The sequence below is a fragment of the Saccharothrix sp. NPDC042600 genome (assembly GCF_040647305.1).
GTDB classification, from domain to species: Bacteria; Actinomycetota; Actinomycetes; order Mycobacteriales; family Pseudonocardiaceae; genus Actinosynnema; species Actinosynnema mutabilis.
Window position 1 is genome coordinate 56,701 of sequence record NZ_JBEZBW010000006.1, and the last position, 110,522, is coordinate 167,222.

The following is a 110,522-nucleotide window of genomic DNA, read 5'->3' on the forward strand; positions in this document are numbered from 1 at the left end:
GAGGCGAACTCCAGCCGGACGCCGGCGGACACGACCAGTCCCGACGCCAGCACCTCGTCCACGGCGGGCAGCAGCGCGCCGGCGGTGCGGCCGGTCATCGTGGCGATGTCCTGCAACAGGAACGACCGGCCCAGCACGGCGGCGACGCGCAGCAGTTGCGCGGCCCCGGTGGACAGGGCGTCGGCCTGGCCGCACACGAGCGTGGCGACGCGGCGCGGGAGGCCGGTGCCGGTGAGGCGGGCGACGCCGTCGCGGACGTCGAGCCGGTTCTCCTCGCGCAGGCCGGTGATCAGCTCGACGACCAGCCGCGGGTTGCCGCCCGCCGAGGACACCAGCGTCCGCAGCGCCGGTTCCGGTTCCGCGCCGAGGACGTCCTTGAGCAGTTGGACGACGACGTCGTCCCCGACCGGGCCGAGGGTGAGGACCTCCCCGTAGGCGGGCAGGACGCGGCGCAGGTCCGGTCCGGCGTGGGCGCTGGTGAGCGCGAGCAGCGTGGTGGTGCCGCGGGCGCGCAGGTCGGGGAGCGCGGCCAGGACGGCGGAGGGGTCCTCGTGCGCGTGGTCGATGGCGACCAGCGGGTTCGCGCCGGGCCGGAGGTCGTCCAGTTCACCGGGGTGGACGAGGACGGCGGTGTAGCCGCGGGCGCGGGCGGCGTCGACCGCGTCGCGCAGGAGGAGGGACTTGCCGGTGCACGGCGGGCCGTCGATGGCCAACAGGCCACCGGGTGCGGCCAGGAACCGGAGAACCGAAGCCCATTCACGATCCCGGCCGTGCGAATTCGACACGGGCCAGCCTGCTACGCGTCTCGGTTGGCTGTCAATTCACGAGTTATTGTCGGGTGCGACGAATGGCGCAACGAGAGCCAGTTCTTCCAACACTTCCCCGGGACCGCCCGAGACGACGCTCACACCCGCGTCCCGCAGGACGGACAGGTGGCGGGAATAGGCGGGATGATGGGATTGGTCTGGGCCAACCTGAGCGAGAACCACCATGGGCGTGCCGCGACCGAGGGCTTCGCAGAGAACGGTGAGGGCTTGGTTGTCGCTGATGCCGAGCGCGAGTTTCGCGATGGAGTTGAGGGTGGCGGGGGCGAACACGAAGGCGTCGGGGACGGGGTGCGGTTTGGGTTCGGAGGGCAGCCGGGAGTTCCACCGGACCGGCAAATCGGTCAGCGCGGCGAGTTCCCCCACCTGCGCCTCCAACCACCGCGCGACGGTAGGGGTGAGCGTGATGGCCAACCGCCACCCCCGCCGAGCCAACGGCTCGACCAACCCAGCCCGCAACCACCCCTCCACCCCACCAGCCGCCGACACAACAACCCCCAACACCGGCCGCCCACTCACCAAAGCCCCCTGATCAACACCTGAATCGAAGGATCGCTCAACAATCCCACAACCCCCACTCACCAACCGCCGCGCCCCGGCCGCCGCTTCGGGTCAAGCCGATGGCAGCGATCGCGAAACGGGCGGCAACTGGCGACGGTTCAGGCCGAGCTGGCGGACGGACCGGCGATGGCGGCCGGACCGGGGTGACGGCCGGTTCCGAGCGGGACCGGCGATGGCGGCCGGACCGGGGGTGACGGCCGGTTCCGAGCGGGACCGGCGGCCGGTTCCAAGCCGGCCGCGAGTGGCGGCCGATTCCCCTAGGCCGCGAGTGGCGGCCGATTCCCCTGGGCCGCGGGTGGCGGGTGGTTCCCTGGAACGGCGGATGGCGGCCGGTTGTCGACGCGAAGTGTGGGGCGGCGGCCAGTCGCTGATTGAGTGCGCGACACGCCTGTGGATCGTTGGATTGTTGAACAATCCAACGATCCACCACGTCAACGATCAGGCTGGGCGGCGCAACACGGAGCAGAACATCGCGTCCGTCCCGTGCATGTGCGGCCACAACTGGACATGCGGCCCATCACCCAAGTCCGGCACCCCGGGGAAGTACTCGCGCGTGTCCAACCGCTCAGCCCCGGTCCGCCGAGCCACGTCCGCCACCACCCCCACCGACTCCGACAGGTGCGGCGAACACACGACGTACGCCACCACCCCACCCGGCCGCACCAACTCCAACGCCGCCGTCAACAACTCCCGCTGCAACCGCGCCAACGGAGCCACATCGGAAGGCTGCCGCCGCCACCGAGCCTCCGGCCGCCGCCGCAACGCCCCCAACCCGGTACAGGGCGCATCCACCAACACCCGGTCGAACCCACCCCCGGGCAACCCGGAATCACGCCCGTCCCCCACGTGCACGGTGATCGGCAACTCCCCCGCCGCCTTGCGGATCAACTCCGCCCGGTGCGGCGCCTTCTCCACCGCGTCCAGCGAAGCCCCGGACAACGACGCCAGCGCCCCCAACAACACCGCCTTGCCACCCGGCCCGGCGCACAGGTCGAGCCACCGCTCGTCCGACCCCTCCACCGGCACCCGGGTCAACGCCAGCGCGCACAGCTGACTGCCCTCGTCCTGCACCGAGGCCAACCGCTCGCGCACCGGGTCCAGGTCACCGGGATCACCCGCTCCGGCCTCCAAGTGCACCCCATAGGGTGAATACGGCGCGACGTCACCACCCGTCATCGCCGCCAACTCGTCAGCGCTGCACTCCCCCGGCCGCGCGGCCAGGTGCACCAACGGCCGTGCGTCGTCAGCCGCCAGGGCCTCCCGCAGCGGCTCACCCCGACTACCCAGGGCTTCCGCGAACGCTTGCGCGATCCACCGCGGGTGCGCATGGGCCATCGCCAGGTAGCCGACCGGGTCGGTGTCCTCGTCCGGCGCGACCTCCTCGACCCAGGCCGCCTCGTCCTGCTCGGTCACCCGCCGCAGCACCGCGTTGGCGAACCCGGCCGCCCCCGACCCCAGCTCCGCCCGCACCAGGTCCACAGTGGACGCGACGGCCGCGTGCGCCGGGATCCGCGTCCGCAACAACTGGTAAGCCCCCAACCGCAGGGCATCGAGCACCGAACCGTCCACTTCGGACAACGGCCGGTCCGAGCACGCGGCCAGCACCGCGTCCAGCAACCCCAGTGCCCGCGAGGTCCCGTAAGCCAGTTCCGTGGCCAGGGCCGCGTCACGGCCGGTGATCCGCCGCTCACGCAACAACCCCGGCAACACCAGGTTCGCGTAAGCGTCACGCTGCCGCACGGCGCGCAACGTGTCCAACGCCGCCTGCCGCGCCGGGTCCTCCACCGGCGGACGGGACGGACCGGTGCGGCGGCGCGGCGGGTGCGGGCCGCGCGGTCGGGAGGGGCGGGACGAGCGCTGTGTCATGAGATCCGTTCCCCCGCCTCGACGCGGACGCCGCGCGCCCAGTCCGTGGCGGGCATCCGCTTCTTGCCCTGTGCCTGCACCTCGGTCAGCTCCACGGGCGTCGTGCCCGTGCCGACCAGCACGCGCCGGCGCTCCACCTTCAGCTCACCCGGCGCCAGACCGTCTTCCTCGACCGGCACGACCGGTCCCAGCTTGAGCCGTTCGCCGCGGAACTCCGCCCACGCGCCCGGGTCCGGCGTCACCGCGCGGGCCACCCGGTCCAGGGCCGCCGCGGGCGCGGCGAAGTCCAGCCGGCCGTCGTCCACGGTCACCTTGGGCGCGTAGCTGACGCCCTCCTCGGACTGCTCGACCGGGCGCAGGGTGCCGTCCCCGATGCCGTCCACAGTGGACACCAGCAGCCGGGCCCCGGACTCCGCGAGCCGGCCCAGCAGGTCGCCCGCCGTGTCGCGCTCGCGCACCCGTTCGGTCACCACCCCGTACACCGGACCGGCGTCCAGCGCCTTGACGATCCGGAACGTCGTCGCCCCGGTGATGTCGTCACCGTGCCGCACCGCCGCCTGCACCGGGGCCGCGCCGCGCCACGCGGGCAGCACCGAGAAGTGCAGGTTCACCCAACCGTGGACGGGGATCGCCAGCGCCGACTCGGGCAGCAACGCACCGTAGGCGACCACCGGGCACAGGTCCGGTTCCAACGCCCGCAGCCGCGCCTGGAAGTCCGGGTCCGACGCCTTCGCCGGCGTCAGCACCTCGATGCCGTGCTCCTCGGCCAGCGCCGCGACCGGAGAGCGCTCGACGCGCCGACCGCGGCCGGCGGGCGCGTCCGGGCGGGTGACCACGGCCACCACCTCGTGCCGCGACTCCAGCAACGCCTTCAACGACGGCAGCGCCGGCTCGGGCGTGCCCGCGAACACCAGCCGCATCACGCACCACCCCCGAACAGCGGGTGCGGCGACTGCTTGAGCGTCGGCACGCCGCCGTCGAACCACGACTGCTGCCGGATCTCGCGCATGGCCTGCTTGCGGGTCTGCTCGTCGAGCCGGTCGAGGAACAGCACGCCGTCGAGGTGGTCGGTCTCGTGCTGGATGCACCGCGCGAGCAGGTCCGAGCCCTCGACCTCGACCGGCTCGCCGTGCATGTTCCAGCCGCGCGCGACCACGTGCAGGTGCCGGCGGCAGTCCCAGGACATGCCCGGGATGGACAGGCAGCCCTCGGGGCCCTCCTGGAACTCCTCGCCGACGACGTCGAACGTCGGGTTCACCAGGTGCCCGGCGAAGCCGTCGCAGTGGTAGGTGAACACGCGCAGGCCCACGCCGAGCTGCGGCGCCGCCAGCCCCGCGCCCCCGGCGTCGCTCATGGTGTCCCACAGGTCCTTGACCAGCTTGCGCAGCTCCGCGTCGAAGTCGGTGACCTCGACGGCGGGGGTCCGCAGCACCGGGTCGCCGAACAGCCGGATGGGTTGGACGGTCACGCACTCTCCTCGCAACGGGGCAGACGGCCAGTCTAGGAGAGCGCGCGAGGGGTCAGTGCTCCATGCCCCGGCCGAGGAAGATCACACCCACCAACGCGGCGAGGAAGTGACCCAGGAAACGCGTGGCGGTCAACAGGCCGTGCGGGACCGCGGGGGTCTTGGTCTGCGTGGTGGTCATGGTGATGGTGGTCATGTCGGCCTCCCCTGGTCTCGTCGTACCACCAAGGTGCCGTGCGGGTCCGTAAGCGCGCGTCCGCTCGGAGTAGCCCGCGCGGCTCATCATCTGGGATGAGTCGACTGCAACAACGGTGACCGGTGCGGCTACTTAGGTGCATGAGGGGTGCCACGACCCGGGGGGCGGCGCGCTTGGTCGAGACCGACGGCGAGCTGTGGCGACGCGGTGACCGGGCCGCGTTCGCGGAGCTGTTCGACCGCCACGCCGAGGCGGTGTGGAACCACGCGCACCGGCTGACCGCGTCGTGGTCGCTGGCCGAGGACCTGACGTCGGCGACGTTCCTCGCGGCGTGGCGGCGACGCTCGGAGGTGGCGCTGGTGCGGGACTCGGCGCTGCCCTGGCTCTACGCCGTGGCGGGCAACCTGGCGCGCACCGAGTTCCGCCGAACGGGCCGGTTCCGCCGGGCGCTGGGCCGGTTGCCGGGGCCGGCGGCGGTGCCCGACCACGCCGAGCTGGTCGCCTCCTCGGTGGACGACTCCGCGCGGTTGCGGCGGGTGCTGGCGGTGGTGCGGGCGATGCCCACCGCCGAGCGCGAGGCCGTGGAGCTGTGCCTGCTGGGCGAGCTGTCCACGGCGGAGGCCGCGGTGGTCCTCGGGGTGGCCGAGGTGACCGTGCGCTCCCGCATCTCCCGCGCCCGCGCCCGGCTGCGCGCTGCCCTGAACGAGGAGGTCTCATGAGCCTGCCGGAACTCCCGCCGCGCCGCTCCCTGCCGCCGGACGTGCGCGAACGCATGCGCCACCGGGTCCTGGGCCGGTCCCACCGGCCGTTGGCGGTGGCGGCGGCGGTCGCCGTGCTGGTCGGGGGCCTGGTCGTCGCGCGGTCGGTGGAGCGCGCCGACGGTCCGGCCGCGTTCCCCACCACGCCGCCGACGACCTCGCACCGCCCGTTCGCCGGCCCGGAGGACGCCCAGGTCGTGCCCACGACGAGCGCCGACCTGTCCCGCTGCGGCTTCACCACCGCCCTGTTCACCGTGCGCCTGAACGGCCGCCGCGTGCTCGCCGCGCCGGGCGAGAGGTTCTGCGAGCTGACCCACGCCACCACGTCCACCTCGACGCTCGCGGTGGCCGTCCCGCTCGGCGACCTGGAGGTGCGGTGGCGCTCGCCCAGCGGCGTGCTGGTCGGGAAGGTGCCGCCGGACCTGGTCCGGATGTCCGCGCGGGCGGCGATCGCGCCGCTGCCCGGCGTGCTGGCCGACCACGGGTACTTCGTGACCCGGCCGTCGCCGCGGGACGCGGTCCTGGAGCTGTCCTACCGCGACCGGCCCGACCGGACGCAGCCCGTGGACCCCGCGGCGGTCCCGGTCACCGCGAAGACCGTCGACTTCTACCCCAGCGGCGTCGCGGACCCGGCGGCGAACGTCCTGGACCGGTGCCTGGACAACGGCATGCTCGACGGCACCCGGATCGTCAGCGACGTCGTGCCGTGGCAGCTGGGCGCGGTGGTGGCGGCCGACACCGACATGGGGTTGGCCGTGCTGCGGGGACCGTCCGGCAACACCGCGTACTGCCACGTCGACCAGTACCGCGCGGTCACCGTCGAAGGGCCGATGAGCGTCGTCGGGTCCCGTACGGAGGCTTTTCACGTGCGGGCGCTGTACCCGCGCAACGCCGGCCGCTACGTCCTGCAGGTCGGCGGCACCCTGCGCGAGGACGTCCACCGCGTCGAACTGCTCGGCGGCACCGGCGTGCAGGTCGAGCTGAAGGACCGGACGTTCGCCGCGGTCGTCGGGCTGCCGTCGCTGGAGCCGCAGGTGCTGAAGGGCGTGCGGCTCACGGCGTACGCGGCCGACGGGACCGTGCTGCAGAGCGAACCCCTGCACTGAAAGGGGCGGCCCCGGTGTGGGGCCGCCCCTTGTCGACTAGCGGGGCCAGACGACGCGCGCCGCGCCGCCACCCCGGCGGGTCGGTTCGGCGGCGGCCCGCCACCGGCCGTCGGGCAGGCGTTCGACGGCGGTCACCGCGCCGATCTCGCCGGTCGAGGCGAACCGGTGGCCCAGGGCGGTCAGGGCCTCGTCGTCCTGGGTGGCCAGGAACGCGGCCTCGGCCTGGGTGTTCGTGGCGTTGCGCTGGGACGCGCGGGGCGCCTCGATGGCCTGGCGCAGCGTGAGGCCGCGGTCCAGGCGCTGGGTGAGGACCTGCAGGACGGTGGTGATGATGCTCGCGCCGCCGGGTGAGCCGAGGGCCATGACCGGCTTGCCGTGGTCCAGGACGATCGTCGGCGACATCGACGAGCGCGGGCGCTTGTTCGGACCGGGCAGGTTCGGGTCGGGGACGCCCGGCGTGACCGGGGTGAAGGAGAAGTCGGTCAGCTCGTTGTTGAGCAGGAACCCGCGGCCGGGCACGACGATGCCGCTGCCGCCCTCCTGCTCGATGGTGAGGGTGTAGGCGGCGACGTTGCCCCAGCGGTCGGCGACGGTCAGGTGGGTGGTGTCGGTGCCCTCGTACGGGGTGGGCGCCTCGGTGCCGTCGGTGCCGCACGGCTTGGGGTCGCGCGGGTCACCGGGCGCGACCGCGCCGGGCATGGCGGTGGTCGCGGAGATCAGGCACGCGCGGCTGTCCGCGTAGGCCTGGGACAGCAACTCCCTGGTCGGGACGTTGGAGAAGCTCGGGTCGCCCACCCAGCGGTTGCGGTCGGCGAAGGACAGCCGGCTGGCCTCCAGGAACCGGTGCAGGTACTGGGTGCGGGACTCGTCGGCGAGCTTGGTGGTCTCCAGGATGTTGAGCGCCTCGCCGACCGTCGTGCCGCCGGAGGACGGCGGGGCCATGCCGAAGACGTCCAGGCCGCGGTAGGTGGTGTGGCTGGGTTCGCGTTGCGGGGCGTTGTAGTTGCCCAGGTCGGTCATGGTCATCGCGCCGGGGCGGACGGTCCGGGTGGACGTGGGCTTGACCGGCGGTTGGTTGACGGCCTTGACGACGTCCCGCCCGACGCCGCCCTTGTAGAAGGCGGAGACGCCGTCCTTGCGCAGCGCGCGGTAGGTGTCGGCGAGGTCGGGGTTGCGGAACGTGCTGCCCACCGCCGGGACCGGCAGGAACAGGGCCTCGCTGGAGGTGAAGTCGCCCAGCCGGGCGGCGTTCTCGGTGACCTGGCGGTGGAAGGTGGCGTCGACGGTGAAGCCGCGGCGGGCGAGGTCCTCGGCGGGCCTGAGCGCCTTGTCCAGCGAGATCGTCCCCCACCGCTGGAGGGCGCGCTGCCACGTGCGGGGCGTGCCGGGGACGCCGACGGACAGGCCGCTGGTGACCGCCTCGGCGAACGGGATCGGCTTGCCGTTCTCGACGAAGAGGTTCTCGGTGGCGGCGGCGGGCGCGGTCTCCCGGCCGTCGATCGTGGACACCTCGCGCGTCCGGGCGTCGTAGAAGACGAGGAACCCGCCGCCGCCGATGCCCGCGGAGAACGGGTCGGTCACGCCGAGGGCGGCGGCGGTGGCGACGGCGGCGTCCACGGCGTTGCCACCGCGGCGCAACACGTCGATGCCGATCTGCGAGGCGTCGGGATCGACGCTGGCCACCACACCGCCCGCGCCGACGGCTTCGGGTTCACGGGGCGCTTCGGTGGCGTTGGCGGAGGAGGTCGGGACGACGAGGGCGGCCACCACGACGAGGGCGGCGAGGGTGCTGGTCGACCGGAGCATCGTTCCCTTGTACTCCTAACCGCTCCCCCGGAGAACCCCCGCCGGTCCCGCCCTTCGGCCCGGGGCTTTCGCGGATGCTCACTCGCCCTTGCGGCGCGCGTAGGCCCGAGCCGCCCGCGCGCGGTCCCCGCAGCGGGTCGAGCACCAGTGTCGTCGCGCGTGTGTGCGCAGCAGGTACCGGTTGCACGGCGGCGAACCGCACGCCGCCAACCGCTCCGCGTCCTCCCCGGTCAACAGGTCCGCCGCGTTCGCCGCCAACACCGCCAGCGCGTGGTCCACGATCCGCGTCACCGGGTGCGTCGCCTCGCGGAGCAGCCCGCGCACCGGGTCCCAGCGCAACAGCGCCGCGGTGGGCGTCCGCGTCAGGGCGTCGTTGACGGCGACCAGCGCACCGGCCGGGGCCGGCATCCCGTCCACCCGCGCCGCCAGCAACGCCCTGATCTGCTCCCGCAACGCCCGCAACTGCGCCGCGCACATCTCCCGCAGTCCGGCGTCCTCGGGCGCGAGGTCGTGCGCCGCCAGCCACCGCGACGCGCTCCCCGGCTCCCCCAACAGGTCCAGGTACTGCCCGCCGGGCAGCGCCAGCGCGCTGTTCGCGAAGTCGAGCGCCGGGTACTGCTCCGCGCCCGCGGCCGGGACCACCTCCATGCCCCTCATGGTAACGCTTGCGTTTTGCCGTGAGGCGCGGCTAGGTTCCTCACGGCAAACATCGCGTTTATCCATGACAAGGGGGACACCGTGACCACCGTGCGCACCTTTGGCGGCCCGACCGCGTTGATCGAGGTCGGCGGCCTGCGGCTGCTCACCGACCCGACCTTCGACGCGCCCGGCGACTACTCCGTGGGCGGCACGCGCGTCCTGACCAAGACCGCCCCGACCGCCACCACACCGGCGGAACTGGGCCGGATCGACGCCGTCCTGCTCTCCCACGACGAGCACCCCGACAACCTCGACCGCGCCGGCCGCGCGTACCTCGCCGACGTGCCGCTGACCCTGACCACCCGCGGCGGCGCGCAGCGGCTCGGCGGGACGGCGCGCGGGCTCGCGCCGTGGGAGCACGTCGAGTTGCCCCGGCCCGACGGCGGCACCCTGACCGTCACGGCGACGCCCGCCCAGCACGGACCCGACGGGTGCGAGCCGATCACCGGCGAGGTCATCGGGTTCGTGCTGACCGCGGCCGACCTGCCGACCGTCTACGTCAGCGGGGACAACGCCTCGCTGGACGTCGTCGAGCGGATCGCCGAGCGCTTCGGGCCGGTGGACACCGCCGTGCTGTTCGCCGGCGCGGCGCGGACCGTGCTCCTCGACGGGGCGTTGCTCACGTTGGACAGCGCGCAGGCCGCGACGGCGGCGCGGATCTTGGGCGCGCGCCGGGTGGTTCCGGCGCACTTCGACAGCTGGGGGCACTTCACCGAGGGCCGGGAAGCGCTGGTCAGCGCCTTCTCGGCCGCCGGCCTGGACCACGTGCTCGACCCGACTTTCACTCGAAAGTGATCTTGCGCGATTCGAACAAGTGTTCGAAACTGGATCCATGACGTCATACCACCCGGCCCACCGTCCCGACGACCACGAGGAGGCACTCTGGTAGACCTCAGCGCATGGCAGGCAAGGCGAGCGCTCGTCGCGGGGAACGCGTACCCGCGTCGACGCTGCCCGTCGCCCGGATCTGTGTGGACGTTCCGCTGCCTCATCTGGACCGTCCGTTCGACTACCAGGTCTCGACCGAACAGGACGCGGACGCGGTGCCCGGTTGCCGGGTGCGGGTGCGGTTCGCGGGCCAGTTGGTCGACGGTTACCTCCTCGAACGCGTGGAGGAGTCGGACTACGGCCGCAAGCTGACGTTCCTGGACCGGGTGATCTCACCGGAGCCGGTGCTGTCCCCGGAGGTGGCGGCCCTGGCGCGGGCGGTGGCGGACCGGTACGCGGGCACGTTGACCGACGTGCTGCGGATGGCGGTGCCACCCCGGCACGCCCGCACCGAGGCCAAGCCGTCGCCGGAGCCGGCACCGGCGCCGGCGGCCCCGTCGGCCGAGGGCTGGTCGCGGTACCCGTTCGGGCCGAACCTGCTGGACGCCCTGCGGGCCGGCCGGACCGCGCGGGCGGTGTGGCAGGCGCTGCCCGCCGAGGACTGGCCCGCACGCCTGGCCGAGGCGGCCACGACCGTGGTCAGCACGGGCCGGGGCGCGCTGGTGGTCGTGCCGGACCACCGCGACCTCGCCCGGCTGCACGCGGCGTGCGCGGCGCTGGCCGGGCCCGACGCGGTGGTCACGCTGTCGGCCGACCTGGGGCCCGCCGAGCGGTACCGGCGGTGGCTGGCCGTGCGGCGCGGGTCGGTGCGGCTGGTGCTGGGCACGCGGGGAGCGGCCCTCGCGCCGGTGCACGACCTCGGGCTGGCCGTGGTGTGGGACGACGGCGACGACCTGCACGCCGAGCCGCGCATGCCGTACCCGAACGTGCGGGACGTGCTGGTCCAGCGGGCGCACCTGAGCGGGGCGTCGCTGCTGGTCGGCGGGTTCGCGCGGACCGCCGAGGCTCAGTTGCTGGTGGACAGCGGCTGGGCGCACGAGGTGGTCGCGGCGCGCGAGACCCTGCGCGCGGTCGCGCCGCGCGTGGCGGCGGTGGGCGACAGCGCGTGGCAGGACGTGAAGGACCCGGCCGCGCGCAGTGCGCGGCTGCCCTCGATCGCGTTCGAGGCGGCGCGGGCGGCGTTCGAGGAGAACTCGCCGGTGCTGATCCAGGTGCCGCGCCGGGGGTACGTGCCGGCGCTGGCGTGCGGGCAGTGCCGGGCGGCGGCGCGGTGCCGCCGGTGCGCGGGTCCGCTGGCGCTGCCGGGCGGCACGGACGACGGCGTGCCGAAGCCCGCGTACTGCCGGTGGTGCGGGGCGACCGAGGCGGCGTTCCGGTGCCCGGCGTGCGGGTCGCGGCGGTTGCGCGGCCAGGTGATCGGCGCGCGCCGCACGGCCGAGGAGCTGGGGCGGGCGTTCAGCGGCATCCCCGTGCGCACGTCCGGCGGTGACGAGGTGCTCGCGGCCGTGTCGGGCGGCCGGGCGCTGGTCGTGGCCACGCCGGGCGCGGAACCCACGGCGGAGGGTGGCTACGGAGCGGTCCTGCTGCTCGACGGCTGGGCGCTGCTCGGCCGCGCCGACCTGCGCGCGACCGAGGAGACCCTCCGCCGGTGGATGACGGCGGCGGCCCTGGCGCGCCCGGCGGGCAAGGTCGTGGTGGTCGCCGACTCAAGCCTGCCGCCGGTCCAGGCCCTGGTCCGCTGGGACCCGGTGTGGCACGCGAGCCAGGAGTTGGCCGCCCGGACCGAGCTGGGCTTCCCGCCGGCGGTCCGCATGGCGACGATCGACGGGCCGCCGGACGCCCTGGCCACCGCCCTGGAGGACCTGCCGCTGCCGCCGACCGGCGAGATCCTGGGCCCGGTCCCGCTGTCCGACGACGACGAACGGGAACGCGCCCTGGTCCGCGTGTCCCGCACCCACGGGAAGGCCCTGGCCGAACACCTGGCCGCCCTCCAGGCCACCCGCAGCGCCCGCAAGGACCCGACCCCGATCAGGATCAAACTCGACCCGCTCGAAGTCCTCTGACCCACACCAACCCTCGCCTGGCCACCCAGCCGAAGCCGCCGCCCGCCGCCCGCCAACACCACAGCCGGTGCCCGCCGCCGCGCACTCGCCGCCACCGCCCAGAGGCCCGGCCGCCCGAGGGCGAGGCCGACGCCGCGCGCCTCGCCGCCGTCCGGCCGGCTCCCGCGGCCGCCGCTCAGCCGGAGAGGCTCTCGCGGCCGTTCTCCACGTGGCCGGACAGGCGGCGGTGGAAGGTGGCGGTGCGGATGGTCAGGTCGTACCAGCCGTGGCGGAAGGCGGTCAGCCAGGGCACGGTTCGGTGTTTGCCCGGGCGCACCGCCACGCGGAAGTCCCGGCCGTCGCCCCGCACCTCGAACACCGCCTCGCGGTCGCCCGCGTTCGCCAGCGTCACCGTCAGCACCCGGCTGTGGCCGTTCACCGACGACTCCACCCCCACCGACTCCCCCGCCACACCGGCGAACTCGCGACGGAAACCGTTCGGGCCCAGCACCGTGAAGCTGTACTCCCCCGTAAACGGCACGGTGAACTCGGTCGAACCCGCCACGTCGAAGTGCACCGGGTACCCGAACTCCCCGCGGTACGGGTACAGCGCCAGGTTCACGCTCGACTTCCCCGTGTTCCGCAACGACAACCGCACCGCCCCGTCCACCACCCGCCCAGACACGTCCGGCTGGTACGGCAGCGGCCTGGCCGGGCGGGTGCCGGGTTCCTGCACGGGCATCCGCTGGTCGGCCGGCGGCGTCGGGCGCCAGCGCGGGGTGGCCGGGGGTACCGGGCCCGGGGCCGCCACGACCGGACGGGTGCCGCGGCGGGTGAAGTCGAACGCTCCGGTCAGGTCACCGGCCACTCGGCGGCGCCACGTGCTGATGTTCGGTTCCGCCACGCCCAGCCACCGCTCCAGGAACCGCGTGTTGGACGTGTGGTCGAAGACCTCCGAGCAGACGTACCCGCCGACCGTCCACGGCGACACGACCGTCATCGGCACGCGCGGGCCCAGGCCCAGCGGGCGGTCGCCCACGTACTCGTCGCGCTCGGTGAGCGGTGGGCGCGGCGGGGGCACGTGGTCGAAGTAGCCGTCGTTCTCGTCGTAGGTGATGAACAGCGCGGTCGAGTCCCACACGTCCGGCACCGAGGCCAGCGCGTCCAGGACCTGGTAGGTGATGGAGGCGCTGGCGGCCGGGGACGACGCGCCCGGGTGCTCCGAGTCCACCGAGGACGGGACCAGGTAGGAGACCGCGGGGAGGCGGCCCGACTCGACCGCGGCGCGGAACTCCGCACCCAGCGAACCCGGTCGGACCCGGCGCAGGGCCGCGTCGTAGAGGGCGCGTTCCGGAGGCGACAGCAGCGCCACGCCTTCCTCCAGGCGCGCCAGCATCTCCGGCGGGTTGGTCGAGCGGAACACCGCCGCGTAGAAGGAGTCCAGCGACTGGTACGAGCCGCGCAGCGCCTTGCGGGCGATGTCCTTGAAGCGGGTGAAGAACTCCAGGTTGTTGTCCTGGTAGTTGTCCCACTCCTGGAACACCTTCCACGACACCCCGGCCCGCGTCAGCCGCTCGGGGTAGGTCGTCCACGGGTAGCCGGGGTGGGTGTCCTCGGCGTACGCGGAGTTGCCGACGGCCCGCGCGCCCGACGCCTCGAAGCCCGTGTAGCCGCTCACCCAGTAGTTCCGGTTCGGGCTGGTCGACGTCGGCACCGAGCAGAAGTACGCGTCGCACAGCGTGAACGTGTCCGCGAGCTCGTAGTGGAACGGCAGGTCCAGCCGGTCGTAGTGGGCCATCGTCGCGGCCGTCTTGGCGGGCACCCAGTTGTCGTGCCAGCCGCCGCGCAACGCCCGGTGGCCGCCGTCCCAGCTGTGGTCGAGGTCGCCGATGTACTGCACGTCCTTCGACCCGCGCGCCTCGCGCACCGAGAACGGCAGCACGCCGGACTGGTCGAACACGCCGTCGAGGGCGTTGCGGTCGGAGAACCCGCGCACCCCGCGCAGCGTTCCGTAGTAGTGGTCGAACGCTAGTTTCGTTCTTACTGTCCTTATTCGTGTACCGAGCATCAACGCGCACAGAGCGCTTACAACTTGCACCGAGACAATGTCGGAGCGTTACCCGCCGATGCCCTACCGACGCGGCCTATAGCGCCGTTGGGCCAAACACGAGAGCGACGCTCACCGCAACTGGTTTTTGCTCTGACCGTACACCAGAAGCGCACAAGTGCCAGGACCGTTTGAGCAGGTGGCAGTACCCTGGTGAGGATCGAATGGGGGTTCTCCGTTGAGCACTAGGACGCTGAACAGCAGGTTGAGGCGGAATGCTGGTTCGGGTCCCGTGAAGTTGGTGGGTATCCGCTACTTGCGTGCGTCGAAGGACGCGCGCGGGCGTGAGATCTCCGTGTCTTCCCAGGACGCTGAGGGTGACGAGTTCTTCGAGGAGAACGGCATCACCCATCTTCGGACGTACAGCGACAAAAACCTGAGTGGTTCGCATTTCGCTGTGGATCGCCGGAACGACTACGACCGTGCGTTGGACGACCTCAAGTCGGGTCGGGCGAACCTGTTGTGGACGTTCGACAGCAGCCGCGCCCAGCGTGATCTTGAGCTGTACGTTGCGTTGCGGAAAATTTGCATCCAGACCGGCGCATACTGGGCCTACGGTGGCCGGATCTACGACATGACGGATCCGAACGACCGCAAGATCACCGCGCGGGACGCGACGGAAGCCGAGGGCGCGGCGGACAACATCTCGATCCATTCGCGGCGGGGTGTCAAGCAGCGGGCGAAGCTCGGGCAGCATGCTGGGCATCCGGCCTACGGGTATCGCCCGACGTACAGCCCGGAGACCGGCGAGTCGTTGGGTTGGGTGATCGTTCCAGAGGAGGCGGAGGTCATTCGGCGCGTCGTGAGGTGGGTGATCGCTCGTAAGAAGTTGCGGTGGATCGCCAACAAGCTCAACGACGAGGGGGTTCCGTGTCCGCATGAGGGCCGTTGGAACCGACGCAAGGTGCTGAAGCTGGCGGCCGAGCGCGAGAGCGACGTGGAGTGGGCGAAGTTGTTGGCGTCGCTGACCCCACAGCAGCGAGACGTGGCGGACGACATCGTTGCCCGGGTGCGCGGTGGCGAGAGCCCGAAGGAAATCGGCCGGGACCTGAACCGCCAGGGCGTGCCGTACTTCTGGCGAGCTTTGTGGGACGGCACGAAGGTCCGCAACATCGCCGCTTCGAAGCCCGCGGCTGGTAAGCGGATCTACCACGGTGACGTGGTGATGCGGAAAGAGGTGGACCCGGATGCGCCTGACGGGTATCGGATGGTTCCCGTGGACGTGTCGTGGGAGCCGATCATCACGCAAGAGGAACACGAGAAGGTCGTCGCAATTCTGCGTGACCCGAAGCGGGCGACGCACCGGGAGGGCACGCGCGCCAAGCACCGATGGACCGGGATCGCCCGCTGCGGCGAATGCGGAGACATCATCCAGTCGCGCAACCGGCACGACGGGCCTCGGTACAACTGCCGTAAGGGGTGCGTGTCACGGTCTCAGGTGAGGGTGGATGCGTGGTTGACCGAGCACGCGATCCAACTATTGGAACGTGAGGACGCGGCGACGTTGTTCCGGCTTGATCAGCCAGTGGGCTCGGCGGCCGAGGCGTTGGCGGAGGCGGAGCAATTGCGCGCGAAGTTGGACGGGTTCCGTGACGACGTGTTGGCGGAGCGGATCTCGCGGGAGAGCTTCGCCGTGTTCGAGATGGCGTTGTTGCCAAAGATCAGGGATGCGGACGACCGCGCGAAGCGTGCGGCGCTGCCGCCGGTGTTGGCTCAGGTGATCGGGCCGGATGCCCGGAAGGTGTTCCTCGGGCTGGACATCGCGCAGCAACGGGAGATTCTGCGGGCGATCATGCGGCCGAAGATCTACCACACGAAGAGCAGGACACGCGGTCGGTTGGAAACAAGCACGATCGACCCTGGTTTCCTTTTCGGACTTGAGGTGCCTGGCGAGGCGGTGTCTTCGGAACCCACGTTGGCCACAGTGGCGTAGTGCGGAAACGGAGAAAGCGGCCCCCAGCCCCGACCGTTCGGGACTGGGGGCCATTGCCTTGCCGGTGTCAGGCAGCAGGTCGTGAGGCGGTCGCGTCCCGCACGTAGGGCCGGAAGACGGCCGCGACGAGGTCGAGTTGTGCCGGAGCCAGGCGGGGCGCACGTTCGACGTTGGCGCGAACTGCGGCCAGTTCCTCGGGTGCAAGCACCGTGCGGGGGTCAGTCGCGTCGGTGATCACCACAGGTCATCCTCCCGCTGCGCGGGGACGAGCGCGGTCCCGTCGTTATCTCGGGGGTCGGACAGGGGCGTCACCTTGCGTTCGGCGGTGACGACGATGCCGAGGGTTCCGAGCAGCACGACCACGGCGTTGATCACGCCTTCGATCGCGGTTCCGGTGCCGGGGCTGAGGAGTCCGGCCCCGACGAGTCCGGCGACCAGCGCGGTGAGGCCACCGACGATGGAGCCGATGGTGCGCAGCGGGCGCGGACGGGACAGGTTGGCGTTCATGCGGATGTTCTCCTGTGGGTTGTCGGATGTGTGGCGGTCGAACCACACGACGAAGGCGCGGCAGCCCTTGTAGAGCCACCAGAGGGCGAGTGCGAGCGAGACGACGAAGGACCCGCCGGGTTCCATGTCAGGGGCGGGTGATCCAGTCGCCCGCGTAGATGCGGTCCGGGTTGGAGATGCCGTTGCGAGCGGCGATGGCCGCGACGGTGGTTCCCCATCGCACGGCAAGTGCGGAGAGGGTGTCGCCGGGCTGGATCTGGTAACGCTCACCGCCCCCGCCGACCCCGACGGGCACCCGGATGACCTGCCCGGCCTGGATGCGGTCCGGGTTGGGGATGCCGTTGACGGCCGCCAGCTCGGCGACGGTGGTCCCGAACCGGACGGCCAGCGCGGAGAGGGTGTCACCCCAGACGATCGTGTAGTCCACCCAGCCGGAGGGTGCCGGGGCGGGTGCCGGTGGCTGCGGGCCGGGTGCGGGGGCGGGGACGCTGCCGATGGCGAAGGCGGAGCGGTCCCAGCCGTCCATCGTGGCGTTGCGGTCCACGAGGCCGGGGAAGCCGTTGACGTTGCCCTTCTCGCTGTGCTGGTGCAGTACGAGGCGTGGGTGAGCGTAGTCGGGGCGGGCGGGGTTGCCGTTGTACTGCGCGACCCACAGCAACACCGCCTCGTCGGCCCACTCGTCAGGGCGCAGGCGGGTGGTGAACCAGTTCTGGTTCGCGTACACGAGCAGCGGCGTGCCGGTCGCGGCGCGGAAGCGGGAGATGAACTCGGCGATGAACGGGTTGGGGTCGCCGAACCCGCCGGCCTCCATGTCGAGCATGGGCCACATGGAGCCGTGGTCGAGCAGGCCGCGCGCCTGGAGGCTCGCGGCGAAGTAGCCGACCTGTCCGGCGATGTCGCCGGGGTGGGCGTAGTGGTAGCCGCCGGTCATGATGCCGACCGAGCGGGCTCCGTTGACCTGGTTGGTGGCCAGCGGGTTGGTGTAGGTAGTGCCCTCGGTGGTTTTCACACTGGCGAAGGTGATGTTGTGGCCCGCGACGGCGGGCCAGTCGATCCGGTCACCCTGGTGGCTGGAGATGTCAATGCCGTAGTCGGTCAACGATTCGCTTCCTGTTGATGGGCAACAAAAGCGCCGACACCCGGATGCGGTGTCGGCGCAGGTGTAGTGGCGCGAGTCAGGCGGATGGAGGGGTGCTGCGAAGCGCGGCGGCGGCCTGGTCTTCGGCGGCGCGGCGGCGGTCGCGCTCGGCGTCCAGCTCGCCCTCCAGCTCGGACAGGCGGCGTTCCAGCTTCGACAGCCGGGTGCGCAGCGCCGAGAGTTCGGCGGCGTGCGCGGTACGCAGCGCGGCGACCTCGGCGGCGTGCGCGGTCTCGCGGGCAGCCAGCGCCGATAGGTACTCGGCGCGGTCGCTGCGGTTGGCGCTCATGAGCCTGTGGTTCGCGGACAGCAGGTACACCACGACGAGTACCAGCGCCCCTGCAACGCCGAAGTTCGGCAGGTAGCTGAGGTCCAGTGCGGGACATCCCTCCGTGGCTGGGCGTCGTGGCGTCTCTGTTACGGTGCCCGCCATGAACACCTTCTTGTTGAGCTTGACTCTGTCTCGTTGACAGCTCCGGCTGGCAATCGAGCCGAGATGGAGCGGAGGGTGTCCTCCGAAGCGGTACCTGCATGACCACCAGCAGGCGGTCAGGCGCTCGACCTGAACGCCGTGGCTGGAGGCTGTTTTGTGGGTATCGCTCGTTGTCGGGCTTGCTGCCGTGGTGGCACCGGTCGTGATCACCGGACTTGTCCTGCGTTCAGCCGAACGGCCTAAAGGCAGCCATGTACGTGCCGAGTTCACAGTGCTTCGCTGGATCCGGTACTCGGTGGAAGCTAAGCCGCACTCCGAATCGGATGGCACGCCGCCGGTGCTGCCGACTCGTCCCGACCAGCGAAAATCTATGGAACGGGGACGCCCTCGCGGGCGAGGACGGCGCGGGCGTCGGGGTCCAAGGGCGGGTCGGGGAAGAGCCCGGCGTCGGCCGGTGGGCCGGTGCTGAGGGTTGCTCGCAACGTGAGGACTTGGCGGACGCGGCCGGTGTTGTCGCCGCTGGTGCGGATGCCGACGACCCAGGCCGGGGTGGACAGGGTCGCGCCGACGTTGTCGATCACCTGGACGAGGTCGCCGAGGGTGATGCGTGGATCGGGCAGGATTTCCACGTCGCCGAGTACGGGGAGCGGCCGGGCGGCCATGCCGAGCAGATAGTCCGCGATCTGCGCGGCGTTGTTCCACTGCTGGATCCACGGGGTAGCGGGAACTCGGTAGACCTGCGGGCCGTAGAGGGTGCGGCTGGACTCGGCGTAGCGGCGCAGGGACAGCCGGGCGGGGCTGCCGCTGGCGAGGCGCTGAGACCACACCGATAGGGAGTTGGTGCCGGTGTCGGTGAGCATCCACATCGTCGCGCCGGAGGTGTTGCGGAAGGTGATGTGCAGCGTTGCGCCGTCGCGTTCCGTGGTGGACTCGATGCCGCCCACGATCGCAGACGTTCCCGAGGAGTTCGGGGAGAACCGGACGCGGCTGGTGTTGGCGGGGATGGTGGTCGTGTAGAGGACCGGGGGCGGGCTGTCGTACTCGGTGACGTCGTAGTCGAAGGTCAGCGTGAGGATTCCGCCCGGCGGGATGGAGCGGGTGCCGGAGTCGGTGAAGCGTTCGGCGTTGGCTCCGGCCCGGTACTGCTCGTAGGGGACGTCCACGACGTTGCGGACGCTGTCGATCGCCTCGGATACCCGTAGGGAGGCGATCTCGCGCGAACTGGTGACGGTGAGCGCGGGTGTTCCGGGGCTGCGGAACCGGGAGTTGGAGCGGTAGCGGAACACGCCGTAGGGGTCGAATTCGGCCGTGGCCTGCTCCGCTTTCGCCACGGCGCTGATCACTTCCCACGAGCTGGCCTGCACGGGTGGGATGGCTGTGTACTGGGTGGTGTAGCCCTGCACGACCGCGCCACGGGTCCAGGCCGGTTCGAACTCGGAGCGGACCAGCCCTTGTGGCCGGGCGCAGACCTGGACGGCTTCGGTGGCCAGGCCGCTGGTCAGCTCGACGTGGGACATCTGGGCTTCCCCAAGGGCGGTGAACGCGGCGAAGCCGATCTCCTTGTACCCGCCGGTGATGCCGGGGCCGGTGATGTGGCAGCGGGCGACGGGTTGGCGGCCGGACCAGGCCCAGCGCACCCCGATGTGGTACGTCCCTTTGGTCAGGAGACCGACGTTGCTGGTGGTGCTGCTCTGGTTGCTGGTGCCGGAGACCCCGCAGGTGATGGTGTCGGCGGCGAAGTCGGCGACCCAGTACAGCGTCGTGGTGGTGGTGTCGGTCTGGTAGACCAGCCCGAGCCGCACCTGGTAGCCCGCCGAGGAGGAACTGGTGGGGTTCTGGGTCCACAGCTCCGTGAACAAGGCTCGGCCGCCGATGGTGGTTCGGGTGCGTGGGTCCCAGCGGACGGTGTAGGGCGTGGTGTACGCCTCGAACGCCATTTGCCAGGGGACGTCGTTGCTGCGGTAGGTGGCCGGGGTGTTGGTGTGGCTGCGGTAGTAGCCGATGTCCGGAACGACGCCGCCGTGCATGGAGGCGTAGAGGAAGCAGTCAGGGCGCGGCGGCGGGGTGCTGTGGATGCCAGCTTCGCGCAACAGGTGGTCGACCACCCAGGTGCCGGAGGCGATGTTGGTGGCGTTCGGGGAGATCACGGCCGGGAGCCGGGCGGCGTCGCGTAGTCGTTCGGCGCCGTCGAGCGCGGACAGCTCGACCAGGCCGGTGCGGGAGTCGGCGATGCGGTCGCGCACGGTGCCCCGGAACGCGGGCAGGGCGTTACCGTCGATGCCCCAGCCGTGTACGGCGGACTGTCCGGGCCGGGCGATGTCGGCGGTGGCGGACGGGGCGTAGGGGCTGTAGAGCTGCGCGGCCGTGGTGGTGGGGTCGGGGCCGGAGAGGGTGAGCCGCAGTTCGGCCGATGCCGAGCCGTTGGTGGCGCGCATCGGTGCGGGGAGGTCGGAGTCGTAGGCGCGGTCCACGGCCCACGCGGTGACCTGGGTGGTGAGGTCGCGCCCGCCCAGGCGGGTGAGGGTCGTGTTGATCCGTTCGGCTTCGCCGAGCGCGGTCACCAGGTCGGGGTCAGCTTCGAGCACGGCGCACCTCCACCAGGGTCAGGGAGAGCCCGCGGTGGGGGTGGCGGGGCTGGTCGGTGTAGGCGGTGACGGTCATGGCCGGGCAGCCGTCGCCGATCGGCGCGGGTTCGCCGGGGGTGATCGGCTCCCCTACGCGCAGGATCGCGGTCCCGACCGGGGTGGGTGTGGTCAGCGCGGGCAGGGTGACCTTGGGCAGGGCGACCACGGCTCCGGTCGGGGGCAGGGCGGTGGTCACGGGTGCGGGGTCGCTGCCGCCGACGTAGGTTCCGGCGGCGTCGAAGAAGTCCAGCAGGCACACCGCGCCCGCGTCGGTCAGCCCGCTGGTGAACGACACCGGCAGTCCGGCCGCGACGGGCCAGCCGCCCCAGTGGGAGTGCAGGTAGAACAGTTGGCTTCCGGCCTGGGTGTCGGTCACGGTCAGGGTGCGGTCCGGCTGTTCGGTCAGGGTGCCGAACCCCACCAGGCCGATCATGCTGCGTGGTGCGATGCCTTGGGACTGGCCGCCTTCCAGCAGGTTGCGGCTGGTCGGGTCGAGCACGGCCAGCGGGCCGGGGCCGAACACGCGTCGTGCCAGTGCTTCCAGCCATCGGGCGTCGTCGTCGGGCAGGCCGGGCCAGGACAGGGTCATGCGGCGCGGCGGGGTGGCCAACCGGGTGGTGGTCACCCCGCCGCCCAACGCGGCGAACTCGCTCACGCCCAGGTTGATCGACCGGTCGAACTCCGCCGCCTTGTCCGGGACTTCCCGCAACCGGCCAAGCGGCCCGATCCACAGCGACACCAACGGCGTCTCACCTCACCTTCGGGACAGGATGCGGTCGCCTTCGGCAGTGGCGCGGGCGATCTCCGTAGCGCCCACCTGGACGATCACCGGCCGGGCAGCCAGCTCCCGGACGGCGGCGACGAACTCGCCGAGATCGGCCGGAACCGCTGTGCCGCTTGCGGACGCGGTCACTCGACCGGTAACGATCCTCCCCGCGCGCTCGTCCGGGGTGGCCTGCTGTGGGATGCTCGCCGTCAGATCGGCGAGATACCGGCGCACAGCCGGTTCCCCCTGTTCCAAACCGGAGACGAGCCCGCGCATGATGAGAACACCGTTGGCGCGCAACAGTTTCCGGTCACGTTCGGGCGGGCCTTTCCAACTGGGCAAGAGGTTCGTGAGCTGTCGTAGCTTGTCACGGACACTGTTGATCATGGACTCGATGCCGCGCAGCAGGCCCCGGATGATGTTGCGCCCGGCCTCGACCAGCAGCGAACCGAGGTCGCCGAGCGCGTCGAGGATGCGGCGTGGCAGCGACGCGACCAGGTCGAGCAGCCCGCCGGTGGCCAGGTTCGCCGCGCCCCAGGCCGCTTGCAGGGCACCCGAGAGGATGTCCTTCAGGCCGTTCCAGGCCCGCGACCAGTCGCCGGTGATCACGCCCATGACCACGTCCAGGATGCCTTGCAGGAACGTCAGCGTCCCGGACACGGTCGAGGCGATGTTGGCGAACACGGGCCGCACGACGTTGTCGATCAGCCAGACGAGCACCGGACCCAGCTTCTCGCTGACGTCGGCGGCGACGCGGGCGATCATGCCCGCCCAGGTTGCGAGTACCCCTGTGGCCAGCACGACCACGGGCATCAGGGTCTCGACCAGCGAGATCAGCGAGGGCAGCAGCGTCACGGCCAGGTCCAGCAGCGGCGGTGCCAGGGGCAACAGCCCTTCGACGCCGATCCGCAACAGCCCGTCGACCAGTTGCGGCAGCAGCGGCAGCAGGCCCGTGAGCCCCACGGCCAAGGTCTCGCCGAGCAACTGTCCTATCTGGACCAAGGTGGGTGTGGCCTGGGCCAGCCGGGTGGACAGCACGTCGGCGAGTTGCTGGATCACCGACACCGCGACCGGCAGCACCGGCAGGGCGGCTTGCAGGCCCGCGACGAGGACTTGGGTCCAGAGGTCGGCGAGCTGGCCGAGCACGGGCAGGACGGCCGAGGCCGCGGTGAGCAGCGCGCCGCCGAGCTGCGCGGTGATCGGGGTCAGCAGGGTGAGCAGGTTGGCCAGCGCGGGTGCGGCGGTCCGCACCGCCTGAACGAGCAACTGTCCAAACTGGACAATCAGCGGTGCTGCCGCCCGTGCCAGCGAGATGAGCGCCGGGGACAGCTCGCGGACGGCGTCGGGCAGCGCGCCGCCGACCAGCTCGCCGACCACCGTTTGGACGGCCGGGGCCAGTTCGGCGGTCACGCCCGCCACCGCGCCCAGCGCGGGCACGAGCAGCGAGGCGACGGCTTGGGCCGCCGCGCCGGCCAGCGGCGCGAGCGAGGCGAGGATCTGTCCGGCCGGGCCGACCCCGTCGGCGAGCACGCCGAGCGCCTGGGCGAGCTGCGGCCCGAGCTGCGCCACGGCCGGGACCACGACCGTGGCGACGGTGCGGGCGACGGCCACGAGCAGCGGCAGCAGCCCCGAGGCGATCTCGCCCAGCGCGCCGAAGAGTTGTTTCAGCGCAACGGAACCCTCGCCCGTGGACAGGAACGCGGCCAGGCTTCCGGTCAGCGCGTTGAGGGTGCCCAGCAGGCTCGCGCCGCCCGCGTCGGCGGCGGCGAAGACCGCGCCGACGATGCGGACGATGTTGCCCAGCAACGTGAACAGCTCGCCCAGTGCCGACAGGCCACCTGAGATCCACTGTTCGAGTTGCCCGGTCTGACGAGCTTGGGCGATGAACTCGCCGAAGCTCGACGCGCCCTCGGCCAGCCCGGAAGCCAGCGCGGGCAGGAACGACGAGCCCACGGCGGCGATGTCGCGCAACCCGGACAACACCGGGGCCACCCCGTTGGACAACTCGCCCATCGCGGCGGCGGAGTTGTCCAGGATCGTGCGGACGTCGGCGACCGTCTGGGCTTCGCGGGCGAACAGGCCGAACCCTCGCGCCGTGGCGTTGAGCGAGTCGGCCATGTCGCCCAGGCCCTCGCGCACGGCGGGCAGGTGCAGCGCGCCCAGGTCGGCGACCTCGCGCCCGAGGTCGGCGAACAGGCGTTGCTGGACATCCAGCCGGACCCCGGCGAACTCGCCTTGCAGCTCGCGCACGGCGCGGGCGGTGGCCTGCATCGCGGGCGGCATCTCGGCCACCGCTTCGGCGAACGCGGCCGGGTCGGTCGCGGCGAGCGCGTCGGCCAGGCCGGTGGTCCCCAGTCGCAGCACGTTGAGCGCGACGGCGGCGGCGATGCCTGCGGCCGGGAGCAGCAGCAGCGACCCCGAGGCGGTCGCGGCGGTCGCGCCGAGCCCGCCCAGCACGGTGACCACCTGTCCGGCCGCCGCCGCAAGCGCGGCGTAGCGCAGCGTGGACAGCCCGACCGCGCTGGTGTGGCGGGTGATGGTGGCGGTGGAGCGGGTGACCCCGTCGTCCAGCGCGGCCAGCCCGCGCACGGCCGCGCCGACCGACCGGTCCAGCGTGACCGCCAGGCGGATCGACCGGTCGGACTCGGTGCGGCGCAGCGTCTCCACGTCCCGCTCGGCGGGCCGGGTGTCGGCACCGACCGGGACGGTGACCCGGCGGTCGGCGGCGGCGCGCAACGCCGCCTCGATCTGGGCGTGCAGCTCGCCCACGCGCAGATCCACGCCCAGCGACACAGTCGGCGCGGTGCGCTCGGCGCGGTCGACCGCGCGGTCCAGCGCGGTGCCGATGCCCTCGACGCTGGCCAGGATCTTGAGGAAGGCGTGCCCGACGACGGCCAAGGACTCACGCCTCCCTCATCATCAGCGCGATGTCGCGCAGAGGGGTGGTGGGAGTCCCGGAGTCACCTCCCCGCGCAACAGGGGGCGTCTCAGCGCCGGGAATCGCTGCGTTGGTAAGCGCGTCGAGCGGGGAGGCCAGTTCGTCGTCGCCGACCTTGTGGCCCAGCAGCGTCACGACGGCGGCCCACAGGGCGGTGATCCGGCGTTCGGTAGCGGCGGCCAAGACCTCGGCGCGGGTCCACCGGCCGTCCGGGTCCAGGACCCGCCACAGAGCGGCGTCGGGCGGCAGATGCGCGACGATCACGCACACCCGCCGCAACGGCAACGCGCCCCGGTACAGATCGAGCAGATCGACCCCGAGGCGCAGGAAGTCCACTTCCAGCGCCTCGGCCGTGGTGTCGTCCGCGAGCAGGCGGGCGACGGTCAGCGGTTTCCCACGCCCAGCTCCCGCATCACCACCGTGGAGAACTCCTCGGCGTCGGCGGCGGTCGAGGCCATCGAACGCCACGTGGCGTACTGCTCCGGGCCCAGCACCAGCCGCAGCGCGGTCAGGTGCCGACCGGCCTCCTCGGCTTCCAGGGCGTCGAGCGGGAACGCCTCGGCGGTGGGCAGGCGGAACCGGGTGCCCCGCCACGTCACCGCCACCTCGGACGCGGGTGCGGGCTTGGACTTGGCGGCGGCGCGCTGACGAGCGGTCACGGGCGCTTCTCCTGGGTGGTCGAGTCGGAGTTGGTGTCGAGCGCGGTCGGGGTGATCGCGGCGGCGGCCAGCCCGGCGACCACGGCGGGGTCGTCGGTCAGCCACACGGCCAGCACGGTCGAGCCGCCCGCCGGGGCGAGCGCGGAGAACGTCATGCCCCAGCGGGCTTCCTGGGTGCGGCTCCACTGCGCCTCGGCGGTCTCGGAGACCTCGGCGCGCGGCACGTAGAGCCGGTGGTGGTAGACCTCGGTCGCGCTGATCTGGTCGGTCCAGTCCACGCACAGCGCGCGGACGTCGCCCTTGGGAATCGAGCTGATCTCCGCGCGGTACTTCTTCGACCCGGCGGCCGTCTCGGCGAAGGTGAGGCCGCCGAAGTACGCGCCGAGCACGATCCCCTTGGACTCCTGGAACGTGGACGCCACGGTCAACTCGTGCGACCGGATGATGTAGCGGGCCGGGGTGATGGACTGCCAATGCGCCGTGCCTTCCTTCTCGACACGGCGGTTCAACGTCACCCCGTCCTCGGTGGTCAGCCCCAGGCCCACCCACGGGGCGGCCAGTGCGGCGACGGCGTCGGCGGGCTCCGGAGTGCCGGGCGGAGCCAACGACAGCTCCCCGGTACCGGGCACGCGGACAAGACTGGTGTTGATCGCCATACGAGCGGTGAACCTCCATCAAGGCAGTAAGGGGGTCGACCTCGACCACTCGGGTGCGAACAGCAAAAAACGGGGTCGCGCAAAAGTTGTCGAGAGAGACAATTCGAAAGCAATAGTTTTGCCAAGACTCGATCGCGACTGGATATCTTCCATCAGCCGTTCGGACGGAAACTTCACCCTAAAGACTGAACGGGCATCGTCACGCCATTACCGAACACTGCGGAGGTGTAACACTTTTGGGTCTTTCCAGCCTTCGACTGCCGCGAGGTCTGGTTAGATCGCAACAGTTCGCTCCACCCCTCCAAGGAGGCATTTATGTCCAGCGGCAATCGGGAGTTCAATCCCAATCAGGTCACATTTGACGAAGGGCTCGTGCGAATCCAACAGGTAGTCGAAAGAGTTCGTCTCGACACAACGAAAGTTGTAACTTCACGACAGGACGATGTCGCAGAAGCGATTAAGCTTCTTACGGTGAGTGCCGTCCCCGGCGGGTTTCGAAAGTGGCAGCTTCCGGTTTACCTGAACCGGGCTTCTCAGTTGTTCATTACCGTTGCCGAGCCCGATGTCGAGGTGCCCGAGCACGCCCACGAGGAGGGGGATGGGATTCGATTCATCGTCAGCGGGTCGATTACCTACGACGGCGAGGAGCTGAGTTCTGGCGACTGGATGTATATTCCACAAGGCCAGAAGTACTCATTCAAGGTGGGGCCGCGTGGTGCCACGATGTGTTACTGCTATTGCTGCTGTTGTGCAGGCCGGGCCGACCTTTTCGAGGACGTTATCAACCCGCCTCGACTAGTCGGCCCGTGACGGAGAGTCACAGGGCTCGTCTCAACTGTCCGCCCTATCAGCCCCAAAGCTCAGCCCGGGCCTGCACAGCACCCGATGACCACATGTCATGGGAACACTCTCATGGTGCGAGTGCGGGCCAGCACCGAGCAGGCAACGAACGCCAGCGGCCGGGAGGTGTAGGGGTCGATTCCGAGTAGCGGCCCGGTCACGGGAGACGCCGAGATGAAAGCGCCCTGCGGAGGCCGCGCGGACAACAGGCCCAATGCCAACCCAGCCAACGCCTTAGCGCGGTGCTCGGTGTGGTGCCAACAGGTGATGCGGATCGTGGCGCGTTGAATGGCTGGCCACTGCCAGGCGTGGCCGTCTTCGGCGACCAGCAGCCACGGCAGCGACGGCGGACCGCCGTCGCTGCCCCGGCCCGTCTCGGTAGCCACAAGGGCGCCCGCGGCGACCTCCTCGGGTCGCCCCGACAGCAGTCGGCGCAGCTCGCGCACGACCAGCTCGGCGACGTCGAGCGGCACGGGGACCGGTGCGCTCACCGGCTGTCCTCGCCGTCGAGGCCGTGCGGGTCCAGCCCGACCTGTTCGGCGGCGCGGCGCAGCACGCCGTGACGGGCCTCCATGCCGACCCCGGCGGCGTGCGGAATCGCCACCGACACACCCGCCCGGTCGGTGTCCCGCTCCGCGCGCACCTCCGACCGGCAAGGGTGCGCCGTCCTCAGTGCGCAGGCCACGGGCACGCGCGACCGCCGCGACCTCGACGGCGGCCTGCAACGTGGCGGCACGGAAGCCGTCGCTGACCAGCACCTCGGCGATACCGGCGTGGTCGAGTTCGAGTCGTGCCACGCTTATTACTCCATTCGGGTGAACCTAGGCAGCACTTGCGCCCGTCCACGTCACATTTATGTAACGACGAGCCGAAGTTGAGATGCCCTGGTGACATGAACTTCGAGACGGTCTTGATCACCGGCGTCCTTGCCCTGACGGGCGGACCGCTGACCATGCTGGTCGTCGCCCTGCGCGGAACGCAGCCCGGCGAGCGTCCCGCCATTATCCGCGCGATGAGCGACTACATCCGCGCTGCACGAAGATCACGTGGATCGGAGTAGCTCACGACGCGGGCGAATGATCGCTGTCGGCCCGGCCGTCGCCCAGGTGCAACATCTCCAGGAAGCGCCTGGCATGCACTTCGGCGCTCGTACCGGGGGTGGCCTCGATGAGGCCGAGCAGGGTCACGAGGGCGTCGTGGTCGAAGTGGTTGTAGAAGCGGTACAAGGCGGATGCCCACGACCCGTGGAAGCTCACCGCGACGTCGCCGAACACGTCGAGCATGACAGGTTCGCCGTCCACCTCTCCCGGCCGCCATCGGGGCGTAAGGCTGACCAGGCGGCACAGGCGGGCCACGTCGGCCTCGAACTGACGCCGTTCTGGCAGGCTCATCCCCATGCCCCAACGTTCGCACACGTGTTCGAATGGGTGTCAAGTCACGATTACCCCTCGACGCAAATCAGGCGGGCCTCGTAGTGCACGCGGCCCGGCCTGGGTTCCCAGCGTTCGGGTTCGCCGTCGACCAGGAACACCCGGCCGCCGTGTTCGACGCGTTCGCGGGCGTGGATCGGGTCGTGGGTGAAGGCGAACCACTGGCCGGTGACTGCCTGCCGTCCGGGTTCGGCCTGGGTGGTGCTGTCGCCGGGCTGGAGGAATCCGCGAATGCGACGGCGTGGTGCGGTCGTGCCGTAGTCGAGGCGGGTTGTGGGGTTGTCGTACTCGTCGCGGAGTTCAACCGGTGTGATCACCGTCAGTTCGTGCGGGAGCCGCAGGGGGCATCTCCTGTCCTGGGTCGGTGAGGCCGGCGGGCCACCACGGCATCGGTTCACCGATGCGTCCGGCCGTGTCGACCACGGGGACGGTGTCGAGCGGGGCGGGGTGTTCTCCGGCCGTGTAGGGGGTGCGGGTGGAGCGCAGGCCGGAGCGGCGGGCGAGGCGGCGCAGCACGCCGCGTTCCTCGGTGGACAGGTAGACGCCGGTTACCGCGGCCTCGCCGTAGCGGTAGCCGTACTGGCCGATCTGCTCGGAGGCGAACCCGTCGGGGTTGCGCAGTGCCCGTCCGGCTGCCTGGCACACGATCGCCACCACCACGGGCGGGACGGTCGGTGCCAGCAGCGCGGGCGGCAGCTCGGCGCGCACGAGCGCCGAGGCGTCGTGCAGCGCGGCGGTGGCGCGGTCCTGGTCGGGCGTGCCGATCAGGGCGCGTTGCGCGCGGGTCTCCAGTTCGGCCAGCGTCGCCAACGGCGGCGGGGCCGGGGCGGTCACGCGGCCGGGGCGATGGTCAGCCGCAAGGCGCGCTTGACCTGGCCGTCGTCCTTGGTGACGTCGGCACCGGCCAGCGTGGAGACCACGCTGCGGTCCTGCTGGAAGGCCGGGTCGTAGTCGCGCACCAGGCGCAGCGCGAACCCGTTGTAGGTGATCGACTGGCCGAACGTCGCGCCCGCCGGGACCTCCAGTGAGCGGGTCACCAGCGGGAACCCGGACCGGTGGTAGGCCACGGCGGACCGGTCTGCCAGGTAGTTCGACGGCAGCACCGTGAAGCCGTACAGGCGGCCGATGATCGCCTCTCGCAGCGCGGCCGGGGAGCCGGAGGCGTCCACCGGGATCAGCCGCTTGAGCGGGTCGTTGAGCAACAGCGACTCGACCTCGGTGGAGACGGCGAAGAACCTGTCGTCCAGCGGGACGCCCGCCTTGTTCAGCCGTGCCCGCGCCTCGATCATCACCGCGTGCACGTCCGAGCCGTCCGGCTTCATCGTGAGCGTGGACGGCAGCGCGTTCATCTGCGCGGCCACCAGCGTCTCGATGCGCCGCGCGACGCTCTTGGCCTGCGGGGTGGCGATCTGCCGGGTGAAGTCGCGGACGTTGAGGGTCAACTGCTCGTCGGGCAGGTTGACGCCCTTGTAGAGGTACTTGTCCAGCTTGACGTCCACGCCGATCTCCTGGACGTCGTCCACGACGATCGGCTGACCGGCGGCGCGGTCGAACTCGCGGGCCTCCCCAACGATGGTATCGGTGTGGACGGTGACCACGGAGCCCTGCTTGCCCCGGAAGTCGGCTTCGGCGTCGCGCCACGTGGTCGCGGCCAGGACGGTCTGCGCCTCCAGCGCGGCCAGCGAGGCGGACGCGATCTGCTTGGGGGTGAGGAACTGGTTGACGATGACGGAACTCCTTTACTTGCCGCCGAAGACGGCGCGGGCGATGGCGTCGGGGGTGTCCGGCTCGTCGTGGGCGTCGGTGCCGGTGGTGGCGGCCGGGGTCAGGGACTCGACCGGGCGGCGACCGGGCGGCAACGGCGCGGCGGCCGGGGCGGGTGGCGTCGGCACGGCCGGGGCCGTGGGCGCGGCAGGCGCGGCGGCGGTCTTGATCAGCTCGACCAGGGCGGTGGCGTCGGCGGTCAACGCCGCCTCGTCGGCACCCTGGAGGCGCGCGGCGAAGGCGTCGGGCAGCCCGGCCGCGCGGGCGACGGTCAGCCGGGTCAACTGCTGCTCGGCCAGTCGTGCGCGGTCCTCGGCGGCCTGCGCGCGCGACTCCAGCTCGCTCACGCGGGTGTCGGCGGCCGGTGCGGTCGCAGGCGCTTCGGGCGTGGGTGCGGGCGCAGCGGTGGGCGCCGGGGCAGGTGCCGCCGCGTCCGTGTCCGGGGCGGTCGGCTGCTCGGCGGTGGTCGGGGACGGGTCGGTCACGTGCGCGGCTCCTTGCAGCTGTAGGCGACGGGGCGGGAAGGGGTCCGCGCCCGCCCGGCCCCACCAACGGACAGGGGTGGTTCGGGTGTGGTGGCCTGTCGTGTGGCAGCGCGGGCGGGCGCGGGATGGGGTGTGGAGGGTGGTCAGGCGGCGGCGCGGAGCTGCGCTTCGTAGGCCCGGCGGAAGGCGTTGCGGGCCTCCTTGCCGGAGTAGCCCTCGGTGGAGGTCACCCACAGCTCGGCGAACCCGGCGGCGGCGGCCGGGGGTGCGCTGTCGTCGCGGTACACCGGTTCGACGGTGCACAGGCAGTCGTCGTGGAACGGGTCCGGTTCGCCGTCGCGTACCCGGTCGCCCGCCGACCAGGCGGAGGCGTAGAAGGTGCGGCGCTCGGCGGGCATCGCCGACCGGGCTGCGAGCATCGCGCAGAACGCGCACGGCTTCGCCGAGGTGACCCGGCGGTAGCCGCTGATCACCGGGTCGCGGTCGCGGGCGGCGTGGATCAAGTCCCGTCCGCCGGCCGCGCCGTGGCGCAGCGCGGCGGCGGCGACCAGCGGCCCGGCCTTGTCGGCGGCGGCTTGGGGGTCCAGGCCCGCGCCGGTCAGCTTCTTCACGGTGCTGGGTCCGGTCACGAGCAGGGACACCGCCGCCGCGTCGCGCCACCCGGAGTCGTCGGGCAGGGTCAGCGGGTTGGGCGGTGTGCGGCCGATCTCGGCGAGGCGGAAGCGGGTCAGGTAGTCGGCGCTCAACCGGGCGGACCGGTCGCGGTAGCCGCCGACCAGGTCCAGCACCAAGCGCAGCCACGCCGGAGCGGTGGCGTCCAACCGGCGCGGGTCCAACAGTGGCCACAACGACAGCACTTCGCGCACCAACAGCGCCGAGGTGCGGGCCTGCTCGCGGCGGTGCTGCTCGGTGGCATGTGCGCCAAGGGAAGTCGCCGCCAAGACACCTCCTTAGCCCGTCGCCGCGCAGATGCCGACCGGTCGTGGATAATGCGTCATGGTCGAAGCCGTGCGCAGCACCGCATACCTGGGCCCTGACAAGGGCAGATGGCGTCCTGCAACGTGGGCCGACGTTAAGGAGGCCGCCAGCGGTGGATTGCTCGACGAGTCTCACTGGGTGGATCTGAAGCAGGAGCTTCCAGCGGGCAAAGCGACCGCCAACACCGACGTGGCGAAAGACCTCGCGTCCTTGGCCGTCGATGGCGGCCTGCTCGTCATCGGGGTCGAGGACCACAAAAGCCACGCTGGCAAGGTTCTTGGTGTTGAGCTGGCTGGGTTGGCGGACCGAGTCGACCAGATCGCCCGCGACAAAGTACGGCCGTCGCTCGTAGTGCGCAGCACGGAGATCCCTGATCCTGACCGGCCGGGATTCGGCTGCCTCCTGGTCCATGTCCCGCCGAGCGCGCTGGCACCTCACATGGTCGACTACGTCTATTACGGTCGCGGTGACCTCTCCAACGTCCGACTCGGCGACGAACAGGTCCGCAGCATCATTGCCGACCGCCACCGCCAACGCACTGACATCGTCGCTGACCTACGCATGATGGCGCACGATGACCCGTTGCCCGAGGAACTGCGAAAGAACGGTCACATCTACCTTCTTGCCCACCCGGAGACAGCCTCTGAGGAGACCCTGGTCGATCTTCTCGCACTGGACAACGCACAGACGATCATTAACCAGAACCTCGATCAGATCGCGCAAGCGGCTGGCGAGTGGCAGTTCGAACCACGCTTGCAACAGCTCCCACGACGCATTCCGCAAGCCGAAGGGCACGCGTTCACGACCGTGAGCGCCGGTGACCGCATCTACGAACCCGGAATGATCCACTTGCTCCTGCGTGAGGACGGCGGGTTGAGGCTCACCTGTGGCCGTGGCACGGACATGGGGCCACTGCCGTTCTTGGCAGGTCCACCGCCCCAGGTACTTATCGCGGCGGTCGTGTTGGGGCTGACCCACTCATTCGCCGCGCTCGCCGGGCGCATCGCAGACCAATACGGTGCCTACCAGGGACAGTGGCGGCTCGGTATACGGCTCGATCGGCTTCAAGGGGTAGCACCGATGGATAGCTACCCAGGCCCGTGGAAAAGGACGGGCCACCCATACACCCGAGACGATTATGAGCAGACCACTTCCGCCTCAACAGAGGAACTGATCAACGCACCTGCGACGGTGGCATACCGGCTGCTTGCACGTCTCATCCGTGGACTCGGCATCGCCGAGCAATACCCACCACCTACCTCTTGATCAACTCGCTGGATCGGCGGCGCGGGCGAGCACGTCGGCCAGCAACCCGGCTCCGTCCGGCGTCACGGGCATTTCGGCCCATCGGGCAACGTCGGTGTCGGTGACACCGGGCAGGCGTTCCCAAGTGGCGCGCTGCGGCACTCCGAGCATCGTCACGGCCTTGCCCCACGCGTCGACCACGGCTGCAAGCGAGCGGGTCTCGGTGTCGCGCCACCGGACCTGTGCGGTGGTGTCCAGCCACCCGGCCAGGTCACCGGCGAGCAGGCTGCACAGCCGCAACACCTGCTCCCACGACTCGCCGTAGCTCGTGCGGCGCTCGCCCACCCGGCGCTGTAGGCCGGACTCGGCCGCTGCCAGGGCATCCGCCGAGAGGTTGGTGAGGCTGCCGAGCAGGGCGTGCGGCGGGGTCTGAGTGATCGCCGCCAGGTGGCGCAACACCTGTTCGAGGACTTCGACGTAGCCGCTCAACGGGGTGGCGTCGAACGACCCGAACTTGGTGTCCGGGCTGTCGGAGTGCAGCAGGCGGTCCGGCCCGATGGGCGGTTCCTCGCCCTCGTCCAACTCCAACCCGGCGGCCCAGCGCTGCCGGTGCGCGCCGTGCTCCCCAGCCATCAACAGCAGGAACGTGGAGTAGTTCAGCCGGTCCTGGATGTCCAACACCGGCTCGACCACGCCGGGGGTGTCGGAGTCCAGGTCGTCCTCGTCCACGAACCGCACGATCGGCGTGACACCGGCGTTGTGGTCACGGTGCTCGACGTAGGACAGCGACCCGTCGCCCTCCGCGCCCAGGAAGTACACCGAGGTGTCGTCATAGAGCCGGTAGAGCGTGCGCGGCCCGGACGGCGTCCACGACTTCGCGCGCTCGACGGCGTACACCGGCCACTCGTCGGACTCGTCGGCGTAGAAGGCGCTCATGGTGCGCGGGGAGTGCCCGCGGATCGCCGGGCCGGTGTCACCGGGCAGCACGCTGGCGAACGCGTGACCGTACTTCAGCGCCGCCCGGTGGATCGCCGACTGCCGCCGCGCCATCCGGTTGAGCGTCCAGAACCGCCACGGCGAGGCGTCACCCTCGGTCTGCCCGGCGGCGCGGATGCCGTCCACGAACAGGTTCTGCGCCAGCAGTTGCACCAGCAGTCGGCACCAGTTGGTGCGCGACTTGCGCAGCGTCCACAGGTAGTGCGCCTTCGACGCGCGCGGCGCGAAGGGAAGATCGTGGTCACCTTTGACGTACCGGTGGATCTTGTCGTTGCGGGCCTGGTCGGGCCAGCGCTCGACCAGGCGACGGCCTATGTCAGCCGCATCAAACTTCTGCAGAGCCAGCGGAACCCCTAACGCACGAATATTACGTTTCGATAACGTTCACCGGCGCGCTCCGATGCTTACGCTACGCCAATCGGGTGAACTTTGTTTTAGAGGCCCCTCGGTGAAGATCGACCGTGCAGGACAGGGGCCTCTCCGATGTAACTTGCATTGAAGGTGTGCCTATCGCACGAGCCGTTGATCAAGGCCCTGACCTGCGGAAACATAGGTTTACCATGTCCCTATGCCGACGGTCGCCAGCCTGCCAATATGGGCGTTTCTCACGTTCACGGTGCTGGTCATGCTCTTTGCGCTCGTCCTAGTGGCGCTAGTGGTTCGAGCCCCGCGCATGGGGACAGAGATCAAGGTGTCCCTGCTGCCCCCCAAGATCGAGATTCGAACGATCACCGAGCCCGCCAAGACCGACCCTCCGGCACTGGAGGGCAAGATCAAGCGCGAATCAGCGAAAGTAAAGCGCGTCAAATGAAGACGCGGAGCTTGCCGCCCCTGCGCTTGCGCTTGGCCCAGTCCGGCGAGGCGAGCACCAGGCGGCGGACATGACGGGCGACGATGAGGCACACCAACAGGTCGATCTTGTTCGGCGACTCGCGGGATTCCTTGGCCACCGAGGTGCCTTAGCGGTTAGGGGCGCGGCGGGCGTTGAGCACGTGGCGGCGCAACCTCAGGTCGCCGTCGTGGGTCAGCGTCCGGTCGCGGATGTCGACCAGGGCGCGGCCAGTGGCGCGGGTGAACTCTTGCACGCGGGCGCGCATGTCGAACGCCACGGCGTGCCGGTTGCGCCCGCTGGTGGCCTCCACCACCAACTCGTCACCGAACTCCAGCGCCCACGAGTCCACGTAGCTCTCGAACTCCTTGACGTCGGCGAAGAACCCGACGACGTCGAACCGTTCGAACGCGGTGCGCACCGCCAGGTCAGCCTCGTCGCGGTCGACCTGCCACGCCTGGTCGGACGGCAGGTGCTCCGGCCGTTCCTGGAGGTGCAGCACCCCGGCGTGCCCGTCGGACATGCGCACACCCACAAGGCCGGTGCTGTCGTCGGACTTGCTGCCGTCGAACATCATCACGATGGTGTCGCCCTCGGCCAGCGGCGGCGCGTCCGGGTCGTGACAGCCGTCCCACTCCGGCGCGGTGGTCCACGCGGTGGCGGCGGCGCCCTCCAGGTTGAAGAAGTACCGCTTGGACTCCTCCACGTCCTTGGCCAAGTCCCAGAACTCGTTCTCCACGATGCCGGGCAAGTCCATCCACGCGGCGGCCGGGCCGTAGACCTCGGCCAGCGCGGCGACCATCGCGTCCATGTCGGTCAGGTCCACATCGGCCGGGGCGTGCCGGTGGTCCCACAGCAGCCGGGCCGCGCGGGTGCGACCTTCTTGGATCGCCTTCGCCTGGGCGTGCACCGTCTCCAAGGTCGACTCCTGGCCACCCTGGTACATCGTGGAGGTCAGCAGGCCCCACGGCTCGGCGGACTTCCGCTTGCGCAAGTTCCGGTCCACCGTCTTGAACATCCGGCGCAGCTCGGGCGTGACGTACAGGTGTGGCTCGTCGTAGATCGCCAAGCTTTCCTTGCCGCCGTCCTTCGCCGACGAACTGGCGGTGGACGGGATGATCTCCCCGCCCTCGGGCAGCAGGATGCGCGTCAACCCGGCCGCATCGCCGGGAAGGTCTTCGCCGAGCGGGCCTTGCGCGAGGTTGAAATGGATGACGTCGTAGGTGTTGCCGGTCTGGCTCTCCTCGGTCGCCAGACACCGGATGAACGGGTAGACCAACGGCCGGCCCATCGGCTCGCCACGCGAGTACCGGTAGGTGAACCCGCGCCAGCGGAACACCTCCCCGCCCTGTGCCCATCCGGCGAACCGGGCCGGGCCGCGCGCCTCGAACGAGCCGATGAACCCGGCAAGCTCGGACTTCGCCCGCCCCTTGGCACGCACGAGGGCGGCACGGGAGTACAGCCGACGCCCGGCCCGGTCCAGCGCGTAGGCGTCGACCAGGAACCCAGCGAACTCGTCGTCAAGCTCGACGGGGTCGCCCTGCACGTCCCCAGGGCCGTGCACACACCAATGCTCGATCCATGCGATGGCCAGCCACCCCAGCGAACGGGTCCGGTCGTGGTCGGGCGCGTACACCAGCTCACGGGGCACCGGACAACCTCTTGCGCCGATCCTCCAGCCGGGTCACCGACGAGGAATCAACCGCGGCCTCATCCTCGGCCTGGTCCTCCGGCTCGACGTACCGCACGCGGATCTTCAACCGGTCCTCATGCGTCAGGCCCAACTTCGCCGACCGCAAGCGCAGCTCGGCCGCGCGGTTCAACTCCCCGCGCCAGAACTCCTCCACCAGCCGCGCGGTCTCCAGCGCGAAACGCCAGTCGGTCTCCGTCCACAAGACGCAATGCGGCATCCGCCGCACCGCCTCCCACCAGGCTCGTGTCTCGGCGTGCCATCGCTGGCGACCACGGCCGGGAAGGTCCGGCGACGACCCGGCGAACGGCACATTGGGCACGCTCGTCCAGTCGTAAGTCTTGGGATTGCGGTTCCGAGAGGTCGACTTAGGAGGCCGTCCCGCTAGCGCCATAGCCCACCTCAATCACTCTGCTTGTTGAGTACCGATACGGCCGCGTACTCTCACCCGATGGAACCCGATCGAGATCCGAAACAACCACCGGCTGCCACCTCAGCGGACGAAAAGGCCCCTCTGGACCGGGAAGGCGGAACGGAAGCAAGCTCGGGCAACAAGCTTGAATTCCTAAAGGGAATTGTCATTCCACTGATCGTGGTCGCAGTAGCCAGCCTAGGGACATTCGCCGGTGCATACTACGGCGCAGACAAGGCGTATCAGGCAAGCCGGGAAGCACAACAAAACCAAGCGAGAGAGGAACGAGCGAAGATCGAGCGCGAGAAGAGAGGTGAAATTTACCTGAGTTTCCTCGACTCGGCGACCGGCTACACCGCACGGTGGATATCAGCCCTCATTCAATGTCGCGACCCCGATAGCAAGGTACTGGTAATCCCACACCCGCCGACCAATCCGGACCCGAACAGCCCTGAGAACCGCAAGTATGAGGAGGTCCAATATTGCGTATTGACCAATTCCGATCTCACTCAAGCGCGTGAACGGCTCGACAAGGCCCGCAACGCCGTCTACATCTACGGCTCCGATAAGGCCAACCTCATAGCGGACAAGGTCGTCACCGAGTCGTTTGAACAGCTTCGGAGCAACACGATACTTCTCACATCAAAATCCGAGAACTACAAAGAGTTTCAGCGAATGATGTGCGAGGAGGTTCCACCCAATAGGCGCGAAAAGTGCTGACCGTCACCTGGCCGCCGACTCACCCCGCGACCGGCTCTATTCGACAACGCGTTTCGGGTAAGGACGACTCATCTTCGTGAGTCGTCGACGAGTTGTCCGGTTCATCGGGTAGGCGTAGCGGTGCTTCACCGGGATGTCCTTGAGTCGGTAGGCGTGCGGGTCGACCGTGCGCCGAATCCACTCGATGCCGGTTTCACCCGGCGCGCGGTGGGGCTTTGACCACGACGACACTGACCGGCCGTGGGTCTTGACGCCGTTGACCATGTAGTAGCAGTCCGAGGAACCGGTGTGGCCGGTGTAGATCCAGTTTCCGGCCTGGTAGATGCCGCCGTGGTGGTTCTGCGCCGAGTCGGCGTAGGACACGACCAGGTGGACACCAGGGCTGCTCGCGCGGAGCTGCCGCAGGGTCGCGGCGATGATCTGGGTGACCGGCGTGGCGTGGGCGGTGAGTGCGACGCGCACCAGCTCCACGCACTCGGTCTGTCCGAGGCCGTAGGGGCTGCCGAGCCTGCTGTTCGCGCCGCGCCCGTAGATGACGGTGCCGACGAACATCCCGTCTTCCCACACTCCGAAGGTGGCGATCTTGCCCACGGGCATGGTGCGGGAGTAGTGCCAGCGCAGCACCGCGAAGCGGGCGGCGGCCCGCGTGCACGGGGCCACGATGAGGTCAGTCGTGCCGCTCACCCCCTCCGGTCGGCGTGCGGCGTGCACGGGTGCGGGTGCGCTGGCGCGGCGGTTCGAACCGGTCCAGGCGGGGCAGGGTGGTCGGGGGCTGCGGAGTGAAGTCGGTCAGGGCGACCTCGTCCGCGTCGGCCAGGTCGTGACGGGGCTGCAAGAGGGGTTCTCCAGTCGGGAAACGCGGGTCTGGGCAAGGGAAAGCCCGCGATGCCGACACCCGGAAACCCCCGAGTTTCGTACAGATCGCGGGGCGCTATGACGTACCGGTGCCGGTGTGTACGTGACGGGGGTCACCCCCCACCCGTGCCGAGTGGTTCAGCCGCGCCGGGGCGCGCGGGCGCGCTTGGGGGTCACCGCGGCTTCCTCCGGCGTGGGTTCGGGCTCGCCAGGCTCGTCGGCCTGGCGCTCGTCCTCGTGCACCAGCTCGGCGACGCGCGCGGCGATCAGCGCGGCGGCTCCGGCCTCGTCGTGGTCGAACACGTCACCCACTGGGCGCCCGCCGACACGGGAGAGCAGACGGACACGCACAGGTCGTTCACCTCTCGATCAGACCGGGGTGTGGTGACGGTGGACGGCGTGCCGACGCTCGGCGGGCAGCAGCGGCCAGCCCGCCCTCACGCGCGCTCTTGACGCGGTGGCACGGCGAACAGACGCCCTGGAGGTTCGAGTCCCGGTGATCATCACCGGGCACGATGTGATCCACCTCGGTGGACAGACGTTCGGCGCACACCCGGCACAGCACGTCACGGCGCAGGATGCGCGCGCGGATACGGGGCCAGTCGGGCGGAAGACGTTCAGCACGTGAACTTCCCGACCAGGGCACCACGGACCCCCTCACCGGTGTCGTGAGGGGCCGAACGCGACGGTGTCGACGGCCAGGCCGGACGCGAACACGGGAAAGCCCCCGGCACTAGGGGGAGTTGCCGCGGGGCTCTCAACCGTTGGGGGGAGGTCGGTGACAGGTACACGTCACCAACATGATCGAACCTACGTTCGGTGCTGGTCGCGGCGCAACCGCATTACTGCGGGTCGGTGCCCGCCTTGAGCCTGGCGACGTGGGTCCGCGCCGCCGAGTAGGAGCAGCCGACCTGGCGGGCGATCTCGGCCGCGTTGGTCTCCCCGCCCTCGAACATCTCGCGGACGCGGCGTGCGACCTCGGCGCGGGGCATCGTCTCGCCGCTGCCGCGCGGCCGGCCCCCGGTCGGGTTCTCCCGCGCCGCATCGCGCCGAGCCTTGAGCTGCTCGACCGTGCGGCGGAACCAGTGCTCACGGCCGCACACCACCCGGTCGGGCTGGCCGATCTTGCCCTGACTGCGGTAGTCGGTCCACGTCTGCGGCTTGACATCGAGTTCGGCGGCGCACTCGGCGCGGTCCAACAGGTCCTCGGGGGCGTCGTCGGTTGGCAGGGGCGGGATGGGTTCGCCGCGTGCGTAGGCGCGGGCCTGGGCCTCGTCCCACAGGTCCGGCTGTCCTGTCGCGGGTGTGCCGGTGGTGATGCGCGGTGGGTGCGTCGGATCGGCCCAGGGGCGCGCGCGCCGGGCCTGCGAGGGTGTCAGCCCGTGCAGCCGGGCTATCCCGGTCGTGTCGACGGCCTCGCGGCCTGCACGAATCACGCTGCACCCTCCTTGCTGTCGGTCGGTCTGGTCTCAGTGTGCCGGTGCCCCGGCTCCCACGTGGGAGCCGGGGCACCGTGTCGTGCGTCAGTTGGCGCGCTTGCGGGCGGCGGGCTTGGCGGCCACGGCCTTCTTGTTGCCGTTGACGCGGGTCTGTCCGGTGTCGGCGGTCCGACCGTCGCGGCGACCGGCGGCGGCACCGGCGGCGCTGTGGTTGTCGCGCTTGACCGGCGTCCGGTTCTCCGAGGGGTACAGCTTCTCGAAGTGGGCGGCGACGCGTTCCTGATCGGAGACCAGCACCAGTGCGCCGGGGGTGTTCTCGACGTCCTTGGCCATCTGCTCACGAGCGCCCATGATCTTCTCGGCGACACCGATTCCGTAGCCGGGCAGGTAGGACCGGAAGAACACGCGGCGGGCGCGGTTGGCCTCCTGCTGGGTCGGGAACTGGTCGCGGATCTTCGCCATGTGGTCCTTCGTCGCCTTGGTGCCGTAGTACTCGGCCTGGAGAATGATCGAGGGCAACAGGACTTCCAGCGCGGCGACGGCGGAGGCCGTGCCGACGATGTGGACCCAGCGCGGCTTGCCGTTCATGACGTTGTTCTCCGTGATGACTACGCAGCCGTAGCCCTCTGCGACGCGGGCCACCATCTCGGCGCGTCCCTTGCCGTGCCAGCCCTGGCCGGACACCTCGAAGCGGAGCACCGTCACGGCTTCGGGCTTCTGCCCCTTCTCGGCGCGAACCGTGGCCTCGTCCAACGAGTGGCGGGCCATCAGTTCGGCGGCCTTCGCGGCGAACGTCTGTGCCTCCTGCTCGGTGGCGGCCGGGTCGGCGGCCTGGGTCAGCAGCGCCTGAACTTTCTTGACCAGGGCGGCCTTGGCGGTTCGGGCGTTGGGAGCCTTGGCGTTCGTCATGTCCTGTCCTTTCGGCACGCTTGCGGTGGTTTCGTTGTCGGGTCCGGGGTTCCAGTTCCGTTCCCGACAAGAAGAACTATATCGTGAGCAGTGCGCACAGGCAACCACACAGTGAGGGCGCTCACCACGCAGAACGGGGCCGGGCGTTGCCGCCCGACCCCGTTCGTCACTGTGACGCTGGCCTTCTACGTGCGCACGGAAGACAGTTCGGCGAACAGGTCTTCGATCGCCCCCAGGGTCCGTGCAGCGGAGATCGTTCCGTCAGCGTGCCTGTCCGGGATGATCACAACCGTGTCCCGGTGCACCGTCAGGGTCCACACGTAGGCATCAGCCCAGCCGGTGACGAGGATCGCCGCAAGTCGAAAGGCATTCCGGTAGCACTCCGTGAGAGTCGCCGCGGAACCCCCTGCCATCCGGAGTCCGTCAACCGTTACCACGAAGTTGAAGATGTCAGAACGCGCGTTCGTCGCGTCGGCACCGGTTCCGTTCATCGCTGCCCACCGTGCGCTTCTGCCTGCACCAGCAGCGTGAGGGCCGTGCGCCACAAGCGGGCGATGCTGGCGTGCGCTGCCCGATCCATCACCTGCCATACGACCGGTCCGGTGTGGACACGCAGGTACTCCGGCTCACCCAACTCCTCAACGGCGGGCACGAGGGCGAGCAGGCCCAGCGGTTCCCCCGCCAGGTACACCGTGTGCGCCGCCTTGTGCAGCTCGCTCTGAGAGGCCACCTCCGGACCCACGCGGGAGGGAAGCCGCTCGGCGAGCGCCCCGGCGTGCGTCCACAGCACCTCCACCGGAAGCAGGGTGCTTGCCCGGTGGACGATGTGGGTCACACTGCCGATCGTCACGCTCACATGCTGGTTTCGCTTGTCCGCGTGAATGAGATTCGCCGTTCCGTAGACGGTTCCCGAGACGCGGAAGGTCAGGCCGACCGTGTCGGCTCGCATCAGGTGTTGCACCTGGTTCTCCTTCTCGATGTTTGCGGTGGCGTCGGTCCGGGGTTCCAGTTCCGTGCCCGACATGAATAACTATATCGTGAGCAGTGCGCAGATAGTGAGTGTCTGCACCGTGAGGCCCCTCACATGGGCGGGGGCCGGGCGAGTGCCCGGCCCTCGGTCGGTCACTCCCGTTCCGCGACGGCGTACCGGATACCGCTTCTGATCTGGCGCTCGACTTCGGTGACCAGTTCACCGCGCGTAAGGTCGAACGGCACGGAGAACGCGCCAAACCTCATGAGGTACCGGCTTCGACGCTCGGGGTGCCGGACGGCGCGGAGCCAGGATTGGCGCGCGTGCACGGCGACACCCGGACACACTTTCGCCTGCGGGTTCCACACGGCACAGTAACCGCATCGGTCCTGCGCGCACAGCTCCTCGGAGTAGACCCAGCGGAGCACGAGGCCGTCAGCCGCCATCGCCGAGTCGCAGTCGTCGTCACTCGGCTTTGGCCCCCAGTACCAGATCGCATAGGCGAGGCACCTGGTTTCACTGTCCAGGGATTCCGGAAGTTCGTTGGTGCTCACGTGTTCTGTCCTTTGTGGATTTGCGGGCGTCACGGGGTCGGGTTCCAGGTCGACCCCGTGACGGCGGTGGTCGGTGCTACAGGTAGGCGGCGAGCAGTTCGGCGCGAATGCCTTCGAGCATTGCTCGGCTCTCCGCGATGTTCCCTTCCGCGTAGGGGAAGGAGTCACCGGGAATGAGGCACACTTCCTCGTCGTCCACCCAGATGTGGAACGGTCCGGCAGGGGTGGCGGCCAACACCTGGTCTGTGAGGACGTTGAACCCGGCGCGGAATCCGGCGGCGATCGAGTCGGCTGTTCCCTCGCCAACTGTCGTGTCGTAGGCGATGACTTCCCAACGGACACGGACGGAATCCGACACGTTGCACTCCCTTTCGGTATAGGCCGGATGCGGCCCGATCTGCTGTCCTATGTGGACTAAGTGGGAGTGTGCCCCGCCGTGGCGGGGCACACTTGGCGCGTCAGATTTCGCGCAGCGGTCGGGCGATTTGGTGCGCTCGCTCGACGGCGGTGGAGATCGCCCGCATCGCCAGTAGGTCCGTGACCCGCCACACGACTGGGCCGAACTGCACCCGGATGTGCTTGGGGGTCCGGCGGGTCGCCGGTAGGAACGTGTGCATTGCGGCCGTGCGCCCCTGGATTACGACCAGCGATGCAACCCGGTACAGACCGGGCGCGCCGCCGGGGAGGCGGGACGTGTCGCGCCAGGGCAAGCGGTGCTCCAAACCGTGGGCGGCCCGCCACACCAGTTCCAGCGTGTCCAACGCTCCGTTGATGTCACGGAGGTGGATCACCGTGTCGCCGGTCTTGAGTGCGATTGTCGCTTCGGGGGTTCCGGCGTCGAGGACGCCGATTCGGCACTTCACGTCTCCGGTCGCGTTGACCGTCACGACCTGAGCCGTGCTCGTATCAGGGATGAACACCCTGTTTCTCCTGTTCGTCGTGCGTTTGCGGTGGTGTCGGAACCGGGGTTCCAGGTCCGTTCCCGACAAGAAGAACTATATCGTGAGCACTGCGCAGTGGTCAACCACCCACGTCCCGCCCTAGACTGGTGGCGCTCCTGTCCGATTTGCGGTGGAGCACACGCGGGTGGCGGCGGTTCCAGGCGCTTCGGCGTTCGCCGCCCCCGCATCCTTCGGCTACGCGGCCCGCACGGGTCCCCGCCTTCGCTGCCATGAGGCCAGCACCTCGGTTCGCGCGTAGAGCGGCCGGGACTTGGTGCCGTGGTTGGTCCACTGGTCCTCGCTGCGCCAGCGGCGCAGGGTTCCGGTCGGGACGGACAGCCAGACCGACAGTGAGGCGGTGTCCGACAGCGGGGTACCGAGCGCGTCGCGCAGCTCGTCCCACCGTTCGCGGGGCCAGCTGGTGCCGCACGAGCGGCAGGTGATGCGCTCGCCTCCCAACCTGGCGCGCAAGCCTGCGCCGCACGGGTGTTCGCCGTCCTCGTCCCGCACGGGGGCGGGGCAGGTGCCGACCGGAACCGAGCGTTCCTGGACGCCGAGCGCGGTGCGGAGCTGGTCGCGCACCTGGCGGACCTCGTCGCCGAGGTCGGCGACCCAGTATTGCCGGGTGATCCAGTCCAGCCAGCGGATCAGGAAGTTGGCCTCGCCGGAGACTGTGCGCGCTGCCATGCCGAGGGTGACGGCGACGGCCTGGCGCAGCTCGGCGAGCTTGTCGAGCACCCCGGTCGCCCATGCCTGTTGCGCGGTCCAGTCCAGCCACCCGGTCAGCAAGCGGCCGTCGTTGCGTTCGGCGTCGGTGAGGTCGGCCGGGACCATGCCGGTGTCGTGGCGGACGTTGTCGGCCCAGCTCGACAGGACTTCGAGCACCGAGTGGAGGTCGCCGTCCTCGGTCCACCGGGTGCGCGGGTCTGTCAACGCGAGCACACCGTCACGGGCCGGGGAGCGCGGTCCGAAGCCGGGCGCGGCTCTGCCGCCGCCCTCGGTCGAGCCGGGCACCATCGCGTCGTCCACCAGCGCGTACAGCTCCACGATTTCCGACAGGGTGGAGCGCAGCTCGGCGGCGCACGGGTAGCAGGTGAGGTAGCCGGGCTGGGCCGGGTGCGGCCGGCCGTCGGGGGCACGGCAGCCCATCACGCACGGGGTCCGGGCGTCGGCGGTCAGCGGCGGAACGGTGGTGCTGGTCATGCCTGGGTCTCCTGGGTGTTCGCCGCCGTGCGCGCCCGCCCGGCGGTGGTGTCTGCGGTGGCGGTGGTGTCGGTGGCGTGGGCGGCCAGCTCGGCGCGCGAGGGGTGCGAGCCGGTGAGCAGGTCGCGGGACTCGGCGCGGTCACGTCCGGTGCGTCCGGTGCGGCGGCAGCGGACCCCGACCGGGGCGCGGCAGCTCTCGACCGGGCACGGCACGGTCAGCCCGGCGTCGCGGTCGGCACGCTGCCACCGCATCGTGGCGTAGACGGCGGCCATGCCCCGGCGGGCAGCGTCCTGGGTGCCTGTGCTGCGCGGCCGGGTGGCCAGGTCGCGCACCACGGCCCGGTCGAGCTTCGCGCGCCGGGCGGCGCGGATGCGCCCGACGAGGTCGGCCGGGGTGATCCGGTGCGGGCTGGTCTGGGCGTGCGCGATGACGGCGGCGGTGCACTCGCCCAGCGAGTACCCGGCCAGAGCTTCGCGCCAGGCACTCACCGCGGCCTCGCCGACCTCGGCCGGTCCGTAGGACGCCACCAAGGCGAGGAGTCCGGCGACCTCGGCGCGGCTCATCCGCTCGGGCTGGTGTGCGGCGGTCATGCCGCACCCGCCGCGACGAGGACGCCGAGGGCGCCGGGCGGGCCGTCCGCATCGTGGCCGTGGCGGTCGAGTTCGGCGGCGGCGCGCAGCGCACGGCCCACGCCGGTGTCGTCGCCGTCCTCGACGGCGTAGCGGGCGGCCAGCGCGAACGCCGCGCCGACCCGGTCGTCGCCGCGCGAGCGGTGCGCGGCGAGCCGGGCGGCCTCGATGGTCGGGGCGCGCATCGCCTCGCCCACCAGCTCGGGCAGCAACCCGACGCCGAGGCGCTTCCCGGCCCACAACCGCAGGCCCGCGCCGACGTCGTCCGGCGCAATGCCTTCGCCCAGCAGCCCGGCGACCTCGGCGACCAGGCGCACGGTCACCCGTCCCGGCTGCCGTCCGGGAAGGTGCTCGGCCACCAGCCGCTCGGCGGCCTCGCGCGTGGGCGCGTCCACCCGCACGGACGCAGGCCCATGCGCGGGCACGCGGGCGGGCGCGGGCGCGTTCCCGCCAGGTGACCCAGGAGTCATCTGGACAGGGACAACAACCTCCTTCCCCCCTCCCCCTACCCCCTGGGCCTGCGCGGAAGGCTCCCCGGAAGGGTCCGCCGGAGGGTGCCCGGCAGGGTTCGGCGATGGGTGCGGGGAAGGGTTCCCGGCAGGGTCGGGCGCGGGGTTGTCCGGTGCCGGGTGGTTGCCCTGGCGCTTGGTCTTGCCGCGACGCAACCGCGCCTCCGAAGCGGCCTTGACCGCCGGAGGCTCGACGGTCGCCCCGGACAGCAGCGCCACCACGGCCAGGCCCGGAGCCTCGCCCACGACGTCGACCGGCAGGCGGCGCAGCTCGTCCGCGAGAACCGCCCGCAACGTCGGGGAGGTGATCTCGAACGCCTCGCGCAGCGCGGGGACCATGATCTGCGGTTGCTTCCAGATGCCGTCACGACGGATGAGCGACCGCACCAACGCTTCCTCCGCGTCCTGGTCGGAGATGACGAACCGCGCGGCGTGCAGCTCGGCCAACGCCGCCTCCACTGCCTTGACCTCGTCTCGCAGGCGGGACGCCCACCGACGCAGGCGCAGCGGCAGCAGGCCCGCGTAGTTCAGGTCCCGCTGCGACAGGAGGAAGAAGTACAACCGCTGCGCCGCGCCGGACAGGGCCACGAAGTCGGGGTCGTCCCAGATGGCGCAGTCGATGAAGGCACGCTCACGCGCCACGGGGAACAACCTCCGGTACCGGGTGGGCGGGCAGGGCAAGCCGCGCCCGGATTCGGGCGGCGGTGTAGGTGGACAGCCCGACCCGACGCCCGATCTGGGCATCGGTCAGGCGCTGGCGGTGCAGCCAAGCCACGACCAGCTCGCGGGCTGACGTGGTCAGCTCCTCGGCCAGCAGCTCGCCGCGCACGCAGCGCCGGGCGTTCTCCGCGTCGGAGTGCAGGGTGGCGACGTTCACGACCCCACCCGCCCAGCCGCGTCGGCGGAGTCCTGGTCGGGGGCCTGGTCGAGCGCGGGTTGCTCGGCGGCCGGCCGCTGGGAGGGCACCGCGGCTTCCAGCACCGACAGGTCGACCTCGTACACGGGCTGGGGCTTGCCGCCGTTGCCCGAGGCCACGTCGGTGCACCGGACGTAGCGGCCGGTGGGGCGCAGCAATCGGGCCGCCACCAGGCTGCGCACGGTCGAGCCGACCACGGAGGGGTTCTTGGTGGTCAGGTTCGGCCGCCACCCGTTCGCGGTGGTGCGCCACAACGGGTCGGCGGCGGCGTCGCGCAGGATCGCCGACACCACCGCCTCGACGTCGTCGCGGTTGTCCGGCTCCCCGTCGACCAGTCCGCACACGGCCGTGACCACCCAGTTGGGCGGCGGACTCGCCGCACCCGCGCGGCGGGCGATCATCCGTCCGGCCTCGGCCAGGTCCTCGGCCGACCACCACAACTCCGACTCGTCGGCGCACAGCGGGTGCACGCCACGGCCGGACACGTCGTTGAGCCGGTACCCGCACACCCGGCACACCCGCGCTCGGCGGGCGAAACGCGCGCGGCTGCTCACGACCCCGCCTTGAGCAGCTTGAACCGGCGGGTCTCGGTGATGGTCAGGCAGTCCTCGGCGACCTCGGGATAGCGGGCCTTGAGGTCGGACTGGTCGACCACGATCGACAGCACGGACCGGTGCGACACCACCGGGACACCGGCGACCGTGCCGACCTCGGCAGCGCCCATCGCGGCCTTGATGCGGTCCTGCAACCGCGTGCGCAGCTCGCTCAACCTCGAACGCTGGTCTTCGACCTGGCGCAGCAACACCAGCTCGGCGGCCAGCGCGTCCAACGACGCCTCGGAACCCGTCTGCGGGGTCGACGCGTTCGGGGTCGAGCGGGTGGTGGGAGTGGGTGACTTGGGCATGACGACGGCCGCCTCCTCGACGGCCTGGGCGTGCTCGGGAACGGGGTCAACGGCGCGACGCGATGCCGGACACCCGCTCACGAGGTGGTGTCCGGCCGTGGATAACCCGGCCAGCCAGGCGGCGAGAAGGGCTAAAGCCCTCGAAGACGTGCCATGAGCAGCACAAACACGACGCATGTCACCCCCCAGTGATGCGCTCTTAGAGACCGCAACCACCCAAGCGGGTGATCACGTAACGTTGTTTCACAGTGGACCGCCACCCACGGTCATGTCAAGTACTTGGCACACTCGGCGCGTCTGTGCCAGTTTCACTACATGAAACCCCTGGCGGTCATGCCCACCGCGTCGCGCGACAGCGACCGTTTCGCCACCCGCGTGAGTAGCGACTGTGCGCGGCCGGAAAAATCATCGGCGACACGAACCCGGAGACTGGGGGACGCCGAGGACGCCGGTCCCGGCGACCGGGAAGGCAGCATCATGGCCCGAGCCAACACGGACTCCACACAACCGGCCGCCAAAGCCGCCTCAGCCGTGGACACGTTGATCCAACGCCGCCTCGCCGAACTCGGTCACGAGAACATGAGCGTCGCCGCCCTGGAACGACTACGCGGCCTACGTCCCGGCACCCTCGCCTACCCGCTTCGCCCGGAACGGCGCGGCAAGTGGCCAAGCGCCACGGCGCTCACGACCTGGGCCCAGGCGCTCGAACTCGACGTGACGACGGTCAGCCGCGCCTTCGCCACCGACCTCGACGGCGTCGCCGGGGCCTACACCCCAGAGCAACGCCAGATGCTCGTCCTCATGGACGGCCTGGACGCCGAAGGCCAACGCGCCGCAGTCCAACTCGTCCAAGCCCTCGCCGACTACGCCCACTGCCGGACACCCCGGAAGCAACCGCCGTCCGAGTGACGCCATGTGATCAACGCGACGGGAACCCGACGCAACCTTCGATACCCCCGCCCCGTAACTCGAACACGCCGTGAAAATGCACGAAACCAGTGGCGAGACCGCACGATTGCGGGTTGAGTGGTTGAAGCCCTAACAACCAACGCCGCCGCTCGCCGCTCTGGGGGACGGACATCGAGAAGCGGCCACACCAGGCATTACCGCTGCTCATGGCGCGGAGCAACAGGGGGTGCGGAGGAACCGTGGACAGCGAACGTGAGAGACCGGAGTGGTACCCGCTCATCCTCGTCAGGCGCGACCTGATGGGACCTTTCGAGCTGGTGAAGAACCCGGACGGGACCCAGACCGTCCACCTGTGCGAAGGGGTCGTACTCGGCGAACCGCTCGCCGAACTGATCAACGAACTGGCCTTCCAGCGCCAAACCGGAAGCTGCACGGACTGCACGCTGCGCGCCATCTCTGCGGCCTGCATCCCCGCGCAGGCAACGACCAGTTCGCCTTGTTGATCTAGACCTCGACGCGAAAGACGTCCGGGAACCGGCCCGTGGGGAGACGGGCCGGCCCACAGCCGCGCAGCTCGCCTGAGCCGCACATAGAGCGGGGGCGGCCCGCTTCGGACCGCCCCCGGCTCTTGCGTACAAGCGTCAGTCGAACTGTCCGTCCTTCGCAGCCTCAACGAACTGGGCGAAGGCTGCCACGGGCACATTGAAGCTCACGGCAGGCCGTTTGGAATCCCTCAGGCCGACGAAGGGGAGCTTGAAGGCAAGCTCGACGCAGTTTTCGCCACCGCCGCCGTTGCTGGCACCGCTCCGCTTGCTCTTGCGCCACTCGGCGGCAGAGAAGTCAGGGCCGCTCACTTCAAGCCCCCTTCCGTCCTTGATCACTGGAGCTCCTGGGAGAGCTGTTCGATCACGCGGTTGATCAGCGCAATCGAGTCCGTAGGGTTGAGGGCGATCCCGAGCAGGTGCCCGAACACGAGGGTACAGCGGCGGACGTCCTCGGCGTCCTCCAGATACAGGCTCCCGTAGATGCCGTCCGTGTACGCGATGTCCGGCGAGTCGTCCGCGAACTCAAGGAGCGTGAACCACCCGGCCAAGCCCGGGTGAGGGCCGACGTCGATAGGCACGACCTGGAGCGTGACGTTGTCCAGCGCGGCCAGCTCGATGAGGTAGCGAAGCTGCTCGATCTGGACGTCGAGCGAACGGACCCGGCCACGTAGCACTCGCTCGTCCAGCAGAATCCACCACTCTTGAGGCTCCTCGCGGCCTGGAACGATCGCGCGTTCGGCGCGGGCTTCGACGCGACGCGCCAACTCCTCATTGGTGATGCTCGGCTCAAGACCCAGAACCACCTGCTCGGTCCAGCGCGGGTGCTGGCACGCCGCTGGGATCAACAGCGGTTCCCAGATCCGAAGCACCGTTGCGCGGTCCTCGTAGTCCATCAGGTCGCGGACGTTGTCAGGGAGGTGGCGACCTCGTTGGTGCCAGCGTCCCTTGCGTCGCGCCACCTTCGCCCACAGCTTGAGCCGCGCCCGCATCTCCCCGTCCTCGACGCCGAGGACCGTCAGCAGGTCCTCCACCTCGTCCGGCTGGATGCGCGCCTGGTTGTTCTCGATCTTGCTCAGCTTCGACACAGACCAGCGACCGCTGCCAGGGATGGCGAGGAGCGCGCGAACCACGTCCTCCTGCTTGCGGTCCCCACGGAGCGTCTTGAGTTCGACGGCCAACCGCTTGCGCACGTTGGGCGGAACGTTCTCGTCAGGCACTCCTTGATCCTCCTTGCCGGCCGCGCCGCCGCGCGGACCGGACGTCAGGCTAGCCCGACAGAGTGAAGAAGTCGAAACTTTCTAGTTCTGCACTTGCGGAACTAGAAAGTTGCGACCCACGCTAGTCCGGCAGCACGTAGCGACCAGTGGACGCAGCGTAACGAGGAGACGAGATGTCCGGTGCAGCAGTGCCGTCGACTCAAGTTCCGGCAGAACGGTGGGTGTTCCCGTGCCGCAACGCCGCTGGCGACGTCGTGGAGCTGACGTTGATCAACAGTCGAGTGAGCGTCATCCTGTCCGGCCCGTTCGGGTCGCTGGCGCTGGATCGCCAATCGGCGCAAGGCTTCCTGATCAGGTTGGCGCGGGAGATCGGCACGTTGCCCAACCACGGCGAGCGCGGGTGATCCGGTGTACGCGACGCTCGCAGAGGACTTGTACCGCCAGCTCGACGCAACCGAACGGGTACTGCACCAAGGCGACAACGACGCTCTCCTCGCTCTTGCCCAGTCCGAGGGCCTTCCGCTCGTTGCCGCGCTTCGAGCGCTCCTGGACGAACACCGGCCGGACGAAAACGGCCGATGCGCTACCTGCCGCGGGCGCCGGTTCTGGCTGCCCTCTTACTGGCGTGGCCCGGAGTCGCCTTGCCGCGCCCTTGTCGCTGCCCGGTTGGCGCTCGACGGAGCGGCTGGCACCGAACACCCCGGCCGCCACCGCAGCCGCCTGACGACAGCCTGACAAGTCGAACGTCCCGATCACCGGTGTCAGCCCCGACCTGGCACCGGTTCGCGGTCGGGAAGCGCGCGAGTCACAGCCGCTTCCCGACCCGAAGACTCTGGAGGATCCAAAGTGGATGCCCGCGCGTTGCTCGCTTGGCTGAGGGAAGCGGCTGCCTTCAGCGCGCTCCCACTGCTCGATTCGACCGGCTACGCCAATGGCCTTCACCTCCACCGATTCTCCTCGACCGGACAGATCGAAGTCGTGCAGGCGTGGCACCAGAACCACGCGGCACTCGCGCGCCTCCCGAACGCGTTGGACCTCCACACCGCGTTGATGCGGTCGGAACCGGAGAGCGGCCTGGTAGCACCACTAGACGAGGTGGTCGCCTTGCTGCGCCGCACCGAGGCCGGTTCGAAACGAGGTGTCGGCGATGGACTCTGAACACCTGGTCGTCGTTCTCCACGCCGTCTGGTGCCTGGACGTTCCGACGCAGACCTACGGCCGTCCTGGTGACGTCGTCCGGCTCCCGATCGCCGAGGCAAAGCAACTCATCCAACAAGGACTCGCGGCCTTGACGGACCAACGAGCAACCGTCACCGACCGGTGATGGGGACCGCTTGACGAGCCAGGGAAGGAGGTAAGGCAGGTGGAGGAGTTCGACCTCATCTTCGAAGGCGAGCAGCGACTGACGGTGCTCACCAACGACTACACGAAGGTCTCGGGCAGCAGCGACACGTCCAACGAGTACGACGAAATCTGACGGTGACCGGCGCTCGGGGCGGACCCGCGCCGGTCCGCCCCGAGCACGCTCTTACCAGGAGGACCGAAGATGCTGAAGTTCTCGCTCCACCCGGAGCCGTCGCAGCCATCATGGCGTTGGTTCGGCGGCCGTTGGCGCGCCGGCTCCAGTTGGATCGAACCCTTTCAACATCCTGTGCTCGAAACCGTCGCGGCCACCGACGGCACGTCAAGTTTCATAGCCGTGAGAGAACGTGACGGCGCAACCGTCCAACCGACCAGCGACCTCACGACGTTGTCGCCAGACAACTACGTCGATCTCCGGTGTCGGATCTTGGACGAGCCAACTGATCACTTCCTGGTCGAGCGTGACGAGTTGGGCGAGTACCACCTTTTCGCCGGGCAGTGGGGCAACGCCCCGATCTACATCGCCGAGGGCAGCGAGGGCCTCCACGGCTCGTGGGACTTCACCGACCTACGGCAACACATGGGCGTCGACCGCCTGCACGAGCTGACCCTGACGCGCATCCTCTCCGGGCGAATCCGGCACGCGGCGCACACGATCTTCGAGCCGATCAAACAGATCACCGCAAGGATGAGCGTCACGTACTCCGGGTCCGAAGGCATCCGCATGACGTATCCCGAACCGGCAATGCGAGCGCACCCGCGCCCCGTCCGCGAGGGTGTGGACATCGTCCGCGTGTACGAGGACGAGTTGGCGCGAGCTGTCCGGCTCTGGGACTTCGACCCGGAACGGACCGCCGTCGAGTTGTCGGGCGGCATGGACTCAGCCAACGTCGCCATGACGCTAGCCGCGCTCCACCCGAATGACATCAGGTCGTATGCCCTGATCTACGGCGAGGAGATCGGCGCGCAGCAGGCACGCCGTCGTCAGGAAATGATCGACTTCGCAGGGTTTCGAGACTTCTCAATGCCCGCACTCGACCGGCCCCCGCTCCACTCCGATGGTGCCCGCGTCAACGGGGTCCCCCTCAACCCGGTGGACGAGCCGTACCACGAGGCGGTCGCTGCGATGCTGGACATGGCTGCGCAGCAGGGAGTCACGACCGTGTTCACCGGCGACGGTGGCGACGAACTGGTGTCGTTGCGCGGAACGGAGTGGGAGGAAACCGGCAAGGTTCCGGGCCGGTTCAACCCCAACCGAACGCCGCCGAACTGGTTGGGTCCGCGCGCTCAAGAACTTCTCGCCGACATCGAGGTGGACTTGCCGCCCCCAGGCGTGATCAACGCGGCTACCCACATCGGATTCGCCTCACGCACGCCGCAGTTCATGAGGGCCGGCCTCTGGCCCCTCTCGCCGCTGTGCTCACCCCGCCTGATCCGATTCGCCGAGCAGTTGCCGTTGGAGTGGCGGTTGAGCAAGCGCATCACACGGGAACGCCTGCGACGCCTCGGCCTCTCCGAGGACGTGCAGCAACCGCAACTCCGGGAGAACTTCACGCACGTGATGGAGCGCGGCCTGGCGGTGTACGGCGTGCCTCTGATCGACAAGTACCTGAACGACTCGTTGCTGGTCGAATCCGGCTACGTGGACGCCGACGCACTCCGCAGGTCGCGCGACGCGACCAACAGCGGCATGATCGACACTCAACTGTTCGGGTTCCTGCGGGTGGAGCTGTGCCTACGAGGGTTGCTGCGATGACGAGCACGTTGACGACCGCCACCTACGTGATGCGACCAGGGCAGGAAGCCGACCGTTCCGACGTCGCGGCTTTGATCCGAGCCCGCGCAGCGTGGATGCGTGCCCATGACCACGGCCGGTGGACGAGTTGGGATCGCAATGCCGATGAACTGGCTAACCAAGTCGGTGACCCGAGGTGGCCGACCTGGGTCTTGTGCAGCGACCAACACGGCATCGTCGGCGTCACGACTGCGTCGCCCACAACGCCGCACCTCGGGTGGAGCGACGAGGAGCAAGGGCAGCCAGCGATCTTCCTCCAGAGCACCGCGACCGACCCGCATCACGAGCGTCGGCACCTCGGAGTGCTGATCGCCTTCTGGGCGCTCGACTACGCCGCGCAGGTCGGAAAGGATTGGGTGCGCCGGGGCGTCTTGACGATCGGCAACGACAACCGCGGGCTTGTTCGCTACTACCAACAACAGGGCTGGCGGGTCGTCAGGGCCGGACACCATCCGCGCCGACAAGAGGTGACGGTCTGGTCGTTGCAGCGGCCAGCAGAGTTGCAGCCCGACATGCGTGAAGTGCTGCACTTCGACCGACCCGAGTAGGGCCAGCCGTGAGAGGCAGCGCGCTGACCAGCGAAAATGCGCGCTGCTTCTATGGTCAGGTAGTCAGAACTTGACGAAGGACCTGTTCTCCTGCATCAGCAGGACGACGTGCTTGATCGCCGACAGGCCGCCGCGCCGGGGCTCCCGCGCCAACGCCTCGTGCACCGAGGGCGGCAACAGGGAACCCGCGGCGCCCAGGCCGGCGGCGGTGAGCAGGGTGCGACGCGAGACCGACATGACCGACGTTCTATCGGCCGTGGATGAACCTCAGGGGTTCTTGCGCACCAAGCCGGTGAAACCCGCGACGAACAGCGTGGCGAAGGCCCACGCCGGCGCCGGTCACGTGGTGCCACAGGCAGCCCCGGCGGACCAGGTCGCGTTGTTGCGCTACGCGGATGCGGCGCACGTCCCGTTCGTCGCTGGCGGCCTGGTGCGGGGCCGCCGGCTGGGTGCGCGGCTGGCCGGCGTTGTCAGTACGCGTCGGAGTGGTCCAGCTGCCCGGAGACGCGCGCGCCGCTGATCCGGAGACCGAGTTGATCGAGGTCGTCGGTCAACAGGTCCCGGATCAGCGACGCGGGCACTTCCCGGTCGGTCAGGTCCACGGCCTCGCCGCGGACCAACCGGTCCGCTAAATCGTCACGCACCCGCTGCCGCGCGCAGGGCGTCGGCGCGGTCGGTGCTCTCCCACGGCAGTTCGACGTCGGTGCGGCCGAAGTGGCCGTACGCGGCGGTCGGCGCGTAGATCGGGCGCAGCAGGTCCAGGTCGCGGATGATGGCGGCCGGGCGGAGGTCGAAGACCTCGCTGATCGCCTGCTGGATCTTGGTCGGGTCCACGGTCTCGGTGCCGAAGGTCTCCACGAACAGGCCCACCGGCGCGGCCTTGCCGATCGCGTACGCCACCTGCACCTCGATGCGGGTCGCGAGGCCGGCGGCGACGGCGTTCTTGGCCACCCAGCGCATCGCGTACGCGGCGGAGCGGTCCACCTTCGACGGGTCCTTGCCGGAGAACGCGCCGCCACCGTGGCGGGCCATGCCGCCGTAGGTGTCCACGATGATCTTGCGGCCGGTCAGGCCGGCGTCGCCCATCGGGCCGCCGATGACGAACCGGCCGGTCGGGTTCACCAGCAGGCGGACGTCGGAGGTGTCGAGGCCCAGCTCGGCGATCTCCGGCGCGACCACGTGCTCGCGCACGTCCACGCCCAGCAGCTTCTCCAGGTCGATGCCGTCGGCGTGCTGCGTGGACACCACGACGGTGTCCAGGCGCACCGGCTGGTCGCCCGCGTACTCGATGGTGACCTGCGTCTTGCCGTCCGGGCGCAGGTAGGGCACGGTGCCGTCCTTGCGCACGGCGGTCAGCCGCCGGGACAGGCGGTGCGCCAGCGCGATCGGCAGCGGCATCAGCTCCGGCGTGTCGGTGCACGCGTAGCCGAACATCAGGCCCTGGTCGCCCGCGCCCTGCTTGTCGATCTCGTCGCCGGCGCCCTCGACGCGCTCCTCGTAGGCGGTGTCCACGCCCTGCGCGATGTCGGGGGACTGCGAGCCGATGGCCACGTTCACGCCGCACGAGCGACCGTCGAAGCCCTTGGCCGACGAGTCGTAGCCGATCTCCAGGATCTTCTCCCGGACGATCGACGGGATGTCCGCGTAGGTCTCCGTGGTGACCTCGCCGGCCACGTGCACCTGGCCCGTGGTGATCAGGGTCTCCACCGCCACCCGGGAGCGGGGGTCCTTCGCCAGCAACGCGTCCAGGATCGAGTCGCTGATCGCGTCGCAGATCTTGTCCGGGTGCCCCTCGGTCACCGACTCACTGGTGAACAGCCTGCTGCTGTGCTGGCTCACGGCACTCCCTATCTGGTTTCCATGCGGTCGTCAAAGCTTATCGGGCGTCCCCGCCCGGACTGTCATCATCGAGCAAACGAGGAGACGGCGTCCCACACTGCGGACGCCAGCCGGGCTTTCGACCCGTGCGGGATCGGGGTCTCGGCGCCGTCGGCGGACAGGAGCCACCCCGCGTTGTCCTCGACCTCGAACGCGCGGCCGTCGCCGACGGCGTTCACGACGAGGAAGTCGCAGCCCTTGCGCTTGAGCTTCGCGCGACCGTACTCCAGGACGTCGGCCTCGCCGTCGCCGGTCTCGGCGGCGAAGCCCACCACGACCTGCCCGTCCCGGCGGGCGGCGACCAGCTCGGCCAGGATGTCGGCGTTGCGGGTCAGGGCCACGGGGTCGGGGTCGCGGTCGGTCTTCTTGATCTTGTGCTCGGCGCTGGCCACCGGCCGGAAGTCGGCCACGGCGGCGGCCATCACGAGCACGGCGGCGTCCTTGGCGACGAAGTGCATCGCGTCGCGCAGCTCGGCGGCGGTGCCCACGCGCTCCAGCTCGACGCCGGCCGGGGTGGCCAGGTCGGCGGTGTGCGCGGCGACCAGCGTCACGCGCGCGCCGCGCTGGGCGGCGACGCGGGCCAGCGCGTAGCCCTGGCGGCCCGACGACCGGTTGCCCAGGAAGCGCACCGGGTCCAGCGGTTCCCGCGTGCCACCCGCGGAGATGGCGACGTGGACGCCTTCCAGGTCGCGCGGCAGCGCGTCGGGGCGCTCCAGCAGCAACCGGGCCAGCTCGACGATCTCGCTCGGCTCGGGCAGCCGGCCCTTGCCGGTGTCCTTGCCGGTCAGCCGCCCGCTGGCGGGTTCGGCGACGATCACGCCCCGCGACCGCAGCAGCGCCACGTTCGCCCGGGTCGCCGGGTGCTCCCACATCTCGGTGTGCATCGCGGGGACCAGCAGGACCGGGCAGCGCGCGGTCAGCAGGGTGTTGGTGAGCAGGTCGTCGGCGAGGCCGGCGGCGGCCTTGGCGAGCAGGTTGGCCGTGGCCGGGGCGACGACCACCAGGTCGGCCTCCTGGCCCAGCTTGACGTGCTGCACCGACGGCACGTCGGAGAACACGTCGGCGTGCACGGGCTGCCCTGACAACGCCTCGAACGTGGCCGCGCCGACGAACTTCAGCGCGCCGTCCGTGGGCACGACGCGCACGGAGTGCCCGGACTCGGTGAGCCGGCGCAGCACCTCGCACGCCTTGTACGCGGCGATGCCCCCACCGACCCCGAGCACGACCCGGGGCTTGGTGGGGGTGGCGTCTCGCCCTGCGGCGAAACCCTCGGTCACTCGCCCTCGGTGTGCTCAAGCAGACCCGCGTGGATCTCCCGGAGCGCGATCGACAGCGGCTTCTCGCGCGGGCCCGGCTCGACCAGCGGGCCGACGTACTCCAGCAGGCCCTCGCCGAGTTGCGCGTAGTAGTCGTTGATCTGGCGCGCCCGCTTGGCCGCGTAGATCACCAGCGCGTACTTCGAGCTGACCTGCTCCAGCAGGTCGTCGATCGGCGGGTTGGTGATGCCCTCCGGGGAACCCGACAGCGGGCCCAGCTCGGTGTGCGTGGTCACTCGTCAACGCTCCTGCGGTTGGTTGTGCAAAGCGGGTGGCGTCCTACAGCCGCCGCGGACACGCGTCATCACGCGTCGGGCGCTGGGCCGACCACCAAGTGTAGCAAGCGCGCCGCGGCGGACTTCACGTCGTCGTTCACGACGACCTGGTCGAACTCGGGTTCGGCCGCGAGCTCCTCGCGGGCGATCTCCAGCCGGCGCGCCACCACGGCGGGGTCCTCGGTGCCGCGGCCGGTCAGCCGCCCCACCAGGTCCTCCCAGGACGGGGGCGCGAGCATCACCAGCTGGGCCTCCGGCATGGCCGCCCGGACCTGGCGCGCGCCCTGGAGCTCGATCTCCAGCAGCGAGGGCCGCCCGGACGCCAGCGCCGCCACGACGGGCGCGCGGGGCGTGCCGTAGCAGTTGCCCGCGAACTCGGCGTGCTCCAGCAGTTCGCCGTTGTCCACCATCTTGTCGAACTCGGCCCGGTCCACGAAGTGGTAGTGGACGCCGTCGACCTCGCCCGGCCTCGGCTTCCGCGTGGTCACCGAGACGCTGAAGTGCACATCGGGCCCCATGCGCCGCAGCTCGGCCAGCACGCTGGACTTGCCGACGCCGGAGGGCCCGCTCAGGACGGTGAGGCGGGGCCGGGCGCGCACGCCCGACCCCGCCCCGGTGCCATCAGTCACTCGCCGCTGAACTCGGTGAGCAGCGCCTTGCGCTGCCGCTCGCCGAGGCCGCGCAGCCGACGGCTCGGAGCGATCTCAAGCCGCTCCATGATCTGCTGCGCGCGAACCTTGCCGACGCCCGGAAGGGCTTCGAGCAGCGCGGACACCTTCATCTTGCCAAGGACCTCGTCGCTCTCGGCGGCCTTCAGCACGTCCGTCAGGGTCGTGCCGCCACGCTTGAGGCGCTCCTTGAGCTCAGCCCGAGCGCGACGAGCGGCAGCAGCCTTCTCCAGCGCTGCGGCCCGCTGCTCCTCGGTAAGCTGGGGAAGGGCCACGATTTCCTCCGTGGTGTGGGAATTTCAATTCTGGATCGGTGCCGCGACCGTACTCCAAGCGCAATTGCCTGGGCGCAAGGTGGTCCCAGTCAGGTGAAACTTTTCCAGCGCCTGGTTGCCGCGGCGGGTGGTAGTAGTACCAACACCCCCCGACGCCTCCGCCACCGCCACCGGTAACGCCCTGCGCACGACCCCTGTGGTATGCGCTCGATGGGGTATGGACCCGTCGGTGGCCAGGACCGTACCAGGCAACGTTTACGCAGGTGAGCGGACACCGCGAAGCGTGTCGCGATTTGATGGTGATCACATCGCGAGGGAGTCCCCGACACGCCGTGCCGCAGACCGCAACGATGCGGAGTCGGGGCCGTGCTTGAGGACGTCCCGGGAGCTGGTCGGCAGCACCCCGCGCAGCTCGTCGCCGAACAGCCGGCGCAGGTCCGCCACGGTCGCGCCCTGGGCGCCGAAGCCCGGCGCCAGGATGTATCCGTGCAGGTCAGACAGGTCGAGGTCGAGTTCGGCGAGGGTCGCGCCGACGACCAGGCCGACGTCTCCCAACGGCTCCGCGCCGGCGTTGCGGCGGGCCGCCTCGTCCACCACCGACTGCGCGACCGAGCCCCCGGAGGGGACCCCCGCGCACTGCACGGAGGCCCCTTCCGGGTTGGACGTGCGGGCGAGCACGAACACGCCGCGCCCGCTCGCCCGTGCGGCTTCGAGCGCCGGCTCCAGGGAGCCGAACCCGAGGTAGGGCGACAGGGTGACCGCGTCGCCGGCCAGCGGCGAGCCGTCGGACAGGTACGCCTGGGCGTAGGCCGCCATGGTCGAGCCGATGTCGCCGCGCTTGGCGTCCACCAGGACCGGCGTCCCGGCGTCCCTGAGGTCCGCCAGGACGCGTTCGAGGACCGCCACGCCCTTCGAGCCGTGGGACTCGAAGAACGCCGCCTGCGGCTTGACCAGGGCCACGTGACCGCCGAACGCCTCGACGCAGGTCAGCGCGAACCGCTCCAGGCCGGAGGCGTCCCGGGGCAGCCCCCAGGCGTCCAGGAGGCCGGGGTGCGGGTCGATGCCCACGCACAGCGGTCCGTGCTGCGCGACGGCCTTGGCCAGCCGCTGGGCGAAGGTCATCCCTCACCCCGCAGCGCCGCCTGGAGGGCCTGCAGCGGCCGGACGCCGATGTCGCCCCGGATGGCCGCCTCGATGCCGTGCACGGCCGCCGCCGCGCCCTGGATCGTGGTGACGCACGGGATGTCCTTGGCGACCGCCGCGGTGCGGATCTCGTAGCCGTCCACGCGGGGCCCGCTGTTGCCGTACGGGGTGTTGATGATCATGTCCACGTGGCCGTCGAGGATGGCGTCGACGATGTTCTTCTCGCCGTCGGAGTGCTTGCGGACCACCGTGCACGGGATGCCGTTGCGCCGCAGCACCTCGGCCGTGCCCTCGGTGGCCAGCACCTCGAAGCCCAGGTCGGCCAGCCGCTTGACCGGGAAGATCATGGCCCGCTTGTCCCGGTTGGCCACCGACACGAACACCCGGCCCGACGTGGGCAGGGAGCCGTAGGAGGCGGTCTGGGACTTGGCGAAGGCGGTGCCGAAGGACACGTCGATGCCCATGACCTCGCCGGTCGACTTCATCTCCGGCCCGAGCAGCGAGTCCACCCCGTGGCCCTCCGGCGTGCGGAAGCGGTGGAAGGGCAGCACGGCCTCCTTGACCGCGACCGGCGCGTGCTGGGGCAGCTTCGCGCCGTCGCCGGTGGCCGGCAGCAGGCCCTCGGCGCGCAGCTCGGCGATGGTCGCGCCGAGCATGATCCGGGCCGCGGCCTTGGCCAGCGGCACCGCCGTCGCCTTGGACACGAACGGCACCGTGCGGGACGCGCGCGGGTTGGCCTCCAGCACGTACAGGACGTCGTCCTTGAGCGCGTACTGGACGTTGAGCAGGCCGCGCACGCCGATGCCCTCCGCGATGGCCCGGGTGGACCTGCGGACGTTGTCGATGTCGGTCTCGCCCAGGGTGATCGGGGGCAGGGCGCACGCCGAGTCGCCGGAGTGCACGCCGGCCTCCTCGATGTGCTCCATCACGCCGCCGATGAACACGTCCTCGCCGTCGAACAGGGCGTCCACGTCGATCTCGATGGCGTCGTCGAGGAACCGGTCGACCAGCACCGGGTGCTCCGGGGAGACCTCGGTGGCGCGGGCGATGTAGCTCTTGAGCGACAGCTCGTCGTAGACGATCTCCATGCCGCGCCCGCCCAGCACGTACGAGGGGCGCACCAGCACCGGGTAGCCGATCTCGTCGGCGATCTTCTTGGCCTGCGCGAACGAGGTCGCGGTGCCGTACTTCGGCGCGGGCAGGCCCGCGTCGGTGAGCACCTGGCCGAACGCGCCGCGGTCCTCGGCGAGGTGGATGGCGTGCGGCGGGGTGCCCACGACCGGGACGCCCGCCTCCTCCAGCCGCCGCGCCAGGCCCAGCGGGGTCTGGCCGCCCAGCTGCACGACGACGCCCGCGACGGTGCCCGAGCGCTGCTCGGAGTGCACGACCTCCAGCACGTCCTCGAAGGTCAGCGGCTCGAAGTACAGGCGGTCGGAGGTGTCGTAGTCGGTGGAGACGGTCTCGGGGTTGCAGTTGACCATCACCGTCTCGTACCCGGCGGCCCGCAGCGCCATGGCGGCGTGCACGCACGAGTAGTCGAACTCGATGCCCTGGCCGATGCGGTTCGGGCCCGAGCCCAGGATCAGCACCTTCGGCTTGTCCCGCTGCTCGGTCACCTCGGTCTCGGCCGCGGGGTCCAGCTCGTAGGCCGAGTAGTGGTACGGGGTGCGCGCGGCGAACTCGGCGGCGCAGGTGTCCACGGTCTTGAACACCGGCCGCACGCCCAGGCGGTGCCGCAGGTTGCGCACGCCGTCCTCACCGGCCAGCTCGGCGCGCAGCGCGGCGATCTGCCGGTCGGACAGGCCCGCCCGCTTGGCCTTGCGCAGCAGGTCCGCGCCCAGCACGGGGGCGTCCTCGATCTCCCGGCGCAGCTCGACCAGCCAGGCGATCTGCTCGATGAACCACGGGTCGATCCGGGACGCCTCGTGCGCCTGCTCGATGGTCGCGCCCAGGCGCAACGCGCGTTCCAACGTGTAGAGGCGTCCGTCGTGGCCCTTTCGGAGGGCGTCCAGAGTGGACTCCAGGCTCTCCTCGGGGTCCGGGGTGGTCCAGAAACCGCCCGCCTTGGTCTCCATGGACCGCAACGCTTTTCCGAGCGCCTCGATGAAGCTGCGACCGATGGACATCGCCTCGCCGACGGACTTCATCGTCGTGGTGAGCGTCCGGTCCGCGCCGGGGAACTTCTCGAAAGCGAACCGCGGCACCTTCACCACGACGTAGTCGAGCGTCGGTTCGAAACTCGCCGGCGTCTCACCGGTGATGTCGTTGCGGATTTCGTCGAGCGTGTACCCGATGGCCAGTTTCGCGGCGATCTTGGCGATCGGGAAACCGGTCGCCTTGGACGCCAGCGCCGAGGAACGCGACACCCGCGGGTTCATCTCGATCACGACCATGCGGCCGTTCTCGGGGTTGAACGCGAACTGGATGTTGCAGCCGCCGGTGTCCACGCCGACCTCGCGGATGACGGCGATGCCGACGTCGCGCATCTGCTGGAACTCGCGGTCGGTCAGCGTCATCGCGGGCGCGACGGTCACCGAGTCGCCGGTGTGCACGCCCATCGGGTCGATGTTCTCGATGGAGCACACGACCACGACGTTGTCGTTGCGGTCGCGCATCAGCTCCAGCTCGTACTCCTTCCAGCCGAGCACGCTCTCCTCGATCAGCACCTCGGTGACCGGGGACTCCGCGAGGCCGGTGGCGGCCAGCCGCTCCAGCTCCTCGTGGGTGTGCGCCATGCCCGAGCCGAGGCCGCCCATGGTGAACGACGGCCGGATGACCACCGGGAGGCCCAGCTCCGCGACGGTCTCGCGGACCTCCTCCATGGTCTTGCACACCGCGCTGCGCGGGACCTCCGCGCCGATCTTGCGCACGATGTCCTTGAACATCTGCCGGTCCTCGCCGCGCTGGATGGCGTCGATGTCCGCGCCGATCAGCTCGACGTCGTACTTCTCCAGCACGCCCCGCTCGTGCAGGGCGATGGCGGTGTTGAGCGCGGTCTGGCCGCCCAGGGTCGCCAGGACGGCGTCCGGGCGCTCGGCGGCGATGACCTTCTCCACGAACTCCGGGGTGATCGGCTCGACGTAGGTGGCGTCGGCGAACTCCGGGTCGGTCATGATCGTCGCGGGGTTGGAGTTGACGAGGCTGACCCGCAGGCCCTCCTCGCGCAGCACCCGGCACGCCTGGGTGCCGGAGTAGTCGAACTCGCAGGCCTGGCCGATGACGATCGGGCCCGAGCCGATGACGAGCACGTGCTTGAGATCGGTCCTCTTCGGCATGTCAGCGCCCCTGCTCCATCATCGTCACGAACTCGTCGAACAGCGGTGCGGCGTCGTGCGGTCCGGCCGCCGCCTCCGGGTGGTACTGCACGCTGAACGCGGGCACCTCCAGGGCGCGCACGCCCTCGACCGTGCCGTCGTTCGGGCAGTAGTGGCTGAGCTGGACGCGGCCGAAGTCGGAGACGAACTCCTCCCCCGGCTCGCCCTCCAGGGCGAAGCCGTGGTTCTGCGCGGTGATGGCCACCTTGCCGGTCGCGACGTCGATGACCGGGATGTTGATGCCGCGGTGCCCGTAGCGCATCTTGTAGGTGTCGCGGCCCAGCGCGCGGCCCAGGATCTGGTTGCCGAAGCAGATGCCGAACAGCGGCACCTTGCGGTCCAGGACGTTGCGGGTCAGCTCGACCGCGTGCGCCTGGGTGGCGGGGTCGCCGGGGCCGTTGGACAGGAACACGCCGTCGGGCTTGACCGACAGCACGTCGTCCACGGTGGAGGTCAGCGGCAGGACGTGCACCTCGATGCCGCGCGCGGCCATCATCCGCGGGGTGTTGGACTTGATGCCCAGGTCCAGCGCGGCCACCCGGAAGCGGCGTTCGCCGATCGCGTCCACCACGTACGGCTTGGGCGTGGTGACGTCGCCCGCGAGGTCCGCGCCCTTCATCTCCGGGGAGGTGCGGACGCGGTCGAGCATCTCCTCGACGCTGCCCAGCTCGTCGCCGGAGAACACGCCCGCGCGCATCGCGCCCTGCTCGCGCAGGTGGCGGGTGAGCATCCGGGTGTCGATGCCGGCGATGCCGACCACGCCCTGGCGGACCAGCTCGTCGTCCAGGCTGCGCTTGGAGCGCCAGTTCGACGGCACCCGCGCGGGGTCGCGCACCACGTAGCCGGCGACCCAGATGCGGCCGGACTCGTCGTCCTCGTCGTTCCAGCCGGTGTTGCCGATCTGCGGCGCGGTCTGCACCACGATCTGGCGGTGGTAGGAGGGGTCGGTCAGCGTCTCCTGGTAGCCGGTCATGCCGGTGGAGAACACGACCTCGCCGAGGCTCGCGCCGATCGCGCCGTAGGACTCGCCGCGGAACACGCGGCCGTCCTCCAGGACCAGCGCCGCGGCCGTCGTTGCCGGAGAAGTCACTTGCGGCCTCCCAGTGCCTGCACCCACTGCTCGTACACGTCCTTGTCGTCGCCGCGGAACCCGGTGTCGAAGGTGTGGCCGGCGTTGCGCCAGCGCAGCACCAGCAGGCCGTCCGGGCCCATCACCTTGCCCGCGAGGCCGCGGGCGGTGCGGGCGTCCAGGACGTCCTCCAACGGGATCCACATCGGGCTCGCGCCGGTGCGCTCGACCAGCACACCGGTGTCGGTCAGCTTCAGGGTCGCCTCGGCGCGGTGGCCGATGTCGCCCACGGCGACCCGGTCCTGCCAGTTGTCGCCGAGGGTCGTGCCCACGTACACGCCGGTCGTCTCCAGCGTCGCCGCGCCGGTCGCGGCGGGCGGCTGGGGGAAGGCGGGCAGCGCCGCCTGGCGCTTCGCGCGGTTCCGCCAGCCCCGCCACATGCCGTACAGGCACAGCAGGAACACGGCCAGGATCGCGAGGGACAGCAGCACGCGGGTCATGCCGGGATCCTTCCGCTGGTCGCCGTCACGCGCCCGCGCAGCACCGTGGCCACGACCCGGCCGGGCAGCTCCATGCCCTCGAACGGCGTGTTGGCCGAGATGCTGGCCAGCTCCGCGCCGCGCACGGTCCACCGGGCGTCCGGGTCCACCAGGACCAGGTTGGCGGGCTCGCCGACCTCGATCGGGCGGCCCTGGTCGGGCAGGCCCGCGATGGCGGCGGGGCGCTCGCTCATCACCCGCGCCACGCCGCGCCAGTCCAGCAGACCGGTCTCGACCATGGTCGCGACGACGATCGAGAGGGCGGTCTGCAGGCCGAGCATGCCCGGGCGGGCCGCGGACCACTCGCAGTCCTTGTCCTGCACGGCGTGCGGGGCGTGGTCGGTGGCGACGCAGTCGATCGTGCCGTCCGCGAGGGCCTGGCGCAGCGCCTCGACGTCGGCGCCGGTCCGCAGCGGCGGGTTGACCTTGTTGACCGGGTCGTAGGTCGCCAGCCGGTCGTCGGTCAGCAGCAGGTGGTGCGGGGTGACCTCGGCGGAGACCTTCGTGCCCCGGGCCTTGGCCCACTTCAGCACGTCCGCGGTGCCCGAGGTGGACACGTGGCAGACGTGCAGGCGGGCGTCCACCTGCTTGGCCAGCAGGCAGTCGCGGGCCACGATCGCCTCCTCGGCGGCGGCCGGCCAGCCCTGCAGGCCCAGGCGCGAGGCCTGCTCGCCCTCGTGGGCCTGCGCGCCGACGGTCAGCCGGGGCTCCTCGGCGTGCTGCGCGACCACCACGTCCAGCGCCTTGGAGTACTCCAGCGCGCGGCGCATGATCAGCGGGTCGTGCACGCAGTGGCCGTCGTCGGAGAACACCCGGACGCCGGTCTTGGCCATCGTGCCCAGCTCGGCGAGCTTCTCGCCCTTGAGGCCCACGGTGACCGCGCCGACCGGGTGGACGTCCACCAGGCCGACCTCGCGGCCCCGGCGGGCGACGTGCTCGACCACGACCGCGTTGTCCGCGACCGGGTCGGTGTTGGCCATGGCGAAGACCGCGGTGTAGCCGCCCAGGGCGGCGGCGCGGGACCCGGTCTCGATGGTCTCGGTGTCCTCGCGGCCCGGCTCGCGCAGGTGGGTGTGCAGGTCGACGAAGCCGGGGAGCAGGACCGCGCCGTCGCCATCGACGACCTCGGCGTCGTTGTCCTCGACGGACCCGATCTCCGCGATGACCCCGTCGCGGACGAGCACGTCCACCGGGTCACCTTCGCCGTACGGTCGTACTCCCCTGATGATCAGGGCGCTCACGCGGTCTCCTCCTCGTGGGCAAGCAGGTGGTAGAGGACGGCCATGCGCACGTGCACGCCGTTGCGCACCTGGTCGGTGATGGCCGCGCGCGGCGAGTCGGCGACCGACGAGGCGATCTCCATCCCGCGCAGCATCGGACCGGGGTGCAGCACGACGGCGTGGTCGGGCAGCAGGGCCAAGCGGCGCTCGTTGAGGCCGTAGGCGATCGAGTACTCGCGGGCGCTGGGGAAGAACCCGCCGTGCATCCGCTCGGCCTGCACGCGCAGCAGCATCACGGCGTCCTGGCTGGGCAGGTCGGCGTCCAGGTCGTGCGACACCGTGACCGGCCAGCGCTCCACCCCGCTGGGCAGCAGCGTCGGCGGGGCGACCAGGGTCACGTGCGCGCCCAGGGCCGTGAGCAGGTGGACGTTCGAGCGGGCGACCCGGCTGTGCAGGACGTCGCCGACGATCGCGATCCGGCGGTCACGCAGCTCACCCAGCCGCTCGCGCAGCGTGGCCGCGTCCAGCAGGGCCTGGGTGGGGTGCTCGTGCATGCCGTCGCCGGCGTTCACCACGGACGTGCCGGTGTGCTTGAGCCAGTCGGCCAGCCGGTGGGCCGCGCCGGACGCCGGGTGCCGCACGATCACGCAGTCCGCGCCGGCCGCCGCGAGGGTCAGCGCGGTGTCGCGCAGCGACTCGCCCTTGCTGACGCTGGAGCCCGACGAGGAGACGTTGACCACGTCCGCGCTCATCCACTTGCCCGCGATCTCGAAGCTCACCCGGGTGCGGGTGGAGTTCTCGTAGAACATCGTGATCACGGTCCGGCCGCGCAGGGTGGGCAGCTTGCGCACCTCGCGCCCCTCCAGGGACTGCTTGAGGTTCGCGGCCGTGTCCAGGATCGCGGTGGCGTCCGCCGGGTCGATGCCCTCGGTGGACAGCAGGTGCCTCACCGCAGCACCACCCCGTCGCGCTGGTCGAACTCCTCCAGCAGCACGTGGACCTCCTCGGACCGGGCGGTGGGGACGTTCTTGCCCACGTAGTCCGCGCGGATCGGCAGCTCGCGGTGCCCCCGGTCGACCAGCACCGCCAGCTGCACGGCGCGGGGCCGGCCGTGGTCGCGCAGGGCGTCCAGGGCGGCGCGGATCGTGCGGCCGGAGAACAGGACGTCGTCGACGAGGACGACGAGGCGGTCGTCGATGCCGCCCTCGGGCAGCCGCGTGGCCTCCAGCGGGCGCGTGGGGCCCCGGCGCAGGTCGTCCCGGTAGAGGGTGACGTCCAGCGTGCCGGTGGGCACCGCCACGGAGCTGAACTCCCGGATCTTCGCCGCGAGGCGGCGGGCGAGCGGCGCACCCCGGCTCGGAATCCCCATCAGGACTACTTCGGGTGCGCTCGGTGCATCGAGAGCGGTCTTCTCGATGATCTGATGGGCCATTCGGGCGACAGTGCGCGCGACGTCGCCGGCCGACAGGAGCTCGCGCTCCCCGGCCGGGTCCGTCGCGCCACGTTGACGTGGCGCCACGGTTGGACCTCCTTCCCCGCCTCGCTGGACGGGTCCTTAAAGGACGTCGGACACCCGGTTGCGACCGGGCTGACCAGCACCGTATCAGGTTCCGGGGTTCGATCGACCGGGTGGTCCGCGTGGTCTCGCCCACCTGGGCCGGCGAGATCAGCTTGACCTGGTGACCACGGAGAGCAATCATTACTCTGCGTATTGATCTAAGCCTCCCCGCGGCAGTCCCCTACCGGCTGACGGGGCGAATGAACGGAGAACCGCCACATGGGCGACTACGCCAAGGCGCTGGGGGCAAAGCTCCGCGCGATCCGCCAGCAGCAGGGCTTGTCTTTGCACGGCGTCGAGCAGAAGTCCGGCGGTCGCTGGAAGGCCGTGGTCGTGGGCTCGTACGAGCGCGGAGACCGGGCCGTGACCGTGCAGAAGCTCGCGGAGCTGGCCGACTTCTACGGTGTGCCGGTCGCGGAGCTGCTCCCCGAGGGCCGCGTGCCGTCGGGCGCCGAACCCGCGACGAAGATCGTGATCAACCTGGAACGCCTGCAACAGCTCCCCGCGGAGAAGGTCGGCCCGCTCGCGCGGTACGCGGCCACCATCCAGAGCCAGCGCGGCGACTACAACGGCAAGGTCCTGTCGATCCGCACGGAGGACCTGCGCTCCCTGGCGATCATCTACGACATGACGCCGGGCGAGCTGACCGAGCAGCTCATCGACTGGGGCGTCCTGCCGCCCGAGGCGCGCCCGGCCAAGGAAGACTGAGCACGGGGTCGCGCACCGGGAGGGCGACTGACGACGGGGGCCGCTCTACGTGGAGGGCGGCCCTGGCCGTGGGCCCCGCACGGGCCCGAACAGCACGAAACCCCCGACAGGACGCACCTGACGGGGGTTCGCGTCGTTCTGGGGGTCCTACAGGACCGCCCGGAGCTGGTCCGCGATGACCGCGATCCGGCCCAGCACGCCGTTGACGAACCGCGGCGAGTCGTCGGTGGACAGCTGCTTGGCCAGCTCCACGGCCTCGTCGATCGCCACCGCGTCGGGCACGTCCGCCGCCCACAGCAGCTCGTACAGGCCCACCCGCAGCACGGCCCGGTCCACGCCCGGCATGCGCTGCAGGGTCCAGCCCTCGGAGTGCTCCGAGATCAGGTCGTCGATGCGCGCCTTGTGCGCCGTGACGCCCTCGACCAGGCCCACCGTGTAGTCGTTGATCGGCGGGACGTCCGGCGACCCCACGCGTTCCGCGAGGAGGGTCACCGCGTCCATGGCCCGCAGGTCGGCCTCGTACAGGACGTCGACCGCGCGCTTGCGGGCCTTGCTCCGAGCGCCCATGTCAGTTGTTGACCCGGCCGAGGTAGCGGCCGTCGCGGGTGTCCACCTTGATCTTCTCGCCGGTCGTCACGAACAGCGGGACCTGGATCTCCGCGCCGGTCTCCAGGGTCGCGGGCTTGGTGCCGCCGGTGGAGCGGTCGCCCTGCAGGCCCGGGTCGGTGTGCTGGATGACCAGCTCGACGCTGGTCGGCAGCTCCACGAACAGCGGGACGCCCTCGTGGGTGGCGACCATCGCCTCCTGGTTCTCCAGCATGTAGTTGGCGGCGTCGCCGACGGTCTCGGCCGGGACCGGGATCTGGTCGTAGGTCTCGCCGTCCATGAAGATGAAGTCGGAACCCTCCTTGTAGAGGTAGGTCATGTTCCGCTTGTCCACGGTGGCCGTGTCGACCTTGGTGCCCGCGTTGAAGGTCTTGTCCACGACCTTGCCGGACAGGACGTGCTTCAACGTGGTGCGCACGAAGGCGCCGCCCTTGCCCGGCTTGACGTGCTGGAACGCGGTGACGGTCCACAGCTGGCCGTCGAGGTTCAGCACCAGGCCGTTCTTGAGGTCGTTGGTCGTGGCCACGGGGTGGGCTCTCCTGTTACGTGTGTTCGGGCGTCAGACGACCACTAGCTCTTTCGTGGTCAGGGTGAGGAGTTCGGGGCCGCCTTCGCGCACCACGAGCGTGTCCTCGATGCGGACACCACCCTTCCCGGCCAGGTACACACCGGGCTCGACGGTGACCGCCATACCGGGCAGAAGTGTACCGTCACCCGCCTTGGACAGCGCCGGAGCCTCGTGGATCTGCAGGCCCACGCCGTGTCCCAGACCGTGCAGGAACTGGTCCCCGTAGCCGGCGCGTTCGATCACCTCGCGCGCCGCGCGGTCCACGTCGGACACCGCCGCGCCCGGCGCCAGCGCGTGCCGGCCCGCCTGCTGGGCCGTCGCGACCAGCTCGTACAGCTCCCGCTGCCAGTCCGCGGCCTGCCCGACGACCAGCGTGCGGGTCATGTCGGAGTGGTAGCCGTCGACCAGCGCGCCGAAGTCCAGCTTCACGAAGTCGCCGGCGTGCACGACCGCGTCGGTGGGCCGGTGGTGCGGGACGGCGGAGTTCGCGCCGGTGGCGACGATCGACTCGAAGCTCGGGCCGGCCGCGCCGTGGTCGAGCATCCGGCTCTCCAGCTCGCGCGCGACCTCCCGCTCGGTGCGGCCGGCGCGCAGGCCGCCGTGCTCGATCAGGCTCGCCAGCGCCCGGTCCGCGGCGGCGCACGCCATGCGCAGCGCCTCGACCTCGGCGTCGTCCTTGACCAGCCGCAGCCCTTCGACCAGGCCGGGCGCGCGGACCAGCTCGACGTCCTCGGCGGCGTCGCCCAGCGCGTCCAGGCCCTCGACGGTGACGTGGTGGCTCTCGAAGCCCGCGCGGCGCACGCCGTCCTTGTGCGCGCGCTGCGCCAGCGCGAGGTCGCACGGCCGGTCGATGACGCGTTCCAGGTCGGGCACCTGCCGCTCGGCCTGGGTCAGGTAGCGGCCGTCGGTGCAGAACACGGTGCCGGCGTCGGACTCGGCGGAGACCAGCAGCGCGGCGTTGGACCCCGTGAACCCGGTGAGGTAGCGGATGTTGAGCAGGTTGGTCACCAGCAGGGCGTCCAGCTCCCGGTCCCGGAGCGTGGCGCGCAGGGCGGCGCGGCGTGTCGCGTGCGGCATACCCGCAGCCTAGAGGCATCGGCGTGGGTTCACAGTGGGCCTAGGGTGGGGTCCATGCGCAGGTGGCTGCCCCGAGGGCTCTGGATGGGATTGCTGCACGGCGGGGTGCAGGTCGGCACGGACGCGGTGGCCGTGCACAGCCCCGGGGCGGCGTCGTCGTTGCGCTACATCGCGCTGGGCCTGGTGGTCGTGGCGGGCGTGCTGTGGGGAGCTCTGGACGCGTGGCGGCAGTTGGAGGGGCCGGGCATGGTCTGGTTCTTCGCCGCTCTGGTGGCCGGGCCGGTCGCGGGCGTGGCCGGGGTCATCGGCAAGTCGCTGGTGGTCGACCAGACCGGCGTGGAGTCGCTGGGTGCGGCGCTGACCGGCGGTGCCGCGTTCACCGCGTTGCTGGTCATGGCGTCGGCCGGGATCGGGCTGGCGCTGGGCGGCGCGTTGCCGCAGCCCGACGGGTCCCGGTCCCGCTAGTCGCGGGCTTTCGCGGTCGCGGCGCGTCAGCGGTTCAGTGCGCCGGCGTGCTCGAAGGCGTCCCACTGCTGCTGCGTGACCGCGGTGATCGGCGACGAGTTCAGCTTCGCGACCTCGTCCGGGCCGACCCGCCACAGCTTGCCGTCCACGAGCAGCCCGGTTTGGCCGTTGGGCGCGCGGACGGCCTTCACGCCGGCCGGGATGCGGGCGACCACGGGCAGTTCGTCGATGATGTCCGGGCGCTGGTCGAGCACGCGGGTGGCCAGGCGGTCGGTCACCGAGCGGCGCTCCACGCGGACCACCTTGCCGTCCACGACCAGGTCCACGGTGTTCTCCGGGGACGGCACGGCGAACCCGTTGAGCACCGAGGCCTGCGCCTTCGTGCGGCAGCCGGGCACGTTGACCAGGTCCAGGCCGAAGTGGCCGATGTCGGTGGGCGCGCCCGCCGCGCCGGTGACGGTGGCGCGCATGACGTCCACGGCCAGCCGGCCGCACGGGTCCTCGGCGGAGATCGGCGCGTGGCCCTCCGGCGTGCGGACCAGGCCGGGGCCCTCCTTCCACGGGCCGGGCACGTGGACCGGCGGTAAGGGCTGGGTGGCGAAGTCGTGGTTCCAGAAGGTCAGCGTGGTGCCCGCGTCGGTGGAGTGGGCGATCATGAAGGCGCGCAGCGCGTCCACGTACGTCCAGTCGGCGCTGAAGGCGTCCACCACGGACCGGGTGCGCGGCTTGCGGGTGTCGGCGACCTTCTCCCAGCCGCCCGCGCCCAGCGCCTCGACCTGGCTCGCGAAGGTCGGGTCCTTGGCGCGCAGCACGAACTGGCCCGCGCCGTTCCACCCGGCGGCCTTGGCGGTGGTGTCGGTGAACAGCAGGTAGAACCAGCCGTCCACGAACAGCGCGGAGGGCTGGCCGCTGCCGTAGTGGTTGTCGCGGATGGTGTCGTTGGCCGGGCCGAGGATCGGGTTGCCGCCCGCGGCGCGCGTCCAGTTGATGCCGTCGGGGCTGGTGGCGACGCCGACCAGGCTGCCGAACGGCACGTCGCCGGGTGCGCCCGTGTAGTACATGTAGTAGGTGCCGCCGACCTTGAGGACGGACGGGTCGCACGCGTGCACGCCGTCCCAGCCGTGGGTGCTGCCGGAGAAGACCGGGAGGCCCGAACTGCCGTCGGGACCGGCGAACCCGCCGTCCGGGGAGGCGCTGTCGGCGTAGAGGACGTCGTCACCGCCGGGTTCGGCGTGGCGGACCTGGCTGCACCACCACATCCGGTACCGGCCGCCCTCCAGCATCACGGAGGGGGCGTAGTTGTACGGGGCCTCGGGACCGGCGGCGACGACGCCGGGGCTCTGCCGGCCGCGGTCGGTGGTGACGGGCTTGACCGGCCGCGGGACCTTGCTCGGGGCGGGCTTCGCCGTCGTGCTCACCGGCGCCGCGGCGGGCGGCGCGGGGTCCGCGACGCCGGGTGCGCAGGCGGTGAGGGTCGCGACGGCGAGGGCGCATCCGAGAAGCCTCGTCGGGCCGGGCATGGTCTCCACTTCCGGTGTCGATCACCGGGAGCGACGTGCGCGGGCCCCGGTTCCGGTCCAGTGTAGAGATCCACTCACTCTTCCGGGTGACTACCGACCGGACGCGACCAACTCCACTTCGAAACCGTCCGTGTTGGCCAGGTAGGCGGCGTGGTGATCGGGACCACCCGCGTACGGGTGCCGGTCCGCGAACATCAGCGCCCAGCCGTGGTCGGGGGCGGCCGCGGCCAGCTCGTCGACCCGTGAGCGGGTCGCGACGTGGAAGGCGAGGTGGTTGAGGCCGGTGCCGAGCCGGTGGTGGCGTTCGAGGGCCGGTGACTCCTCGACCACGACGTAGGTGGGGCCGAGCCGCCAGCTCACGCCGGCCGACCAGCGCTGGTACTCGGTCCAGCCGAGTTCGAGCAGCAACCAGCCGATGCTCGCCTCCGCGCGGGCGAGGTCGGGAACCCACAGCTCGACGTGGTGCAGCGCGCCGTGGGTCATGCCCCCGCCGGCCGCTGCAACTCCGCCGGCCGCAGGGTCGCCGCCCGCCGCCGGAGCAACGCCGGCCTCCTCGCCCGTCACGCCTCGACGGGGCCCAGCTTCGCGGCCAGCCAGCGGATCGCGAGGGCGTAGCCCTGCACGCCCAGGCCCGCGATCACGCCCTCCGCCACCGGCGAGATGTAGCTGTGGTGGCGGAACTCCTCGCGCTTGTGCACGTTCGAGATGTGCACCTCCACCAGCGGCGCGGTGAGCTGGGAGCACGCGTCGCGCACCGCCACCGAGTAGTGCGTCCACGCGGCCGGGTTGAGGACCACCGGGGTCGCGTCGTCCGCGGCCCGGTGGAGCCAGCCGAGCATCTCGCCCTCGAAGTCGGTCTGCCGCACCTCGACCTCGACGCCCAGCTCGCGGCCGGTGTCCTCGCACAGGCGCACCAGGTCGGCGTACGTCGTCCGGCCGTAGACGTCCGGCTCCCGGGTGCCGAGGCGGCCCAGGTTCGGGCCGTTGAGCACGAGGACCTTCACAGCAGCACGCTCCCGCCGGTCTTCGGCTCGTCGGCGACCGCGGAGTACGCGGCGGCGATCAGCGACGGGTCGGGGCCCTCCAGGCGGCCGGGCTTGGCCAGGCCGTCGAGCACGACGAACCGCAGCACGCCGGACCGGTTCTTCTTGTCGACCTTCATCCCCTCCAACAGCTGCGGCAGGGCGTCCGGGTCGTACTTGGTGGGCAGGCCCAGCGCGGTGAGGACGCTGCGGTGCCGGTCGGCGGTCGCGTCGTCCAGGCGGCCGGCGAGGCGGGCCAGTTCGGCGGCGAACACCAGGCCGACGCTGATGGCCGCGCCGTGCCGCCACCGGTAGCGTTCGCGGCGCTCGATGGCGTGGCCGAGGGTGTGGCCGTAGTTGAGGATCTCGCGCAGGTCGGACTCGCGCAGGTCGGTCGACACCACGTCCGCCTTGACCTGGATCTTGCGCCGGACCAGTTCCTCGATGACGTCACCGGTCGGGTCGAGCGCCTTCGCCGGGTCGGCCTCGATGAGGTCGAGGATGGCCGGGTCGGCGATGAACCCGCCCTTGACGACCTCGGCCATGCCCGCGACCAGCTCGTTGCGCGGCAGGGTCTCCAAGGTGGCCAGGTCGACGAACACGGCGTGCGGCTCGTAGAACGTGCCGACGAGGTTCTTGCCCGCGTCGGTGTTGATGCCGGTCTTGCCGCCGATCGCCGCGTCCACCATGCCCAGCAGGGTGGTGGGGACGTTGACCAGCTTCACGCCGCGCATCCAGGTGGAGGCGACGAACCCGGCGAGGTCGGTCACCGCGCCGCCGCCGAGGCCGATGACGACGTCCTGGCGGCCCAGGCCGATCTGGCCGAACACGTTCCAGCAGTAGCCCGCGACGCGCAGGTCCTTGCCGTCCTCGGCGTCGGGCACCTCGACCCGGTGGGCGTCGATGCCCGCCTCCGCCAGCTCGGCGCGGACCGCCTCGGCGGTCTCGCCGAGCGTCGGCGTGTGGACGATCGCCGCCTTGGCCGTGCCGCGCAGGCCCTCCACCAGGTCGCCGAGCAGGCCGCGACCCACCAGCACGTCGTACGGCCGCTCCGCGGCCACGCGGATGCGCACCGGCTCGCCCATCACCACTCCTCTTGTCGGGTCACCATTCGACCACGGTCGCTTCCAGCGCGTTCGCGCCCCACACCCCGGCGAGCACGTCGGCCTGTTCCCGCACCGCCTTCCGGACGGCCCCCTTGACCCGGGCCCACCCGTCGACGCGGAAGATCATCGTCCGCCCGCTCACCTCGTACCGCCACGCCCCCACGACCCGACCGCGCACGACCACGGCGCCGGGGCTGCCCACCGGCCGCCAGACGCGCTTGGCCACGTCCGGCTCGGCGACCAGCCACCGCGGCCCGAGCAGGTAGGGATCGCGCGGGAACAGCAGCAGCCCGGCCGGCGGCTCGGGGGCGTCGGCGGCGAAGAAGTCGGCCAGGCCGGGGTCGGTGGCGGCGGGGTCGGCGAGCGCGAGCAGTCTCCTGCCCTCGACCGTCACCGGCCGCAGGTCGGGCCAGTCGGTCTGCGGCCCGGCCCCCAGCCACTTCTCCACATCCGCCTTGGCGAACGGCCCCACGTACCGCGCGTAGTCGCGCACCAGCGTCGAGTCGCCCTCGTCGTTCGGCCCCGGCCGGCGGAACACCAGCTTCGCCCCACGCGGCTCCAACTCGATGCCCGCCAGCAACGTCCCCAGCCGGAACAGCCCCTCGATGACGTGCTCCACCTCGCACGACGGGCAGTACGGCCGGGCGCGCTCGGGGAGGTGCCGGCTGATCGCGCCGGACAGCTCACCCTTCGTCGCCGTCTCGCCGGGGAACTCGCGGCGCATCAGCTCCACGACGAGATCCACATCGGACAGTTCCGGCGCGGGCATCCCGCCGCACCACGCCCGCAACTGCTTCGGGGTGCGCGGGCGCAGCAGCCGGCGCAGGCCGGGCACGTCGGCCGCCCGGTGCAGGTGCGGCGCGCCCCGCAGGCTGAGCACGCGCACCAAGTCCTCCTCGCCCCACAGCTCCGCCGGTTCCCGCACACCGCCGGGGAACCGGTCGAGGCGGTGGCGGGCGCGCACCGCCAGGGCGGCGGCACCCGTGTTCGGCGGGCTGTCCACCACGCCCAGGGCGAGCACGCCCAGGTCGCCGTCGTGCAGCCCCTGCACCGCGGCGCGGTGCGCGAGGACGCGAGCGGCGGTCACGTCCACCGGGTCAGGTCCGTTCCGCCTTCGCCAGGACGGCGTCGACCACCTGCTCCGGTTCCAGGTGGTCGGTGTCCACCTCGACGGTGGCGACCTCCCGGTACAGCGGCAGCCGGGCGTCCAGCAGCGCCTTGAAGGTGGCGCGCGGGTTCACGCCGGCCAGCAGGGGCCGCGCGGTGGACAGGCCCGTCCGCCGCACGCCTTCGGCCATGCCGACGTTGAGGAACACCACGGTGTGCGCCGCGAGCCGCTCCCGCGTCGCGGCGGACAGCACCGCCCCGCCGCCCAGCGCCAGCACGCCGTCGTGCTCGGCCAACCCCGTGGCGACCGCCTCCTCCTCCAGCGCCCGGAACGCCGGCTCGCCGTCGGTGGTGAAGATGTCGGCGATGGGCTTGCCGGCGGTGGCGACCACGTCGTCGTCGGTGTCCCGGAAGGCCACCCCGAGCCGGGCCGCGAGCAGCTGCCCCACGGTCGTCTTGCCCGCGCCGGGCGGGCCCAGGACGACGAAGCGCGGGCTCACAGCCCCTCCCAGCGGGCCTCCAGGGCCTCCAGGTAGGACGCCACGTTCCGCTTGGTCTCCGCGATCGAGTCGCCGCCGAACTTCTCCAGCGCCGCCTCGGCCAGCACCAGCGCCACGACCGACTCCAGCACCACCCCGGCCCGCGGCACGGCGCACACGTCCGACCGCTGGTGGATCGCCACGGCGGGCTCTCCGGTGCGGACGTCCACAGTGGACAGTGCACGGGGGACGGTGGAGATCGGCTTCATGGCGACGCGCACGCGCAGCGGCTCGCCGTTGGTGATCCCCCCTTCCAGTCCACCCGCCCGGTTCGAGCGGCGCGTCACACCCTTGGGGCCGGTGCCCCGGTCGATCTCGTCGTGCGCCTGGCTGCCCCACCGCTCGGCGGTGGTGAAGCCGTCGCCGATCTCCACGCCCTTCATCGCCTGCACGCCCATCAGCGCGCCCGCGAGCCGGGCGTCGAGCCGGCGGTCCCAGTGCACGTGGGACCCCAGGCCCGGCGGCAGGCCGTAGGCGATCACCTCGATCACGCCGCCGACCGTGTCGCCCGCGTCCTTCACCGCCTCGACCTCGGCCACCATCGCCTCGGTGCCGCGCGGGTCGAACGCCCGCACCGGGCTGGCGTCGATCGCGTCGAGGTCGCCCGGACCCGGCACCGGGGCGTCCTCGGGCGTCTTGGCCTTCCCGATCGACACGACGTGGCTGATGACGTCGACGTCGAACACCTGCTTGAGGAAGTGCCTGGCCACCGTGCCCAACGCGGTCCGCGCGGCGGTCTCGCGGGCACTGGCCCGCTCCAGCACCGGCCGGGCCTCGTCGAACCCGAACTTCTGCATGCCGGGCAGGTCGGCGTGGCCGGGCCGGGGCCGGGTGAGGGCCTCGTTGCGGCCGGTCGGCTTCAACTCGCCCGGGTCGACCGGGTCGGCGGACATCACCTTCTGCCACTTGGGCCACTCGGTGTTGCCGATCCGCACCGCGATCGGCCCGCCCTGGGTGAGGCCGTGGCGGACGCCGCCGAGGACCTCGACCTCGTCGGCCTCGAACCCCATGCGGGGGCTCCGCCCGAACCCGAGCCGTCGGCGCTCCAGTTGGGCGGTCAGGTCGGCAGTGGTGACCTCCACCCCGGCGACCATGCCTTCCAGCACGGCGACCAGGGCCGGTCCGTGGGACTCCCCAGCGGTGATCCAGCGCAGCACGCCGCGAATCCTTTCACAGCGTTAACAGCACCGAGAGCCCTGGTTACCGACGTCGCACCCGAATCTGTCAGGTGCGCGCCGCCGCTACCCGCCGGCCAGTGACACCAGCCACGTCGAGCCGACCAGCCCCGGCCCGTGCGGCGGCCCGTCCCGCGGTCGCCACAGCGCGACCACCAGTGTGATGGCGCTCGCCAGGACCGCACCCACCGGCAGCGCCGCCCACGACACCGACCCGAGCACCGCGCCCAGCGCCCCGGAGAGCTTCACGTCTCCCCCACCCAGGGACGCCGGTGACAGCCGGTGCACCGCCAAGTGCAGCCCGAAGTACGCCAGACAACCACCCAGGGCACGCGCGAGATCCGCCCCGCACACCGCCAGGACACCGCCCACCAGCGGACCGGCGGGCAGGGTCAGCGCGTCGGGCAGGCGTCGGTGCCGGAAGTCCACGACGGACAGCAGCACGCCCAGCCAAGCGACCAGGAACGACACCGGCAGCCACCGGGGCGGCACCCCCGCGGCGGCGGACAGCGCCCACAGACCGGCCGTGGGCAGCGCGCACCACGCCCAGTGCACGGACGCGCCGCGCGGCAGCGAACGCAGCAGACGAGCCCCGAAGGCTCCGACCAGAAGACCCGACAGCGAAGAGATGACCATGGACCCAGCGTGCCGACTGGGCCGTTCGGCGCACAAGGGAAGACGCGGCTGAATGGTCCATTCAGCCGCGCCCGCCGTCGAGGGAGGAGGTCAGCGCCGCCAGGAGAACAGCGCGTCACCCGCGGCGACCGGCCCGTCCGGGGCCTGGTCGAGCAGCGCGTCCGCGCCGGCGTCCAGCGCGACGACCGGGCAGATCGGGGCGAAGCCGGCGGCCTCGACCTCGGCCGGGTCCCAGGTCACGATCGCCTGGCCGGCCCGGACCGACTCACCCTTCACCACGTGCAGGGTGAAGCCCTCGCCCTTGCGCTTCACGGTGTCGATGCCCAGGTGCACGAGCACCGCCGCACCGTCGCCGGTGGCCACGACGAACGCGTGCGGGTGCAGCGTGACGACCGTGCCGTCCACCGGGGACACGACCTCGGCCGCCACCCGGTCGGGCTCCACGGCGATCCCCGGTCCCACCATCGCCTGCGCGAACACCGGGTCCGGCACCTCGGACAGCGGCACGACCCGCCCGCTGACCGGACTGCCCACGCGCACCGTCACAGGAGGTCCTCGATGTCGCTGGCGATGGTGTCGGCCTCGGGGCCCACGACCACCTGGACCACGTTGCCCTGCCGCATGACGCCGTGCGCGCCGAGCTTCTTCAGCGCCGCCTCGTCGACGACCGAACCGTCCTCCAGCTCGCAGCGCAGCCGCGTGATGCACGGCTCGATCTCGATGATGTTGTCCGCCCCACCGAGCGCGGCGAGGATCCCAGCCGCCTTGTCGTCCGCCACTTCGCAGTCCTCTCTCGACACACCTGTGGTGAGGGTGCCACCGCTCGGCCACGGTCGCGTAACGGCGGTTGACACCCGCTTGGCGCGCGGAGCATCCTCCCCGCACCAACTGGTCTAGACCGGAAAGTACCAATCCCGGTCTGCGAGCGCGAGCACGGGGAGGTGTCATGAACCGCGACGAGATCGTGGACGGGCCGAAGCCCAAGCACGCCCAGCTCCGCGACATCCTGCGGCGCATGGCCGAGCAGGAGCTGCCACCCGGCTCCGCCATCCCGTCCGAGCGCGACCTCGCCGAGCGGTACCGGGTCTCCCGGATCACGGTGCGCGCCGCGGTCGGCCAGCTCGTCGCCGAGGGCCTCCTGACCAGGGCGAAGGGGCGGGGCACGTTCACCGCCCGCCGCCGGATGGACGCCCAGCTCTACCTGGAGTCGTTCACCGACGACATGCGCAGGCGCGGGCTCACCCCCGCGACCGAGGTGCTGGCGTGCGCCGAGGAGGTCCCGCCGCCGTCGGCGGCCACCGCGCTCGGCCTGCCCCCGCACGAGCCCGCGAGCCACGTGGTCCGGCTGCGCCGGGCCGACGGGGTGCCGCTGGCCGTGGAGCGCGGCTGGTACAGCCGGCGGGTCGTCCCCGACCTGCACCGGCACGACCTGACCGGCTCCCTCTACACGCTGCTCGCCGACACCTACGGCGTCCAGCTCGACCACGCCGGGCAGACGGTCTGGGCCGAAGGCGCAGACCCGGAGACCGCGAGGCTGCTGGGTGTCCGAACCGGCAGTCCGCTGCTGGTCTTCCGCCGGGTCACCAGCTCCGCTGGGCGCCCCGTGGAGGACATGACGTCCTGGTACCGGGGCGATCTCTACCAGGTGACCATGCAACTGGACCGGACCGTCCCGGAATCCGGCCCTTTCTCCGCCAAGGGAGGTAACCCATGAGCGCCAGCGCCCCTCAGGCGACCGGCGGCCGTGAGATCAAGGGACTCGCAGGTCTCCAGCGGTTCGGTCGCAGCCTCATGCTGCCGATCGCCGTCCTGCCCGCCGCAGGCTTGCTGCTGCGGCTGGGCCAGGACGACCTGCTCGGCAAGGACGGGCTGGGCTGGAACCAGGTCGCCGCCGTCATCGGCAACGCGGGCGACGCGCTGTTCACCAACCTGCCGCTGCTGTTCGCGGTCGGCATCGCGGTCGGCTTCGCCCGGCGCGGCGACGGCTCCACCGGTCTGGCCGCCGTGGTCGGCTACGTGGTGCTGACGGGCGTGTTCAAGGCGATGTCGCCGCTGGTCCTGGAGCAGCCGACGGACCCGACCGCCAAACCCGCGGTGATCAACTACGGCGTGCTCGGCGGCATCATCGTCGGTCTGCTGACCGCGGTGCTGTGGCAGCGGTACCACCGCATCAAGCTGCCCGCCTACCTGGCGTTCTTCGGCGGGCGGCGGTTCGTGCCGATCGTCGTCGCGGGCGTCATGGTGGTCCTCGGCGTGCTGATGGGCCTGATCTACCCGTGGTTCAACGAGGGCCTGAAGGCCGTCGGTGAGGCCGTCACGGGCAGCACCGTCATCGGCGCGGGCATCTACGGCTTCGTCAACCGCCTGCTGATCCCGCTGGGCCTGCACCACATCGTCAACAACATCGTGTGGTTCCAGTTCGGCGAGTACGAGGGCAAGACCGGCGACATCCCGCGCTTCCTGGCGGGCGACCCGACCGCGGGCACGTTCCAGACCGGTTTCTTCCCGATCTTCATGTTCGCCCTCCCGGCGGCGGCGCTGGCCATCATCCACACGGCCCGCCCGGCGCAGAAGAAGCTCATCGCGGGCATCATGGGCTCGGCGGCGCTGACCGCGTTCATCACCGGCGTCACCGAGCCGCTGGAGTTCGCGTTCATGTTCGTGGCGTGGCCGCTGTACGTGATCCACGCGTTCCTGACCGGCACGTCGCTGGCGATCAGCAACGCCCTGGGCATCCACGACGGCTTCAGCTTCTCCGCCGGCGTCATCGACTACGCGCTCAACTTCGGCATCGCGCAGAAGCCGCTGCTGATCATCCTGCTCGGTCTGATCTACGCGGTGATCTACTACTTCCTGTTCCGGTTCGTCATCGCCAAGTGGAACCTGCGCACGCCGGGCCGCGACGAGGACGAGGACCCGGAAGCCGACCCGAGCGTCGTGGAGACGGCCGGCGGCGACAACAAGGACGGCAAGTCCGGCGCGGCAGCGTCCTGACCTGCACATCCGAGAACGACGAAAGGACGGATCATGCCTGAGCGACGGGTCACCGTGGCGAGCAAGGTGGGCCTGCACGCCCGCCCGGCGGCGGTGCTGGCGAAGGCGGCGGCCGGTCAGCCGGTGAAGGTCACCATCCGCAAGGACGACGGCCAACCGGTCGAGGCGGCCAGCGTGCTGGGCCTCATGACCCTCGGGGCGATGCACGGCGACGAGGTCGTGCTCGCCGCCGACGGCGAAGGCGCGGACGCGGCGCTGGAAGCCATCGCGTCCCTCATCGCGACCGACCTCGACGAGGCCTGATCCACTCCGGGAGGCCCTGCCCGCACCCTCGACGCGGGCAGGGCCTTCCGGCGTGTCAGTCGCCCAGCGGCAGCGGGAGGACGTTGTCGGTCGCCGCGCGCAGGGCTGTGCGCATGGCCTCGCGGGGAGCGGGTTGGCCGGTGAACTGCACCGACTGGCCGAAGGCCTGGTGCATCAACATGTCCAAGCCGGTCGCCAGAGCACGGCCGCGCTTCTCCACCGCGTAGGCCAACGGCGTCGGCCACGGGTGGTAGATGACGTCCAGCACGCACGGCGATTCGGCCAGTTCCGCCGCGATCGGCTCGGTGGCCGCCGGCGGGACCGTGCTCACCAGGACGTCCGACGAGGCCGCCAGACCGGCGAAGTCCGCCTCGTCCCACGGGACCAAGGTCAACGACACACCGGCACGAGCGGCGCACGCCGAAGCCTCATCGGCCCGGCTCACCGAGCGCACGACCAACGACACGTCCCGCACGCCCACGGACGCCAGAGCCACCAGAGCGGCCGTGGCGGTGCCGCCGGCGCCCAAGAGCACGCCTCGCGAGCCGGACGTGAAGCCGCACGCCGCACGTAGAGCGCCCAACACGCCGTCCACGTCCGTGTTGTCGGCGTGCCAGCCCTCAGCCGTGGGCACCAACGTGTTCGCCGCCCCCACCGCGGCGGCGCGCGACGAGACCGAGGACGCCACAGCCAGGGCGGCGCGCTTGCCGGGCATGGTGACCGACAAGCCCACCCACGACGAGTCCAAGCCCCTGACCAGGGCCTCCACGCCGTCCTCCGCGCACTCGACGCGCCCGTAGGACCAGTCCGACAACCCCAGGGCCGCGAAGGCCGCGTTGTGCAGCACGGGGGACAGCGAGTGCGACACCGGTGAACCGATCACCGCGGCGTGACGTGCGGCCACGGTCAGAAAACACCCTCCGCGCGCGCCTTGGCGACCAGGCGGTTGTGCTCGTCGATGTCGTCCGAGAAGCAGGACGTGCCGTCCTTCTGGCACTTCACGAAGTACATGAACGAACCGGGCTCGGGCGTGATGGCCGCGGTGATGGCCTCGCGGCTCACCGAGCCGATCGGGGTCGGGGTCAGGCCCTTGACGCTGTAGGTGTTGTACGGGCCCGAGCGCTCGCGGTCCTCGTCGCTGGTGGTGACGATCGGGCGTTCGAGCTTGTAGTTGACCGTCGAGTCGAATTCGAGGCGGTGGTTGTCCGCCAGGCGCTTGTAGATGACCTGGGAGATCTTGCCGAAGTCCTTCTCCAGGCCTTCCTTCTCCACCAGCGACGCGATGACCAGCACCTCGTACGGGCGGAACCCGGTCTTCGTCGTGCCGCCCGGGATGCCGTAGCCCTGGAGCCTGGTGTTGGACGTCTCGATGACGCTCTTGAGCAGCTCCACCGCCGACGCGCCCGGCTTCAGGTGGTAAAGGCCCCGGGTGATCAGGCCCTCCAGGCGGTGCTCCCTGGGCGCCTTGGTCACGTCCGGCACGGCCCAGTCGGGCACGCCCAGGGCCACCGGGTCGGCGTTCTCCGCCGCGTCCCGCAGCTCCTGCGGGGTGACGCACTTCTTCACGCCGTCCAGCTCGGCGCAGGAGGCCTCCGAGAGCATCGTCAGGATGCCCTTGGTGACCTTGCCGTCCGGGCCGGTGATGTCGTGCAGGACGTTGCCGCCCTTGACCTCCAGCGGCACGACCTTGGCCTTCGGGTCGACCATCCGCTCGACCGCGGCCTTGCCCGACATCTTCGTCTTCATCAGGTAGAAGCCGGGCTGGATGGCGGTGACCCGCGAGTCGCCCTCCCCCGCCTCGGTGAACGCCCGCGCGCTGGCCACGACGCCCTGCTCCTTGAGCGAGGTGGCGATCGTGGTCACCAGGTCGCCGTCCTTGACCTCGACCACGACGTCACCCTCGCCGGCGCCTTCGAAGTCCTCGTAGGAGCCGATGCCGCGCAGCTGCTGGTACCCGTAGTACGCGCCGGCGCCACCTCCCACCAGCACCAGCGCCACCACGAGCCACAGCACGGTCTTCTTCCGGCGCGCCTTGGCCCGACGGGCGGCGGCCGCGGCCTTGCCGCGCTGCTTGTCCTGCTCGCGGTGCTGCACGTCAGGTTCGCTGAACAACCCGAGGTCGTCGCTCACGTGCGGTCCTTCGGTCCGGGGGCCTGCTCCTCGTCCGCGGAGCGGGCCACATGTCGCGCCCGCGCGTCCAGCCAGGACTGGAGGATCTCGACGGCGGCTGCCTGGTCCACGACGGCGCGTTGCTTCTTGCCCTTCACCCCGCGCTCGGCGAGCACGCGGGCGGCCGTGACGGTGGTGAGCCGTTCGTCGTGCAGCCGCACCGGAACCGGGGCGACGCGCTCGGCCAACGCCGCAGCGTACGCCGCCGCCGCCTCCGCCGCCGGCCCGTGTCGCCCGGCCAGGGTTCGGGGCAGTCCGACCACGACCTCGACGACGTCGTGCTCGGTGACGAGCCCGGCCAGGTCCACCAGGTCCCGACCGGTCTTCTCGTCACGCGACAGGGTAACCAGCGGGGTCGCGAGGAAAGCCCCGGGGTCGCTGACGGCGACGCCCACCCGCACCGCTCCGACGTCGACGCCCAGCCTCCGGCCGAGGCCGGGGTCGTCGACGCCGGGACGGTCAGTGCTGCTCAACGGCGCGGTCCACCTCGGCGCGCAGGGCGGCGAGGGCCTCGCCGACCCCGGCGGGGTTGGTGCCGCCGCCCTGGGCCAGGTCCGGCTTGCCGCCGCCGCGACCGCCCACGGCCGGGGCGAACGCGGGCACCAGCTTGCCGGCGGCCAGCCCGAGGTCGCGGGCGGCGGCCGTGGTGGCCACCACGAAGCTCACCTTGTCGCCGTCGGGGGCGAACAGGCCGACCACGCCGGGCCGGTCGCCGAGCCGGTTGCGCACCTCGCCGGCCAGGGTCCGCACGTCGGCGGCGGCCGTGCCCTCGGGCAGGGCCAGCGCCACCAGGGCGACGCCGCGCACGTCCAGGGCCTGCTCGGCCAGGGACCCGGCGGAGGACATCAGCTGGGCCGCGCGGACCCGCTCCAGCTCCTTCTCGGCGTTGCGCAGCCGCTCCACCAGGGCCTCGACCCGGGCCGGGACCTCGGCGTCGGGCACCTTGAGCATGGCGGCGACGTTCTGCACCAGGGCCCGCTCCTGGGCCAGGTACTTGAACGCCTCGATGCCGACGTAGGCCTCCAGGCGGCGCACGCCCGAACCCACCGACGACTCGCCGATCACGGTGATCGGGCCGATCTGCGACGAGTGCTCCACGTGGGTGCCACCGCACAGCTCGCGCGACCACGGGCCGCCGATCTCGACCACGCGCACGGTGTCGTCGTAGGTCTCGCCGAACAGGGCGACCGCGCCCATCTCCTGGGCGCCGCCCATGTCGGTGTAGACCACGCGCACCGGCAGGTCCTTGCGGACGGCCAGGTTGGAGACCTCTTCGATCTCGCTGCGCGTCTCGTCGGAAAGACCACCCGTCCAGGCGAAGTCCAACCGCAGGTAGCCGGGCTTGTTGTACGAACCGCTCTGCAGCGCCGACGGGCCGAGCACCTGGCGCAGGGCGGCGTGCACGACGTGCGTGCCCGAGTGGCCCTGGCGGGCGCCCACGCGCCACTCCGGGTCCACGCGGGCCTCGACGTGCTCGCCCTCGGCGATCTCGCCGGAGACCACGCGCACCTGGTGCACCCACAGCTTGCGGGCCACCTTCTGGACGTCCACGACCTCCAGCTCGGCGTTGCCGGAGACGATCACGCCGGCGTCGCTCTCCTGGCCGCCGGACTCGGCGTAGAGCGGGGTGCGGTCCAGGACGACCTCGACGATGTCGCCCTCGCGAGCGGAGCGGACCCGCTTGCCCTCGCTGATGATGCCGCGCAGCGTGGCCTCGGAGGCCAGCTCGGAGTACCCGGTGAACTCGGTGGCCCCCAGCTCCAGCAGCTCCCGGTACACGGTCTGGTCACCGTGGCCGGTCTTCTTGCCGGCGGCGTCGGCCTTGGCGCGGGCGCGCTGCTCGGCCATCAGCTTGCGGAACCCGTCCTCGTCCACGGTCAGGCCCGCTTCCGAGGCCATCTCCAGGGTGAGGTCGATCGGGAACCCGTAGGTGTCGTGCAGCTGGAACGCCTTGTCACCCGGCAGGGTGGCGCGGCCGTCGGCCTTGACCTCGGCGGCGGCGTTGTCGAAGATCCGCGACCCGGCCTCCAGCGTGCGCAGGAACGTGTCCTCCTCGGCCTTGAGCACCTGGGCGATCCGCGGGAACCCGCTGACCAGGTCCGGGTAGGCCGGGCCCATGGCGTCCCGCACGACCTCGGCGAACTGCACCAGCACCGGCTCGGTCACGCCCAGCAGGCGGGCCGAGCGGACGATGCGGCGCAGCAGGCGGCGCAGCACGTACCCGCGGGCCTCGTTACCGGGGGTGACACCGTCGCCGACGATGAGGACACCCGACCGGGCGTGGTCGGCGATGACCCGGAACCGGACGTCGTCGACCGGGTTGTCGCCGTACTTGCGGCCCGACAGCTCCTCGGCCTTGGCGATCACCGGGCGGACCAGGTCGGTCTCGTAGACGTTGTCCACGCCCTGGAGCAGCACGGCCACGCGCTCGACGCCCATGCCGGTGTCGATGTTCTTGTTCGGCAGCGAGCCGATCGGCTTGTGGCCCAGCTTGGGGCTCAGCTCGCCGCGCTCGTCCTGCATGAAGACCAGGTTCCAGATCTCCAGGTACCGGTCCTCGTCGACGACCGGGCCGCCCTCCTTGCCGTAGGCGGGGCCGCGGTCGTAGTAGATCTCCGAGCAGGGACCGCCGGGGCCGGGCACGCCCATGTCCCAGTAGTTGTCCTTGCCGTCACGGCGCTGGATGCGCTCGGTGGGCAGGCCGGCGACCTTCTGCCACAGCTGCTGGGCCTCGTCGTCGTCCTCGTAGACGGTCACCCAGATGCGCTCGGGGTCGAACCCGTAGCCGCCCTTGTCCTGGGGGTTGGTGACCAGCTCCCAGGCCAGGCGGATGGCGTCTTCCTTGAAGTAGTCGCCGAAGGAGAAGTTGCCCGCCATCTGGAAGAACGTGTTGTGGCGGGTGGTCTTGCCGACCTCGTCGATGTCGGGCGTGCGCACGCACTTCTGGATGCTGGTGGCGCGCTTGAACGGCGGCGGGGCCTCGCCCAGGAAGTAGGGCTTGAACGGCACCATGCCGGCATTGACGAACAACAGGTTCGGGTCGTCCAGGATGAGCGAGGCGCTCGGGACGACCGTGTGGCCGGCGTTCTCGAAGTGCTCGCGGAAGCGCTTGATGATCTCGTGGGTCTGCACGGGTTGTCCTTGGGTCTACGAGTGGGGGTCAGGGCACGGCGAGGCGAACGACCTCAGCGGTCGTTCGCCCTGCGCGCTCGCCGACCCGGCGTGAAGCCCGTCTGGCGTTCCACGGTGTCCTGCAACTCCTGCTCGCGCTCGGTCATCCCCGCGCGGACCTCCGCGCCGAACGACCCGATGGCGCCGGCCAGCTCCCGCAGGCCCTCGCCGACGTTGGCCCCGATGCCCGCCGGGGTGGCGGCGTGCGCGGCCTGCCCCGCCTTGCGGGTGGCGACCACGCCCGCGGCGATGCCCAGCCCGAACCAGAACAGGCGCCTCATCGCCGACCCCGGCGCGAGTGCTTCTTGGGCTCCTGGGCGGCCTTGCGGCGCGCCTTGATGGCCTTGCTGACGCCGTAGGACAGGGCCGCGGCCTTCACCAGCGGACCGCCCAGGGTGGCGGTGAACAGCGAGGTCAGCGCGGAGACGTTGCCGGTGACCGCGCGCGCGTTGGCGGTGATGCCGTCCACCCGCTCCAGCTGGGTGTTCACGTGCGTGATCGTGGTGTTCGCGCCGCTGAAGATCGGGTCGCTGTTCTGGTGCGCCTTGCGGATGGCGATGGTGGCCTCGTCCAGCGTGCGGCCCAGCTTGATCAACGGGATGGCCAGCAGGATCACCAGCAGCACGAACGCGCCGGCGGCGACCAGCGCGGCGATCTGCCCTGGCGACACGAGTCCTCCTGAAAGGCGAGCTGGGAGCGTGGTGCACAGAGATTACCGTGCGTCCCCCGAATGACCTCTGGTGGATCTCGCTTGGCCGGTCCCACGTGACGGGATCAGGCATGAGGACTACTCAAATGACCGATGACTCGACGGGTTTCGTTGTCGTAGCGTGATCTTCCGTCCGACCCCCCACACGAGGAGGAACCGGCATGGAGAACGAGACCCCCCAGGCCAGCGGTCTGCTGCTCAGCGCCGAGTCGCTGACCAGCGCGGTCGACCGCAACAAGGCCAACGGCGCCCTGGACGACACCGACGGCAACGACTGAGTGACCGTCCCTACCCTGGCTGACCTCGTCGCACCGATCGGGGTCAGCCAGTTTTTCGACGCGGTGCAGGGCCGGACCCACCAGCGGTTCACCGGCCGGGCGGGGCGGTTCGCCGAGCTGCTGCCGTGGTCGGAGGTCAACCGGGTGCTGCGGCAGCACCGGCTGGAGTTCCCCCGGCTGCGGCTCGCGCAGGGCGGCGAGGTCGTCCCGACGCACTCCTACGCCGAGACCGTCGAGACCCGGCGCACGGGACCGGTGTCCCGGCTGCTGCCCGCCGCGTTCGCCGAGAAGATGCGCGGCGGCGCGACGCTGGTGCTCGACTCGGTCCACGAGATGTTCGGGCCCGTCGGCGACCTGGCCGCCCAGTTGGAGCACGAACTGCGGGAACGGGTCCAGGTCAACCTCTACGCGGGGTGGGGCGTCACGCACGGCTTCGACGTGCACTGGGACGACCACGACGCGCTCATCATCCAGATCTCGGGCCGCAAGCGGTGGCGCGTGCACGGCGTGACCCGGCCCGCGCCGCTCCAGCGGGACGTGGTGCTGCCCGAGCGGCCGACCGGCGAGCCGGTCGACGACTTCATGCTGGAGGACGGGGACGTCCTCTACGTGCCGCGCGGGCACTGGCACGACGTGTCCGCCGTCGGCGAGGAGTCGCTGCACCTGACCATCGGGTTCAACCGGGCGACCGGCGTGGACCTGGTCGCGTGGCTGGCCGACCAGCTGCGCGCCGAGGAGGTGTTCCGCACCGACCTGCCCCGGTTCGGCACGCCCGAGCAGAAGGCCGAACGGGCCCGTGAGTTGCGGGAACGCGTAGCCGCGTTGCTGGACGACGACGTGGTGGCGCGGTTCCTGGACGACCGCGACGCGCAGGCCCCGGCGATCTCGCACGTGGGCCTGCCGTGGACGGCGACCGCGGACCTCCTCCCACCGGGTGACGAGTCCGAGGTGCGGCTGCTGACCCCGCGTGCTGTGCTTGACCTGGGACGGGACACCGTTTCACTGGCCGCGGCGGGCAAGCGGCTGGTGTTCGCGAAGGCCGCCGCCCCGGTGTTGCGGGTCCTGGTCGGCGCCGCTCGGCACCCGATCAAGGAGCTGGTCGAGGCGGGCGCTCCGACCCTCGACCGGGCCACCGTCCGGGCACTGCTCGGAGAGTTGGTCACACAAGGGGTGCTCGCTCCGGAGTGATCCGTTAGGCTTAGGTATGCCTAACATAAGTTCCGACGGGTTGCCGGGTTGCGCGGTCCTCACGCGCCAGCTCGGCGGGAACCCGGCCGGGACGGCGACGCTCATGACGTCGTGGCTGCTCATCGAGCAGCCCGGCCCGTGGCCCGCCGACGCGTTGGAGCAGACCCTGGCCTCGGTGTTCGGGCCGGGGCGGCTGGACGGGCCGCGAGCCGCCGGACTGCGCCCGCTGCTGATCCGCCGTCCCGGCCGCCACCAGCGCGACCCCGACGCGCCGCACACCGTCTACGTGGGCAGCGGCGTGCCGGGCAACCGGTGGCTGGAGAAGATCGAGGTCGCCGACCTGGCCGACCTCGCGTCGCTGGACGTGGCCGCCGTCGCGGCGGGCGTCCCCGGCCACGGCGAGCGCGTCGACGGCCCCCTGTTCCTGGTCTGCACGCACGGCACCAAGGACATGTGCTGCGCGGTGCTGGGCCGGCCGCTGGCGGCCGTGCTGGGCGAGAACCACCCCGGTCGGGCGTGGGAGGTCAGCCACGTCGGCGGCGACCGGTGGGCGGGCAACCTGCTGGTGGTGCCGGACGGTTTCCTGCACGGCCAGCTCGACCCCGGCGAGGCGGCCCTGGTGGCGAAGTCCGCGCTGGTCGGGCAGGTCGTGGCGGAGCAGCTGCGGGGCCGGACGTCCGCGCCGAGCCCGTGGTCGCAGTACGCCGAGATCGCGGTCCGCAAGACGTTCGGGCTGCGCGGCGTGGACTCGGTGCTCGCGGTGGACGAACGCCCGGTCGAGGGCGGTGACGTGCGCGTGGTGACCGTGCAGGGCCTGGACAACCAGTACGAGGTGACCGTGGCGCGCTCGGTGGCCACGGCGTCGGGCGCGAGCCGCTGTTCGGGTGTGATCGCCCCGCCCGCCTACACGACGAGGTCGATCGAGACGCTGGTGCGCGTGGGCGACCGCCGGCTCCGGATCGGGAGGGCCGTCCCGTCCGGCATCCCCGACCGGACGGGACGGGGGTCCCTCACCGGCGGGCGAGCGTGAGGTACCCGAAGCCCAGCACGCCGCGGTAGCCCTTGATCCAGAGGTCGCGGTGGTCGTCGACGATCTTCTGGACGGCGGCGGCCTCGGGGTGGTCGGGGTTGTCCAGCAGCCACAGCTCGCGGGCGGCGCACCAGCGGGACTCGAAGCTGTCCCACTCGTCCTGGCCGGCCGTGGTCAGCCGCAGCACGCGGTAGCCCGACTCCAGGGCCAGGTCCACCAGCTCCTCGAAGGTGCCCAGCGCGTCGCCCTGGAACGCCTCGCGGATGGTGTCCGACGGTTCCCGCTCCCAGTAGCCGTCGCCCAGCAGCAGGCGCCCGCCGGGACGGATCCTGGTCCGCATCGCCTCCAGCACCGCGCGCGCGTCACCCCAGGCGTGGGAGGCGCCGATGGAGATCGCCACGTCCGCGACCGGCCCGTCCCAGGTGGTCACGTCGCCCAGCTCCAGCCGGACCCGGTCGGCGATGCCGCGCGCCCGCGCGTTGGCCGTGCCGCGCGCGATGGCGTAGTCGTCGCCGTCCACCCCGACGCCGGTCGCCCCCGGCGCGTGCTCCACCGCCCGGAGCAGCAGTTCGGCCCAGCCGCACCCGTAGTCCACCACCGTCTTGCCCTGGAGGTCGCCGAGGCCGGCGATCAGCTCGTAGGACTTGGCGTCCGAGAGCGGTGAGTTGAAGTCGAGGAGAGCGTGCCCGTTGGGCGGTGGAGCATCAGTCACGGCGCAACCGTCGCAGATGCGGCCGTGATCGTCATCAGGTTTTCTGCTCGTCCCCGCGCACGACCTTGCGCAGCTTGGGCAGGCGTTCGGCGATGTAGCGCTCCGCGCCCCGGCCGGTGGGCGCGTAGTAGTCGCGGCCGACCAGGTCGTCCGGCGGGTACTGCTGGGTCAGCACGCCCTCGGGGACGTCGTGCGGGTACCGGTAGCCCTGGGCGTTGCCGAGCTTGGCCGCGCCCGCGTAGTGGCCGTCGCGCAGGTGCGGCGGGACCTGGCCGATCAGGCCCTTGCGCACGTCGGACATGGCCTCGCCGATCGCGACCGTGACCGCGTTGGACTTGGGCGCGGTGGCGAGGTGGACGGTGGCCTGCGCGAGGTTGAGGGCGCATTCGGGCAGGCCGATGAGCTGGACGGCCTGGGCGGCGGCCACCGCGGTCTGCAACGCCGTCGGGTCGGCCATGCCCACGTCCTCGCTGGCGTGGATGACCAGCCGGCGGGCGATGAACCGCGGGTCCTCCCCCGCCTCGATCATCCGGGCCAGGTAGTGCAGGGCCGCGTCCACGTCCGAGCCCCGGATCGACTTGATGAACGCGCTGGTCACGTCGTAGTGCTGGTCGCCCTGGCGGTCGTAGCGCACGGCCGCCTTGTCCACCGTCGCCTCCAGGGTGGCCAGGTCCAACACGCCGTCGGTGACCGCGTCCGCCGCCGCTTCGAGGGCGGTCAGGGCGCGGCGGGCGTCGCCGCCGGCCAGTCGGACCAGGTGGTCCTCGGCGTCGGGGGCGATGGTGATGGCCCCGTTGAGGCCGCGTTCGTCCTCGGTGGCGCGGCGGACCAGCGCGCGGACGTCGTCGTCGCCCAGGGGGCGCAGCTGGAGCACCAGCGAGCGGGACAACAGGGGTGAGACGACCGAGAAGAACGGGTTCTCGGTGGTCGCGGCGACCAGGAGCACGATCCGGTCCTCCACCGCGCCGAGCAGGGCGTCCTGCTGGGTCTTGGAGAACCGGTGGACTTCGTCGATGAACAGGACGGTGGACTCGCCGGAGCGCACCAGGCGGCGGCGGGCTTCGTCGATGACGGCCCGGACCTCCTTCACACCCGCCGACAGGGCGCTCAGCGCGGCGAACCGGCGGCCGGTGGCCTGGGAGACGAGCGTGGCGAGGGTGGTCTTGCCGGTGCCGGGCGGGCCGTAGAGCATCACCGACGCCGGGGACGAGCCCTCCACCAGCCGGCGCAGCGGCGCGCCGGGGCCGAGCAGGTGGCCCTGGCCGACGACCTCGTCCAGCGTGCGGGGGCGCATCCGCACCGCGAGCGGGGCGTTGGCGGCGATGCGCTGCGCCTTCTCCTCGTCGGTGGCGCCGAACAAGCCCTCGTCGAACAGCCCTTCGTTCACATGTTCGACTGTAGCTCCCCCGTGCACAGCCGCTGTCCGAGCGTGCAACGGGGGTACCCGGCGGGGTGGCGGCCGGGCCAGGGTCGGTGCCATGAGCAGGCTGAGTCCCGAGCAGATCGCCCGGCACGCCCACGACGCCGGGTTCCGCGGTGAGGACCTGACGATCGCGGTGGCGGTGGCGCTGGCCGAGTCCGGCGGCGACCCCCGCGCGCACAACGACGTGCCGCCCGACGACTCCTACGGGCTGTGGCAGATCAACATGCTCGGCTCGCTCGGACCCGCGCGGCGGCGCGAGTTCGGGCTGGAGTCCGACCGGGAGCTGTTCGACCCCGCGGAGAACGCGAAGGCGGCGAACCGGATCTCCGGCGACGGCCGGTCGTGGACGCCCTGGTCCACCTACACCAACGGCGCGTACCGGCGGTACCTGGACGAGGCGCGGCGGGGCGTGAAGGCGTTGCGCGACAACGGCTCCCGCGGCGGTTCAGGCGGTTCAGGCGGGTCCGGCGGGTCCGGCGGTCGTGGCGGGTCGGGCGGTCGTGGCGGGTCGGGCGGTCGTGGCGGGTCGGGCGGGTTCTCCGTGGACCTCGACGTGCTGCGGGACTTCACCCGGCGCACCCGCGGCACCGCCGACGACCTCACCGCGCTGGGCCGCGGGCACGTGCGCGACGTCCGGGAGATCGCCGAGGACAGCTTCGGCCGCGTCGGCAGGCAGTCCGGGTTCGCCGAGGCCCTGGACGGGTTCGCCGCCGCCCTGCGCAAGCAGGTCAAGGCGGTCGCGCACAACACCGACCGGCTCGCCGACTCCGCCGCCCGCGCCGCCCGGTCCTACCGGGACCAGGACGACGACACCGCCCGCTCCCTGAAGGACTGACCACTGTGGACACCCGCGCGATGGCGAGGCACTTCGCCGAGAGCATGATCGGTCACCGCAACGCTTTGGCGGGCAAGACCGAGGACGCCGTCAAGGCCCAGTACGCGCTCAACCGCACCGCCGAAGCCCTCACCGACGGCCACGAGGACCACCGCAAGGCCTCCCGGACCGTCCTGGACAACTGGAGGGGCGACCAGTCCGAGGGCTTCGAGAAGCGCTCGAACCGGCTCGGCCGCCAACTCCGGGTCACCGCCGACGCCGCCCGGGACGCGGAGAAGGTCGTCGCCGGCGTCAGCGCCACCCTCACCACCAACCACACGCGGGCGCGCCAGGCCGTCGAGGAGTACCTGGACCGGGCCGTGCGCGTCCTCGACGCCGGCGTGGCGGTGGGGACGCGCGCCGCCCTGCTCAAGGCGGTCGCCGCGGCGGCCGACCTCGAACCCCGCTACACCAAGGAGACCGCCGCCGCCCTCCGCACCGCCCGCGACGAGCTGGAAGACGCCGCGCGCAGGCTCAGGGCGCTGGAGCGCGAGGTCGAGCACGACGGCGTCGCCGACGCCCGGCCGGAGCGCACCCGCGGCCGGACCAGGCCGTCCCAGGCCCGCGAACGGGGGCGGGCGCGGACCATCCTCGCCAAAGCGCGCAAGGAGATCGGCACGCGGGAGAACCCGCCGGGCAGCAACCGCAACCCGTACGGCCCGACGGCGGCGTGGTGCTCGTCGTTCGCCACGGCCATGTGGCGCAAAGCGGGCGTGGACATCCCGCTGCTGCCGTTCACCGGTGACGTCTTCCGGTGGGGCCGGCGCAACGGCAAGGCGTACACGAACCTCAAGCACGTCCGCCCCGGTGACGTGCTGCTGTTCGGCAGCGGGCCGCAGAGCCCGGCCACCAGCACGCACATCGGCATCGTCGAGAAGGTCGAGGGCGGCACCGTGACCCTCATCGAGGGCAACTCGGGCGACGCCGTCCGCCGCAACACCCACAGCCTCGGCTCGGGCAAGTTCTACGGAGGGGTGCACCCGTGATCAGCGCACACGCCCACGACCCGGACCGCGGGGTCGCGGTGGAGGTCGGCCCCGGCGGCTGCCTGCTCGACCTGACCCTGGACGGCCGCGCGCTGCGCCGGGGCGCCGACCTGGCCCGCACCATCCTCACCCTGGTCAACACCGCCACCGCGCGGGCCGACGCCCGCGCCGCCCACGCCCTGGGCGACCTGGGCGAGCTGGGCCTGGGCACGAGCGGGTCGGCCGAGGTCGAGGACACCACCCCGACGACGTGGAGGGTCTGATGGGCCTGGGAGCACGGCTGGACGACATCCGCGGCGAGGCGTCCGGCGACGGCGTGTCGGTGACCGTGGACCTGCACGGCAAGCTCGTCGGCCTGGAGTTCGACCGGTCGGCGCTCACCCTGCGGCCGGACGACCTCGCGCGCGCCGTGCGGCGGCTGGCCGAGGCCGCGACCGAGGACGCCTTGGCGCAGGGCACGGCGGTTGTGGCCGAGGTCGCGCCGGCGTGGTGGTCGGACGGTCAGCGGACCTCGTCCAGCAACGCGGTCAGGTGACGCACCAGCGCCGCGCCGTCGGCCGGGACGATGCGCACCCACGGTTCGCCGGCGACGTCCTCAGGTGCCATCGCGTACCGGCCGGCGGTGGTGTCGGTCCAGCTCAGCACGGGTGTCCGGCCGCCGGGGCCGGTGGCGGCGAGCTGGCCCGCCGCGCCCCGGCCGGACTCCAGCAGCGTGGTCAGCGCCCGGGTCGCGCGCCCGGTGACGCCCGCTTGGGCCAGCGCGCGTTCCAGCGCCGCGTAGCCGCCGGTGGCGTAGGCGTCGACGGCCGCCGAGAACGCGCCGCGGGGCAGCCGGACCTGGTCGCCGGGTCCGGGCTGGGCGTCGCCGACGACCTTCGCCACGGCCGGGACCAGGTCGGTGATGGGTTCCAGCGCTACCTCGCGGTCGTTGAGCACCGCCAGCACCCCGCGCCCGCCGCGCACGGCGGCCAGCACCCGCCAGGGCTGGGGGCGGAAGACCAGGGCGTCCACGGACAGCGTGCTGCCGGTGAGGTGCCCGAACAGGTCTTCCAACTCGGGGGCGACGTCCTCGCCGTCGGCCAGGCCGGCCGCGCCGAGCGCGTGGAACACCTGCGCGCCCAGGGCGTCGCGCTCGGCCATCGTCTCGCCGTGCGAGGGGACTTCCAGCGGGTAGGGCGGTTCACCCGCGCCCAGGTCCTCCCAGAGGAGGTCGAACTCCAGGTGGGACAGGACGACCGCGGTCCCGGAACGGCGTGCCATGCCGACCGAAGGTAGTGGGGCGGGGCGGGTGCGCGGGCGGGTATCGCCGAAGTTCCCGGGAACCCGAGCGGACCTCGCGGACTCGGCGGCGGGGCCGGCGGCTCGTACGCTGCCCGGCATGGACGTCGGCCACGGGTTGCTCACCGTCCGGGCGTCGGGCGCGGCGGCGGCCAGGGCCGCGCTCGGGGGCGCGCCGCCGCGGGACGTCCAGTTGCTGATGGGCTGCGCGGTGCCCAAGGGCCTGCCCGAGCGGGGCGCGGCGCTGCGGCTGCCGGACGCGTCGCTGCACGCCTCCCCCGCGGGCGTGGTGCTGCTGACCGTCGCGGAGGCGCGGCTGACCATCGGCTTCGGCGAGCTGAAACCGCTGATGTTCCAACCGGTCCCGGTCGAGCCGCCGCTGCGCGCGGTGTTCACCGGCGCCGTGGCGCACGTGCTGGCCGCCGCGCGGGCGTTGGACCCGCACGGCCTGTCGCACCACCTGGTCGGGCTGGCGGAACTGGTGCTGCGCAGCGCGTTGAAGGCCGAACTCGACCGCGTGGACGCCCTGGCCTCGCGCCGCCGTGAGGCGTTGGACTACATGCGCGAGCACCTGTCCGACCCGGCGTTGAGCGCGGACCGGGTGGCCGAGGCGCTGTTCATCTCGCGGCGGCGGCTGTACCAGCTGTTCGACGACGGGCAGGGCGTGTCGGAGCGCATCCGGGGCCTGCGGATCGACCGGGCGAAGGCGTTGCTCAGCGACCCGGCGAAGGCGGCGAAGGGCATCGGCGAGATCGCCCGGGACTGCGGTTTCGTCAGCGCCGCCCACTTCTCGCGGACGTTCCGCCAGGTCGTGGGCGAGACGCCGACGCGCTACCGGTCCCGCTGAACTCGATCCCGGACACGAACCGCCCGGCCACCTCGGAGACGTCCCACCACCCCCGCCCGGTGGTCGAGTGCAGGGTGAACACGACGGCCGTCCGACCGGCGCGCACGACGACCTGGAGCTGCGCCCCCACGGCCGTCGCCCGTTCGATGATCACCACGGGGTACCCGGTGGCGGTGACCCCTTCGGTGACGTCCCGGACGGCCGCCCCGTCGAGCCCCAACCCGACCCGGTCGTCGGGCACCTGCTCCCCCGGCACGACCGCCGCCACCAGCAACGCCGGATCGGCCCGCGGGTGCTCCACGACGGCGAGCAACGCGGCCCCGTGCCGGTGCGCGAGGTCGGCGGCTTGGACGGCGGACACCTCAAGCCCGGGATCGTGCACCCCCTTGATCCGCCGCAAGACGTCCACCAGCTCGGCAGCCGTGCGCTCAGGCGCACCCAACGCCACCGGGGTCACCCCCGGCACAGGGGGAACCCTCACCCGAGCCCCGCCAAGAACGCCGCCGCCCCGGACTTGTCGGTCCCGGATGGGACAATGGAATCGGGGGCCGGCGGCCGAGCCAACGTCCGCCCACCGAACAACACGGAAGCCAACTCCTCCGCCACCACCGAGAACCCGGCCAAGGTCTCCGCGAACCCACCGCGCGCCGCCGGGCCACTCACGTCCACCGGCGTCCCGGCGTGCGCCGCTTCGGTTTCCCGCAGGCGTTCGGCGACCCGGCGGGCCGCGGCGTGGTGGTCCCGTTCGAGCGAGCGCGCCTCCGCCAGCACCTCCTCCAGCCGCCGCGCCAGGTCGTCGTGCCGGGCCACGGCCGCCGCGTGCGCCTCGCCGTGCGCCGGGGTGAACGACGCCAACGCCCCGGTGTGGTCCACCTCGTCGGCGGCGTCGGCGAGTTGCCGGCGCAACCGCACCGCCCGCGCGTCCAACTCCTCCGCCCGCCGCCGGTTGCCCAGCAGCTCACCGGCCCACGCGTCGAGCACCTCCGCCGCCGCCCGCATCGCACGGCGCACCGCCGCCAACTCGGACACCACGGCCTCCCACCGCGCCGCCAACCCCTCCGCCGCCGCACCCGACCAGCCCGCGGGCACCACCGGCACGTCCACGCCCAACGCGCACCGCCGGCTCACCGCGGCGACGGCCTCCGCGTCACCCGGCGTCGGGTCGAACCCCAGGCCCCGGTAGTCGGTCACGACAACTCGTCCGCCCGCCGGTACGCCTCGCCCGCCTCCCGCACCGACACCGCCACATCCGCCAACCCCACGGCCCGCAACCGGTCCACCCACCCGGCGACCAGCCCTTCGACCGCCTCGGTGGCGCCTTGCGGCCCCAGGTCACCCACCGGACCGTCCACAGTGGACACGACGTGGGCGAGTTCGTCGGCCGACTCGGCGAGCCGGTTCGCGTACCAGGCCAGTTCGTCCGGATCGACCCGGAAGCCGTCGCTCATTCGCCCAGCACCGGCGGGAACGCGGGCGGCAGGTCGTCGAGCAGGTCCAGGCCGTCGTCGTAGCGGTTGCGGTGCTCGCGGTCCTCTTCCCGGTTCGCCGGGGCCAACGGCGGGTACATGCCGTAACCCGCACCCCCAGCCGCACCCGCGGACCCCACAACCCCGCCCCGCCCCACCACACCTGGCCCGCCCCCCAGCACACCAGCCGCCCCACCGGGCCCCATCGGCCCGAACCCACCCCCACCACGCCCGAACCCGCCGGCAGCCGCCCCACCAGGCCCAAACCCGCCGTGCCCAGCCCCATACCCCGCCGCACCACCCGGCCCGTAACCCGCCGCACCACCCGGCCCATAACCTGCGACCCCACCCGACCCGGTCACCGCCGCAACGGTCGTCGTGTCCTGCCGGCCGGGCGCAGGCGTCTCCGCGTCGAACACCGGCCGCGACCCACCCGGAACCTGCTCCGCCGGGATCCGCTCCGCCGCAATCTGCTCCGCCGGGATCCGGGCACCCGCCGGCGCGGGGGCGTCGAACGTCGGCAACCCTTCATGCACCCCGCGGCTGGCGTGCTCGTAAGCCACCATCACGTCCACCGCCCGCGCCTTCGCCGCCTGCTGCTCCTCCTTGTCCGGCTTGTGGTCGTCCAGGAGCTGCCGCAGGAAGTACGCGCCCTCGGGCCCGTCGAGGGTCGTCACGTCGTACCCCTCGCGGAACCACTTCTCCGCGTCCGGGTGGACCGGCTCGGGCATCCGCCGCGCCGCCTCCTCCACCGCCGACGTGTACGCCGTCATCCCGGTGCCGACCCCGTACGCGCGGCGCGACGCGTCGGCCGCCCACTCCGTCAGCCGCGACGCCGACTCCGCCGCCACGACCGACGACGGCCCGTGCCACGACATGACCAGCCGCTGCACCAGCTGCTGCACGTCCCCGGTGGCGCGGTCCACCTCGGTGGCCAGGGCCTGCCAGTCGTGGGCGCGCTTGCCCATCCGGCCGGTGTCGGCGGACTTGACCATGTCCCACAGCTCGCGGTGGGTGTAGACGGCCCAGTTGATGTCGCCGAACTTCTCCGGCAGCCGGTTGGCCTCCTTCTGCCGCCGGACGCGCCGCGCCTGGCGCAACGCCCGCGCGCTCGGCCGGTGGTCTTCGGAGTGGAAGCGGTTCTTGCGCTGCTCGGTCACTTGCGCCTCATCGTGTCCGCGACGGCCTCGTCCTGGGTCTGGTGGGTGGTGCCGACCTGGCGCAGGGCCTCGCGCAGCGCGCCCAACTCCTCCAGGTAGGACCGCAACGCGCCCTGCACCCCGCTGTGCCCGCCCCGCAGCCCGAACGCGGCGCGCATGTGCCGGGCGACCGGGCCGCGGCCGTCGCCGAACGGGCGTTCCAGCTCGACGGACTCCCCGAGCCGGGCCTCGATCTCGTCGTACAGCCCGTCCAGCCGGCGCAACGCCTCGGCCAACTCGGCCGGGTCCAGCGCGATCCGGTCGCCGCCCAGCGCCACGACGTCCGCCGAGCCGGCCCCCGTGGGCGCGGCGACGTCCGGTGGGCGCTCGTGCCGCGGCTTGTCGCGTTCGAGGTCCTTGAGCAGCCGTCGAGCGTGTTCCTCGTCGCGGACGCGTTCCATGACCGACATCGTGGCGGGCCGTCGCGCTGAGTGCCAGAGCCGGTGCACAGCGGAGCACTTCCCCTGCACGCCCGGACAAGCGCCGGATGTGCGACCATTGCACCCCGTGCCGTCACCTGCCGTTCAGCCCCGCGTCGTGCTGCTCGCCGGTCCGTCCGGTTCGGGGAAGTCCACCCTCGCCGCCCACCTGGGCCGGCCCGTGCTGCGCCTGGACGACTTCTACCGCGAGGGCGACGACCCGATGCTGCCGCGCGACGCGAACGGTCGGCCGGACTGGGACGCCGAGGAGTCGTGGCACACCGCGGACGCGCTGGCGGCCGTGATCGAACTGGCGACGACCGGTCGCGTCGAGGCCCCGGTGTACGTGCTGGGCGAAGACCGCCGGGTCGGGTGCCGCGTGGTGGAGGCGGAGGGGCTGTTCATCGCGGAGGGCCTGTTCGCCGACCGGCTCGTGGCCGGTTGCCGTGAGGCGGGAGTGTTGGCGGACGCGATCGTGTTGGCGCCCAACGCTTTCGTGACGTTCGTGCGGCGTTTCGCGCGGGACGTGGCGGAGGCGCGCAAGCCCGTGCCGTTGCTGCTGCGACGGGGTTTGCGGTTGTTGTGGGAGCAGCCCGGCGTGGTGCGGCGATGCGCGGCGGCAGGCATGCGACGCCTGACCCCGCGCCAGGCGACGCAGGCGTTGGGGCGGCCTCCGGCCCCCGTCTCCATGGTCTCACGGGGGTCTGACATTCCCGCGGAAAACGCCTCCGAGCCCGCCCGCTAGGCCTCACCCGACCTGACAATCCCACCCTCACCGCCGGCTTCGCATCACCACCACCCCACCCCTGCGGCTCTTCGCCGCGCTCCGCGCGGCGGTGCATTCATGCACAAACCGAGGGCTTCGTGTCCCCCACCGTATGGCCTGCCCGAAGGGCTACCGCACTTTCCCGGGGCCGGGCCAAAAAGTTTTGCGAGGAACGAGCAAAAGTTTTTCGACCGACCCCGGGAAAGTGTGGTTGGCTCCGCCAGGCCATGCGGTGGGGGACACGACGCCCGTCACCCCCATTGGCGGCCTCCAGGCCGCCCTTGTCTTGAGAGCGCGCCAGCGCGTCCGCTTGAGAGCGCCAGCGTCACGCCCAAAGCTCTTAGAGCTAAGCGCGGTGACCCGTTGAGACGGGCGAACTAGGCCATAAGGCGGCATTTCGTTCACAGAACGGCACGAGGCCGTTACAGTCAGCCCGTCTGGGAGCGCTCCCAGAACCTCGACGAGGAGGTGACGTACGTGACGACCCGACGATGGTTCGCCGCGGCGGCGCTCGCTGCCGCCGGGCTGCTGGTCGCCGTGCTCGTGAACGCGACAACGGCGTCCGCCCACGGCGCCATGATGAAACCCGGCAGCCGCACGTACCTGTGCTGGCAGGACGGCCTGACCCCGCAGGGCAACATCGTCCCGGTCAACCCGGCCTGCGACGCCGCGGTGAAGGCCGGCGGCACCAACGCGCTCTACAACTGGTTCGGCGTGCTGCGTTCCGACGGTGCCGGCCGGATGGCGGGTTTCATCCCGGACGGCAAGCTCTGCAGCGGCAACAACCCCACGTTCTCGGGCTTCGACATCGCCCGTGACGACTACCCGGTGACCCACCTGACCGCGGGCGCCAACTTCAACTACGCCTACAACATGTGGGCCCACCACCCGGGCACCTTCCGGCTCTACGTCACCAAGGACAGCTGGAGCCCGAACCGCCCGCTGGCGTGGAGCGACCTGGAGTCCACGCCGTTCCTGTCGGTCACCGACCCGCCCCGCTCGGGCTCGGTCGGCACGGCGGAGGGCCACTACTACTGGAGCGGTCGGCTCCCGTCGGGCAAGTCGGGCCGGCACATCGTCTACTCGGTGTGGCAGCGCTCGGACTCGACCGAGACCTTCTACAACTGCTCCGACGTCGTCTTCGACGGCGGCAACGGCGAGGTGACCGGCGTCGGCCGACCCGGCGGCACCACCCCGCCCACCACCACCACGACGACGACGACCACGACCACCACCACGACCCCTCCCCCGTCGGGGTCGCACTGCATGGCGATCTACAAGATCACCAGCACCTGGAACGGCGGCTTCCAGGGCGAGGTCGAGATCATGAACCACAGCACCAGCCCGTACAACGGCTGGACCGCGAAGTGGACGTTCTCCGGCGGCCAGACCATCACCAACGTCTGGAACGGCGTGAAATCCGGCTCGGGCGCCGAGGTGGTCGTCAAGAACGCGGAGTGGAACCGGACCGTGGGCGTCGAGCAATCGGTGACCTTCGGCTTCACCGCGAACACGACCGGCACCAACCCGCTGCCTGAAGTGACCTGCACCAGCCCGTAGGACCCCAGCTCGTGGGCGCTGCGCCCACGCACAGCGCCCACGAGCAGCCCACCAACCGCCCGCGAACCGCCCCGAGCTAGTCCAGGCGAAAGCCGTACGGAAGTTCCAGCCGATGCCGCGCCAACAGCTCCGCGTCGGCGAGCAGTTCACGGGTCGGACCGTCCGCCACCACCACGCCACCGTCGACGAGCACGCTGCGCGGGCACATCTGCAGCGCGTACGGCAGGTCGTGGGTGACCATCAGCATCGTCCGGTCCAGGCCCAGCAGGACCTCGGCCAGCTCGCGCCGCGCGACCGGTTCCAGGTTCGCCGACGGCTCGTCCAGCACCAGGACCTCCGGGTCGCACGCCAGCACGGTCGCCAACGCCACCCGCCGGCGCTGACCGCCGGACAGGTGCAGCGGCGAGCGGTCGGCCACGTCGGACATCCCGACCGCCGCCAACGCCGCCCGGACCCGTTCGTCCAACTCCTCCCCGCGCAGCCCGAAGTTAGCCGGGCCGAACGCGACGTCCTGGCGCACGGTCGGCAGGAAGAGCTGGTCGTCGGGGTCCTGGAAGACCACGCCCACGCGACGCCGGACCTCCCGCAGGTTCTCCCTGGTCACCGGCAGGCCCGCGACCTCGATCCGCCCCGACCCCCCGCTGAGCACCCCGTTCAGGTGCAGCACGAAGGTCGTCTTGCCCGCGCCGTTGGGGCCGAGCACCGCCACCCGCTCGCCGCGCTCGATCCGCAGGTTCACCCCGTAGAGGGCTTGGTGGCCGTCCGGGTAGGCGAACGCGAGCTTCTCCACCAGCAACGCGGGCGCGGTCGTCGTCGCAGGCACCGCTTCCACCGCCACGCTCCCCCGCCCGTCCGGCATCCGGCCCGTCCAGCCGCGCGACACCATAGCCAGGTGCACCCGCTCGCCGCGCTCGTAGGACCGGATGAACAGGCTGCCGACGCCCTTCGCGGTGGCGCCCAGCTGCCACAGGAAGCGCGGGTCGTCACCGCGGGAGATGCGGGCGACGCGCATGCGCTTGGCCTCGGCCACGACGACCTCGGCGTAGCGCAGCATGAGCGTGGCGATGGTGACCAGGACCGACGGCATGCGCAGGCGTTGCAGGCCCAGCAGCAGGTCCTGCGGCGCGGTCGTGGCGGCCAGGGTCAGCGACACCAGGACGCCGAGCGTGCCCTTGGCCAGGATGTTCCAGCCGGCCAGCGCGCCCTCGACGGACACCGTCACGCCGAAGAAGTCCGTGTACGGGGCGTGGCCGGTGAACGGCAGCGCGAAGGCCAGCACCACGAACGGCAGCTCGATCAGAGCGCGCGACGCGAACCACGTCGGCGGGACGCGCGCGACGAACCACACGGCCGTGATCGCCAGGAGGTAGACCCCGAACGCGGGGAACGCCTCGCGCGGCGTGGCCACCACGCACAGCACCGCGACGACCGCGGCGACGATCTTGACCTGCGGCGGGAGGCGGTGCACCGGCGAGTCGCCCGGCCGGTGCAGGACGCCGTTCACTTGGCCGTCGGCGAACGCTTGCGCAGCAACCAGAACAGCCCGCCGGCCACGACAAGGGTCAGCACGACACCGACCACGCCCGCCAGGCCGGTGAACCGGTCGTCGCCGCCGAGCGCGTAGTCGGCGAACGGGCCTTCGGCCAGCGGGTGGTCCTGGGCGTGCTCGGCGATGCCGTGCTCCTCGGTGACGAAGTCGAGCCCGTCGGGGTCGGAGCTGGCGAAGTAGGACACCGCGCCCGCGAGCACCAGGCTCACCAGCGCGAACCACACGAAGAAGCGCTTCACGCCTTCAGCTCCAGCTTCTGCGGCACGCCGCGCAGCAGGTACACCAGGTCGGGTCGGGCGGCGGCGACGGCGGTGACCGTGGCGGCCGTGATCACGCCCTCGCCGATGCCGATCAGGACGTGCACGCCCAGCACGGCGGTCGCGACGGTGCCGAACGAGACCCCGCCCGCGCCGCCGATCGCGTACTCCACGACGAAGCCGAAGCTCGCCAGCACCGTGTTGACCAGGGCGGACAGGAACGCGACCAGCGCCAGGCCGCCCTTGCCGCGCTTGGCCAGGCCGCGCAGGGCGACGGCGGTCAGGTAGCCGACGGCGGTGCCGATCAGGGCCATGTTGGTGACGTTCGCGCCCAGCGCCGTCACGCCGCCGTCGGCGAAGAACAGCGACTGCACGACCAGCACGATCGTCACGCACAGCGCGCCGACCCACGGTCCGACCAGGATCGCGGCGAGCGCGCCGCCCAGCAGGTGCCCGCTGACGCCGGGCAGCACGGGGAAGTTGAGCATCTGGGTGGCGAAGACGAACGCCGCCACCAGGCCCGCCATCGGCGCGGTGCGGTCGTCCAGGTCACCCCGGGCCTTGGCGAGGGCGACGCCGACCCCCACCACGGCGACGGCGACGAACAGCAGCGACGTCGGCGCGTTGAGCAGGCCGTCGCTCATGTGCATGGCTACCGGTTCGGACACGGTCAACACCGTAATTGCCAGTACCCCGCTATGGCCAGCAGCGTGCAACAAAGGCCCTGTGAGGTCAGCCGCCCGGCGCAGCCCAACCTACCGCGCCCAAGGCGGCCACGCGGGGTGCAATGGACCCGACGGGTGCGGCCCCGCCAACCCGCCGGCCCCATCCCGCCTCAGCGCGCGGCCGAACCGGACTCGCCCCGCCTCAGCCCGCCGCCGGACCGGTCCAGCCGGCGGGCACGTGCCCGATGCGGACGCGCTGCGGGTGGTCGCCCACCGGCACGGAGGTGATCTTGCGGCCCGTGGCGAAGTCGATCGCGGTCACCTGGTCCGCGCCGCTCTCGGAGATCACGCACGCCTTGCCGTCACCGCTGACCGTGGCCCAGTACGGCTTGGCCGCGGGGACGAGCGGGCCCTCGGCGAGGGTCGCGCGGTCCACGACCGTCGCGTAGTCGTCCATGGTCCCCGCGACGCAGAGCTTGGTGCCGGTGGGGTTCATCGACATGCCGTGGTGGCGGGAGTCGTTGACCCAGGTGGTGCGGTCCTCGCTGGTGGCCGGGTTCTTGGGCAGGGTCTTGGCGCGGGTGACGCGGTCGGCGGCGACGTCGTACTCCAGGAAGCCGTTGAAGAACGACACCTGGAAGTACAGCTTGGACTCGTCGGGCGTGAACGCCACCGGGCGCACCGAGTCGGACAGGTCGGAGCGGCCGAACGCGTCCAGGCGCTGCCGCATGTCGATCACCTTGACCTGCTGGAACGTGGCGGCGTCCACGACGGTGATGCGGCGGTCGCCCTTGGTGAAGTCCAGCCACGGCGCGTCGAGGTCGGTGTTGACCTCGCCGATGGACATGTTCCACAGGCGGGTGCCGCCGTCGGTGTAGACGTTCTCGTGCGGCTTGTCCCCGGCGGCGAACCGGCCGACCTCGCGGCCGGTGGTGATGTCGAGGACGTGGACGGTGTTGGAGGTCGAGGCGGACACCGCGACCCGGCGGCCGTCCGGCGACACGGTCATGTGGTCGGAGCGGAAGCCGGACACCGGGAACCGCCACTTGACGCGGCCGGTGGCCAGGTCGATCGACACCACGTCGGCGAAGCTCGGCCGGGACGCGACCACGGCCGTGCCGTCGGGGGTGGTGAACATGTCGTCGACGAACTGGTCGTGGCCCTCGCCGGGGCCGTTGCGGATGCCGAGGAAGAAGGCGAGCTTGACCGGGTTGAGGTAGATCTCCCGCAACCGCTCCTCGCGGTCGGGGATCACGTTGACGCGGGCGATCCTCGCGAAGTCGCCGGTGGCGGCGATGACGTCGGCGGTGCCGTCCCAGTTGTTGCCGACGAACAGCACCTGGCGCAGGGGTGGTTCGGCGGTGGCCGGCGCGGAGGTCGCGAGCAGGGCGCACGCGGCGAGCAGGACCGCCGTTCGGAGTGGTCGCACGGGGACACCTTTCGGCTGGGTGGCGACCAGGGAAGCGCCTTTCGGCGGTCCGGCGGTAGGGGAACGCGCCCAACGACCCGCAAGCTCGTTGTGCCAGTGCCACAACTTCGAGGGGGCGCGGTGCGCGACGAGCTGGTGCAGCTGGTGTTCCGGGACATGGCGACGGACGGGCGCGTGGTCGAGGAGCTGGTCCGGGTGGCGCGGCGCAGCTCGGCGGACGTGGCGGCGCTGCCGGAGGCCGAGACCCGGCGGCACGTGCAGGTGCTGCTCGCCGCCGCGCTGGACTTCTTCGAACGGCCGGGCGAGCCCGACGAGCGCCACTTCGCCGCCGCCGAGGCGCTGGGCGCGGACCGGGCGGCGCAGGGCATCTCGATCGACGGCCTGCTGCGGGGCGTCCAGGCGGGTCGGGCGGAGGCGATGAGGATCGCCACCGCGCGGGGCCGGGCGGCGGGCGTGCCGACGGAGGCGATCCTGGAGGCGGTGCTGGACATGGACCGCTACACGGGGGCGTTGGAGCGGCACGTGGTGCACGGCTACCACACGGCCGAACTGGAGCTGTCCCGCACGACCCGCGACGCCGCCACCCACCTCCTGCGCCGCCTGCTGCTGGACGACGACGCGGTGGCCCCGGCGGAGCTGTCCCGAGCCGGCCTGACCCCGGGCCGCCGCTACCACTGCCTGGTCTCGGACGTGAGCGACCCGGGTCGGGCGCGGGTGCTGGAGCAGCACCTGCGACGGTCGGGCGGGGTGTTCGGGCTGGTGGAGGGCCGGTTGACCGGCCTGGCCGCTCGTGTTCCGGCGGCCGTGCCGGGGGTGCTGCTGGTGGTGGCGCCGGCGAGCGCCCTGACCGCCGTGCACGCCGTCCACCCGCTGTGCGTGGCGGCGCTGGGCCTGGCGGGCGCGGGGGCGACCGGGGTGCGGCACCTGACCGACCTGGCGGGCGAGGTCGCGCTGCACGCCCAACCGGTGCTCGCCGACCTGCTGGCGAACTCCCTCCCGGGCCTGGACCGCGCGGACGACTTCCACCGCGAACTGGTCGCCACGGCGATGGTCTACCTCGACCACGGCCAACGCCTGGGCCACGCCGCCGCCGCGCTGCACGTGCACCCGAACACGGTGCGGTACCGGCTGGACCGGCTGGCCGAGATCACCGGCACGCGGTGGGACGACGACCCTCCCCCGGTCCTCACGAGCCTGCGCCGCTGGTGGTCGCTGCACGTCTGGCTGAACCGGTGAACGAGCGCCGGGTCCGGCGGCCCAGCGCGTGCGGGTCGTCGAGGTCGGCGCCGGCGCGGGACCCCCTATGATCTGCCGCGATGACTCTCACCGACCTGCTGCCGCCCACCCCCGACGCCGACCTCCTCTACGACACCTTCGCGGAGTGGGCCCACCAGCGGGGGCTTGAGTTGTACCCCGCGCAGCAGGAGGCGCTCATCGAGATCGTCTCCGGGTCGAACGTCATCCTCAGCACACCCACGGGCTCGGGCAAGAGCCTGGTCGCGATCGGCGCGCACTTCGCCGCCCTCGCCGAAGGCAAGCGGACCTACTACACCGCCCCCATCAAGGCGCTCGTCTCCGAGAAGTTCTTCGCGCTCATCGACACGTTCGGCGCCGAGAACGTCGGCATGATGACCGGCGACGCCAGCGTCAACGAGACCGCCCCGATCATCTGCTGCACCGCCGAGATCCTGGCCAACATCGCCCTGCGCGACGGCACGGCGGCGGACGTCGGCCAGGTCGTCATGGACGAGTTCCACTTCTACTCCGAGCCCGACCGCGGCTGGGCGTGGCAGGTCCCGCTGATCGAACTGCCCCAGGCGCAGTTCCTCCTGATGTCGGCCACCCTCGGTGACGTCACCTTCTTCGAGAAGGACCTCACCCGCCGCACCGGCCGTCCGACCACGACCGTCCGCTCCGCCCAGCGCCCGGTCCCGCTGAACTTCCAGTACGTCCTCACCCCGCTGCACGAGACCATCGAGGAACTCCTGCACGGCCGCGAGGCCCCGATCTACGTCGTCCACTTCACCCAGGCCTCCGCCCTCGAACGCGCCCAGGCCCTGATGAGCGTCAACGTCGCCACCCGCACCGAGAAGGACGCCATCGCCGCCATGATCGGCCGGTTCCGGTTCACCTCCGGGTTCGGCAAGACGCTCTCGCGCCTGGTCCGGCACGGCATCGGCGTGCACCACGCGGGCATGCTGCCCAAGTACCGCCGGCTGGTCGAACAGCTCGCGCAGGCCGGTCTGCTGAAGGTCATCTGCGGCACGGACACGCTCGGCGTCGGCATCAACGTGCCGATCCGGACGGTCGTCTTCACCGCGCTGTCCAAGTACGACGGCACCCGCACCCGCCACCTCAAGGCGCGCGAGTTCCACCAGATCGCGGGCCGCGCCGGCCGAGCCGGGTACGACACCGTCGGCACGGTCGTCGTCCAGGCGCCCGACCACGTCGTGGAGAACGAGAAAGCGCTGGCCAAGGCGGGTGACGACCCGAAGAAGCGGCGCAAGGTGGTGCGCAAGAAGGCACCCGAGGGGTTCGTGTCCTGGAGCGACCAGACCTTCGAGCGGCTCAAGAACGCCGAGCCCGAGCCGCTCACGTCCAGCTTCCAGGTCAGCCACGCGATGCTGCTCAACGTGATCGGCCGTCCCGGCGACACGTTCGCCGCCATGCGCCACCTGCTGGAGGACAACCACGAGGACCGGCCCGCGCAGCGCCGGCACATCCTGCGGGCGATCTCGATGTACCGGGCGCTGCTCGCGGCGGGCGTGGTGGAGCGCGACGGCGACCACATCCGGCTCACCGTGGACCTGCAGGTCAACTTCGCGCTCAACCAGCCGCTGTCGCCGTTCGCGCTGGCCGCGATCGAGCTGCTGGACCGGGAGTCCCCGTCCTACGCGCTGGACGTCCTGTCCGTCATCGAGTCCACATTGGACGACCCGCGCCAGGTGCTGTCCGCGCAGGAGCACAAGGCGCGCGGCGAGGCCATCGGCGCGATGAAGTCCGAGGGCATCGAGTACGACCAGCGGATGGAGCTGCTGGAGGACGTCACCCACCCGAAGCCGCTCGCGGAGCTGCTGGAGGCGGCGTTCACCACCTACCGGCGCGGGCACCCGTGGGTCGCCGACCACCACCTGTCGCCCAAGTCGGTGGTGCGGGACATGTTCGAGCGGGCGATGACGTTCGCCGAGTACGTGTCGTACTACCAGCTCGCCCGGTCCGAAGGTCTGGTGCTTCGGTACCTCGCCGACGCCTACAAGGCGCTGCGCCAGACCGTGCCGGGCGACGCGAAGACCGAGGAGCTGTCCGACCTGGAGGAGTGGCTGGGCGAACTGGTCCGCCAGGTCGACTCCAGCCTCATCGACGAGTGGGAGAAGTTGCGCAACCCGGCCGACGACACGGTCGTGGACGAGGCGCCGCCGGCGGTCACGCGCAACATGAGGGCGTTCCGCGTCCTGGTGCGCAACGCGTTGTTCCGCCGCGTGGAGCTGGCCGCCCGGCGCAACTACTACGAGCTGGGGCAACTCGACGGCGACTCGGGCTGGACGGCCGAGGACTGGCAGGACGCGCTGGAGCCCTACTTCGAGGAGCACGACGAGATCGGCATCGGCCCGGACGCGCGCGGCCCGCAGCTGCTGGTGATCACCGAGGAGCCCGGCCGCTGGACGGTCCGCCAGATCTTCGACGACCCCGCGAAGGACCACGACTGGGGGTTCACCGCCGAGGTGGACCTCGCCGAGTCCGACGAGGCCGGCACCGCGGCGCTGCGGATCACCGAAGTCGGCAGGCTCTAGGCGACTTCGGGCCGATCGGCGGCGAGCCGGGCGTTCGGGGCCATCCGGTGGTACTCCGGACAGGGTCGGAGTACCAGCATGTCAAGGTCTCTACGGGGAGCGGAGGCGAGTTGACCCTGTCGCAGGACGAGTTCGGGGTGCTCGGACCGCTGGTGGTCCGCCGGGACGGGAGGACCGTCCCGATCACCGCCGCGAAGCACCGGATCGTCCTGGCGACGCTGCTGCTCGGCGCGAACCGGTCGGTGCCCGCCAGCGACCTGATCCGCCGCGTGTGGGGCGAGGTGACCCCCGACCGGGCCGCCCAGACGCTGCCGGTCTACGTGATGCGGCTGCGCCGCGCGCTGGGCGACCCGCCGCTGATCCACACCACCCCGACCGGCTACCGGATCGACCTGCCGCGCGACGCGCTGGACCTGCACCGGTTCGCCGACCTGGCCGAGCGGGGCGCGGCGCTGGCGGCGGCGCGGGACTTCGAGGGGGCGCGGGCGGTCTACGAGCAGGCGCTGGGGCACTGGCGCGGGTCGGCGCTGGCGGACGTGCCGTCGGAGTCGCTGCACGAGACCGAGGTGCCCAACCTGACCGAGCAGCGGCTGCGGGTGACCTCCGAGCTGATCGACGTGAAGCTGCGGCTGGGCCGGTGCGACGAGGTGATCGCCGACCTGCGCCGGCTGACGGCGCAGCACCCGCTGCGCGAGCGGTTCTGGTCGCAGCTGATGGTGGCGCTGTACCGGGCGGACCGGCAGGCCGACGCGCTGGACGCCTACCGGCAGGCGTCCACGGCGCTGGCCCGCGAGCTGGGCGTGGACCCCAGCGACCGGCTGCGCGCGGTGCACCACGCGATCCTCACCGGCGACCCGTCGCTGCACCAGCCGGCCGCCGACACGTGGGCTCCCGTCTCGCAGCTGCCCGCTCCCGTGGGCAACTTCGTGGGGCGGGCCGCCGAACTGGCCCGGGTGACGGCGCTGCTGACGCGGGCGGCGGCGACCGTCGTGGTGTGCGGCCCGCCGGGCGTGGGCAAGACGGCGTTCGCGACGGCCGTGGGGCACGCGGTGCGCGACCGGTACCCCGACGGGCAGCTGTACGTCAACCTGCGCGGGCACTCCACATCCCCGCCGCTGACCACGTCCGCGGTGCTGGCCCGGTTCCTGCGGGCGATGGGCGTGCGGGCCGACCACATCCCGGTGGACGAGGAGGACCTGGTCCGCGGCTACCGGGCGCGGCTGCGCGGCCGGCGGGTGCTGATCACGCTGGACAACGCGGCGTCGGTGGAGCAGGTGCTGCCGCTGCTGCCCGGCGACCCGGGCTGCTCGGTGGTCGTCACCAGCCGCAACGAGCTGCGCAAACCGTTGCGGGCCACGCTGGTGCGGCTGGACGTGCTGCGCGGCGACGAGGCGTGGAAGCTGCTGGCCCGGTCGCTCGGGCCGGAGGCGGCGGTGGCGCAGTTCGACGCGATCGCCGAGCTGGCCCGGCTGTGCGGGTACCTGCCGCTGGCGCTGCGCATCGCGCTGGGCAACCTGATCGGGGCCGCCCACCTGGACATCGAGTCCTATGTGGACGAGCTGCGCGGCGGTGACCGCCTGGCGGCGCTGGCCGTGGACAACGACGACACCGCCGCGATCCGCCGGGCGTTCGACCTGTCCTACGCGGCCCTGCCCGACGACGCGGCCCGCCTGTTCCGCCTGGTGGGGCTGGTGCCCGGCCCGGACTTCAGCGCCGCCGGCGCGGCGGCCCTGCTGGACGCGCCGCTGCCCGAGGCCCAGCGCCTGCTGGGCGAGCTGGCGTCGGCGCACCTGGTGCAGCGGGTCGGGGCGGACCGGTTCGTGCTGCACGACCTGCTCAACGACTACGCCGCCGACCGGGCGGCGTTCGAGGGCGAGGACCTGGCGGCGGCCCGGCGGCGGCTGTTCGACTGGTACCTGCGCACGGCGGTCGAGGTCGGCGACGTGCTGTACCCCGAGCTGCGCCACGCCCCGTCCGGCCCGCCGACCATGACCGCCGACGCCGCGCGGGCGTGGCTGACCGCGGAACGCCCCAGCGTCCTGGCCGCGACCGAGCACTGCGCCGCGCACGGCCCGTTGCCGCTGTCGTGGCAGCTGATCGACGCGGTCAGCGGCTACTTCGGCTCGCACGGCCACCACGTGGAGTTCGTGCACGCGATCGCCGCCG

General features: G+C 71.4%; 127 protein-coding genes and 1 pseudogene (2 of these 128 only partly in view). 33 read left to right on the forward strand and 95 right to left on the reverse strand.

The window, feature by feature from the left end:
- The 6 genes from AB0A74_RS06845 to AB0A74_RS06870 form a co-directional block, all read right to left on the reverse strand.
- Positions 1 to 713, reverse strand: the 5' portion of a protein-coding gene (locus tag AB0A74_RS06845) for a LuxR C-terminal-related transcriptional regulator (protein ID WP_358247907.1). The gene continues 1,663 nt to the left of window position 1, outside the view; only the first 713 of its 2,376 coding nucleotides appear in the window; its start codon is at positions 711 to 713; its stop codon lies off the left edge, out of view.
- A 108-nt stretch (positions 714 to 821) separates the two neighbouring features.
- The gene (locus tag AB0A74_RS06850; protein WP_358247908.1) at positions 822 to 1,343 is read right to left on the reverse strand and encodes a flavoprotein; all 522 of its coding nucleotides are present in this window, start codon (positions 1,341 to 1,343) and stop codon (positions 822 to 824) included.
- 480 nt (positions 1,344 to 1,823) lie between these two features.
- Positions 1,824 to 3,251 carry an RsmB/NOP family class I SAM-dependent RNA methyltransferase gene (locus tag AB0A74_RS06855; RefSeq protein ID WP_358247909.1) on the reverse strand — a complete coding sequence of 476 codons (1,428 nt, stop codon included), beginning with the start codon at positions 3,249 to 3,251 and terminating at the stop codon, positions 1,824 to 1,826.
- Positions 3,248 to 4,171: a methionyl-tRNA formyltransferase gene (gene fmt, locus AB0A74_RS06860; RefSeq protein ID WP_358247910.1), complete on the reverse strand. Its 924-nt coding sequence runs from the start codon at positions 4,169 to 4,171 to the stop codon at positions 3,248 to 3,250. The genes AB0A74_RS06855 and fmt overlap by 4 nt, the downstream gene beginning before the upstream one ends.
- On the reverse strand, positions 4,171 to 4,719 hold the full coding sequence (def, locus tag AB0A74_RS06865; RefSeq protein ID WP_358247911.1) for a peptide deformylase: 549 nt from the start codon (positions 4,717 to 4,719) through the stop codon (positions 4,171 to 4,173). Before def ends, fmt begins: the two co-directional genes overlap by 1 nt.
- Positions 4,720 to 4,771: 52 nt before the next feature.
- Positions 4,772 to 4,912 carry a hypothetical protein gene (locus AB0A74_RS06870; protein WP_358247912.1) on the reverse strand — a complete coding sequence of 47 codons (141 nt, stop codon included), beginning with the start codon at positions 4,910 to 4,912 and terminating at the stop codon, positions 4,772 to 4,774.
- A gap of 140 nt (positions 4,913 to 5,052) precedes the next feature.
- On the opposite strand from AB0A74_RS06870, the gene AB0A74_RS06875 reads away from it, so the two are divergent.
- Both AB0A74_RS06875 and AB0A74_RS06880 read left to right on the forward strand, forming a co-directional pair.
- Positions 5,053 to 5,631, forward strand: coding sequence for an RNA polymerase sigma factor (locus tag AB0A74_RS06875; RefSeq protein WP_358247913.1), 579 nt, complete (start codon positions 5,053 to 5,055; stop codon positions 5,629 to 5,631).
- Entirely contained in the window at positions 5,628 to 6,776 is a 1,149-nt protein-coding gene (locus AB0A74_RS06880; RefSeq protein ID WP_358247914.1) for a hypothetical protein, read from the forward strand. The genes AB0A74_RS06875 and AB0A74_RS06880 overlap by 4 nt, the downstream gene beginning before the upstream one ends.
- 36 nt (positions 6,777 to 6,812) lie before the next feature.
- On the opposite strand, the gene ggt is transcribed toward AB0A74_RS06880, so the two are convergent.
- Both ggt and AB0A74_RS06890 read right to left on the reverse strand, forming a co-directional pair.
- The gene (gene ggt, locus AB0A74_RS06885) at positions 6,813 to 8,582 is read right to left on the reverse strand and encodes a gamma-glutamyltransferase (RefSeq protein ID WP_358247915.1); all 1,770 of its coding nucleotides are present in this window, start codon (positions 8,580 to 8,582) and stop codon (positions 6,813 to 6,815) included.
- Positions 8,583 to 8,660: 78 nt separating this feature from the next.
- Positions 8,661 to 9,230 carry an ABATE domain-containing protein gene (locus AB0A74_RS06890; protein WP_358247916.1) on the reverse strand — a complete coding sequence of 190 codons (570 nt, stop codon included), beginning with the start codon at positions 9,228 to 9,230 and terminating at the stop codon, positions 8,661 to 8,663.
- Positions 9,231 to 9,320: 90 nt separating this feature from the next.
- Between AB0A74_RS06890 and AB0A74_RS06895 the strand changes: the two genes are divergently transcribed.
- Both AB0A74_RS06895 and AB0A74_RS06900 read left to right on the forward strand, forming a co-directional pair.
- Positions 9,321 to 10,076: an MBL fold metallo-hydrolase gene (locus AB0A74_RS06895; protein WP_358247917.1), complete on the forward strand. Its 756-nt coding sequence runs from the start codon at positions 9,321 to 9,323 to the stop codon at positions 10,074 to 10,076.
- A 104-nt stretch (positions 10,077 to 10,180) separates the two neighbouring features.
- On the forward strand, positions 10,181 to 12,172 hold the full coding sequence (locus AB0A74_RS06900) for a primosomal protein N' (protein WP_358247918.1): 1,992 nt from the start codon (positions 10,181 to 10,183) through the stop codon (positions 12,170 to 12,172).
- A gap of 175 nt (positions 12,173 to 12,347) precedes the next feature.
- Here AB0A74_RS06900 and AB0A74_RS06905 read toward each other — a convergent pair whose 3' ends face one another.
- Positions 12,348 to 14,219: a phosphocholine-specific phospholipase C gene (locus AB0A74_RS06905; protein WP_358247919.1), complete on the reverse strand. Its 1,872-nt coding sequence runs from the start codon at positions 14,217 to 14,219 to the stop codon at positions 12,348 to 12,350.
- 271 nt (positions 14,220 to 14,490) lie between these two features.
- Between AB0A74_RS06905 and AB0A74_RS06910 the strand changes: the two genes are divergently transcribed.
- Positions 14,491 to 16,191, forward strand: a complete 1,701-nt coding sequence (locus AB0A74_RS06910) for a recombinase family protein (protein WP_358247920.1) — start codon at positions 14,491 to 14,493, stop codon at positions 16,189 to 16,191.
- A gap of 67 nt (positions 16,192 to 16,258) precedes the next feature.
- Here the strand turns inward: AB0A74_RS06910 and AB0A74_RS06915 are convergent, their stop codons facing one another.
- The 10 genes from AB0A74_RS06915 to AB0A74_RS06960 form a co-directional block, all read right to left on the reverse strand.
- Entirely contained in the window at positions 16,259 to 16,432 is a 174-nt protein-coding gene (locus AB0A74_RS06915) for a hypothetical protein (protein WP_358247921.1), read from the reverse strand.
- A complete protein-coding gene (locus AB0A74_RS06920; protein ID WP_358247922.1) occupies positions 16,426 to 16,824 on the reverse strand; it encodes a hypothetical protein in 399 nt (132 codons plus the stop codon). The genes AB0A74_RS06915 and AB0A74_RS06920 overlap by 7 nt, the downstream gene beginning before the upstream one ends.
- Position 16,825: 1 nt before the next feature.
- Positions 16,826 to 17,797: a GH25 family lysozyme gene (locus AB0A74_RS06925; RefSeq protein ID WP_358247923.1), complete on the reverse strand. Its 972-nt coding sequence runs from the start codon at positions 17,795 to 17,797 to the stop codon at positions 16,826 to 16,828.
- Positions 17,798 to 17,873: 76 nt separating this feature from the next.
- Positions 17,874 to 18,269: a hypothetical protein gene (locus AB0A74_RS06930; RefSeq protein ID WP_358247924.1), complete on the reverse strand. Its 396-nt coding sequence runs from the start codon at positions 18,267 to 18,269 to the stop codon at positions 17,874 to 17,876.
- 368 nt (positions 18,270 to 18,637) lie between these two features.
- Positions 18,638 to 20,854, reverse strand: coding sequence for a hypothetical protein (locus AB0A74_RS06935; RefSeq protein ID WP_358247925.1), 2,217 nt, complete (start codon positions 20,852 to 20,854; stop codon positions 18,638 to 18,640).
- Positions 20,841 to 21,632: a hypothetical protein gene (locus AB0A74_RS06940; protein WP_358247926.1), complete on the reverse strand. Its 792-nt coding sequence runs from the start codon at positions 21,630 to 21,632 to the stop codon at positions 20,841 to 20,843. Before AB0A74_RS06940 ends, AB0A74_RS06935 begins: the two co-directional genes overlap by 14 nt.
- Positions 21,633 to 21,647: 15 nt before the next feature.
- Positions 21,648 to 24,557 (reverse strand): hypothetical protein, encoded by a 2,910-nt coding sequence (locus AB0A74_RS06945; RefSeq protein ID WP_358247927.1) that lies wholly within the window; start codon positions 24,555 to 24,557, stop codon positions 21,648 to 21,650.
- A gap of 4 nt (positions 24,558 to 24,561) precedes the next feature.
- Positions 24,562 to 24,933, reverse strand: coding sequence for a hypothetical protein (locus tag AB0A74_RS06950; protein ID WP_358247928.1), 372 nt, complete (start codon positions 24,931 to 24,933; stop codon positions 24,562 to 24,564).
- Positions 24,934 to 24,980: 47 nt separating this feature from the next.
- Entirely contained in the window at positions 24,981 to 25,256 is a 276-nt protein-coding gene (locus AB0A74_RS06955) for a hypothetical protein (RefSeq protein ID WP_358247929.1), read from the reverse strand.
- Complete coding sequence (locus AB0A74_RS06960; RefSeq protein ID WP_358247930.1) at positions 25,253 to 25,885, reverse strand: hypothetical protein; 633 nt, start codon at positions 25,883 to 25,885, stop codon at positions 25,253 to 25,255. The genes AB0A74_RS06955 and AB0A74_RS06960 overlap by 4 nt, the downstream gene beginning before the upstream one ends.
- Before the next feature lie 342 nt (positions 25,886 to 26,227).
- Here AB0A74_RS06960 and AB0A74_RS06965 point away from each other — a divergent pair, with 342 nt between their 5' ends.
- Positions 26,228 to 26,722 (forward strand): cupin domain-containing protein, encoded by a 495-nt coding sequence (locus tag AB0A74_RS06965; RefSeq protein ID WP_358247931.1) that lies wholly within the window; start codon positions 26,228 to 26,230, stop codon positions 26,720 to 26,722.
- An 86-nt stretch (positions 26,723 to 26,808) separates the two neighbouring features.
- Here AB0A74_RS06965 and AB0A74_RS06970 read toward each other — a convergent pair whose 3' ends face one another.
- A complete protein-coding gene (locus tag AB0A74_RS06970) occupies positions 26,809 to 27,243 on the reverse strand; it encodes a hypothetical protein (RefSeq protein ID WP_358247932.1) in 435 nt (144 codons plus the stop codon).
- Positions 27,244 to 27,644: 401 nt separating this feature from the next.
- On the opposite strand from AB0A74_RS06970, the gene AB0A74_RS06975 reads away from it, so the two are divergent.
- Positions 27,645 to 27,812: a hypothetical protein gene (locus AB0A74_RS06975; RefSeq protein WP_358247933.1), complete on the forward strand. Its 168-nt coding sequence runs from the start codon at positions 27,645 to 27,647 to the stop codon at positions 27,810 to 27,812.
- Position 27,813: 1 nt separating this feature from the next.
- On the opposite strand, the gene AB0A74_RS06980 is transcribed toward AB0A74_RS06975, so the two are convergent.
- The 6 genes from AB0A74_RS06980 to AB0A74_RS07005 form a co-directional block, all read right to left on the reverse strand.
- Positions 27,814 to 28,149 carry a hypothetical protein gene (locus AB0A74_RS06980; protein WP_358247934.1) on the reverse strand — a complete coding sequence of 112 codons (336 nt, stop codon included), beginning with the start codon at positions 28,147 to 28,149 and terminating at the stop codon, positions 27,814 to 27,816.
- A gap of 44 nt (positions 28,150 to 28,193) precedes the next feature.
- The gene (locus AB0A74_RS06985) at positions 28,194 to 28,499 is read right to left on the reverse strand and encodes a hypothetical protein (protein ID WP_358247935.1); all 306 of its coding nucleotides are present in this window, start codon (positions 28,497 to 28,499) and stop codon (positions 28,194 to 28,196) included.
- Entirely contained in the window at positions 28,483 to 29,016 is a 534-nt protein-coding gene (locus AB0A74_RS06990; protein WP_358247936.1) for a hypothetical protein, read from the reverse strand. Before AB0A74_RS06990 ends, AB0A74_RS06985 begins: the two co-directional genes overlap by 17 nt.
- On the reverse strand, positions 29,013 to 29,909 hold the full coding sequence (locus tag AB0A74_RS06995) for a P22 phage major capsid protein family protein (protein WP_358248035.1): 897 nt from the start codon (positions 29,907 to 29,909) through the stop codon (positions 29,013 to 29,015). Before AB0A74_RS06995 ends, AB0A74_RS06990 begins: the two co-directional genes overlap by 4 nt.
- A gap of 12 nt (positions 29,910 to 29,921) precedes the next feature.
- Positions 29,922 to 30,431, reverse strand: a complete 510-nt coding sequence (locus AB0A74_RS07000) for a hypothetical protein (protein WP_358247937.1) — start codon at positions 30,429 to 30,431, stop codon at positions 29,922 to 29,924.
- Between the two features lie 143 nt (positions 30,432 to 30,574).
- On the reverse strand, positions 30,575 to 31,372 hold the full coding sequence (locus AB0A74_RS07005; protein ID WP_358247938.1) for a hypothetical protein: 798 nt from the start codon (positions 31,370 to 31,372) through the stop codon (positions 30,575 to 30,577).
- A gap of 55 nt (positions 31,373 to 31,427) precedes the next feature.
- On the opposite strand from AB0A74_RS07005, the gene AB0A74_RS07010 reads away from it, so the two are divergent.
- A complete protein-coding gene (locus tag AB0A74_RS07010) occupies positions 31,428 to 32,675 on the forward strand; it encodes an ATP-binding protein (RefSeq protein ID WP_358247939.1) in 1,248 nt (415 codons plus the stop codon).
- Here the strand turns inward: AB0A74_RS07010 and AB0A74_RS07015 are convergent, their stop codons facing one another.
- The gene (locus tag AB0A74_RS07015) at positions 32,676 to 34,016 is read right to left on the reverse strand and encodes a phage portal protein (protein ID WP_358248036.1); all 1,341 of its coding nucleotides are present in this window, start codon (positions 34,014 to 34,016) and stop codon (positions 32,676 to 32,678) included.
- Between the two features lie 202 nt (positions 34,017 to 34,218).
- Here AB0A74_RS07015 and AB0A74_RS07020 point away from each other — a divergent pair, with 202 nt between their 5' ends.
- Positions 34,219 to 34,461 (forward strand): hypothetical protein, encoded by a 243-nt coding sequence (locus AB0A74_RS07020; RefSeq protein WP_358247940.1) that lies wholly within the window; start codon positions 34,219 to 34,221, stop codon positions 34,459 to 34,461.
- On the opposite strand, the gene AB0A74_RS07025 is transcribed toward AB0A74_RS07020, so the two are convergent.
- From AB0A74_RS07025 to AB0A74_RS07035, 3 genes are read right to left on the reverse strand one after another with little or no spacing between them, the layout of a single operon-like run.
- Positions 34,454 to 34,600: a hypothetical protein gene (locus tag AB0A74_RS07025; RefSeq protein ID WP_358247941.1), complete on the reverse strand. Its 147-nt coding sequence runs from the start codon at positions 34,598 to 34,600 to the stop codon at positions 34,454 to 34,456. The genes AB0A74_RS07020 and AB0A74_RS07025 overlap by 8 nt on opposite strands.
- A 9-nt stretch (positions 34,601 to 34,609) precedes the next feature.
- Positions 34,610 to 36,130, reverse strand: a complete 1,521-nt coding sequence (locus AB0A74_RS07030) for a Terminase (RefSeq protein WP_358247942.1) — start codon at positions 36,128 to 36,130, stop codon at positions 34,610 to 34,612.
- The gene (locus AB0A74_RS07035; RefSeq protein ID WP_358247943.1) at positions 36,120 to 36,389 is read right to left on the reverse strand and encodes a hypothetical protein; all 270 of its coding nucleotides are present in this window, start codon (positions 36,387 to 36,389) and stop codon (positions 36,120 to 36,122) included. The genes AB0A74_RS07030 and AB0A74_RS07035 overlap by 11 nt, the downstream gene beginning before the upstream one ends.
- Before the next feature lie 231 nt (positions 36,390 to 36,620).
- Here AB0A74_RS07035 and AB0A74_RS07040 point away from each other — a divergent pair, with 231 nt between their 5' ends.
- Positions 36,621 to 37,301, forward strand: a complete 681-nt coding sequence (locus AB0A74_RS07040; protein WP_358247944.1) for a hypothetical protein — start codon at positions 36,621 to 36,623, stop codon at positions 37,299 to 37,301.
- 36 nt (positions 37,302 to 37,337) lie between these two features.
- Here the strand turns inward: AB0A74_RS07040 and AB0A74_RS07045 are convergent, their stop codons facing one another.
- From AB0A74_RS07045 to AB0A74_RS07125, 17 genes are all read right to left on the reverse strand, one after another.
- Positions 37,338 to 37,985 (reverse strand): hypothetical protein, encoded by a 648-nt coding sequence (locus tag AB0A74_RS07045; RefSeq protein WP_358247945.1) that lies wholly within the window; start codon positions 37,983 to 37,985, stop codon positions 37,338 to 37,340.
- Positions 37,969 to 38,136 carry a hypothetical protein gene (locus AB0A74_RS07050; protein WP_358247946.1) on the reverse strand — a complete coding sequence of 56 codons (168 nt, stop codon included), beginning with the start codon at positions 38,134 to 38,136 and terminating at the stop codon, positions 37,969 to 37,971. The genes AB0A74_RS07045 and AB0A74_RS07050 overlap by 17 nt, the downstream gene beginning before the upstream one ends.
- A gap of 158 nt (positions 38,137 to 38,294) precedes the next feature.
- Entirely contained in the window at positions 38,295 to 38,507 is a 213-nt protein-coding gene (locus AB0A74_RS07055) for a hypothetical protein (RefSeq protein ID WP_358247947.1), read from the reverse strand.
- A gap of 7 nt (positions 38,508 to 38,514) precedes the next feature.
- Positions 38,515 to 38,817 (reverse strand): HNH endonuclease signature motif containing protein, encoded by a 303-nt coding sequence (locus AB0A74_RS07060; protein WP_358247948.1) that lies wholly within the window; start codon positions 38,815 to 38,817, stop codon positions 38,515 to 38,517.
- Between the two features lie 181 nt (positions 38,818 to 38,998).
- On the reverse strand, positions 38,999 to 39,592 hold the full coding sequence (locus tag AB0A74_RS07065) for a hypothetical protein (protein ID WP_358247949.1): 594 nt from the start codon (positions 39,590 to 39,592) through the stop codon (positions 38,999 to 39,001).
- An 87-nt stretch (positions 39,593 to 39,679) separates the two neighbouring features.
- A complete protein-coding gene (locus AB0A74_RS07070) occupies positions 39,680 to 40,504 on the reverse strand; it encodes a DUF2786 domain-containing protein (protein ID WP_358247950.1) in 825 nt (274 codons plus the stop codon).
- Positions 40,505 to 40,689: 185 nt separating this feature from the next.
- Entirely contained in the window at positions 40,690 to 40,995 is a 306-nt protein-coding gene (locus AB0A74_RS07075) for a hypothetical protein (RefSeq protein ID WP_358247951.1), read from the reverse strand.
- Positions 40,992 to 41,528, reverse strand: coding sequence for a hypothetical protein (locus AB0A74_RS07080; RefSeq protein WP_358247952.1), 537 nt, complete (start codon positions 41,526 to 41,528; stop codon positions 40,992 to 40,994). The genes AB0A74_RS07075 and AB0A74_RS07080 overlap by 4 nt, the downstream gene beginning before the upstream one ends.
- A 98-nt stretch (positions 41,529 to 41,626) precedes the next feature.
- Positions 41,627 to 42,028 carry a hypothetical protein gene (locus AB0A74_RS07085; RefSeq protein ID WP_358247953.1) on the reverse strand — a complete coding sequence of 134 codons (402 nt, stop codon included), beginning with the start codon at positions 42,026 to 42,028 and terminating at the stop codon, positions 41,627 to 41,629.
- A gap of 76 nt (positions 42,029 to 42,104) precedes the next feature.
- Entirely contained in the window at positions 42,105 to 42,386 is a 282-nt protein-coding gene (locus AB0A74_RS07090) for a hypothetical protein (RefSeq protein WP_358247954.1), read from the reverse strand.
- 100 nt (positions 42,387 to 42,486) lie between these two features.
- Positions 42,487 to 42,915: a hypothetical protein gene (locus AB0A74_RS07095; RefSeq protein ID WP_358247955.1), complete on the reverse strand. Its 429-nt coding sequence runs from the start codon at positions 42,913 to 42,915 to the stop codon at positions 42,487 to 42,489.
- Between the two features lie 249 nt (positions 42,916 to 43,164).
- Positions 43,165 to 44,172: a hypothetical protein gene (locus AB0A74_RS07100; RefSeq protein ID WP_358247956.1), complete on the reverse strand. Its 1,008-nt coding sequence runs from the start codon at positions 44,170 to 44,172 to the stop codon at positions 43,165 to 43,167.
- Positions 44,169 to 44,765: a hypothetical protein gene (locus tag AB0A74_RS07105; protein ID WP_358247957.1), complete on the reverse strand. Its 597-nt coding sequence runs from the start codon at positions 44,763 to 44,765 to the stop codon at positions 44,169 to 44,171. Before AB0A74_RS07105 ends, AB0A74_RS07100 begins: the two co-directional genes overlap by 4 nt.
- Positions 44,762 to 45,955 (reverse strand): hypothetical protein, encoded by a 1,194-nt coding sequence (locus AB0A74_RS07110; RefSeq protein ID WP_358247958.1) that lies wholly within the window; start codon positions 45,953 to 45,955, stop codon positions 44,762 to 44,764. Before AB0A74_RS07110 ends, AB0A74_RS07105 begins: the two co-directional genes overlap by 4 nt.
- Positions 45,945 to 46,190: a hypothetical protein gene (locus AB0A74_RS07115; RefSeq protein ID WP_358247959.1), complete on the reverse strand. Its 246-nt coding sequence runs from the start codon at positions 46,188 to 46,190 to the stop codon at positions 45,945 to 45,947. The genes AB0A74_RS07110 and AB0A74_RS07115 overlap by 11 nt, the downstream gene beginning before the upstream one ends.
- The gene (locus tag AB0A74_RS07120) at positions 46,187 to 46,783 is read right to left on the reverse strand and encodes a hypothetical protein (protein WP_358247960.1); all 597 of its coding nucleotides are present in this window, start codon (positions 46,781 to 46,783) and stop codon (positions 46,187 to 46,189) included. Before AB0A74_RS07120 ends, AB0A74_RS07115 begins: the two co-directional genes overlap by 4 nt.
- Positions 46,780 to 47,133, reverse strand: a complete 354-nt coding sequence (locus AB0A74_RS07125; protein ID WP_358247961.1) for a hypothetical protein — start codon at positions 47,131 to 47,133, stop codon at positions 46,780 to 46,782. The genes AB0A74_RS07120 and AB0A74_RS07125 overlap by 4 nt, the downstream gene beginning before the upstream one ends.
- A 531-nt stretch (positions 47,134 to 47,664) precedes the next feature.
- On the opposite strand from AB0A74_RS07125, the gene AB0A74_RS07130 reads away from it, so the two are divergent.
- Entirely contained in the window at positions 47,665 to 48,042 is a 378-nt protein-coding gene (locus tag AB0A74_RS07130) for a hypothetical protein (RefSeq protein ID WP_358247962.1), read from the forward strand.
- A 239-nt stretch (positions 48,043 to 48,281) separates the two neighbouring features.
- Positions 48,282 to 48,545, forward strand: coding sequence for a hypothetical protein (locus AB0A74_RS07135; protein WP_358247963.1), 264 nt, complete (start codon positions 48,282 to 48,284; stop codon positions 48,543 to 48,545).
- A 138-nt stretch (positions 48,546 to 48,683) separates the two neighbouring features.
- Here AB0A74_RS07135 and AB0A74_RS07140 read toward each other — a convergent pair whose 3' ends face one another.
- On the reverse strand, positions 48,684 to 48,923 hold the full coding sequence (locus AB0A74_RS07140) for a DUF397 domain-containing protein (protein WP_358247964.1): 240 nt from the start codon (positions 48,921 to 48,923) through the stop codon (positions 48,684 to 48,686).
- On the reverse strand, positions 48,920 to 49,804 hold the full coding sequence (locus AB0A74_RS07145; RefSeq protein WP_358247965.1) for a DUF5753 domain-containing protein: 885 nt from the start codon (positions 49,802 to 49,804) through the stop codon (positions 48,920 to 48,922). Before AB0A74_RS07145 ends, AB0A74_RS07140 begins: the two co-directional genes overlap by 4 nt.
- Positions 49,805 to 49,977: 173 nt before the next feature.
- Between AB0A74_RS07145 and AB0A74_RS07150 the strand changes: the two genes are divergently transcribed.
- From AB0A74_RS07150 to AB0A74_RS07165, 4 genes are all read left to right on the forward strand, one after another.
- Positions 49,978 to 50,208, forward strand: coding sequence for a hypothetical protein (locus tag AB0A74_RS07150; RefSeq protein WP_358247966.1), 231 nt, complete (start codon positions 49,978 to 49,980; stop codon positions 50,206 to 50,208).
- 442 nt (positions 50,209 to 50,650) lie between these two features.
- A complete protein-coding gene (locus AB0A74_RS07155; protein WP_358247967.1) occupies positions 50,651 to 50,962 on the forward strand; it encodes a hypothetical protein in 312 nt (103 codons plus the stop codon).
- 388 nt (positions 50,963 to 51,350) lie between these two features.
- The gene (locus AB0A74_RS07160) at positions 51,351 to 52,922 is read left to right on the forward strand and encodes an asparagine synthase C-terminal domain-containing protein (RefSeq protein WP_358247968.1); all 1,572 of its coding nucleotides are present in this window, start codon (positions 51,351 to 51,353) and stop codon (positions 52,920 to 52,922) included.
- Positions 52,919 to 53,509: a GNAT family N-acetyltransferase gene (locus AB0A74_RS07165; RefSeq protein ID WP_358247969.1), complete on the forward strand. Its 591-nt coding sequence runs from the start codon at positions 52,919 to 52,921 to the stop codon at positions 53,507 to 53,509. The genes AB0A74_RS07160 and AB0A74_RS07165 overlap by 4 nt, the downstream gene beginning before the upstream one ends.
- 63 nt (positions 53,510 to 53,572) lie before the next feature.
- On the opposite strand, the gene AB0A74_RS07170 is transcribed toward AB0A74_RS07165, so the two are convergent.
- The 14 genes from AB0A74_RS07170 to pyrR all read right to left on the reverse strand — a co-directional run bounded on the left by AB0A74_RS07170 (position 53,573) and on the right by pyrR (position 66,725).
- The gene (locus tag AB0A74_RS07170) at positions 53,573 to 53,746 is read right to left on the reverse strand and encodes a hypothetical protein (RefSeq protein WP_358247970.1); all 174 of its coding nucleotides are present in this window, start codon (positions 53,744 to 53,746) and stop codon (positions 53,573 to 53,575) included.
- Between the two features lie 233 nt (positions 53,747 to 53,979).
- A complete protein-coding gene (locus AB0A74_RS07175) occupies positions 53,980 to 54,153 on the reverse strand; it encodes a hypothetical protein (protein ID WP_358247971.1) in 174 nt (57 codons plus the stop codon).
- On the reverse strand, positions 54,146 to 55,348 hold the full coding sequence (gene metK / locus AB0A74_RS07180; RefSeq protein ID WP_358247972.1) for a methionine adenosyltransferase: 1,203 nt from the start codon (positions 55,346 to 55,348) through the stop codon (positions 54,146 to 54,148). The genes AB0A74_RS07175 and metK overlap by 8 nt, the downstream gene beginning before the upstream one ends.
- 65 nt (positions 55,349 to 55,413) lie before the next feature.
- Entirely contained in the window at positions 55,414 to 56,664 is a 1,251-nt protein-coding gene (coaBC, locus tag AB0A74_RS07185; RefSeq protein ID WP_358247973.1) for a bifunctional phosphopantothenoylcysteine decarboxylase/phosphopantothenate--cysteine ligase CoaBC, read from the reverse strand.
- On the reverse strand, positions 56,661 to 56,939 hold the full coding sequence (gene rpoZ / locus AB0A74_RS07190) for a DNA-directed RNA polymerase subunit omega (RefSeq protein WP_015103666.1): 279 nt from the start codon (positions 56,937 to 56,939) through the stop codon (positions 56,661 to 56,663). The genes coaBC and rpoZ overlap by 4 nt, the downstream gene beginning before the upstream one ends.
- A gap of 68 nt (positions 56,940 to 57,007) precedes the next feature.
- On the reverse strand, positions 57,008 to 57,607 hold the full coding sequence (gene gmk, locus AB0A74_RS07195; RefSeq protein WP_358247974.1) for a guanylate kinase: 600 nt from the start codon (positions 57,605 to 57,607) through the stop codon (positions 57,008 to 57,010).
- Positions 57,604 to 57,921: an integration host factor, actinobacterial type gene (gene mihF, locus AB0A74_RS07200; protein ID WP_033427832.1), complete on the reverse strand. Its 318-nt coding sequence runs from the start codon at positions 57,919 to 57,921 to the stop codon at positions 57,604 to 57,606. The genes gmk and mihF overlap by 4 nt, the downstream gene beginning before the upstream one ends.
- Positions 57,922 to 58,224: 303 nt before the next feature.
- Positions 58,225 to 59,043 (reverse strand): orotidine-5'-phosphate decarboxylase, encoded by an 819-nt coding sequence (pyrF, locus tag AB0A74_RS07205; RefSeq protein WP_358247975.1) that lies wholly within the window; start codon positions 59,041 to 59,043, stop codon positions 58,225 to 58,227.
- A complete protein-coding gene (gene carB, locus AB0A74_RS07210; RefSeq protein WP_358247976.1) occupies positions 59,040 to 62,339 on the reverse strand; it encodes a carbamoyl-phosphate synthase large subunit in 3,300 nt (1,099 codons plus the stop codon). Before carB ends, pyrF begins: the two co-directional genes overlap by 4 nt.
- A gap of 1 nt (position 62,340) precedes the next feature.
- On the reverse strand, positions 62,341 to 63,468 hold the full coding sequence (carA, locus tag AB0A74_RS07215; protein WP_358247977.1) for a glutamine-hydrolyzing carbamoyl-phosphate synthase small subunit: 1,128 nt from the start codon (positions 63,466 to 63,468) through the stop codon (positions 62,341 to 62,343).
- Positions 63,465 to 63,947 carry a transporter gene (locus tag AB0A74_RS07220; RefSeq protein ID WP_358247978.1) on the reverse strand — a complete coding sequence of 161 codons (483 nt, stop codon included), beginning with the start codon at positions 63,945 to 63,947 and terminating at the stop codon, positions 63,465 to 63,467. Before AB0A74_RS07220 ends, carA begins: the two co-directional genes overlap by 4 nt.
- Entirely contained in the window at positions 63,944 to 65,227 is a 1,284-nt protein-coding gene (locus AB0A74_RS07225; protein WP_358247979.1) for a dihydroorotase, read from the reverse strand. The genes AB0A74_RS07220 and AB0A74_RS07225 overlap by 4 nt, the downstream gene beginning before the upstream one ends.
- A complete protein-coding gene (locus tag AB0A74_RS07230; RefSeq protein ID WP_358247980.1) occupies positions 65,224 to 66,156 on the reverse strand; it encodes an aspartate carbamoyltransferase catalytic subunit in 933 nt (310 codons plus the stop codon). The genes AB0A74_RS07225 and AB0A74_RS07230 overlap by 4 nt, the downstream gene beginning before the upstream one ends.
- Entirely contained in the window at positions 66,153 to 66,725 is a 573-nt protein-coding gene (pyrR, locus tag AB0A74_RS07235; RefSeq protein ID WP_343935147.1) for a bifunctional pyr operon transcriptional regulator/uracil phosphoribosyltransferase PyrR, read from the reverse strand. Before pyrR ends, AB0A74_RS07230 begins: the two co-directional genes overlap by 4 nt.
- Positions 66,726 to 66,983: 258 nt before the next feature.
- On the opposite strand from pyrR, the gene AB0A74_RS07240 reads away from it, so the two are divergent.
- A complete protein-coding gene (locus AB0A74_RS07240) occupies positions 66,984 to 67,472 on the forward strand; it encodes a transcriptional regulator (protein WP_015103676.1) in 489 nt (162 codons plus the stop codon).
- A gap of 147 nt (positions 67,473 to 67,619) precedes the next feature.
- Here AB0A74_RS07240 and nusB read toward each other — a convergent pair whose 3' ends face one another.
- Genes nusB through AB0A74_RS07255 form a run of 3 tightly spaced genes read right to left on the reverse strand, consistent with a single transcriptional unit; the run spans position 67,620 to position 69,723 of the window.
- Positions 67,620 to 68,039, reverse strand: a complete 420-nt coding sequence (gene nusB, locus AB0A74_RS07245) for a transcription antitermination factor NusB (RefSeq protein WP_343935146.1) — start codon at positions 68,037 to 68,039, stop codon at positions 67,620 to 67,622.
- A gap of 1 nt (position 68,040) precedes the next feature.
- Positions 68,041 to 68,604, reverse strand: coding sequence for an elongation factor P (efp, locus tag AB0A74_RS07250; RefSeq protein ID WP_309114823.1), 564 nt, complete (start codon positions 68,602 to 68,604; stop codon positions 68,041 to 68,043).
- Between the two features lie 33 nt (positions 68,605 to 68,637).
- Positions 68,638 to 69,723 (reverse strand): Xaa-Pro peptidase family protein, encoded by a 1,086-nt coding sequence (locus AB0A74_RS07255; RefSeq protein WP_358247981.1) that lies wholly within the window; start codon positions 69,721 to 69,723, stop codon positions 68,638 to 68,640.
- Positions 69,724 to 69,777: 54 nt separating this feature from the next.
- Here AB0A74_RS07255 and AB0A74_RS07260 point away from each other — a divergent pair, with 54 nt between their 5' ends.
- Positions 69,778 to 70,188 (forward strand): B-4DMT family transporter, encoded by a 411-nt coding sequence (locus AB0A74_RS07260; RefSeq protein WP_358247982.1) that lies wholly within the window; start codon positions 69,778 to 69,780, stop codon positions 70,186 to 70,188.
- A gap of 26 nt (positions 70,189 to 70,214) precedes the next feature.
- On the opposite strand, the gene AB0A74_RS07265 is transcribed toward AB0A74_RS07260, so the two are convergent.
- The 10 genes from AB0A74_RS07265 to AB0A74_RS07310 all read right to left on the reverse strand — a co-directional run bounded on the left by AB0A74_RS07265 (position 70,215) and on the right by AB0A74_RS07310 (position 78,072).
- Positions 70,215 to 71,708, reverse strand: a complete 1,494-nt coding sequence (locus tag AB0A74_RS07265) for a beta-xylosidase (RefSeq protein WP_358247983.1) — start codon at positions 71,706 to 71,708, stop codon at positions 70,215 to 70,217.
- Between the two features lie 90 nt (positions 71,709 to 71,798).
- Positions 71,799 to 72,272, reverse strand: coding sequence for a VOC family protein (locus AB0A74_RS07270; protein ID WP_358247984.1), 474 nt, complete (start codon positions 72,270 to 72,272; stop codon positions 71,799 to 71,801).
- A complete protein-coding gene (gene aroQ / locus AB0A74_RS07275) occupies positions 72,269 to 72,712 on the reverse strand; it encodes a type II 3-dehydroquinate dehydratase (protein WP_358247985.1) in 444 nt (147 codons plus the stop codon). Before aroQ ends, AB0A74_RS07270 begins: the two co-directional genes overlap by 4 nt.
- Positions 72,709 to 73,815, reverse strand: a complete 1,107-nt coding sequence (aroB, locus tag AB0A74_RS07280; protein WP_358247986.1) for a 3-dehydroquinate synthase — start codon at positions 73,813 to 73,815, stop codon at positions 72,709 to 72,711. Before aroB ends, aroQ begins: the two co-directional genes overlap by 4 nt.
- Positions 73,816 to 73,834: 19 nt before the next feature.
- Entirely contained in the window at positions 73,835 to 74,923 is a 1,089-nt protein-coding gene (locus AB0A74_RS07285) for a crosslink repair DNA glycosylase YcaQ family protein (protein ID WP_358247987.1), read from the reverse strand.
- A gap of 10 nt (positions 74,924 to 74,933) precedes the next feature.
- A complete protein-coding gene (locus AB0A74_RS07290) occupies positions 74,934 to 75,443 on the reverse strand; it encodes a shikimate kinase (RefSeq protein ID WP_358247988.1) in 510 nt (169 codons plus the stop codon).
- Positions 75,440 to 76,639, reverse strand: a complete 1,200-nt coding sequence (gene aroC / locus AB0A74_RS07295; RefSeq protein ID WP_358247989.1) for a chorismate synthase — start codon at positions 76,637 to 76,639, stop codon at positions 75,440 to 75,442. Before aroC ends, AB0A74_RS07290 begins: the two co-directional genes overlap by 4 nt.
- Before the next feature lie 84 nt (positions 76,640 to 76,723).
- Complete coding sequence (locus AB0A74_RS07300; protein ID WP_358247990.1) at positions 76,724 to 77,293, reverse strand: A24 family peptidase; 570 nt, start codon at positions 77,291 to 77,293, stop codon at positions 76,724 to 76,726.
- Between the two features lie 90 nt (positions 77,294 to 77,383).
- Positions 77,384 to 77,839: a PTS glucose transporter subunit IIA gene (locus AB0A74_RS07305; protein ID WP_343935136.1), complete on the reverse strand. Its 456-nt coding sequence runs from the start codon at positions 77,837 to 77,839 to the stop codon at positions 77,384 to 77,386.
- Entirely contained in the window at positions 77,836 to 78,072 is a 237-nt protein-coding gene (locus AB0A74_RS07310) for a glucose PTS transporter subunit EIIB (RefSeq protein WP_309114811.1), read from the reverse strand. The genes AB0A74_RS07305 and AB0A74_RS07310 overlap by 4 nt, the downstream gene beginning before the upstream one ends.
- Before the next feature lie 167 nt (positions 78,073 to 78,239).
- Here AB0A74_RS07310 and AB0A74_RS07315 point away from each other — a divergent pair, with 167 nt between their 5' ends.
- Genes AB0A74_RS07315 through AB0A74_RS07325 form a run of 3 tightly spaced genes read left to right on the forward strand, consistent with a single transcriptional unit; the run spans position 78,240 to position 80,590 of the window.
- Complete coding sequence (locus AB0A74_RS07315) at positions 78,240 to 79,007, forward strand: GntR family transcriptional regulator (protein ID WP_358247991.1); 768 nt, start codon at positions 78,240 to 78,242, stop codon at positions 79,005 to 79,007.
- Complete coding sequence (locus tag AB0A74_RS07320; RefSeq protein ID WP_358247992.1) at positions 79,004 to 80,287, forward strand: PTS transporter subunit EIIC; 1,284 nt, start codon at positions 79,004 to 79,006, stop codon at positions 80,285 to 80,287. Before AB0A74_RS07315 ends, AB0A74_RS07320 begins: the two co-directional genes overlap by 4 nt.
- 33 nt (positions 80,288 to 80,320) lie before the next feature.
- Positions 80,321 to 80,590, forward strand: coding sequence for an HPr family phosphocarrier protein (locus tag AB0A74_RS07325; RefSeq protein ID WP_358247993.1), 270 nt, complete (start codon positions 80,321 to 80,323; stop codon positions 80,588 to 80,590).
- 55 nt (positions 80,591 to 80,645) lie between these two features.
- Here AB0A74_RS07325 and AB0A74_RS07330 read toward each other — a convergent pair whose 3' ends face one another.
- From AB0A74_RS07330 to AB0A74_RS07355, 6 genes are read right to left on the reverse strand one after another with little or no spacing between them, the layout of a single operon-like run.
- Complete coding sequence (locus AB0A74_RS07330) at positions 80,646 to 81,494, reverse strand: shikimate dehydrogenase (RefSeq protein WP_358247994.1); 849 nt, start codon at positions 81,492 to 81,494, stop codon at positions 80,646 to 80,648.
- Positions 81,495 to 81,496: 2 nt separating this feature from the next.
- Entirely contained in the window at positions 81,497 to 82,720 is a 1,224-nt protein-coding gene (gene mltG, locus AB0A74_RS07335) for an endolytic transglycosylase MltG (protein WP_358247995.1), read from the reverse strand.
- The gene (gene ruvX, locus AB0A74_RS07340) at positions 82,717 to 83,232 is read right to left on the reverse strand and encodes a Holliday junction resolvase RuvX (RefSeq protein ID WP_358247996.1); all 516 of its coding nucleotides are present in this window, start codon (positions 83,230 to 83,232) and stop codon (positions 82,717 to 82,719) included. Before ruvX ends, mltG begins: the two co-directional genes overlap by 4 nt.
- Entirely contained in the window at positions 83,219 to 85,891 is a 2,673-nt protein-coding gene (alaS, locus tag AB0A74_RS07345; protein WP_358247997.1) for an alanine--tRNA ligase, read from the reverse strand. Before alaS ends, ruvX begins: the two co-directional genes overlap by 14 nt.
- A 53-nt stretch (positions 85,892 to 85,944) precedes the next feature.
- Positions 85,945 to 86,211 carry a hypothetical protein gene (locus AB0A74_RS07350; protein WP_358247998.1) on the reverse strand — a complete coding sequence of 89 codons (267 nt, stop codon included), beginning with the start codon at positions 86,209 to 86,211 and terminating at the stop codon, positions 85,945 to 85,947.
- Positions 86,208 to 86,600, reverse strand: coding sequence for a DUF948 domain-containing protein (locus AB0A74_RS07355; protein WP_358247999.1), 393 nt, complete (start codon positions 86,598 to 86,600; stop codon positions 86,208 to 86,210). Before AB0A74_RS07355 ends, AB0A74_RS07350 begins: the two co-directional genes overlap by 4 nt.
- Before the next feature lie 317 nt (positions 86,601 to 86,917).
- Between AB0A74_RS07355 and AB0A74_RS07360 the strand changes: the two genes are divergently transcribed.
- On the forward strand, positions 86,918 to 88,105 hold the full coding sequence (locus tag AB0A74_RS07360) for a cupin domain-containing protein (protein WP_358248000.1): 1,188 nt from the start codon (positions 86,918 to 86,920) through the stop codon (positions 88,103 to 88,105).
- Positions 88,106 to 88,121: 16 nt separating this feature from the next.
- Positions 88,122 to 89,135, forward strand: a complete 1,014-nt coding sequence (locus AB0A74_RS07365) for a sucrase ferredoxin (protein WP_358248002.1) — start codon at positions 88,122 to 88,124, stop codon at positions 89,133 to 89,135.
- Here the strand turns inward: AB0A74_RS07365 and AB0A74_RS07370 are convergent.
- Both AB0A74_RS07370 and AB0A74_RS07375 read right to left on the reverse strand, forming a co-directional pair.
- Complete coding sequence (locus AB0A74_RS07370) at positions 89,116 to 89,847, reverse strand: methyltransferase domain-containing protein (protein ID WP_358248003.1); 732 nt, start codon at positions 89,845 to 89,847, stop codon at positions 89,116 to 89,118. The two genes, AB0A74_RS07365 and AB0A74_RS07370, sit on opposite strands and share 20 nt — an antisense overlap.
- Positions 89,848 to 89,881: 34 nt before the next feature.
- On the reverse strand, positions 89,882 to 91,234 hold the full coding sequence (locus AB0A74_RS07375; RefSeq protein WP_358248004.1) for a replication-associated recombination protein A: 1,353 nt from the start codon (positions 91,232 to 91,234) through the stop codon (positions 89,882 to 89,884).
- Positions 91,235 to 91,325: 91 nt separating this feature from the next.
- Here AB0A74_RS07375 and AB0A74_RS07380 point away from each other — a divergent pair, with 91 nt between their 5' ends.
- The 4 genes from AB0A74_RS07380 to AB0A74_RS07395 are packed head-to-tail and all read left to right on the forward strand — an operon-like array spanning position 91,326 to position 93,665.
- Positions 91,326 to 92,105, forward strand: coding sequence for a type VII secretion target (locus tag AB0A74_RS07380; RefSeq protein WP_358248005.1), 780 nt, complete (start codon positions 91,326 to 91,328; stop codon positions 92,103 to 92,105).
- Between the two features lie 5 nt (positions 92,106 to 92,110).
- Positions 92,111 to 93,130, forward strand: coding sequence for a CHAP domain-containing protein (locus AB0A74_RS07385; protein ID WP_358248006.1), 1,020 nt, complete (start codon positions 92,111 to 92,113; stop codon positions 93,128 to 93,130).
- On the forward strand, positions 93,127 to 93,393 hold the full coding sequence (locus tag AB0A74_RS07390) for a YbaB/EbfC family DNA-binding protein (RefSeq protein WP_358248007.1): 267 nt from the start codon (positions 93,127 to 93,129) through the stop codon (positions 93,391 to 93,393). The genes AB0A74_RS07385 and AB0A74_RS07390 overlap by 4 nt, the downstream gene beginning before the upstream one ends.
- A complete protein-coding gene (locus AB0A74_RS07395; RefSeq protein ID WP_358248008.1) occupies positions 93,393 to 93,665 on the forward strand; it encodes a YbaB/EbfC family nucleoid-associated protein in 273 nt (90 codons plus the stop codon). Before AB0A74_RS07390 ends, AB0A74_RS07395 begins: the two co-directional genes overlap by 1 nt.
- Here AB0A74_RS07395 and AB0A74_RS07400 read toward each other — a convergent pair.
- Positions 93,632 to 94,390, reverse strand: coding sequence for an ESX secretion-associated protein EspG (locus AB0A74_RS07400; protein WP_358248009.1), 759 nt, complete (start codon positions 94,388 to 94,390; stop codon positions 93,632 to 93,634). The genes AB0A74_RS07395 and AB0A74_RS07400 overlap by 34 nt on opposite strands.
- 118 nt (positions 94,391 to 94,508) lie before the next feature.
- Here AB0A74_RS07400 and AB0A74_RS07405 point away from each other — a divergent pair, with 118 nt between their 5' ends.
- Positions 94,509 to 95,255: a helix-turn-helix transcriptional regulator gene (locus AB0A74_RS07405; protein ID WP_358248010.1), complete on the forward strand. Its 747-nt coding sequence runs from the start codon at positions 94,509 to 94,511 to the stop codon at positions 95,253 to 95,255.
- Here AB0A74_RS07405 and AB0A74_RS07410 read toward each other — a convergent pair.
- From AB0A74_RS07410 to AB0A74_RS07430, 5 genes are read right to left on the reverse strand one after another with little or no spacing between them, the layout of a single operon-like run.
- Positions 95,182 to 95,721, reverse strand: a complete 540-nt coding sequence (locus AB0A74_RS07410; protein ID WP_358248011.1) for a hypothetical protein — start codon at positions 95,719 to 95,721, stop codon at positions 95,182 to 95,184. The genes AB0A74_RS07405 and AB0A74_RS07410 overlap by 74 nt on opposite strands.
- An 11-nt stretch (positions 95,722 to 95,732) precedes the next feature.
- Positions 95,733 to 96,446 (reverse strand): hypothetical protein, encoded by a 714-nt coding sequence (locus AB0A74_RS07415; protein ID WP_358248012.1) that lies wholly within the window; start codon positions 96,444 to 96,446, stop codon positions 95,733 to 95,735.
- Positions 96,443 to 96,703 (reverse strand): hypothetical protein, encoded by a 261-nt coding sequence (locus tag AB0A74_RS07420; protein ID WP_358248013.1) that lies wholly within the window; start codon positions 96,701 to 96,703, stop codon positions 96,443 to 96,445. The genes AB0A74_RS07415 and AB0A74_RS07420 overlap by 4 nt, the downstream gene beginning before the upstream one ends.
- Positions 96,700 to 97,881: a PPE domain-containing protein gene (locus AB0A74_RS07425; RefSeq protein WP_358248014.1), complete on the reverse strand. Its 1,182-nt coding sequence runs from the start codon at positions 97,879 to 97,881 to the stop codon at positions 96,700 to 96,702. Before AB0A74_RS07425 ends, AB0A74_RS07420 begins: the two co-directional genes overlap by 4 nt.
- Positions 97,878 to 98,321, reverse strand: coding sequence for a hypothetical protein (locus AB0A74_RS07430; RefSeq protein WP_358248015.1), 444 nt, complete (start codon positions 98,319 to 98,321; stop codon positions 97,878 to 97,880). The genes AB0A74_RS07425 and AB0A74_RS07430 overlap by 4 nt, the downstream gene beginning before the upstream one ends.
- 106 nt (positions 98,322 to 98,427) lie before the next feature.
- Between AB0A74_RS07430 and AB0A74_RS07435 the strand changes: the two genes are divergently transcribed.
- Both AB0A74_RS07435 and AB0A74_RS07440 read left to right on the forward strand, forming a co-directional pair.
- A complete protein-coding gene (locus tag AB0A74_RS07435; RefSeq protein ID WP_358248016.1) occupies positions 98,428 to 99,084 on the forward strand; it encodes a uridine kinase in 657 nt (218 codons plus the stop codon).
- 498 nt (positions 99,085 to 99,582) lie between these two features.
- Complete coding sequence (locus tag AB0A74_RS07440; protein ID WP_358248017.1) at positions 99,583 to 100,665, forward strand: lytic polysaccharide monooxygenase; 1,083 nt, start codon at positions 99,583 to 99,585, stop codon at positions 100,663 to 100,665.
- Positions 100,666 to 100,741: 76 nt separating this feature from the next.
- Here AB0A74_RS07440 and AB0A74_RS07445 read toward each other — a convergent pair whose 3' ends face one another.
- From AB0A74_RS07445 to AB0A74_RS07465, 5 genes and pseudogenes are all read right to left on the reverse strand, one after another.
- On the reverse strand, positions 100,742 to 101,524 hold the full coding sequence (locus AB0A74_RS07445; protein ID WP_358248037.1) for an ABC transporter ATP-binding protein: 783 nt from the start codon (positions 101,522 to 101,524) through the stop codon (positions 100,742 to 100,744).
- Positions 101,525 to 101,539: 15 nt separating this feature from the next.
- Positions 101,540 to 102,169: pseudogene (gene cbiQ, locus AB0A74_RS07450) on the reverse strand (cobalt ECF transporter T component CbiQ); the annotation flags it as partial.
- Positions 102,166 to 102,453 carry a PDGLE domain-containing protein gene (locus AB0A74_RS07455; RefSeq protein WP_358248018.1) on the reverse strand — a complete coding sequence of 96 codons (288 nt, stop codon included), beginning with the start codon at positions 102,451 to 102,453 and terminating at the stop codon, positions 102,166 to 102,168. The gene AB0A74_RS07455 and the pseudogene cbiQ, both read right to left, overlap by 4 nt.
- Complete coding sequence (locus AB0A74_RS07460; RefSeq protein WP_358248019.1) at positions 102,450 to 103,139, reverse strand: energy-coupling factor ABC transporter permease; 690 nt, start codon at positions 103,137 to 103,139, stop codon at positions 102,450 to 102,452. The genes AB0A74_RS07455 and AB0A74_RS07460 overlap by 4 nt, the downstream gene beginning before the upstream one ends.
- Positions 103,140 to 103,338: 199 nt before the next feature.
- A complete protein-coding gene (locus AB0A74_RS07465; RefSeq protein ID WP_358248038.1) occupies positions 103,339 to 104,541 on the reverse strand; it encodes a YncE family protein in 1,203 nt (400 codons plus the stop codon).
- 144 nt (positions 104,542 to 104,685) lie between these two features.
- Between AB0A74_RS07465 and AB0A74_RS07470 the strand changes: the two genes are divergently transcribed.
- From AB0A74_RS07470 to AB0A74_RS07480, 3 genes are all read left to right on the forward strand, one after another.
- On the forward strand, positions 104,686 to 105,801 hold the full coding sequence (locus tag AB0A74_RS07470; RefSeq protein WP_358248020.1) for a helix-turn-helix domain-containing protein: 1,116 nt from the start codon (positions 104,686 to 104,688) through the stop codon (positions 105,799 to 105,801).
- Positions 105,802 to 105,881: 80 nt separating this feature from the next.
- A complete protein-coding gene (locus AB0A74_RS07475) occupies positions 105,882 to 108,356 on the forward strand; it encodes a DUF3516 domain-containing protein (RefSeq protein WP_358248021.1) in 2,475 nt (824 codons plus the stop codon).
- Positions 108,357 to 108,466: 110 nt separating this feature from the next.
- Positions 108,467 to 110,522, forward strand: the 5' portion of a protein-coding gene (locus tag AB0A74_RS07480; protein WP_358248022.1) for a BTAD domain-containing putative transcriptional regulator. 917 nt of this gene lie beyond the right edge of the window; the window shows 2,056 of its 2,973 coding nt (coding positions 1-2,056); the start codon lies at positions 108,467 to 108,469; its stop codon lies beyond the right edge, outside the window.

What these genes read in the sequence shown, in the direction of transcription:
- AB0A74_RS06855 (WP_358247909.1), bottom strand. Translation starts at nt 3,251, where the DNA reads ATGACACAGCGCTCGTCCCGCCCCTCCCGACCGCGCGGCCCGCACCCG.
- fmt (WP_358247910.1), bottom strand. Translation starts at nt 4,171, where the DNA reads ATGCGGCTGGTGTTCGCGGGCACGCCCGAGCCGGCGCTGCCGTCGTTG.
- AB0A74_RS06870 (WP_358247912.1), bottom strand. Translation starts at nt 4,912, where the DNA reads ATGACCACCATCACCATGACCACCACGCAGACCAAGACCCCCGCGGTC.
- AB0A74_RS06875 (WP_358247913.1), top strand. Translation starts at nt 5,053, where the DNA reads ATGAGGGGTGCCACGACCCGGGGGGCGGCGCGCTTGGTCGAGACCGAC.
- AB0A74_RS06880 (WP_358247914.1), top strand. Translation starts at nt 5,628, where the DNA reads ATGAGCCTGCCGGAACTCCCGCCGCGCCGCTCCCTGCCGCCGGACGTG.
- ggt (WP_358247915.1), bottom strand. Translation starts at nt 8,582, where the DNA reads ATGCTCCGGTCGACCAGCACCCTCGCCGCCCTCGTCGTGGTGGCCGCC.
- AB0A74_RS06890 (WP_358247916.1), bottom strand. Translation starts at nt 9,230, where the DNA reads ATGGAGGTGGTCCCGGCCGCGGGCGCGGAGCAGTACCCGGCGCTCGAC.
- AB0A74_RS06900 (WP_358247918.1), top strand. Translation starts at nt 10,181, where the DNA reads ATGGCAGGCAAGGCGAGCGCTCGTCGCGGGGAACGCGTACCCGCGTCG.
- AB0A74_RS06905 (WP_358247919.1), bottom strand. Translation starts at nt 14,219, where the DNA reads ATGCTCGGTACACGAATAAGGACAGTAAGAACGAAACTAGCGTTCGAC.
- AB0A74_RS06920 (WP_358247922.1), bottom strand. Translation starts at nt 16,824, where the DNA reads ATGGAACCCGGCGGGTCCTTCGTCGTCTCGCTCGCACTCGCCCTCTGG.
- AB0A74_RS06930 (WP_358247924.1), bottom strand. Translation starts at nt 18,269, where the DNA reads ATGGCGGGCACCGTAACAGAGACGCCACGACGCCCAGCCACGGAGGGA.
- AB0A74_RS06965 (WP_358247931.1), top strand. Translation starts at nt 26,228, where the DNA reads ATGTCCAGCGGCAATCGGGAGTTCAATCCCAATCAGGTCACATTTGAC.
- AB0A74_RS06975 (WP_358247933.1), top strand. Translation starts at nt 27,645, where the DNA reads ATGAACTTCGAGACGGTCTTGATCACCGGCGTCCTTGCCCTGACGGGC.
- AB0A74_RS06980 (WP_358247934.1), bottom strand. Translation starts at nt 28,149, where the DNA reads ATGGGGATGAGCCTGCCAGAACGGCGTCAGTTCGAGGCCGACGTGGCC.
- AB0A74_RS07010 (WP_358247939.1), top strand. Translation starts at nt 31,428, where the DNA reads ATGGTCGAAGCCGTGCGCAGCACCGCATACCTGGGCCCTGACAAGGGC.
- AB0A74_RS07020 (WP_358247940.1), top strand. Translation starts at nt 34,219, where the DNA reads ATGCCGACGGTCGCCAGCCTGCCAATATGGGCGTTTCTCACGTTCACG.
- AB0A74_RS07035 (WP_358247943.1), bottom strand. Translation starts at nt 36,389, where the DNA reads ATGCCGCATTGCGTCTTGTGGACGGAGACCGACTGGCGTTTCGCGCTG.
- AB0A74_RS07040 (WP_358247944.1), top strand. Translation starts at nt 36,621, where the DNA reads ATGGAACCCGATCGAGATCCGAAACAACCACCGGCTGCCACCTCAGCG.
- AB0A74_RS07070 (WP_358247950.1), bottom strand. Translation starts at nt 40,504, where the DNA reads ATGACGAACGCCAAGGCTCCCAACGCCCGAACCGCCAAGGCCGCCCTG.
- AB0A74_RS07075 (WP_358247951.1), bottom strand. Translation starts at nt 40,995, where the DNA reads ATGAACGGAACCGGTGCCGACGCGACGAACGCGCGTTCTGACATCTTC.
- AB0A74_RS07080 (WP_358247952.1), bottom strand. Translation starts at nt 41,528, where the DNA reads ATGTCGGGCACGGAACTGGAACCCCGGACCGACGCCACCGCAAACATC.
- AB0A74_RS07100 (WP_358247956.1), bottom strand. Translation starts at nt 44,172, where the DNA reads ATGACCAGCACCACCGTTCCGCCGCTGACCGCCGACGCCCGGACCCCG.
- AB0A74_RS07105 (WP_358247957.1), bottom strand. Translation starts at nt 44,765, where the DNA reads ATGACCGCCGCACACCAGCCCGAGCGGATGAGCCGCGCCGAGGTCGCC.
- AB0A74_RS07125 (WP_358247961.1), bottom strand. Translation starts at nt 47,133, where the DNA reads ATGCCCAAGTCACCCACTCCCACCACCCGCTCGACCCCGAACGCGTCG.
- AB0A74_RS07150 (WP_358247966.1), top strand. Translation starts at nt 49,978, where the DNA reads ATGTCCGGTGCAGCAGTGCCGTCGACTCAAGTTCCGGCAGAACGGTGG.
- AB0A74_RS07160 (WP_358247968.1), top strand. Translation starts at nt 51,351, where the DNA reads ATGCTGAAGTTCTCGCTCCACCCGGAGCCGTCGCAGCCATCATGGCGT.
- AB0A74_RS07165 (WP_358247969.1), top strand. Translation starts at nt 52,919, where the DNA reads ATGACGAGCACGTTGACGACCGCCACCTACGTGATGCGACCAGGGCAG.
- AB0A74_RS07170 (WP_358247970.1), bottom strand. Translation starts at nt 53,746, where the DNA reads ATGTCGGTCTCGCGTCGCACCCTGCTCACCGCCGCCGGCCTGGGCGCC.
- pyrF (WP_358247975.1), bottom strand. Translation starts at nt 59,043, where the DNA reads ATGACCTTCGCCCAGCGGCTGGCCAAGGCCGTCGCGCAGCACGGACCG.
- carB (WP_358247976.1), bottom strand. Translation starts at nt 62,339, where the DNA reads ATGCCGAAGAGGACCGATCTCAAGCACGTGCTCGTCATCGGCTCGGGC.
- AB0A74_RS07220 (WP_358247978.1), bottom strand. Translation starts at nt 63,947, where the DNA reads ATGACCCGCGTGCTGCTGTCCCTCGCGATCCTGGCCGTGTTCCTGCTG.
- AB0A74_RS07240 (WP_015103676.1), top strand. Translation starts at nt 66,984, where the DNA reads ATGGGCGACTACGCCAAGGCGCTGGGGGCAAAGCTCCGCGCGATCCGC.
- nusB (WP_343935146.1), bottom strand. Translation starts at nt 68,039, where the DNA reads ATGGGCGCTCGGAGCAAGGCCCGCAAGCGCGCGGTCGACGTCCTGTAC.
- AB0A74_RS07255 (WP_358247981.1), bottom strand. Translation starts at nt 69,723, where the DNA reads ATGCCGCACGCGACACGCCGCGCCGCCCTGCGCGCCACGCTCCGGGAC.
- AB0A74_RS07260 (WP_358247982.1), top strand. Translation starts at nt 69,778, where the DNA reads ATGCGCAGGTGGCTGCCCCGAGGGCTCTGGATGGGATTGCTGCACGGC.
- AB0A74_RS07265 (WP_358247983.1), bottom strand. Translation starts at nt 71,708, where the DNA reads ATGCCCGGCCCGACGAGGCTTCTCGGATGCGCCCTCGCCGTCGCGACC.
- aroB (WP_358247986.1), bottom strand. Translation starts at nt 73,815, where the DNA reads ATGGGCGAGCCGGTGCGCATCCGCGTGGCCGCGGAGCGGCCGTACGAC.
- AB0A74_RS07300 (WP_358247990.1), bottom strand. Translation starts at nt 77,293, where the DNA reads ATGGTCATCTCTTCGCTGTCGGGTCTTCTGGTCGGAGCCTTCGGGGCT.
- AB0A74_RS07315 (WP_358247991.1), top strand. Translation starts at nt 78,240, where the DNA reads ATGAACCGCGACGAGATCGTGGACGGGCCGAAGCCCAAGCACGCCCAG.
- AB0A74_RS07320 (WP_358247992.1), top strand. Translation starts at nt 79,004, where the DNA reads ATGAGCGCCAGCGCCCCTCAGGCGACCGGCGGCCGTGAGATCAAGGGA.
- AB0A74_RS07325 (WP_358247993.1), top strand. Translation starts at nt 80,321, where the DNA reads ATGCCTGAGCGACGGGTCACCGTGGCGAGCAAGGTGGGCCTGCACGCC.
- AB0A74_RS07350 (WP_358247998.1), bottom strand. Translation starts at nt 86,211, where the DNA reads ATGAGGCGCCTGTTCTGGTTCGGGCTGGGCATCGCCGCGGGCGTGGTC.
- AB0A74_RS07365 (WP_358248002.1), top strand. Translation starts at nt 88,122, where the DNA reads ATGCCTAACATAAGTTCCGACGGGTTGCCGGGTTGCGCGGTCCTCACG.
- AB0A74_RS07380 (WP_358248005.1), top strand. Translation starts at nt 91,326, where the DNA reads ATGAGCAGGCTGAGTCCCGAGCAGATCGCCCGGCACGCCCACGACGCC.
- AB0A74_RS07395 (WP_358248008.1), top strand. Translation starts at nt 93,393, where the DNA reads ATGGGCCTGGGAGCACGGCTGGACGACATCCGCGGCGAGGCGTCCGGC.
- AB0A74_RS07400 (WP_358248009.1), bottom strand. Translation starts at nt 94,390, where the DNA reads ATGGCACGCCGTTCCGGGACCGCGGTCGTCCTGTCCCACCTGGAGTTC.
- AB0A74_RS07405 (WP_358248010.1), top strand. Translation starts at nt 94,509, where the DNA reads ATGGACGTCGGCCACGGGTTGCTCACCGTCCGGGCGTCGGGCGCGGCG.
- AB0A74_RS07420 (WP_358248013.1), bottom strand. Translation starts at nt 96,703, where the DNA reads ATGAGCGACGGCTTCCGGGTCGATCCGGACGAACTGGCCTGGTACGCG.
- AB0A74_RS07430 (WP_358248015.1), bottom strand. Translation starts at nt 98,321, where the DNA reads ATGGAACGCGTCCGCGACGAGGAACACGCTCGACGGCTGCTCAAGGAC.
- AB0A74_RS07445 (WP_358248037.1), bottom strand. Translation starts at nt 101,524, where the DNA reads ATGCCGGACGGGCGGGGGAGCGTGGCGGTGGAAGCGGTGCCTGCGACG.
- AB0A74_RS07475 (WP_358248021.1), top strand. Translation starts at nt 105,882, where the DNA reads ATGACTCTCACCGACCTGCTGCCGCCCACCCCCGACGCCGACCTCCTC.